Raw genomic sequence first — 110,942 nt, 5'->3', positions numbered from 1 at the left:
GCGGGCCGAAGCCGGTGGTGAACGCGGTGCTGTCGCAGGTGCGGCCGGGCTCCGTGGTGATCATGCACGTGACCGAGGCGAACGCCCTCTACACCGACGACGCGCTGCCGGCGATCCTGGCCGGTCTGCGCCGCGAGGGCCTGACGCCGGTCACCCTGTCCGAGCTGCTGGGGTGACATTTTGCACTCGCAGTGCATCTTGTCCGGGCGGTGCCGGGTGCATAGCGTCGCGGCATGGTTGCAACGTGGACGTTCGCCGTCGCTCGCGACGATCTCGGCAGGACCACCGTCGTCGACGGCGCGATCCCCCCACTGCGGGAGGGCGAGGCGTTGCTGCGGGTGGACCGGGTCGGGCTCACCGCCAACAACGTGACGTACGCGGTGCTCGGCGAGTCGTTCCGCTACTGGGAGTTCTTCCCCGGCGAACCGCGCGGGCTCGGCCCCGAGTGGGGCCTGCCGCCGCTGTGGGGCTTCGCCGAGGTCACCGCGTCGACGGTGCCGGGCGTCGAGCCCGGACAGCGGGTGTACGGCTACCTGCCACCCGCCGGGCACCTCGTGGTGCGGCCGGAGCGGGTCGACGCCACCGGCTTCCGGGACGGCGCCACCCACCGGGCCGGCCTGCCGTCGCCGTACAACGCGTACCGGGCCACCACCGGCGACCCCGCCTACCGCGCCGACCAGGAGGATCTGCTGATCCTGTTCCGGCCGCTGTTCTTCACCTCGTTCATGCTGGCCGACCAGGTCGCCGACAACGACTTCTACGGCGCGGACACGATCGTCGTCTCGTCGGCGTCCAGCAAGACCGCGTACGCCGCCGCGTTCGAGCTGCACGGCAAGGGCCCGCGCCTGATCGGGCTCACCTCACCCAGCAACGTGGACTTCACCCGGTCGCTCGGCTGCTACGACGACGTCCGCACGTACGAGCAGGCCGTCGAGTTGACGAAGGCGCCGACCGTCTACCTCGACCTGTCCGGGGCGCCCGCCACCCGGGCCCTCTTGAAAGAACACCTCGGCGACCATCTCGTCCGGGACATCGCCGTCGGCCTCACCAACAAGGTGCCGAACGCCGACACCGCCGGAGAGGTGTTCTTCGCCCCGAACCAGATGGGCAAACGCCGCCGTGACTGGGGCCGCGACGGTCTCGACGCCCGGTTCGCCGACGCCTGGCACCGGTTCGCCGCCGTCGCCGCCGGCTGGCTCGACGTCCAGGCCGGAACGGGCCCCGAAGACCTCCGGAAAGCCTGGCTGGAGGTCCTCGAGGGCCGTACGTCACCGCGCGCCGGTCAGATCATCCAGCTGTGAACGGACCGGGTCAGCGGTCGATGGTCTGCTGCAGGTGCGCGGGGTAGCGGTCGCCCTGCACCAGGATCTTCGCGGCGGCGGCGTCGAGGTCGGCGACCTCGGCCGCGGTGAGCGTCAGGTCGGCGGCCGCGATGTTCTCGGCGAGCCGGCCCGGGTTGCGGGTGCCCGGGATCGGGACGATCCACGGTTCGCGGGCGAGCAGCCAGGCCAGCGCCACCTGGCCCGGGGTGGCGCCCCGGCCGGCCGCGACGGCGCCGAGCAGATCGACCACCGCCTGGTTGGCGGCGCGGGCCCCGGGCGTGAACCGGGGCAGCCCGTTGCGCATGTCCCCGTCGGCGAACGCGGTGTCCGCGCTGATCTTGCCGGTCAGGAAGCCACGCCCGAGCGGGCTGAACGGGACGAAGCCGATGCCGAGCTCCGCCAGCACGGGCAGGATCTCGTCCTCCGGCTCGCGCCACCACAGCGAGTACTCGCTCTGCACCGCCGTCACCGGCTGCACCGCGTGTGCCCGGCGGATGGTCCCGGCGCCGGCCTCGGACAGGCCGAAGTGCCGTACCTTACCGGCGGCGATCAGCTCCCCGACCGTGCCGGCGACGTCCTCGATCGGCACGTCCGGGTCGACCCGGTGCTGGTAGAACAGGTCGATCGTGTCGATGCCGAGCCGGCGCAGACTGGCGTCGGCGACCTCGCGGATGTGCTCGGGCCGGCTGTCCAGGCCGGTGCGCCGGGCGCCGTCGCCGATCCCGAACCCGAACTTGGTCGCGATCACCACCCGCTCCCGGAACGGGACGAGGGCCTCGCCGACCACCTCCTCGTTGACGAACGGGCCGTACACCTCGGCGGTGTCGAAGAACGTGACGCCCGCCTCGACGGCGGCCCGGATCAGCGCGACACCCTCCGACCGGTCGGTGGCCGGCCCGTAGCCGTGGCTGATGCCCATACAGCCGAGCCCGAGAGCGGAGACCTCGAGCCCGTTACCCAGCGTGCGCTTCTGCACAGTCGGTTCCTCCGGAGAAAGAGCGACAACCCTCCGGGCAGCGTACGGGTGAGTTTCGGTCCCCGTGGCCGGTGGCGATCGACCGTCCATGAACCAGGCCCGCACACCGATCCTCGAAGCCATCGAGCAGTACCGCAGCCAGGGCTATCACACGTTCGCGCCGCCCGGGCACCGGCTCGGCGCGGAAGTGGGGGAGCGGACCGCCGCCGTGCTGTCCCGTGGCGCGTTCGCCGCCGACGCGATCACCGCGAAGCAGCACGCCGGCGAGGCCGAGGAACTGTTCGCCGACGCGGTCGGCGCCCGGTCGGCCGTGTTCAGCACCTGCGGCTCCAGCATCTCGATCCACACCGCGATGCTGACGATCACCGGCCCGGGCCGGAAGATCCTGGTCGGCCGGATCAGCGCGGAGATGATCAGCCCGTACCCGCCGGGTGTGCCGGCGATCCCGCCGGGCGAACGGTTCAACGCCGAGGTCGTGGACTATCTGCGGGCCGGGGAGTGACGGCACGTCGATCATGCGGGCTGCCCACTAGGATGAGGCCACAGCGGTAGCGGCCGACATACAGGTGAGGCGAAGTGTCGACATGATCGAGGCCGGGATGCTCGGCCGTCTTCGTCTGGGCGATCACGCGTGTGTCGTCGTCGAGGACGATGACGCCAGGCTGCGAAGCCTGGCGACATACATACGCGCGGGCATCCGGGACAACGACCGGATCCTCTACTTCGGCCCCGACCCCGAGCTCCTGGCCGCCGGCCTGGACCGGGCCGGTGTGGACGCGTCCGGCGCGGCCGCCCGCGGGCAGTTGCGGATGGTGACGGCCGAGGAGTCGTACCTCGCTTCCGGAGCCTTCGACCCGGAGGCGACGATGGCGGGCTGGCGTGCCGAGACCGAGCAGGCCCGGGCCGACGGCCACCGCGGCCTGCGAGCCATCGGCGACATGTCGTGGGCGTCCCGCCCGGTGCCCGGCGCCGACCGTCTCGCGTGGTACGAAGCGAACGTGAACCGGGTGTTCGCCGACGGCGGGGCGATGGCCATCTGCCTCTACGACCGGCGCGTGTTCAGCGGCACCGACCTGCAACGGGTGACCTGGTCGCATCCGGCCACGGTCGGCGCGCACACCAGCGTCACCACCGAGCCCGCGCTGCGGGCGCTGCGCACCACCGATCCGCCCGGCATCCGGATCGAGGGCGACGCCGACCTGTCGAACCGGCAGGCGCTGCGGGCCCTGCTGCAGCATCTCGTCGAGGACACCCCGGCCGACAGCAGGCCGCTGACCGTGGACGTGTCCGGGCTGCGGTTCGCCGACGCGGCCGCCGTGCGGATCCTGCTGGAGACCGCGGCCGCCGAGGCCCGCCGGATGCGGGTGGTCGGCTGCTCGCCGGGCCTGTGGCGGGTGCTCGCGTTCAACGGCGCCGACGCCGTCGCCGGACTGACGGTGGAGCCCGCGGCGAACCGTGTGGCGCAACGCCGTGCGGAGATGTGATCAGTAGGGGCCGATGGTGAAGGCGGCGCCGCTGCTGACGATGGACGGGTTGCCGTTGCCGGCGGCGTTGGTGGCGCCGTTCTCGACGACCGTCACGACATAGGCGTCGTTGAGGATCGGGCTGCCGGTGGGGGAGCTGGTCGCCGGGTCGAGGGCGTTCTCGGTCAGGTCGACGGTGCAGATGAGTTCGTTGTCGGTGACGACGACCACGTCCTTGCATTCGGCGACGCCCCGGTTGCTGCCCGCGAGGTAGGCGCCGTCGACCAGGAACACGTGCGGGTCGGTGCTGGTCGGGGCGCTGCCGTTGACGAACTGGAGTTCCTGGAACCCGGCGCCGGTGATGTCGAGGGTGACCTTCTTCGCGGGGCGGCCGTTGTCCGGCGAGACGGAGATGCCGTTGCTGTAGTCGAACAGGATCGCCGGATCGCCGGTGCCGGGATTGTTGTCGGGGTCGCTGCTGCTCACCTTGCCGCCGGGCGTGCTGATCGTCATGGTGAGGTTGCCGCCCGGCGCGCGGGCCCCGGTGGTCGCGGTGAAGCTCTTGCCGTCGGCGCCGAGTTTGATGTTGCTGACCGGGGTGCCGCCGATCGTGGCGGTGACCGGCATCGTGACGGCGGTGAAGCCGGTGCCGGTGACCGTGACCGTCTGACCGCCGCCGGCCGGGCTGCTCGTCGGCGAGATCGTGCTGATCGTCGGTTTGGTCACCACGTTGTAGGTGGAAGTGGCCAGCAGCGGGCCGGTGGCCGAGGCGCCGGAGTAGACGCAGACGTTCCACTTCCCGGTGCTCTGCCCGGCGACCAGGACCAGCCCGGTGGTGTTGACGGCGCTGGGCGCCCCTTGGTCGTCGAGGGCGGGGTACGCGCTCGACGGCACCCGGAAGGCGATCTTCGTCCCGCTGACCCGGGTCACGTCGGCGGGGTCGACGTTCAGGATCCCGGCGGTGACCGTGCCGCCGCTCGACGCGATCTGGACCGGGTTCTTCGCCGTGGAGGTGCAGGCCCCGAACTGGAACTGGATCTTCGGCGGCACCCCGTCCACGAACGTGTTCGCGTTGGCGGGGTTGGACGGAACGGTGCCGACGACCATGTTGCCGCCACCGCTGAGCCCGTACGGCTTGGTCAGGGTCATGTTCAGCGCGGCGGCGCTGGCCGGCACGGCAATGCAGGTCAGGACCAGAACGGTCGTGGCGGCACACGCCAGGCAGGCTGCGGGTTTCGACAGGCTCACCGGGAGCAGCGTAGCGACGCCACGACCGTCCGTAGCGGGAAACGGGAAAGGCTCTCAGCCCAGATAGGGCGGCGCGACTCCCCAGCCCCAGTGCGGCACCGGCGCCTCGCGCGGGGGAGTGGCGCCCGGCTGCGAGTTGGCCAGCGCCAGCCGGGTGCCCCACTCGAGGTAGCCGGTGAACGCCGCCCGGAACTCCGGATCGTCCGGCAGCCCCACCTCGTCGGCCGCGTCGAGCAGCAGGTTCACCCAGCGCCGGCGCTGCTGCTCGGTGATCGACTTGCCGAGGTGGTGGGCGAGCATGTGCGCGTAGCCGCCGCGCTCGGCGGTGTAGCGGGCCGGGCCACCGAACACCTCCGACAGCCAGATCGCGACGTGCCGCGGATGGGCCGGATCCATGTGCGCGAACAGCGGCCCGACCACCGGATCGGCTTTCACCAGCTCGTAGAACCGCTCGGTGAGCCGCTCGAACGCCTCGGCGCCGCCGGCCCACGCGAACAGCGTCGGCACCGAGCCGCCGGCGCCCCGGACCGTCGTGGGCTCGTAGTGGCGCATCTCCTCGATCGCCTCGATCCAGGGCCGGATCTCGGCGAGGAAACCGGGGAACAGCTCGCCGCCGCGGAAGCCCTTCAGATGGTCCTCCGCCGAGGTCCACGTGATCCGGAGAATGTAGACCGCCGGTTCCTCGGAGCAGCGGCTCAGCTCGTAGTCGGCGCATTGCGGCGCCTCGGCCAGAAAACGCGACGCCCGCTGGTAGGCCTGCTCGAAGGCCGCGGTGTCGCCGGGAATGCGGTACCGGATGTACTCCACCGTCATGTAATCATGTAATCATCCGGGGCATCAGAGCGCGAGTGTGAACCGGGTGCCGAGCAGCCCGACCGTGCCGACGCCGGCCCGCTCGACCGCCTCCGCGGTGGTGTCGGCCAGATGCAGCAGCGGGATCCCGGCCGCGGCCTCGACCTGGCCGGCGACCTTGTGCATGGTGTTGGTGCACAGCACCACGAACTCCGCGCCCGCCGCCGCCCGGTGAGACGCATGCCGTGGACGCTATCGGGTAGGCGCGTGTCGGTCACCGCGATTCCCGGCCTCCCGGGTTATGTTCGATGGGTATGACAGACACCGATGCCATACAGCCTCCCACCGATCTTCACGAGCACCTGGCCGCCTACCTCGCGGCGTTCGCCACCGGTTCCGGAGCGGTGCTCGACCGGTTCTACGAGCCCGGCGCCGTCCTCATCCCCTCGCCCGGCACACCGGTCACCGATTCCCCCGCCCGCCTTGCGGCGTTGCAACACCTTGCGGGGTACGGGCTACCGATGACCGCCGAGACCCGGCACCTGTACGTCGCCGGCGACGTCGCCCTGGCCATCGTGGACTGGTCGATCCGCGGCACCGCCCGCCAGGGTTTCCCGCTCGACCTGCGGGGCAGCGCCACCGACGTGCTCCGCCGGGGCGCTGACGGCCGCTGGCGCTACCTCATCGACAACCCGTTCGGCACCGGCGCGGGCTGATCACAGCACATACGTGGCGATCATCTGGCCGAGCTGGCGGATGTCCGAGCTGGCCTTGAACTCCAGGCGCACCTTGCCGAGGCCGCTGAAGTACAGCTCCAGCTCGGCGTCCCGGTCGAAGTTGCCCGCCGTCTCGATCGAGAACGCCTGAATCTTGCTGTACGGCAGGGAGGTGAAGTCCACCTTCTTCCCGGTCATGCCCTGAATGTTCGCGGCGATCAGGCGCTTGTTCGTGAACGCCACGAAGTCCCGGGTCGTCTTGAACGCGTACACCAGCTGCTCCCCGTTGATCAGCAGCGGCGCGACCTGCTGATAGACGGCGCCGGGGTCGACCGGGGTGAGCTTGAAAACCGACGGACTGGAAAAATCGATCACGCGCCGATCGTAGTTCCCACCCGCACCCCCACCACCGCACAATCCACGGCTGTTCGGGCGGACTCGTCCCACCCCGAAATCGGTCGGTGGAGTGGGGCGGTCCGTGTGAGCATGTCGGTTCTGGATGGGAGGCGGCGGGATGGAGCGCTTCGAGGCGGGGCAGCGGAGCCGTGAGTACTTCCACGGGCTCACCGTGCTGCCCGGGGTGTGGACGGTGCTGCGGCTGGACGGGCGGGGCTTCTCCCGTTTCACCGAGCAGCACTTCGGCAAGCCGTTCGACGAGCGGTTCGCCGAGCACATGAGCGGGACGGCCGAGGCTCTGCTGGTCGAGATGGGAGCGCGGTACGCGTACACGGTCAGTGACGAGATCTCCCTGCTGTTCGACCCCGGATTCGCGCTTTTCGGCCGCTCGGTGGAGAAGCTCGTGTCGGTGTCGGCGGGCCTCGCCAGCGCCTCGTTCACCCATGCCGCCGGGATCTCCGCCCACTTCGACGCGCGGCTGTGGCTCGGTGCGGGCGTCGCGGACGTCGCCGACTACTTCTCCTGGCGGCAGTCGGACGCGGCCCGGTCCGCGCTCAACGGCTGGTGCTACTGGACGCTGCGAGCCGCGGGGCGGACCCGCCGGCAGGCCGCCGAGGCGATCGACGGCACGAGCACCGAGGACAAGAACGAGCTGCTGTTCCGGCACGGCATCAACTACAACGAGGTGCCGGCCTGGCAGCGGCGTGGCATCGGCCTGTGGTGGGAGGCGTACCAGCAGTCCGGTCACGACCCGATCCGCGGCATCGACGTCATCGCCGACCGCCGGCGCGTCCACGTCGAACGTTCCCTGCCGATGAAGGACGCCTACCGTGAAATCGTCGGGCAACTCCTCCACGACCCGGCCTAACCCACCTCCCGGGCCCAGCCGAGCAGCCGGTCGAGATGCGGGTCGGTGTCGCCGGTGGTGGTCTCGGCCGTACCGATGACGACCTCGCCACCGGTCCCGTCGATGGTGATCACCGTGCCGGCCGGGAACGACCGGCTGCCACAGTGCACCAGCCCGCCGCCCGGATCGACGGTGAGCGCGGCGGTGGCGACGACCGCCGGTTTCCCCATCGAACGGGCGACCACCGCGGCATGACTGGTCGTCCCGCCGACCGTGGTGACGATCCCGGCAGCGGCGGCCAGGCCGTGCATGTCCAGCGGTGACGTCTGCGGCCGGACCAGGACGACCGGGCCGTCCGCCGCCATCCGTACCGCCTGGTCCGCCGTGACCGCGATCCGCCCGCTCGCCACCCCGGGACTGGCCCCGGTCCCACGCGCGAGAAGCTGCGTCACGTCACGGATCCGCGGGGTGCGGGCGGCCCGCACCTGCTGCGGAGTGACCCGCGCCCGAGCCGTCGCCCGGTCGATGAGGCCCTCACCGACCAGGTCCACGGCGACGCGCACCGCCGCCCGGCCCGCCAGCCCGCCCGGCCTGACCTGCAGGAACCAGAGCCGGCCGGACTCGAACGTGAACTCCACATGGCAGACGTCCCGGTAGTGCCGTTCCACCCGCCCGAGACCGTCGAGCAGCTCGGCCCAGACCGCCGGCTCGCGCGCCGCGAGATCATCCAGTGGCCGGGTGTCCGCCCGCCCGGACACCACCGCGTCGCCACGGTGCCCGAACAGCACGTCCCCGTACGGCCCCGGCGCGCCGGTGCTCGGATCCCGGCTGAACGCGACACCGCTGCCACTGTGCTCGTCACGATCGCCGAACACCATGGCCTGCACGATCACCGCCGTCCCGAGATCGTGCGGAATGCCGTGCACCTCCCGATAGGTGACCGCTCGCGGAGAACGCCACGACGCGAACACCGCCTCCACCGCCTCGCGCAGCCCACCGGCCGGGTCGACATCGAGAATCGTGTCCATCATGCCGGGCATCGGGACCGCCGCCCCCGACCGCACCGAAACCGACAGCGGCCGATCCTCGAGGTATGGCTTCTCGCCACGTCGCCCCTGGACCGTCGACTGCAGAACGCGGGTCCCCGCCGCCAGTTCAGCCTCGAGCCCGTCCGGGAACCGGCCTCCCTCAAGGAACGCGCGGCATGCGCCGGTGACGACGACGAACCCGGGCGGCACCGGCAGCCCGAGCCCCATCAGCGTCCGCAGCCCCAGCGCCTTCCCTCCGAGCACACCCTCCTGACCAGCGGTGGTGTTGGCGGAGGGCGGAGCGGCGTGGTCCCGAGGGTCTGCGGTGGTGCTGGGAGAGGGCGGAGCCTCGGTGGTGGCCCGCGAGGCGGCATCGGCGGCGCGGTGGGAACGCGGGCTGTCGCCGGCTGTGTCGGGGGAGAGGTGGTGGAGGAAAGTCATCGGGGGATGCCCAGCGTGACCAGCAGGTCTTCGTGGAGCTGGAACCAGACGGCATGGTACGACGTGGTGGCGTCGGCCAGATACTCCCAACGGCCGGACGAAGCGCTGGCCAGAGCCGCCGCCAACCGCCCCCGGTAGCGCCCGAAGCGGGGCAGCGCCGCGTCCAGGTCCGCGCAGACCGGCCCGGCCCGCCGGTCCAGGTCGACGAAGCGGGCCAGCACCCGCGCGTCATATCCCGTGTCAGCGTGATCGTTGACCGTGGCGACCCCGTCGACGGTCCGCAGGTGCCAGGCCGAACACAGATCCAGCAGCTCCGGGTTGAGCACCATGAACCGCTCATATGCCCGGGTCACCGCCGCCGTGGCGCCGGCCGTGCGCAACTGCTCGCCGATCAGCCGGGCGTCCTCGGCCTTGCCCGCGTCGGTCAGCCCCCAGCCGCCGAACGCCCCCGGCGTGCGGGTCACCAGACCGGCCACCGCCAGATCGATCAGCCGTGACTCGGCCTCCGGCGCGGGCAGCCCACTGGCGTCCGCGATCCGGTCCAGGTCGGTGAACCCCATGCACCGCAGCGTGTGCAGCACGAGCAGATCGGTCATGGTCGCTCCTCCAGGTGCGCGGTGGCGACCGCGTGACCGGCGCCCCGGCCCGAGGCGCGGGCCACGATCCGGCCGCCGCGCACCCGGACCGCCACCTCGGTGTCGTCGGCCGGCTCCGCGCCGGCGGCCGCGGCGAGTGACGGGCCCTCGTCGAGCTCCACCTGCACCGGTGGGGCCGCGTCCGCGGGGAACGCCTGCCGCAGGCACGCGGCGAGACCGGTGATCCGCAGCCGGACCAGCGCCCCCGTCTCGGCCGGATCGCCGGTGACCACGGCCACGGTGACCCGGTCCTCCGGGCCGGCGGCGCGCACCGCCTCCTCGGCGGAACCGAGCCGGGCCGCACCGAGCACCACGATGACGCCGTCGCCGGCGGGTTCGGGCTCTGGCCAGGGGTCGTCGCAGAGTTCGGCGCCCCGTACGAAAGGAAGGTGTGGGGGGTCCCAGGCGTCGGCCAAGCCGAGGCCGGTGAGGTGACCGCAAGCCCGCGCCACCTCGAAGGGGTCGCCGAAACCGGGAGCGGCCCCGGCGAGATGGTCGGCGCCGTGCAGCAGCGCGAGGATGAGCTCGGCGAGCCGCACCCGGCGGCCCGCCCGGGGTGGGCAGGACTCCAGCGCCAGCCCGAGGAGCAGCGCCTCCAGGCGGGTCAGCTGGCCCAGGACGGCCCGGCCCGGCTCGTCGTCGAAGACGCCGGTCACCGAACGGGATCGCAACCGGGCCGCGGCCGCCGTGTCGGTGGCGAGGGGGAGCCGCTGCAGCCAGGCGCGGGCGAACGCCTCGGCGGCGCCGGTCACATCGGACACCGAGGCGGGCTGGATCGGGGCGTGCGGCCAGGAGTCGAGCAGGACGGCGAGATAGAGGGACCGTTTGCTGGTGAAGTTCGAATACACCGCGCCGCGGGTCAGCTCGGCCCGCGCGGCGATCCGGTCGACCTTGGCGTCGGCATAGCCGTGCTCGGCGAACTCCTCGACGGCCGCGTCGAGCACCGCCGCCCTGGTGCGCGCCTGCTGCTGCGCCCGCGTCAATCGAACCATGCCCGCCACGATACACCCACCATCCCGATGTTCCGAACATCCGAATAATCGATTGGCCGCCCGCGCCGGCTCGGATAGCCTTGCCGCCATGTGTGACGGAGTCGTGTTCATGAGGACGCGCGGCCGCCGCTGACGGCGGCGCGACCTTCCTCGATTGCCCGCCGTCTCGGCGTCCCGCCGGGCGGTCGCATCCGGCTGCCCGGCTCTCTTCGAGCCGCGGAGCTTCCACAACCATGTCTCACGCGCACCTTCGTGCCGAAAATGTCACCGTCCGTCTCGGCGCCCGCCTGGTCCTCGACCGCGTGTCCGTCACCGTCTCACCCGCGTCCCGCCTGGCCGTCACCGGTGAGAACGGCCGCGGCAAGACCACCCTGCTGCACGTCCTGGCCGGCCTGATCGTCCCCGCCGAGGGCGCCGTGCACCGGTCCGGAACCATCGGGCTCGCCGCCCAGGCCCTGCGCACCGCGCCGGGCGACACCGTCGGCACCCTCACCGCCGCCGCCCTGGCCGACTCGCGAGCCGCCCTGGCGGCCTTGGACCGGGAGCTTGCCGCGGGGGAATACGGTGACCGCTACGCGACCGCCCTGGAGACCGCCACCCGCCTCGACGCCTGGGACGCCGATCGCCGCGTCGACATCGCCCTGAAGGCCCTGGACGCCTGCACCGACCGGGCCCGTGAGCTGCGGACCCTCTCGGTCGGCCAGCGTTACCGGGTGCGGCTGGCCTGCCTGCTCGGCGCACACCACGACATCCTGCTGCTGGACGAGCCGACGAACCATCTGGACGCCTCCGGGCTGGCCTTCCTGACCACCCGGCTGCGTGCCCACTCCGGCGGGCTCGCCCTGGTCAGCCATGACCGGCAACTCCTGCGGGACGTCGCCGGCCAGTTCCTCGACCTCGATCCGAGCGTGGACGGCCACGCGCGGCTCTACGCCGGCGGCTACGACGAGTGGCAGGTGGGCCGCCGCCGGGACCGCGCCTCCTGGGAACAGGACTACGCCGCCCAGCAGGCCGAACACGCCCGGCTGTCGGCGGCGGCCGACCGGGCACGCGGCCGGCTGACCACCGGATGGCGCCCGGACAAGGGCGTGAACAAGCACAAACGGCAGTCGCACACACCCGGGGTGGTGCAGGCCCTCAACCGGGAGCGGGAGGCTCTCGAGGCCCATCGGATCACGGTTCCCGAGCCGCCGCCGGCGCTCCGCTTCCCGGCCCTCGACACCCGCAAAGGCGTTCCACTTCTCAAAACTGACGGGGTACGGGTACCAGGGCGCCTGAACGACCCGGTCACCCTCGCCCTCTCCGGCGGCGACCGGCTGCTCGTGACCGGTGGCAACGGAACCGGCAAGTCCACCCTGCTGGCCCTGCTGGCCGGCCGCCTGCGACCGGTGACCGGCACGATCCACCGGTCGCCGGAGGCCCGGATCGCGCTGATCGCCCAGGAGGTCCCGGAACAGCCCGCGGACGTGACGGCGCACCGGCTGCTCCAGGGGCGTTCGACGATGGGCCTGCTCGACGCGGAGGCCCTGCGCACCCCGGTCCGGCTGCTGTCACAGGGTCAGCAGCGCCGCCTCGACCTGGCGCTGTCGCTGGCCGTACGCCCCGATCTGCTGATCTTCGACGAACCCACCAACCATCTGTCGTCCACCCTGGTCGACGAGCTGACCGAGGCCCTTCTGAGCACGCCCGCCGCCGTGGTCGTCGCCACCCACGACCGGCAACTGCTCGCCGACCTGTCCACCTGGCCCCGCCTGGATCTCACACCTGATACCCGTTGACCGCGGAGGCGAGTCGCTGAGCCATGCCGGCGAGTTCCGCAGCGGTGCTGCGGGCCTCGTCGGCGCTGTGCGTGGTCTGTGTCGCGGTCTGCGCGACGCTGGTGATGTCCGCCGCGATGTTGCCCGACCCGGACGCCGCCGCCGCCACGTTGCGGCCCATCTCGCCGGTCGTGGCCGTCTGCTCCTCCACCGCCGCCGCGATCGTCGTCGCGTAGTCGTTGATCTGCGCGATCACGTTCCCGATGTCGCCGATCGCGGCGACCGCCGCGTCGGTGTCGGACTGGATCGCCGAGATCCGTTTGCTGATGTCCTCGGTGGCCCGGGCGGTCTCCTGCGCCAGATCCTTGACCTCGGACGCGACCACCGCGAACCCCTTGCCGGACTCACCGGCCCGGGCCGCCTCGATGGTCGCGTTGAGGGCGAGCAGGTTGGTCTGCTCCGCGATGCTGGTGATCGCGTTGATCACCTCGCTGATCTCCGCGCTGGCCGCCCCCAGCTTGGCCATCGTGTCGCTGGTGCGCTGGGCGGCGGTGGTGGCGGTGCCGGCCACGTGCGCGGCGTCGCCGGCGCTGCTGGCGATCTCCCGGATCGAGGCGCCCATCTCCTCGGTGCCGGCCGCGACGGTCTGCACGTTCGCCGAGATGATCTCGGCGGCGGCGGAGACGGACCCGGCCTGTTCGGCGGTGTTCTTCGCGGAGCGGGTGAGCTCCTCGGCGATGGCGGACAGCCGGTCGGAGGTGCCGGCCAGGGCGGTCGCGTCGTCGCGGACGTGCCGGACGGTGGTGGCGACCGTGGACGCGGTGCTGTTCAGTGCGGTCGCCAGCTCACCCAGTTCGTCGGCGCCGCGCACACCGGCCCGCGCGGTCAGGTCGCCGTCGTCGATGCGGCGCAGCACCTGGACGCACTCGGCGAGGGGCCGGGTGAGCCCGCGGGCGAGCAGCACGGCGACGGCCGCGCCGATCAGCAGGACGACGACGATCGCGGTGAGCACGACGGCGCGGCCGGTGCGGTACGTGTCCTGGGCGTCCTCGTGCGAGCTGGTCGCCTCCACCACCGCCGCGGCGGACAGCCCGGTCAGCGCCTCGACCATATCGGTGATCAGCGGGGGCAGTTCGGTGGCCCGTACCGAGCGCACCTGGTCGAGGCGGCCCTGCTGGGAGAGCGGGAACAGCTTGTCCGTGACGAGCCCGAGGTACGCGCTCCAGGTGGTCGAGAACGCCTTGACGCCGGCCTGCTCGTCGCCGGTGAGAGACATCGCCTGGTACGCGGTGAGCGCGTCGGCGACGTTCTGCACCTCGGTGTCGAACTTCCCGCGTTCGGTGGCGCGGGTCGCGTCGTCCCCGGCGAGCAGATACTCCAGGCCGTTGATCCGGACCCGGTTGAACGCGGACCGTACGTCGGCGACCGCCTGGGTCTTGAGAGTCTGCGCGTACTCACCCTCACCGGTGTCCGCGAGGTCGGACATCCGCATCAGGGCGAAGATGCCTACCGCGCCGCCGAGGGCGGCCACCAGCAGCACCACCACGAGGATCTTGGCACCGATGCGTACGTCGCTCAGCAAGCGCTTCTCGGCGCCGGGCGGCACGGGTTCGCTCATGAGAGAAATCTTCGTCATTCGCGACGGGCTCCACGGCCGATTGAGCCGAAAAGCCGGTGGGAGGGGGCCACGGCGCCGACCGGGCTTTGGCATCATCAGCGCGTGATTCGTCTCTACTCGCTGTTCGCGCTGATAGACCTCGTGTTGATCATATGCGCGCTGATCTCCTGCCTCTCCGCCGAGGAACACGAGATCCGCGCCCTGCCCCGGATCGTCTGGGTCATCCTGATCCTGCTGTTCTCCCCGATCGGCGGCATCGCCTGGTTCGTGGCCGGCCGCCCGCCCCGCCCGGTGAAGCTCAGCAACGGCACCACGTGGCGGCCGGGCAGCGGCTTCCCGGAGAAGGCGCGGCCGCGCTCGCCCGACGACGACCCGGAGTTCCTGCGCGGCATCAGCGAGCGGCAGAAGAAGGAGGACGAGGACCTGATGAAGAAGTGGGAGGCCGACCTGCGCCGCCGCGAGGACGACCTCAAGCGCCGGGAGCAGGGTGGGACTGATTGATCGCCGTACCCGATAGACGGGTCGGCATCGATGGAGATTGATCGCGTCGCGGCGTAGGTTGACGAGACCCGTACCGTGCGAAGGGGCCACGCCAATGACGCTCCGTGACAAACCTCCGTTCCGTGCCGACCACGTCGGCAGCCTGCTGCGGCCGCCGAGCCTGCTGAAGGCCCGCGAGCAGCGCGCCGTCGGCGAGATCACCGCCGAGGAGTTGCGGGCCGTCGAGGACGACGCGATCCGCGAGGTCGTCCGGATGCAGCGCGACGTGGGCCTGCGCTCGGCCACCGACGGCGAGTTCCGCCGTACCTCCTGGCACATGGACTTCATCTATCGGCTCGGCGGCATCCGGCCCACCGACGAGAAGATCCAGGTCCACTTCCGCAACGCCGACGGCGAACTCGACTTCGAGTCGGCCGCCCTGGCCGTCGGCGGCCCGATCACCCTCGAGGAGACGATCTTCGGCTCCGACTTCGCGTTCCTCAACGCGCAGGTCGGCGGCGACGTCACCGCCAAACTGACCATCCCGTCGCCGAGCATGGTGCACTACCGCGGCGGGCGGGCCGCCATCGATCCGGGCGTCTACCCCGACGAGGAGCGTTTCTGGGCCGACCTGAGCGCCGCGTACGCCGAGCAGGTCCGCCGGGTCGCCGCCCTCGGCTGCCGCTACCTGCAACTCGACGACACCAGCCTGGCCTACCTCAACGACCCGGCCCAGCGCCGCCTGCTCACCGACCGCGGCGACGACGCCGAGCACCAGCATCTCCGCTACATCCGCCAGATCAACGCCGCCATCGCCGGCCGCCCGGCCGGCCTGAACGTCACCACCCACATGTGCCGCGGCAACTTCCGCTCCTCGTGGGCCGCCGAGGGCGGTTACGACTTCGTCGCCGAGGCGCTCTTCAGCGAACTCGCCGTCGACGGCTTCTTCCTCGAGTACGACGACGACCGCTCCGGCGGCTTCGCCCCACTCCGTTTCGTCCCGCCCGGGAAAACGGTCGTCCTCGGCCTGGTCACCACGAAACGCGGCGCCCTGGAATCCAGGGACACCCTGAAACGGCGGATCGACGAGGCCGCCCGCTACATCCCCCTCGACCAGCTCTGCCTCTCCCCGCAGTGCGGCTTCTCCTCGACCGTCGAGGGCAACGTCCTGACGTACGCCGAGCAGGTCGCGAAACTTCGCCTCATCGCCGAGACCGCCGCCGAGGTCTGGGGCTGAGTCCGGTCAGTGCCGGACCAGCCCGCCGACCGGGACCGGCGCGGTATGGCCGGTCCCCGGAAGGTCCCGGGCCAGCGCGAGCCCGACGTCGACGAGCGATGCCCGCCGCAGCCCCGCCACCTCGTCGAGCGGGGTCCATACCGACTCGGCGGTCGCCCCGTCCGGCTCCGGCCGGGGCGTCCCGCCGGTGATCCGTACCCGATAGAAGATCCCGATGTTCTGATGCTCGACGCCCGCCCGGGACTCGCTCGCCGGGATCACCCGCGAATCCACCCCGAGCAGCCGTTCCACCGCCGCGTCGTACCCGGTCTCCTCGGCCACCTCCCGCACCACCGCGTCGAACGGATCCTCGCCGTGCTCGACCCGCCCACCGGGCAGCGTCCAGTTCGTGTCCCCGTCCACCGCCACGAAGCGGGCCAGCAGAACCCGCCCGTCCTCGATGCAGACCGCGTATGCCGCCAGCCGGAAGCTCATCCCCGGATTCTGCCCAGCCGTCGTCGCCCGACCGCGAGCGCGGCACCTCCCGATTGTCGCCCCTTCCAGGAGGCAGCCCGCGTTTGATACCTCAGGATTGCATCGGCGGCGAGTCGAATCGTCCGTTTGTGAGGTCCGGGCGAAACCGGGTCGGAGCCGGTCTTCGGGTTTGGATTCTTGTCGTACGCATGTTCGAGAATGCTGGCATGCAGGAGACGATGCGGCAGCTCACCGACCTAGCGGCGCAGTGCGCGACGTGGCGCACGAGTCCGCTGCCAGACGGCGAGCTGCTGGACTTCCTCGATGGAGTGCATCAGGCCCAGCAGATGTTGCACGCCGCCGTCCTGCACGCCGTCCAGGAGGTTCGCAGCCGGAAGATCCCGGCTGCTCAGCATGCCGCGTCGCCTCGGCTGTGGTTGCGCGACCGGTTGCGCATCAGCGCTCGTGCCGCGACCCTGTTGCTGCGCCAGGCTGCTGTGGTCGATCGGGATCCTGATCTGGATGCGGCGCTGGCGGAGGGGAAGGTGAACGCCGAGCAGCTGGGGGCGATCACCAACGCTCTGGCCGGTCTGCCGAAGAGGCTGGACGCCGGCATTCGTGCCGATGCGGCGACGACGTTGGCCGGTTGGGCGCAGCAGTTGGACCCGGAAGGGCTGCGCGCGATGGGCCGGCGCATCCTCGATCATGTCGCGCCCGAGATCGCCGAGGCGACCGAGGAACGGCGTCTGCGTGAGGCCGAACGCGATGCTCACGAGCAGCGGTATCTGACGTTGACCGCGCTCGGCGACGGCCGGGTCCGGGTGTCGGGCATCGTCGACAGTGAAGCGGCGGCGATCGTCACGGCCGCGCTCGATCCGCTGTGCAAACCGGAGACGGTCGCTGCGGAGGCGGCGGCAAGCGGGCAGGTGCGGTCGCCGGGGCAGCGGCGGGCGGATGCGCTGGTGGAGGTGTGCCGACTCGTTCTGACCGGGAGCGGCCTGCCGGACAACGGTGGTGACCGGCCGCAGATCGCTGTCACCGTCGCCTTCGACCCACTGCGCGCGGCGCTCGGAGCGGGTGTGCTGGATTCGGGGGAGCCGGTGTCCGCGGAGACGGTGCGGCGGCTGGGCTGCGATGCCCGGATCCTGCCGATCGTCCTCGGCGGCGCCGGGCAGATCCTGGACGCGGGACGTTCCCGCCGGACCGCCACCGGGCCGTTGCGCCGGGCGTTGACGGTCCGGGACAAGGGCTGTGCGTTCCCCGGCTGTGATCGGCCGGCCCGGTGGTGCGACGCCCACCATGTGATCAGCTGGGCCGACAACGGACCCACCGACCTGCGGAACCTGGTGCTGTTGTGCGGTCACCACCACCGTCTGATCCACACCGACGCCGGCTGGGAGATCCACATTGCCGGCGACGGACTACCGGAGTTCCTGCCGCCGGCCTGGCTCGACGCGAACCGGCTACCCCGCCGCAACCAATATCACCGGCGACCGTGAGGTCACCCCGATCAGACCGCGCGGGCACCGCGATCACATCGTGGACCGCGGAGGGCGAGAGTCGGCCGACCACTGATCACACATCGGGCGCGAGATATCAGCGGTGATGCATCGCGACCGGTCCGTGCTACCGGTCCACCCGGCGCCGGCCGTGCCGGGAACCCGGAGATCCGGCTCACACGCCGACCGCGCGGATCGCGGCGGCGACGTCGTCCAGGCGGGTGGCGGGGATGCCGGCCAGGTTGATCCGGCCGGTCGGTAGCCCGTACACCGCGAACTCGGTCGTGAGGCGCCGCATCGCCGCAGCGTCCAGGGGAAGCGTGAGGAACATGCCCCGCTGGTCGGCGAGGCCGGGCATACCGAGGCGGCCGGCGAGACCGTCCCGCAGCGCGGTCAGCCGGGTCCGCATCGTGGACAGCTCGGCACGCCAGGAGGCGGCCAGAACGGGATCGCCGAGGATCTCCTCGACGATCGCGGCTCCGTGCGCGGGCGGCTGCGAGTAGCTGGCGCGGGCGATGTTCTCCAGCAGGCCGCGCGCCTGACCGCGGCAGCCCGGATCGTCGCTGACCACGAGGGCGCAGCCGGTCCGCTCGCTGTACAGACCCCACGCCTTGGACGCGCTGACCGCCACGACCGCGTCCGGCACCGCCCGCAGCAGCCGCCGCATGCCGGTGAGGTCCTCGGTGAGGCCGTCGCCGAGCCCGAAGTACGCCTGGTCGACGAACGGCACCACACCCCGCCGGACCAGCACCGCGGCGAGCTCGTCCCACATCGCGGCGGGCATGCTCCAGCCGGTCGGGTTGTGGCAGCAGCCCTGCAGCAACAGCACGTCACCGGGACGGGCCTGATCCATCGCGGTCAGGACATCACGGACCGGGTGGGTGACGACGCGCAGGCCGGCGGCGGCCAGGATCGCCGGGTGGTTGACGTAGGCGGGCGTGCCCAGGTGGACCGTCCGGTCCGGTCCGGTGGCCGCCAGCATGTCGGCGAGCAGCCGTAACGCGCCGGTTCCGGCGACGGTCTGGACTCCCGCGGTCCGCGACTCCAGTTCGACGTCGGCGAACAGCAGTGCTGTCATCATCCGGGTGAAGCGCTCGTTGCCGGCCAGCCCGACGTACGCCTTCGACCCGGCCCGGTCCGCGAGCCGCCGTTCCGCGTCCCGGACCGCGCCCATCACCGGCGCGAACCCGGCGTCGTCCCGGTACACGCCGACGATCAGATCCAGTCGCTCCGGCCGGGTGTCACGGGCGCAGTCCGCGGTCAGTTGCCAGAGCGTGTCGACGGTCGGTGACGGTGCGGTCAGCAACATGGCGAGGGAGTCCTTGCGGTAGACGGTTGTAGACGACGACCCCGGCGACGACCAGGGCCAGCCCGGCCGCGTCCGGTAGCGCGATCGGTTCGCCGAGCAGCGGGATCGCGGCGAGCGCGGTGACGACCGGGCTCAGCGCGCCCAGCGTCGCGGCGGTGCGGCCGCCGAGATGACGGATCGCGACCGGGTAGCAGAGGCCGGCCAGCACGCCCACGCCGACGCCCTGAACCAGCAGGTAGAGCACGATGTCGGAGGAGCGGGCGACGCCGGTGGCCAGGTGGGAGGGCAGGACGCCGGCGCCGATCAGCAGGATCGCGATGACGCTGGAGGGGAGGCAGAGGGCGAGGGCCGTACCGATCGGATCAAGCACCGTGACCCGCAGCGACATGGTGTAGACCGCCCAGATCAGCCCCGCCAGGAGCAGCACGACGCCGCCCGGCTGGAAGCCGGCGGTCGCGACACCCGCGAGGATGACGGCGAGCGCGGCGGCTTGCGGTTTCGAGACGGTCAGACCATGGATCCTGTACGCGAGAAGCGCCACGAACACCGGCACCGTCCCGGGAATCACCAGCCCGACCAGCGCCGCACTGGTGAGCCGGCCGGCCAGCGCTGCCACCAGGAAGTACGGCAGTCCCGCCCCGATCAGCAGCCCGGCCAGCACGACCGGGCGCTCGGAGCGCAGCCGGCGGACCGTCCGGGGGATCCACGGCGCCAGCAGCAGCACCGGCACCCCGAACCGGATCAGCGCCGCGTCCGCGGTCGTCAGCGTGGACACGCCGATCCCGCGGACGCTGAGCGCGAACCCGGCCCACACCACGACGGTCACCGCCATGGCGATGAGTCCCGTGCTCCTCTTCATGACTGGCACGGTAGGCGTTTCGCCAAGGCAGCCGATTGCTAATTCGTGCTCGCCGGGTCCGGTCTTTGGCAGAATCTGCCACATGCGCGACCTGGACGACATCGACCGGCGGATCCTGCTCGAACTGCAGCGCGACGGCCGCCTCAGCAATCAGGACCTCGCCGACCGGATCGGGCTGTCCCCGTCACCGTGCCTGCGGCGGGTGCGGCTGCTCGAGGAGGCCGGGGTGATCGCCGGTTACCGGGCGGTCGTCGACCAGGAGGCGGTCGGGCTGCCGATCACCGCGTTCGTCCGGATCACCCTGGAGTCGCACGAGTTCGAGCTGGTCGAGCGGGTGGAGGCGCAGATCCGTCAGGTGCCGGAGATCGTCGAGGCCTACCTGCTCGCCGGTGACCAGGACTACCTGCTGAAGATCACGATCGACTCGTTCGCGTCGTACGAGAACTTCGTCCGCACCCGGCTGCGCACCATCCCGGCGCTCGCATCGATCCAGACCACGTTCGCGTTCGGTGTCACCAAACAGGTGTCCCCGCTGCCGAATCTTTTCGGATCATCTTGGGTACGGGGGTTATGACCGTTTCCCGCCGGACCATGAGGAGATCAGATGACTGCCGTCGCGAACCCGGCCACCGTCGCCGAGTGCCTGCGTGTCGGTGCCGGATTCTCACAGGGTGACCTGAACTGGCTCGTCGAGCAGTTCGGAACCCTGGATGCCCGCCTGGCCTCCTTCCACGCCGACGCCACCGCCCTGGAGATCTCCGTGAAGGACCGGGCGGCCCGTGGCCAGAAGGTGACCCTGGAGTGCTGGGTCAGCGGTGGCGACAAGATCGTCACCACGTCGTCGGAGGAGGACCTGCACGCGGCGGTGATGGACGTCCGCGACGACCTGCGGCGCCGGCTCAACGACGCGAAGACCAAGCACGAGCCGCGGCACAACCGTCACCTGCGCGAGGTGCCCCAGCCCGACCCGACCGTCCTCGAGGACTGATCCGTCCGGAGCCGGGACACACCCTTGCCGGCCAGGTGGGCGGCAAGGGTCCCGGCGAGGCCGACGATGAAGGCGGCGGCGATCCCCAGGGGTACGAGCAGCACCGCCACCAGGAAACAGAACACCGCGAACCCGATCAGCCCGCGTACCACCCCGGCCGCCGTCCTGATCGCCGCCGCTGGCCCCTGCTGCGCCAGCGCGAACGTGGCGACCACGCTGATCGCGACCGGGAACGGCGCCAGGATCCCGGTGACCACCGGCCCGACCGCGGCCGAGATCCCGGTGACCAGCAGGACCAGCGCGGCTGTGGCGAGCGCGCGGCCCGGCAGATCCCACCACGGGGCCTCGTTCGGCGTGTTGATCTGCGGCGAACCGGTCCGCCGCAGATCAACACGCCGAATCAGGCGATGCGCGACCAGGACCGCGACGAGGACGACGGCGATTCCCTGGTACGCGTTCACAGGGAGCCGGACGAGCACGACATCGGACAGGATCGTCGCCGCCCACGACAGCCCGAGCGCCGGCGCCCAGCGGAAACGGCGGCTCGCGTAGGCGAACGCCGTCACGAACACCGCCAGCGAGACCAGCCCGAGCAGTGAGGCCGCGGCCGCCCGCGCGCCGAAACCCGTGCCGTGGTCGAGGGCGGAGATCAGCAGGATCGGCCCGGCCACGATCGGGAACGCCACCAGCATGCCGGTGACCCGGTCACCCCAGCGCCGCCCGGCCAGCGACGAGCCGACGACCAGCAACGGAGCCAGCAACAGCTTCAGCATCAGCGTCACTGACGCCACCCTATCCCGTCGATGTCGCGGTGCGCCGCCGGCCATCACCAGGGCCGGCGGCGTCCTGACGTCAGTGCGCGATCGGGCAGCCGCCGGTCAGCTTGCCGAGGAACGCGTTCGGGTCGTAGTAGTGCTCGACCTCGAGCAGCTTCAGGTCGTCGTTCACCTTGGCGACGCTCATGCCGAACATCTCGATCGTCTTCCCGTTCGGCTGGAAGCCGTGGTACTCGCCGTCGAACGCGCCCCAGTGCCGCCACTTGAAGGCGACCACCGGCGGCGGGCTGAGGACCTCGAGGACCTCCCAGTAGAACCCGTTCGGGAACGCGCCGTGGAAGACGTCGTGCTGGCTGTCGAACGACTCCTTGCCGACCCGGTAGAACGGGCTGTCGCCGATCAGCACGTTGTAGCTGCCCTGCTCGGCGATGTCCTGCGCGGACGCCCAGCCGCCACCGTTCACGTTGGTGCGGAACTTCTCCGACACCATCGACACCCAGGTCTGCGGGTCGTGCTTGTGCGAGACCTCCATCTCGAAGACCTGCACGATGGACTCGACGATCGCCTCGAGCGAACCGGGCGCGTGGTCGGTGGTCCGCTGGCCGGGCATCACCACGTGGGACAGATGGTAGTCAGGGGTGCCGTGCCGGAACTCGGACGGGTCGGCGGCCTCGATCACGGCCGAACGGCCCTGCAGCCACAACGGGGTCTCAGACAAGGGTGGTCCTTCCAACGGCTTCTATGTGTCGCACTTCGGTTACCGCGCGTAGATCAAAACGGTGATCACCCTATCCACCGTGGACCGATGCGAAAAGACCACATTGGTTAACACCTATTTGCGAAACGACTTATGTATTAACGAACGACGAAGTCTGCCGCTCGCGAGGTGTTTCGGCCGGCTGTGAACTTCCCGTGACACGCCCGCCATCACCTACAAAACCTAGAGGTTATGTGGTTAGGTTGGGGAAGTCTCACACCCCCGGGAGGACGCGATGCCGGAGCACTGTAGCGAGCGGCCCACGAGCGCGGCGGCAATGCGGTGACCAGCACCATCACCCGCGGCCCGAGCGTGGCCGCCCCGGCCCGGCACGGCCCGGGCACCATCGCGGTGATCGGCGGCGGCGCTGCCGGCGCCCTCACCGCGGCCGCCATCGCCCAGGATCCCGCATGGCGGACTGTGCTGATCTCGCCCGAGGACCAGCCCGGCCGCGGCGTCGCCTACGGCACCGCGGAACCCTGGCACCTGCTCAACTCCCGCGCCGCCGCGATGAGCGCCCACCCCGGCGACCCGCACCACCTCCTGCGCTGGTGCCACGAGCGCGGCCTGCCCGCCGACCCGGCCACCTTCCTGCCCCGCACCGTCTACGGCGAATACCTCGCCGACCACTTCCGGTCCGCGGCCGGCCCCCGCTTGTCCCACCACCGGGCCACCGCGACGGGGGTACGCCGTACGCCCGCCGGAGATTTCGTCGTCACCGACGACTCCGGAGCCGAGATCCAGGCCGGCCACGTGGTGCTGGCACTCGGCAACCCGCCGCCGTGCGTACCGTCCGCGGTCAGCGAGGCCGCCCGCCCCGACGTCGCCTTCGTCGCCGACCCGTGGGCCCCCGGAGCCCTCGACGCGGTCCCCGCCGACGAGCCGGTGCTGCTGCTCGGCACCGGGCTCACCGCCGTCGACGTCGCGCTCACCCTGACCCGTGACGGGCGGACCGTACCCATCGACGCCCTCTCCCGCCGCGGCCTCCCGCCGCTCGCGCACCCCGCGCAGCCCGCCCCCGCCGCCGTCCTCGACCTGCCGTCCTCCCCGGCCCTGACGCCGCTGATCCGCCAGGTGCGGCAGGCGATCGCCGCCGGCGCCGACGGGACCGCCGTGATCGACCACGTCCGCACCCAGGCGGACCGGCTGTGGGCGGCCCTCGAACCCGCCGCCCAGCAACGGTTCCTGCGCCACCTGCAGCGGTACTGGGAGGTGCACCGTCACCGGATGGCGCCACCGATCGCCGCCCGCGTCGCCGGCCTGCGCTCCCAAGGGCTGCTCAACCTCCACCGTGGCCACCTGACCTCGATCGAACCCGGCCCGCGCGGCGGCCTGACCGTCCACGTCCAGGGCGAACCCCCCCAGCGGTACGGGGCCGTGATCACCTGTACGGGCCCGGGACCACTGCCGTGCTCGGCGGGCCCACTGCTCGCCGGCCTGCTCCGTGACGGCCTGGTCCGGACCGGCCCGCACAACCTCGGCATCGACACCGACCCGGCGGGCCAGGCCGGCCCGGGGTTGTGGCTGGTCGGACCGCTGCGCCGCGGACACCTCTGGGAATCGACCGCCATCCCGGAGATCCGGGCACAGGCGTATCGGCTCGCGGCGGCACTCCCGTCCCGTGCCCCGGTGACCGCCGGCTGACCGATCCCGTCCCGCACCGAGCGGCGGGGTTCCGCGACCGAGTTGCTGCCGGGTGTGCTGGTCGACCGGCCGGCGCTCCGCAGCCGAGTCGTCGCAGCGCCGGCCGGTCGTCGCGATGCTCACCGTGGACGTGGTGCGGAGCCGGTCGACGTCCGTGCTGGTTGCTGCGACCCGGGATCGGGTGCTTTGCCCGAGTCGAGCGATCCGGCTCTGCGCAGTTCCACCGGCCGCGTCCGTGGCTGGGCCTTCGGCTACCTCGGCGGCGGACTCCTGCCCCTGCTCCTCGAACGGAGCTGCGCCTTCTGCTCGGCCACTTCCAGCGTCCGAGCTAAGGCCGTCGGCCGGCTGACCCGCCATCCCCGCGACCTTGCACGACCTGCCTCATCCAGAAGGCTCATGCCGGTGGATCTTGTGGCGGCTGGCTCTCATGGCTGTCTCCCGCCCGTCGAGACAGCCATGAGAGCCAGCCGGGTTGTTCCGGCTGGTCGTCAGGGCTGCCTCCGGCGGGCGGGAGACAGCACTCACAGCCCGCCGGATGTGCACGCCACCGAACCAGCCCGCCGCTGGCCGGATACTCCCGTCCAGGAGCGCGGCGGTCCGGCGTGAGGTCCTTGCCCGATCTTGGGGGTTTGGCGCCGGAGCCGGGCGCGCAAGATCGGCACGCTGTCCATACTGGTGCGCGCAGCTTCGGAAATCCGGTGCCTGATACCCAAGATCGTGAGCCTTGGCGATCTCGTGGGGGGAGTGCCGGTGTGACCCGCACAAGATCAAGGGCTGACGGTCGATCCCGGTGGCAAATGCTCAAGATCGCCATGCGCCCGGTCCCATCGAAGCGGACGGTGAGCGGTGGCGGGCGGTGAGTGGCATTGCGGGCGTCGGGTGACGCATGTCGGTGGAACCCGGGCGGTGAGCGGTTGCGGGCCGTGGGTGGCGTTGCGGGCGTCGGGTGGCGCATGTCGGCGACTCGGACCCGGACGGTGAATGGCGTCGTGAGCGGGGGCATATCGGTTCCCGGGGCACGGGCGGTAGGGGCCGCTGGCCGTAGCGGGGGCAATTCGGTGATCGGCAGTGCGGTGGACCGGCTACGGGCAAGGGCTGCGGCCGGCGATCCCGGGTGCGGAATTGGTGAAGCTCCGGGTGACCGGGAAGATCCGGGCCTGAGGTGCCAGCGCAGCATATGCGAGCGATGGCCGAGGAGGCGACGTGAAGATGCGGTAGGGGATACGGGCCCGGGATGGCAGGTGCGAGAGGAATAGAATCTCCGCCGTGACGGGGTTTCGGATCGGTGAGGTGGCGGAGTTGCTGGGGGTCAGCGCCGACACCGTGCGCCGGTGGGTCGACGCCGGGCGGCTGCCCGCGGGACGTGATGACGGCGGGCACCGGGTGGTCGACGGGGTGGAGCTGGCGGCGTTCGTACGGGCCAAGGGCAACGATCCGGACGAGCGGGCGGACGAGTCGTCGGCGCGGAACCGGCTGCGGGGGATCGTGACCGCGGTGGTGAAGGACACCGTGATGGCGCAGGTGGACATTCAGTGCGGGCCGTTCCGGGTGGTGTCGCTGATGAGCCGGGAAGCGGTCGACGAGCTGGATCTGCGGGTCGGTTCGGTGGCGGTGGCGGTGATCAAGTCGACGACGGTGGTGGTGGAGCGGTCGGCGCCGTCCGCGGGAACCAGGCGGGCATCGACGGGATGAGGGCGAAGGCGGGGCGCGTACCCGTACCTCTGCTGGTGCCCGCAGTCCTGGGTTTGATCTTCTTGATCCTGCCGCTGGTGGGGCTGCTGGCGCGGACGCCGTGGGGGAGCCTGCTCGAACGGCTGACCGAGCCGGGTGTGGTGGCCGCGCTGCGGCTGTCGCTGCTGACGTCGACGGTGGCGACCGTGTTGTGCCTGGTGCTCGGGGTGCCGCTGGCGTGGCTGCTGGCCCGGGTGGAGTTTCCGGGGCGGCGGCTGGTGCGGGCGCTGATCACCGTGCCGCTGGTGCTGCCGCCGGTGGTCGGCGGGATCGCGCTGTTGCTGGCGCTCGGGCGGCGTGGGCTGGTCGGGCAGTGGCTGGACGCGACGTTCGGGATCACGTTGCCGTTCACGACGGCGGGGGTGGTGATCGCCGAGTCGTTCGTGGCGCTGCCGTTCCTGGTGATCGCGGTCGAGGGGGCGTTGCGGGGGGCTGACAGCCGGTACGAGGAGGCGGCGGCGACGCTCGGGTCCGGCCGCTGGACGACGTTCACGCATGTGACGTTGCCGCTGGTGGCGCCGGGGATCGCGGCGGGGGCGGTGCTGTGCTGGGCGCGGGCGCTGGGGGAGTTCGGGGCGACGATCACGTTCGCCGGGAACTATCCGGGCATCACGCAGACGATGCCGCTCGCGGTCTATCAGACGATGGAGAGCGGTGACCTGGAGGGAGCGGTCGTGCTGAGCCTGATCCTGCTGGTCGTCTCGGTCGCGATCCTGGCCGGGCTGCGTGACCGCTGGCTGACCGCCCCATGACCGGATCTCTGCTGGACGCGCGGCTGATGGTGCGGCGCGGGACGTTCCAGCTCGACATCGGCCTGCGGATCGGCCGGGGTGAGACGGTGGCGCTGCTCGGGCCGAACGGCGCCGGGAAGACCACGGCGTTGCGGGCGCTCGCCGGGCTGACCCCGCTGTCCGGCGGTCATCTCACGGTGGACGGCAGAGATCTGAGCCGTACGCCGCCGGAGCAGCGCCCGATCGGTGTCGTGTTCCAGGACTATCTGCTGTTTCCGCACCTCAGCGCCCGGGACAATGTGGCGTTCGGGCCGCGTCGGCACGGGCGGGACCGGGCGGCGGCGCATGCGGTCGCCGACCGGTGGCTGGACCGGGTGGGGCTTGCGGGGTACGCGCGCCGCAAGCCCCGTGACCTGTCCGGCGGCCAGGCGCAGCGGGTCGCCCTGGCCCGGGCGCTGGCGGTCGACCCGACGGTGCTGCTGCTCGACGAGCCGCTCGCCGCGCTGGACGCCCGGACCCGCCTGGAGACCCGTGGTGAGCTGCGGCGGCACCTGGCCGAGCATCCGGGCGCGACCCTGCTGGTGACCCACGATCCGCTGGACGCGCTGGTGCTCGCGGACCGTCTGGTCATCGTCGAGAACGGCCGGGTGGTGCAGGAGGGGGACGCGGCGACGATCACGGCGCGGCCGCGTACCGACTATGTGGCCCGTCTCGTCGGTCTCAACCTGTACCGCGGCCGCGGCGCCGGGCATTCCGTCACGGTCGCCGACGGGTTCGCCCTGACCAGCACGGACACGGTGCACGGGGACGCGTTCGTGGCGTTCCCGCCGGCGGCGGTCGCGCTGCACCCGCACCAGCCGGACGGCAGCCCCCGCAACACCTGGCCTGCGGTGCTCGCCGACATCCAGCGTCACGGCGACAACCTGCGGGTCCGGCTGGACGGGCCGATCAGTGTGGCGGCCGACATCACGCCCGCGGCGGCCACCCAGCTCGACCTGTCGCCGGGGCGGGAACTGTGGGTGGCGGTGAAGGCGACCGAGACCCGCGCCTATCCGGACGTCAGCAGCGTGGCGGGCTGATCGGCGGCGATCCGCAGGGCCTCGACCAGCCGGCGGTACAGGTCGTCGGTCTCGTACAGCGTGGCGTGCGTGCCCTGGGCGCGGATCCTGCCGTCCTCCAGCACCACGATCCGGTCGGCGTCGAGGACCGTGGACAGCCGGTGCGCGATCGTCACCACGGCGCCGTGGGCGGCGCGTTCCCGGATGCAGTCCTGCACGGCGGCTTCGGTCAGGCCGTCGACCTGGGCGGTGGCCTCGTCGAGCAGCAGCACGTCGGGGGTGCGCAGCAGGGCCCGGGCCAGCGCGATCCGCTGCCGCTGGCCGCCGGAGACGTCGGTGGCCCGCAGGGCGGTGTCGAGGTCGCCGAGCCGGACGGAACGGAGCGCCGCCCGTACCTCCTCGTCGGAAGCCTCGGGATGGGTGAACCGCAAGTTGTCACCGACAGTGCCCGGGACCACCGGGGTCTCCTGCTCGACGTAGGCGAGCCGCGCCCGGACCTCCTGATGCCCCCACGCCGCGTAGGGCTGCCCGTCCAGCAGGAGGCGGCCACCATCCGGTTCGAGGAAGCGCAGGAGCAGCGAGAACAGGGTGGTCTTCCCGGCGCCGGACGGGCCGACGATCGCGATGTGACCGCGCCGGGGAATCGTCAGGTCGATGTCATGCAGCACCTCGGGCGCGTCCGGGCCGTAGCGGGCGGTCACCGACAGCAACTCCAGGATCGGACCGTCACCGGCGGTGGCCGGTGCGGCGGTCTCCGGGGCGGCGGGTTCGAGGGCGATCGCGTCGAGTTCGTCGATCCGGCCGGCGGCGGCGATGCCGGCCTGCAGCGCGGTCAGGTTCTGGGTGAGTTCGCCGATCGGGCCCATCAGCTGGAACACGTACAGCAGGAAGGCGACCAGGCTGGACACCTCCAGCAGCCCGGCGTGGGCGCGCCACGCGCCGACCGCGAGGATCAGCAGGACCGCGAGGTGGATGCCGGACCAGGCGATGGTCCACACGGTGGCCGCCACCTTCGCGGCGCGGATGCTGTGCGCGGCGGCGTCCTGAGCGTTGCCGACGACCTGGTCGCCCTGGCGGGCCTCCGCCCGGCTCGCCTTGACGGTACGGATGGCGCGTAACGACCCCTCCAGGTTGGCTCCGAGCCGCCCGACCGCCTCCTGAGCAGCGGTCTGCGCGACCCCGATCCTCGGCAGCAGCACCGTCATGAGAACGGCCACCACCGACACCGCGGCGAGCGTGCAGCCGAGCAGCGTCAGGTCGAGAACGGCCATCAGCACGAGCGTGCCGGCCAGCCCGATCCCGGCGTTGATCAGGCCGATGACGCTGCTGGACGCCTGGTGCAGCAGCGCGGTGTCGGAGGTGACCCGGGTGACCAACTCGCCGGTGGGCCGGGCCAGCAGGTCGTGGAGGCGGGCCCGGAAATACCGCCGGATGATCGAGGTGCGGGCGTCGAGCACGATCTGTTCGGCCAGCGTGCCGAGCAGGATCGACTGCCAGAGGGTGATCGCGGTGCCGGCGACGACCAGCGCGGCGAGGACGGTGATCGGGGTGGCCAGGTCGACGCCGTCGGAGAAGCTGTCCAGCACCCACTTGGTGACCATCGGGGTGGCCAGGCCCGCGGCGTTGCCGGCCAGGCCGAGGGCGAGCCCGAGCGCCATGGTGCGGCGGTGCGGACGGAGCAGTCTCATCAGTCTCGCGGTATCCGGCATTCCCATAGTGGAACACCGTTGTTCCGTAATGGGCAAGTGTTATTCTGCCGCGGTGACCACCGCACCCACCGGCAGCCGCGCCCGGACCAGGCAGGCGATCCTCACCGCCGCCATCGAGGTCCTGGCACGCCATCCGGCCGCGCCGCTCGGTGACGTGGCCGCCGCCGCCGACGTCGGCCGCACCACGCTGCATCGCTACTTCCCGGAGCGCACCGACCTGATCGCCGCGCTGAAGGAGGAGGCCGGGCGGCGGCTCGACGAGGCCGGGGCGCGGGCCCGGGTCGGGGACGACAGCGGGGCCACCGCGCTGCGCCGCCTCTGCCAGGAGTATTTCGACCTCGGCGACGTGCTGTCGCTGCTGTTCCAGGAGCAGGTGTCGTTCGAGGCCGGCTGCGACGACGAGATCGAGTCGATGGTCCGGCGCGGGCACGCCGACGGCAGCATCGACCCGGAGCTGCCACCGGTGTGGGTGCAGAACCTGATGTGGTCCCACCTGTACGCCGCCTGGAACTACCTGGCCGAGACGCGCGCATCCCGCCACGACACGCTGCGCCTGCTGTTGCGCTGCGTCGAAGGCGCGGTCCGCCCGCTGTCCTGAAACCCGGCAGTTTCTGGTGGCTGTCTCCAGCGGCCGGAGACAGCCACCAGAACCAGCCGGGGGTCGCGCTACTCGCCGGTGAAGACGGGCGGGCGGCGGGCCAGGCTCGCGGCGATGCCCTCGGCGCTGTCCTTCGTGGCCCAGTGGATCTTCTGTTCGGCCAGCTCGTGGTCCAGTGCGGCACGGACCCGCTCGGCCAGGCCGGCCCGCAGCGTGGCCCGGATCGAACGGACCGCCAGCGGGGCCGAGGCGGCGATCTCGGCGGCCAGCTCCCGGGCCGCCTGCCGGAGGTGACCGGGCGCGGCGAGACGGTCGGCCAGCCGCAGCCGCAGCGCCTCCGCGCCATCGACGCGACGGCCGGTCAGCAGCATGTCGGCGGCCGCCTGCCGCCCGACGATCTCCGGGAGCGTCACGCTGACCCCGAAACCCTGGTGGAACCCGAGCCGGGCGAAGTTCGCCACGAACCGGGTGGACGCCTCGGCGACCCGGAAATCGGCGGCGCAGGCCAGCCCCAGCCCGCCTCCGACGGCGGTGCCCTGCACGGCGGCGACGATGGGCGTACGGACGTCGAACAGCTCCGCCGCCCGCCGGTACAGCCGCTCCGCCGCCGTGACGTGATCCTCCGCGAACTCGCCGCCACCGAAATCCGCCCCGGCACAGAAGTGCTTCCCGTCCGACGCCAGAATGATCACCCGGCAGTCCGGGTCGTGGTCGAAACTCCGCGCGGCGTCGACGATCCGCCCGATCAGCGCCTCGTCGAAGTGGTTCGCCGGCGGCCGCCGCATCTCCAGCAGCGCGACGCCACCCTCGACGCTGACCGACAGATCGTTGCTCATGACCGCATCCTCGCACGCATCCCCGGCCCCGTGATCAGGACGGTTCTCCGGCGATCGCGGCGCGAGCGATGATCGCGGCGTCGATCAGACGTTCGTCGGCGCGCATCTCGGCGTCCCGGTCCGGCAGCGAGAAACCCGCGCGGTGCCGCGACCCGATCAGCCCGTCCAGGAACCCGAGCAGCGGCCGGGCGTGTGGGCCCATCGCGGCGAACACCCGCAGGACCCGCGGGCCGTAGAGGTCGTCGTCGACATAGCTCGGCAGCTCCCGGAGCAGGTCACCGGCGGCTGCCGGGCCTTCGTGCCGCCAGAGGGTCCCGGCGGTCTCCACCCGCATCCTGCCCGGCTGCCCGAAGAGATGCCGCAGCTGGCGGTGCTGGCGGACGGTGAGCCCACCGTTGTCGACCAGCCAGGACAACAGCCCGGGCGCGACCCGGCAGTGCCGCAGCTGCTCGGGCTTCCCGGCCAGATAGTCGTCAGCGAGCGTACGGTTCCCGGTGATCCGTACCAGCGCGCCGGCCGCGAGATCAGCCGACCCGCCGCCGCTCGCCGCGAACCGTTCCAGAACCGGAACCGCCTCCCGGGCCGCCGGCCCGGCCTTCCCCAGAACGCCGATCTCCCAGTTGACGTCCCCGAGATTCGCGCGGTCACGCGTGACCCCGTGATCGAACGCATCCCGAACCCGCACGGCGCCGTCGAGCGCGTGCTCGAGCTGCGTGACCAGTAACGGCACGATCGCGGCCGCATGCTGTGGGGCCGCGGCCAGAACCCGCAGGGCCGGCGCCACCGCGCACTCCCACCACGGCACCGGGCAGTCGACGGGATGTTCGACCATAACCCCCGTTGCGGCGGTGACCAGCGGCGGCGCGTCCGGCGCCAACGTGGCGAGCGCTTCGCCGAGGCCGGGTTCGCGGCACCCGGTCCGGACCAATCTTGCGAGGTACGGCACGGCCCGCTGATCACCCGCGCTCCCCAGCGCGACCGCGGCGGCATTGCCGAGTTCCGGGTCCTCCAGCACGGTCGCCAGTTGATCCGCCGCCATCCGGGTCGCAGTCGCTGAGGCGGTCAGCGCCCGCAGCACCGCCTCCGGGGGTGTGGAAGGAGAGGGGAGGGGTTGCCGGACCGCGGTGAGGAGGGCGGCCAGGGCCGGAGCGAGCCCGGTCGCGGCGGCTCGCCAGGTGCGCATGGCTTCGGCGGCGAGGAGCAGGCCGGCGCGGTGGGCGGCCGGGCTCTCGGACGGGTCCAGCAGACGGATGGTCCAGGCGTAGCATTCCTCCTCCCGGTCGTCGCGGCGGAAAGCAGAGGCCCAGCGGTGACCCGTGGACCAGCGGATACGACTGCCCGGGGCGGCCAGCACACCATCGGCCGCGTCCACGTCGGCACGGATCGCCGCGTCGACCGGCGCCGACCCGGGTGTCGCGCAGGCGGCCAGCACACGGATCGCCGGAATCCGGTCGGCCCGTAACGCGCGTACCGGGTCCAGCCAGGAATCACGGTCGGTGCTGGTGATCGCGGCGGCGGTCATCGCCTCGGCGACGGCGACCCGGACGATCGGGTCGGCCGAGGAGCCGATCACGGCCACGCAGCGGCCGGGTGTGCCGGCTTCGGCGAGCAACCAGGCCGCGGCGCGCCGGGCTTCCTCGTCCGGATCGGTCAGGGCACGGCCGGCTGCGTCCGCCGCCTCGGGCCAGGGCCGGTCGTGCGGGGACAGTTCGGTCAGAAGCCGGAGAGCGGCCCGCCGGACGGCGACGCGTTCGTCGGCGGCATAGGTGATCAATCGCTGGGCGACGGCGCCACCGAGGTCGGCGCGGACCTCGTCGAAGATCCGTACGCGGGCCGGACTCCCGTAGTCGGCGGCGGCCATCGAGATGATCGCCGTCTCGAGCCAGTCGGTGCCGCCCGACGGCGGCACGGCACTCACTTGGCGGGGCGCTGGACGCCCTTTCCCTCAGACATGCGGCTGATCCTGACCGACCTCCGGCGAATCCGCAACATCGATTCCGCCGGCCCACCCGCTGAACGAAGAGCCGTACAGCAGGCCGGTCACGCGGGCCCGAGAACAGGCGTGGGCGACGGCTCGCGGTCTGTGGGGGTCCGGAAGTGCAAGATCCGCACAACCGGGCACGGCGGCGAGCACGTGCGACATGTGAATCCGGATTTACATTGGGGACCAGCACGGCCACCGGACTTCTCCACCGAAGCAGGAGCGCACCGTGACCGAGATCCTCACTCCGAACCAGACACAGGTGTTGCGGCTTCTCTGCGACACCATCGTCCCCTCGTTCGACCGTCCCGGCGACACCGACGGGTTCTGGGCTCGCAAGGCCACCGACGTCGGCGCTGATCAGGGCGTTCTCGACATGCTCGCGGACATGCCGGCCGAACAGCGGCAGGCGATCGGCGGGCTCCTCGACATCCTCGCCCTGCAGGGTTTCCAGCCGCGGGCCTCGCAGGAGTCGCGGGAGCAGATCCTCACCACCCTGTCGCTGGCCTCGTCGCCGGCGGCGGTCGGCATCGGGTCGCTGACCAGCCTGATCCTGCTGATGACGTACGGGCGCACGGACGCGGCCGGCCGGAATCCGAACTGGACCCGGCTCGGCTATCCCGGGCCGGTCGACTGCCGTACCGAACAGCTCGGCCGTACCATCGAGCCCCTCCGGATCGACGGGGACCGGGAACTGGCCGCCGACGTCGTGGTGGTCGGATCCGGTGCCGGAGGCGGCCTGATCGCCGGGCGGCTCGCCGCGACCGGCGCCCGGGTGGTGGTGCTGGAGGCCGGGCGCTATCGCACCGAGGACGACTTCGACCAGCTGGAGCTGCCCGCCTACCAGGGGTCCTACTGGCGGGGCGGCCCGAACACGACAGCCGACCTCAACGTCACCCTGATGGCCGGCGCCGGGGTCGGTGGAGGAACCGTCATCAACTGGACCAACTGCCTGAAGACCAAGGACGGGGTACGCCAGGAGTGGGCCACCGAGCACGGGCTCACCGACCTCGCCACTGATGCCTTCGACCGCCACCTCGACGCCGTCTGGCGGGAGCTCTCGGTGACCGATCAGTGTTCCGAGCTGAACCGGGTGCACGAGGCCATGCACCGGGGCGCCGAGGCGCTGGGCTGGTCATTCGCCACGATCTTCCGGAACTGGGACGAGAAACGGCACGACGCCGCGATCGCCGGGCACCTCGGGTTCGGGGACCGGTCGGGGGCGAAACGGTCGACGCTGAAGGTCTATCTGGAGCCCGCCGTCCTGGAGCACGGCGCGCAGCTCGTCGAGGGCTGCCGGGTCGAGAAGGTGCTGGTGGAGAACGGCAGGGCGGCGGGGGTGACGGGCCGGACCCGGAGCGGGGCGGCGGTGACCGTGCGGGCCCCGATCGTCGTGGTGGCGGCGGGCGCCCTGGAGTCGCCGGGGGTGCTGCTGCGGTCGGGCATCGGTGGGCCGGCCGCCGGCGACCACCTGCGGTTGCATCCGTGCACGGTGACGATGGGTGACTACGGGACGGACATGCAGGCGTGGTGGGGCGCGCCGCAGGCCGGGCTGGTCGACGAGTTCGCGAACGTCGAAGACGGGCACGGGTTCCTGATGGAGAGCGTGCAGTACACGACCGGGCTCGGAGCGTCGTCGGTGCCGTTCACGTCGGCTGCCGAGCACAAGCAGGCGATGGCCGACTTCCGGAACAACGCCTCGTTCATCGGGCTGATCCGGGACCGCGGGCACGGCAGGGTCACCCTCGACGCTGCCGGGAACACCGTGCACTGGTACTCGCTGACCGACGACCTCGACATCCGCAACAGCTACCGGGCTCTCGAAGCGGAGATCCGGCTGCATCACGCGGCCGGAGCGCGGGGGATCCGGGTGCTGGCGCGCGGGATACCGCCGTGGCGGTACGGCGACGACCTGGAGGCCTACATCGAACGGGCGCGGCGGGTGCCGCTGCGGGCCGGCGGGGCGACGATCTTCTCGGCGCACCAGATGGGTAGCTGCCGGATGGGCACGGACCCGGCCACCAGCGTCGCGGACCCGCGGGGCGAGCTGCACGACACGCCCGGGGTGTGGATCGGGGACGCGTCGGCGTTCCCGAGCCCGTCCGGGACCAACCCGATGATCACGATCATGGCCCTGGCGTGCAGGACCGCCGAGAACATCAAGGAGGCGTCACGGTGAACACCGACAAGCTGTTCATCGGCGGCCGGTGGGTGGAACCGGCCTCTGCGGAGAAGATCGAGGTCGTCAACCCGTACACCGAAGAGGTCTTCGCCACCGTCCCCGCCGCAAGCCCGGCGGACGCCGATGCCGCCGTCGACGCCGCGCGGAACGCCTTCGAGGGCTGGGCCGCGACACCGCTCACCGATCGAGTGGCCGTGTGCACGGCGGTCGCGTCGAAGCTGCAGGAACGCCAGGGCGAGCTGTCCGCGCTGATCAGCCGCGAGATGGGGTCGCCGCTGCCGTTCTCGGCGGGGGTGCAGACCGCGCTGCCGATCGCCACGTTCACCTCGATGCAGCATCTCGCCGAGGACCTGCCGTGGCGGCAGCGGATCGGGAACTCCCTGGTCGAACGCGAGCCGGTCGGGGTGGTCGCGGCGATCACCCCGTGGAACTACCCGCTGCACCAGGTCGCCGCGAAGGTCGCCGCCGCGCTCGTCGCCGGGTGCACGATCGTGGTGAAGCCGAGTGAGGTGGCGCCGCTCAGCGCGTTCGTGCTCGCCGGGATCCTCGACGAGGTGGGCCTGCCGGCGGGGGTGTTCAACCTGGTCACCGGCTACGGCCCGGTGGTCGGGGAGGCGCTCGCCGGGCATCCGGGCGTGGACATGGTGTCGTTCACCGGGTCGACCCGGGCCGGACGGCGGATCAGCGAGGTCGCGGCGGCGACGGTCAAACGGGTCGCCCTGGAGCTCGGCGGGAAGTCGGCGAACATCATCCTCGACGACGCCGACCTCAAGGACGCGGTCGCCGACGGGCTCGCCAAGTGCTACATCAACTCCGGGCAGACGTGCACCGCGCTGACCCGGATGCTGGTGCCGCGGGCGGCGCTGCCGGTGGTCGAGGAGATCGCGGCGGCGGTGGCCGGGCACTTCGCGACCGGTGACCCGGACGATCCCGGGACGGTGCTCGGGCCGCTGGTCTCGGCGGCGCAGCGGGACCGGGTCCGCGACTACATCGCGCAGGGGCAGGCGGAAGGCGCGCGGCTGGTCACGGGCGGGGAGCCGGATCACGAGCGGGGCTATTTCGTACGGCCCACCGTGTTCAGTGACGTCACCCCGGACATGACGATCGCTCGCGAGGAGATCTTCGGCCCGGTTCTGGCGATCATCCCGTACGACGGTGAGGACGACGCCGTCCGGATCGCCAACGACAGCCCGTACGGGCTCGCCGGCGCCGTCTGGTCCGGTGACCGGGACCGGGCGGTCCGGGTGGCCCGGCGGTTGCGGACCGGACAGGTCGAGATCAACGGGGCCGCGTTCAACCCGCTCGCCCCGTTCGGCGGTTACAAGCAGTCCGGGCACGGCAGGGAACTCGGCCCGTACGGCATCCTCGAGTTCACCCAGACGAAGGCTATTCAGCTCTGACCGACAGCTCCACGCGGCGGTTCGGCGGGTTCTCCCGGGTTCGCGGGCGGGACTCGCCGTGACCGACAGCGGTCATCCGCTCGTCGGCCACCCCGAGGTTCCGGAGCCGGGCCCGTACCGCGTCGGCGCGGGCCCAGCTCAGCGTCAGGTTCGTGGCCGCGCTGCCCCGGGCGTCGGTGTGCCCGGCGATCAGGATCGTGGCGTCCGGGAACTCCCGCAGGATCGCGGCGATCCGGGGCAGGTCGCGCTGGGACTCTCCGGTCAGGCGGGTGCCGTCGGCCTCGAAGGTCAGCGGGGGGACGGCGGCCAGGCGCTCCCGCACCCGGTCGCGCGTCTCCGCTGGTCGCACCGGCTGTGTTCCCGGTTGCACCGGCTGTGTTCCCGGTCGCACCGGCTGCGCCCCCGGTTGCGCCGCCTGCGTTTCCCGTCGCGTCGGCTGCGGGGCGGCCGCCGGTGCGGGACCCGTCACCCGGATGTGGACCGTGCGGACCCCGGCGACCGCCCGGACGATCGCCCCGGCCCGGTCCGCCTCGGCCGGGGAACCGGCCACCACCAGGGCGTCCTGACCGTCGAAGGTGACCACGGCATGCGGCTGCCCGGCGGCGGTCAGGGCAGCGGTGGCGTGCCGGGTCAGGTCGTCCTCGATGCGGTACCGGTTCGGGCCGAGCTGCGCGGCGACGATCACGGCGAGACCGAGCAGGGCAGCCGGGACGACGAACCGGCGCGACGTCATCGGGGCGCTCGGGGCCGCGGGGACGGGCGGCCGGCCGGCGCGGCCGACGGCGGGGAAGGCCCGGCCGCCGGCGGAACCGGGGCGGCGTCACGGTCCGGCGTCCCGGCCCGGAAACCCGTCACGGTGTGCACCCGGGGCTTCTCGGCGGCCTTCCACAACCGGCCGGTGACCACGCCGAGGACGAACGCGAGCAGGATGAAGACCAGTGACTGGCCGACGAACCAGGTCACACCGACCTCCGGAGCCCCGACATCAAGATCACGATATCTCACGTGCCGAACAGGAAGAGATTGGCCGCCGCCTCCCGGGCCAGCAGGAAACCGGCGATCCCCACGATCCACGCGACCGTGTCGCTGTGCGTCATCCAGTCGGAGACCTTCGTCAGCGCCGGGACGATCCGCTTGCCGGCGGCCAGGCGGACCACCATCAGCACCAACGCCGGCGTGATCATCAGGAGGCAGTACCCCGCCATGACCGCGGCGATCTGCGGCACCGCCAGGTCCGCCGCCGTGACCAGGCCGATCGCCCCCAGATAGGGCAGCATCGTGGACACCTCGACCAGCGCGGCCAGCAGCGCCAGCCCGGCCAGCGGCAGCGCCCCGCCGTCCTCGGCCAGGACCCGCCGCCGCCAGCGGGACATCCGGCCCTCGGCGCCCGGCCGGTTCCTGTGGCCCAGCCAGAAGCTCCACAGGAACAGCGCCACCCCGAGGACCAGCAGCGTCCACTGTGCGGCATCCGTCGCGAAGATCCGGGTGATCTGCGGCAGGAAGGCGCCGGCCCCGAGCGTGACGGCCACACCGACGGCGAAGTAGAAGGTGGCGACCGTGCCCAGGAAGATCAGGATCCGCCCGGCCCGCACCGGACCGGGATGGATCAGCAGCCAGATCGGGATCAGCAGGGTCCCGAAACTGGTCGAGTCGATCAGCGCGAGCACGGCCAGCGAACCGAGAAGGGCGACATCCATACCGGTCATCGTGAGCCATCCGCGCTCGCCCGCCGTGCCCGGGCGGCGGCGTAGACTGCGCCCGTGATCGATGGGAGAAGACCTGCGGCGTACGCGGGTTTCCGGCTGACCGTGGCCCTGGCAGTGCTCGTGGTCGTGGCCGATCAGCTGACCAAGTTCTGGGCCGTGGCCGCGCTGACCGGCCGGCCCCCGGTCGACGTCGTCGGCGACCTGATCCAGTTCCAGCTGACCTACAACCCGGGCGCCGCGTTCTCGGTGGCCGCCGGCGCGACCTGGCTCCTCACCCTCTTCACCGCGGCCGCCGTGATCGCCACCGGCGTCGTCGCGCTCCGGGTCCGGTCCCGCGCCTGGACCGTGACGCTCGGCCTGCTCCTCGGCGGCGCGGTCACCCACCTGGCCGACCGCCTCTTCCGCGAGCCGGGCCCCGGCCGGGGCCACGTCGTCGACTTCATCGACTACTTCGGCCTCTTCATCGGCAACGTCGCCGACATCGCCCTGGTCGCCGGCGCCGCCCTGGCCGTCCTGCTGAACCTGCGCGGCGTGACCCTGACCGGCGGCACGGACCTCCCGAGGGCCGAACCGGTCGCCGGCTGAGGCGTCAGTTCTCGACGACGATGCCGAGGGCGCCGGCCAGGGCGTAGGACAGGCCCAGCAGGTCGTCCGGGTGCACGACGGCGCCCGCCCAGCTGGTGATGCCGCCGATGCCGGACAGCTCGCAGCGCCGGAAACGGGCGCCGCGCATCGTCGCGTTGCTGAACTGGGCGCCGCTCAGGTCGCAGTCGACGAACGTCGCCGTGCGCAGGTCGGCGTTGGTGAAGTCGGCGCCGGTCAGATTGCAGCCGGTCACGGTGACCGCGGCGAACCGGGTGAAGCGCCAGTTCGTCAGGTCGAGCTTGCAGTCGGTGAACGTGACGTCCCGCAGAACGCCGCCGCTCCAGGCCAGGCCGGTCATCCGGCTCCCGGAGACGGCGAGGCGCTCCATCGAGCCGCTCTCGGCGCGCACGTTCGACCAGTCGGAGCGCTCGACCAGGCAGTCGGTCAGCCGCACCTTCGGCAGCACCGCGCCGGCCAGCCGGGCCGCCCGGAACCGGCACTGGGCGAACTCCACGGTCTGCGCGAACACTCCGATCAGGTCGGCGCCGTCGAACGAACGCTTCTCGTGGAAGTCGTCCGACTCCAGGCCGGGGGCGGGGGCCTCCAGGTCGTCGGGCAGGATCGGCCGGGCCGGGGAGTCGTCGCGCATCGGCACACCGTACCCAGGAAGGGGTTTTGTCATGGAGAGCACCGTCTGGGACGCCGCCCGGCGCTGGCGTGAGTTCCTCGACGAGCGGAACGGCGCCGACCCCCTGGAGCTGACCTGCCGGATCATGAAGATCACCGAGGAGGCCGGCGAGGCCGCCCAGGCGTGGATCGGTGTGCTCGGCCAGAACCCCCGCAAGGGTGTCACCCACACCACCGAGGACGTGGTCGGCGAACTCGCGGACGTGGTGTTCACCGCCCTGGTCGCCATCGCCAGCCTCGGCGCCGACCCGCGCGAGGCGGTCGAGACGGTGGTCACCAAGGCCGAGGGCTACCTGCCCGGGGGCACGGTGTGACGTGGGTCGCGGGTGACCTGTGGGATTGTGCTTCGGCAGGGTCAGGCTAGATTCCTAGACTTCGGTGGCCCGTACAGCTGAAGAACCCCGGAAGGACGCCCCGACGTGACCCTGACCCAGAACGCCCCCGCGCCGCACCAAGCGCAGCCGATGCCGCCGGCCGCCGACCAGGCCGTGCTGATCGTGCACGGACGGGACCGGACCGGGATCGTCGCGGCCATCAGCACCGTTCTCGGGCGGCACGGGGCGAACATCGTCTCGCTCGACCAGTACTCGGACAACCCGCACGGCGGCGCGTTCTTCCAGCGGACCGTGTTCGGCAGGCCGGACCTGAAGGCAGCGCTCCCGGCGATCGAGGCGGACCTGCGGCAGGAGCTGGCGAACGGGTTCGAGCTGGAGTACACGCTGCGTGATCTGTCCGTGCCGAAGCGGGTGGCGATCTTCGCCTCGAAGACCGACCACTGCCTGCTGGACCTGCTGTGGCGCCACCGGCGCGGCGAGCTGCCGGTGAACGTGTCGATGGTGATCTCCAACCACGCCGACTCGGCGGACGAGGTGCGCTCGTTCGGCATCCCGTTCTTCCACGTGCCGTCGAAGGGCGCCGACAAGTCGGCCGCCGAGGCGCAGCACCTGCAGCTGCTCACCGGCAACGTCGACTTCATCGTGCTGGCCCGCTACATGCAGATCCTGTCCGGGGAGTTCATCGAGCGGGTCGGCGTCCCGATCATCAACATCCACCACAGCTTCCTGCCGGCGTTCATCGGCGCCGACCCGTACGCGAAAGCCCGGCAGCGTGGCGTCAAGCTGATCGGCGCGACCGCCCACTACGTCACCGAGGACCTGGACGAGGGCCCGATCATCGAGCAGGACGTGGTCCGGGTGAACCACGCCCACACCGTCGCCGAGCTGCGGCGGCAGGGTGCGGACGTGGAGCGGTCGGTGCTGTCCCGGGCGGTGCTGTGGCACGCCGAGGACCGGGTGATCCGGCACGGCAACCACACGATCGTCTTCCAGTAGGACCGGTCAGCGCCGCCGCCACGGCCAGCCCGGCCGCCCCGGCGGGCGGGTCCCGGCGGCGCTGCGCAGAACGGTGTGCGGATCCCGGACGGTCCGGGCCGGGGCCAGGCCGGCGCCGGTCAGAGCTGCGGCCACCTGCTCGTCCTCGCCGACGAGCACGACCGCGCCGACGTCCGACGGGGTCAGCTCGGCGTCGGCCAGCAACTGCTTGACGGTGTCGGCGAGACGATCGAGGTGCACGGCGGTGGCCGCGGCCAGATCGGCCCTGGTCACGACCACTGCCTGATGCGGTTCCGGCAGGAGCACCGCGGCCCGGGGCTGCACCGCCAGCACCGCCCGGGCCCGCTCGATCTCCCAGAGCAGCCGCCAGTCGTCGGCGTCCGCGTCGGCGCCGGCCCGCACCGCCGCCACTCGCAGCAGCGCCTCGTCGACAGCGGCGGCGCCCGGCGCGCGGACCGGGGCGGCGGTGAGCCGCTGCTGCCCGTCCCGGGCGTCCACCAGGGTGACCTCCGGCCACGCCGGGCCGGGCGCGCACACCACCACGACGTCCTCGCCGGTGAGCGTGGCGACCGCGGCGGCGGCGGTGACCACCCGGGGCCGGGGGAGCCGGGCGAGGGCTGCCGCCTTCTCCAGGCGCTGCCGGGCCGGCTGGTCCCAGGACTGGGCGGTGACGACGGTGAGGGCGGACGCGCCGCCGGTGCGGGCGGCGACGTGGGCCAGGACCGCGGCGATCGCCTCCGCCGGACCGCCGTGCCGCAGCAGGGTCATCGGGTCGGGCCGGTAGTCCTCCGGCCGGGCGATGCCCCGGGTGAGGGCGGCCGTGCCGGCGCGGTAGGCGCCGTCGTCGTGGAACACCCCGCTGGGTGTGCGGGCTCGTCCGTCGAAGAGCACGGGCTGAACATCGTTCCCGGACTCGTACGCCGCGGTGATCCACCAGGCGGCGATGTCGACGACCAGATGGAGATCTGTCGTTGGCATGTCGGGCAGTGTCGCAAATGGACGGACAGACCGCACATCTTGTCCGGAATTTTCCACGCATAGTGATAGATCAACGGCAACGTGTGTGCCGATTCTGTCATAGGCGGGTAGCTGTGCGTATCAGCAGGGCCAACGGCCGGGACCGGCTGTGCGGCGGCCAGGCGATCACCGTCGTCACCGGGTGCGCGTCGGTGACCGGCACGGTGGCGAGCTCCGGGCGCAGCTGGGACCGTACCGATTCCGGCAGCACCGCCGACGCCCGGCCGAGCGCGATCAGCTGCAGCAACTGGGCGTGGTCGCGGATCTCCGGTCCCGGGCCGTCGTCGGTGCCCGGCCAGCGCGGCGGCGGCAGCCCGGGGATCGTGACCGCCTCGGCCATCGTCAGCGACTCCCGGCCGGCGACCGGGTGCCCGGCCGGCAGCACCAGGACCTGCCGCTCGGTGGCCAGCTCCTCGAAGTCCAGGCCGGCCGTCGAGTCGAACGGCAGGTGCAGCAGCGCCACGTCGGCCCGCCCGTCCCGCAGCAGGCCCTCCTGCTGGGCGATGCCGCACAGCACCACGTCGACGGCGACCGAACCGGGCTCGGCGGCGTACGCGTCGAGCAGTCGCGGCAGCAGCTCGCTGGACGCGCCGGCCTTCGTGACCAGCACCAGCTCGGCGGACCCCAGCGCGGCCCGGCGGGTGCGGCGCTCGGCGGCGTCGACCGCGTCCAGCGCCGCCCGGCCCTCACGTAGCAGCACCGCGCCGGCCTCGGTGAGGCCGACCGTGCGGCTGGTGCGTTCCAGCAGGGTGACCCCGAGCCGGCGCTCCAGGTGCCCGATCGCCCGGGACAGCGGCGGCTGGGCGATCCCGAGGCGCAGCGCCGCCCGGCCGAAGTGCAGCTCCTCGGCGACGGCGACGAAATAGCGCAGCTCTCGCGTCTCCATCCCGCCACCGTAATCGATACCCACCGGGTATCGATGCGCGCGTAAGTGGTGTTGGTCGCGCTGTCCGGCCCGGCCAGGATCGGTGTCATGAGTGAGAACACGATCGCGCTGGTCACCGGCGCCAACAAGGGGATCGGGTACGAGATCGCGGCCGGTCTGGGCGCGCTGGGCTGGACCGTCGGCGTCGGCGCCCGCGACGAGCAGCGGCGCGAGACGGCGGTCGGGAAGCTGCGGGCCGCGGGGGTGGACGCGTTCGGGGCGCCGCTCGACGTGACCGACGACGCGAGCGTGACCGCGGCGGCCGCGCTGATCGAGGAGCGGTTCGGGCGCCTCGACGTGCTGGTCAACAACGCGGCGATCACCGGTGGCCGGAATCAGGTGCCGACCGCCACCGATCTCGCCGAGATCCGGGCCGTCCTGGAGACGAACGTGCTCGGTGTCATCCGGGTCACCGACGCTCTGCTGCCGCTGCTGCGCCGGTCGGCGGCGCCGCGGATCGTCAACATGTCCAGCGGCGTCGGCTCGCTGACCCGGCAGAGCGAGCACGAGGGGGACACCGGGCCGCTGTCGATGGCGTACGCGCCGTCGAAGACGCTGCTCAACAGCATCACCATCCAGTACGCGAAGGCGCTGCGGGACACCGGCATCCTGATCAACCTGGGCTGCCCGGGGTTCACCGCCACCGACCTGAACGGGCACCGCGGTCGCCGCACCCCGCAGCAGGGCGCGGCGATCGCGATCACGCTGGCCACCCTCCCGGACGGCGGGCCGACCGGCGGGTTCTTCGAGGACGCCGGGCCGATCCCGTGGTGAGAGCTCAGGCGGCGTACGGGGCCAGCCGCCGCAGCATCTCGTCCAGCACCGGCTGCGACGTCGCGAAGTTGAGCCGCGCGTAACCGGCGCCGCCGGGCCCGAACTGCGGCCCCGGGCTGAGCATCACCCCCGACTCGGCCAGGATCCGCCCGGCGGGGTCACCGCCCAGCGACCGCAGGTCCAGCCAGGCCAGATAGGTCGCCTCGGGCGAGTGGTGCCGGCCGAGGCGCTCGGCGATCAGGCGGCGGTTGCGTTCCAGCAGGGTCCGCACCTCGGCCAGCCACGGCCCGCCGTGCTCCCACGCCGCGAGGGTGGCCACGACCCCCGGCGTGCCCGGCTGGCCGAGCAGCCGCTCCGGCAGCGCGTCCAGGGCCTTGCGGACCCGCGGCGCCGCCACGTCGGCGACCGCGCAGCGCAGCCCGGCCAGGTTGAACGCCTTGCTGGCGGTGGCGAGGGTGATCGTCCGGTTCGGTGCGAACGGCGCGAACGGCAGATGCCGGCCCGGCGCGTAGACCAGCTCGGAGTGCACCTCGTCGGCGATCACCAGCAGGTCGTGCCGTTCCGCCAGATCGGCCAGCCCGGACAGCTCGGCACGGGTGAAGACCCGGCCGGTCGGGTTCTGCGGGTTCACCAGGATCAGCGCCCGGCACCCGGCCAGGGCGTGCCGGTCCACCTCGAACGCCCAGCCGCTGCCGGTGTCGGTCATCGGGATCGGCACCAGGCGGCGGCCCATCCGCTCGAGGGTCTTCAGGAACGGCGGATAGCTCGGCACGTGCATGGCCACCGCGTCACCGGGTTCGGTGGCCACGTGCAGGATCGCCTGCAGCGCCTGGATCGTCTCGGTGAAGACGCGGACCGACCCCGGGTCCGGCCGGTGCCCGTGCAGCGTCTCCGTCCGGCTGACGTAGGCGTCGATCAGCGGATTGGCGCGGGGGTCCTCCTCCCACACCGGATAGCCGTGGTCGGCGTCCCGGATCGCGGCGAGCACCGGCTCGGCCACCGGGAAGTCCATGTCGGCGATCCACGCCGGGATCGCGCCGGCGGCGGTGGCCCGGGCCCACTTGACCCCGGACCGTGCGGACAGTTCGGCAACATCGATGTCGTCCAGCATGCGACCAGGCTAACGCTGATATCGACGGTTGGTGATGAGTTCGCCGGTCGGTGCTTGACCACGTCAGCCGGCCGGGAAAGCGACGCCTCATGGACTTCTTCGGCGGCCAGCCGGGCCGGTTCGCGGGGCCGGGTGCGGGCCGCGCGGCGGGGCGGGTCCGCGCCGATGCTGGTGTTCGGGCTGTTCATGGTGACGTTCGCCGGTTATCAGGGGCTGGTGAACTACTACGTCTGGCCGGCGCCGGCACACTGGCCGCGGTGCAGCCTGCTCGCGCTGGTCGTGCTGTGGCTGACCGGGCGGGTGCGGGTGCGGCGCAGCGGGGTCGGGGAGGGCCCGCGGTCGTACGGGAAAGCCGCCGTCCTGCTCCTCGCGGTGCTGGTGATCGGCAACGTGACCTGGCTGCTGCCGTTCACCCGGATCCTGCTCCGGCCCGCGTCGGTGCTGACGTTCCTGGCGCTGTGGCAGCGCAACCGGCGGCCGGCCGCCTGGTCCGGCGCCGTCGCGATCGCCATGATCGCCGGGTGGCTGGTGGATCTCCTCCTGATCCGCGGCTTCCCGGGGACGCGCGCACGGGCGGACGGCGCTCGCCGCCGAGATGGACGTGCTCGCCACGCTGGTGGACCGCTTCCGGGCCGCGCGTGCGGGCAGTCCGGGCCGATACGAGTGACGGTCAGCGGCAGGCGGGCTCGTACGGCAGGGTCGGCGCGTACGCCGCCCACTCCGCCGCGCTGAGGCCACCCTGCCGCAGACAGCCCTCCGCGAGCGGCTCCCGCAGGGTCGCCCGCATCGCGCCGACGTCCCAGATCGTGGTGCCACCGGCGTCGGCGACGGTGAGCAGCGGGCCGCGCGGGCTGAACGCCACCGACGACGGCCGGCCCGGCAGCACCGCCACCAGCAGCGGGTCGGCGTCCGCGGACAGGCTCCACAGCTCGGTGCCGGTGAACCCGGCGACCGCCAGCAGCGAGGCGTCGGCGGCCAGGCTGACCGCACCCGCCCCGATCACGGTCCGGCCCGGGCGCCGCACCGACCGCACGTCCTGGCCGTTCCAGGTGACGATGTCACGGTTCACGGCCACGACGGTGCCGCCGCGGGCGTCCAGCACCTGGGTGCCGCCCGGCGCGGCGAGCATCGTGGCGGCGACCGGGCCGGCCGGGCCGGCGGGCCGCCACACGGTCAGCGACGGGTCCGCGCCGCCGTTGTCGCCGGCGATCACCAGGTCGCCGGTGACCTGGTCGAAGACGGCGGCCGCCAGATAGTCGGCGGGGATCTCGGCGAGCAGTCGCGGGGTGGCGGCGATCCGGTACACGAGCACCCGGGAACCCTGGTCCAGGACGGCGGCCAGGCCCCGGGCGGGGTCGATGTCCAGGACGTTCGCCAGCAGGGCTCGGGGCTCGCCGGCGAGGTCGTAGAGGGTTCCGGCGGTGAGCAGGAGGGTGCCGGTCACCCGTACCCTCGAAGCTCCCGCAACCCCGGCCACCGCCTGCCGTGCCGCCGCCGGACGGCCCGCATCGCGCAGATCCCAGAATTCCGTCCTCCCGCCGGAGGTGACCGCCAGCACGTCCGTGGGGGAGACGCCGACCAGGCGTGCCGGGTCCGGTGGAGCGTCCAGGCGGGCCCGCCGGACCGGGGTGAACGGGGCGACCCGCCACAGCGCCGCCGACCGGGCCGCGCCCTGCCAGCCCGCGGTGAGCAGCCGGGCGCCGTCCGGGGTGAAGTCCAGCGAGGAGATCCAGCCGCCGTCCCGGCGCAGCGTGCGCAGCAGCACCGGATCGCCCCCGCCGGCGAGGCTCCACAGGCCGACCGTCCGCTGTTCGCCGCCGGCCGCCAGCAGCGTCCCGGTCGGGTCGAACGCCACCCGCGTGGTCGTCCCCTCACCGCCCCCGAACGTCGACAGCAACCGGGGCCGCGCCGGGTCCGTGAGGTCGTAGAGCCGTACCCCGTCACTGACCGTGGCCGCCGCGAGCCGTCTGCCGTCCGGGCTGAACGCCAGGTTGATCACCGCGTCGGCGTCGGTGAGCACCGCCGCCTTCCGGGGCGGGCCGGTCACCGACCAGATCGTCAGCAGCTCGCCCTCGGCCACCCCGGCCAGCAGCCGACCGTCCGGGCTGAGCCGCGCGCCACCCCGGGTGACCGTCCCGGCCGGGGCGCTCCACACCGACCGCGGTTGCTGGCGGTCCCGGACGTCCCACAGCTCGATCCGGTCCGAGACGCTCAGCAGGCGGGCGCCGTCCTGGCTGAACTGCACCGCGTCCCACGCCTGCCCGGTCAGCTCGGCGAGGGGATAGGCCCCGAAGGTGTCCCACAACCGCAGCCGCGCCCCCGCTGTCGCGATGGTCCGCCCGTCCGGGCTGAACGACAGATCGGTGGTCTCCTCACCACCCGTCTCCAGCGCGCCGGCCCGGTTGAACCGGCCGCCCGCCACCGACCACAATCGGACGTCGCCCGCGCCTGCCGTCGCCACCATGCCGCCGTCCGGCCGGAACTCGGCGGCGTAGACGGCCTCGTCCGGGCTCAGTTCCGTCTCGTACCCGGTGGCCAGCGCCGCGTCCGTGGCGGCCCGGCTGCGTGCCGACGCCCCGATCGTCTGCGCGCTCACCGCCAGCCGCAGGGCCAGCCCCGGGTCGGTCTCCAGCACCTGCGCCGACCGGTCCAGCAGGTCCCGCTGGGCCAGCGTCCGTTCCTGCCGTTCGGCCCGGTCACCGGCCCGCGCCAGCGCCACCGCCGAACCCGCGATCAAGCTCGCCACCAGCGCGCCCGCCGCCGCCCAGCCGATCCAGCGGCGGGCCGGGCGGCGGCTGGCCTGCGCGGCCCGGGCGGCCCGCTGCAGCTCCGGCGTGACATCCGGGCGGCCCGCCGACAGCAGCGCGTCCAGCAGCCCGGACGCCTCCGGGCGGCGGGCCGGGTCCTTCTCCAGCGCCGACGCGGCGAGCGTGCGCAACGGCTCCGGCAGGCCGGTCAGGTCGGGTGGCTGGGTGAGGATCCGGCCCACCGTGGCCAGCGGCGAGTCGGCGGCGAACGGGGTGCGGCCGGTCGCGGCGTACCCGACCAGCACACCCCACGCGAACACGTCGGCGGGCGGCCCGACCCGGTCGCGCGACCCGGTGTCCAGGCACTCCGGCGCCAGGTAGGCGAGCGTGCCGACGACCTGATCCGGGCCGGTCAGCTCGGCGCTCAGGTCGGCGCTGCGGGCGATCCCGAAGTCGATCACCTTGGGCAGGCCGACGGCGAGGAGCACGTTCGCCGGTTTCAGGTCGCGGTGCACCACACCGGCGCCGTGGATGGCGACCAGGGCGGTGGCGACACCGACGGCCACGGCGTACGTCTCGGAGGGGGAGAGGGGACCGCGGTCGCCGACCACCTCGGCCAGGCTCGGGCCGTCGACGTATTCGACGACCAGGTACGGCGGGTCGTGCTCGAGATCGTCGTGCAGGACGGCGGCGGTGCAGAACGGGGGGACCTGGCGGGCCCGCTTGACCTCGCTGCGGAACCGGGCCAGGAACTTGGGATCGGGGCGGACCACCTTGATCGCGACCTGCCGGCCGCCGGGGTCGAGGGCGAGGTAGACGGTGCCCATGCCGCCGCTGCCGAGGCGACCGGTCAGAATATGATCATCGATCTGATCCGGGTCGCTGGGGAGCAGCGGCGCGACGGGCACCTCTGCTTACCCTTTTTCCGGATTTACCAGGATTTTCGCGTGTTTGCCCGGCTGGCGGAGGCGGTCGAAAGCCCCGGCGAGCTGTTCGAGCGGCACGATGCCGGTCAGCAGCGGGCGTGGATCGATCCTGCGCCGGGCGATCATCTGCAGAGTGGAACGGAACTCCGCCGGGTCGTAGCAGAACGAGAACCGCAGATCGATCTCCTTGTTGCTCGCCATCGTCGGGCGGAACGTGTCCGGTTCCATGCAGACGCCGACGACCACGACCCGGGAGCGGATCGGGGCGCGCGTGACGATGTCCTCGATCACGCCCGGCACGCCGACACACTCGAACACGACCGGGCCCCGGCCCAGCCGGCGGGCCGCCGCGACCGCCTGCCACCAGGGCATCCCCGGGACCTGGCGAAGCCGGTGCAGCGCATCCAGGCCGGTGCCGTAGATCTCGGTGATCGGCTTGGTGAGCCCGGCCCACGGCTCCCCGGTGACCACGTCCGCGCCGCACCGGCGGGCCAGCTCACGGCGGCCCTCGACGAGGTCGGTGGCGATCACCCGGCGTACCCCCAGGGCTTTCAGCATCAGGATCACCGCGAGCCCGATCGGACCGCAACCGATCACCACCGCGGTGTCCCGCCCGGTCACGTCACCGCGATGCACGGCGTGCAGGGCGACCGCGAGGGGTTCGGTGAGCGCCGCCAGATCCGCCGGGACCCCGGTCGGCACCGGCATCGCGGCGTCCTCGGCGACCAGCATGTACTCCGCGTAGGCGCCCGGCGCGTGCTCGGACAGCCCGATCATGTGCACGTCGTCGCCGTGCCGGATCAGCGGCAGCGCGACGAGCGGCTGCCCCTTCCTCCACCGTCGCCTCGTGTCCGGCCCGTATTCGTCCACCACGCCGGTGAATTCGTGACCCATCACGACACGGTGCTTCGATCGCATGAAATCCGGATAACCCACCTCGGCGGCGACGTCCGCGCTGTCGTCGGCGTGCACCCGCACGTGCAGATCCGACCCGCAGATCCCGGCGCGCGTCACCCGCAACCGTATCTGCCCTGGTCCCGGCACCGGCAACGGCACCTCGGCGACCGACAGCACCCCGTCCTGCACGACCACGGCCCTCATAGGGAGAGTCTCGTTAGGACGAACCTTCCCCGTCAACGCCCCGAAACTGTCATACCTCCGTGCTTCCATCCATTCATGCCGACGCATCGAATCCCCGCCAGCCCGCCGGTGGCGATCCGCAACCCACCGGCACACCCCGTCGACGTGCTGCTTCTCCTCACCGACGGCGATCACGTGCTGCTCGCCCTGCGCGACAACACCGGTTACGCCGACGGCCAGTGGAACCTGCCGAGCGGCAAACTCGAACACGGTGAGGACGTTCTGTCCGGTCTGCGCCGTGAGGCCCTCGAGGAGGTCGGGCTGGCCCTGGCCTCCGACGAGCCACGTCTGGTCAGCACGATCCACCACCGCACGCCGTCCGGCCACGCGCGGATCGGCCTCGCCTTCGCCGTCGCCTTCGACCCGTCCCGGCACGGCACACCGATCAACGCGGAGCCGCACAAGTGCGCGCGCATCGGGTGGTTCCGGTGGGATGAGCTGCCACCGGAGACATATCCGTACTCCGCGGCGTGCGTCGATGCCTGGCGCCGGGACGTGCCGTTGCGGTTGAGCGGCTGGTGAACCCCCTTTCGGTGTACGGGCCGACGACGGTCCCGTGGCCGGCTGCCCGGTCCACGCCCTCCGCCATGATCGATATCCTGGGTGGCGTGGCTGGAGATCTGAGGATTCTGCTGTTGAGGACGGCCGGCGCGACGCTGCCGACCGTTCCCCTCGGGCCGGAGGGGACGTGGTCGCTCCTGCCGCTGACCGACGAGATCGTCACCGGTCTGCTGGGCGCGCCGGACGAGACCGAGGCCGTGGACGGCTTCTACGAACTGACCGCCGGGATCGCGGAGTGGGCGCGGCAGCGGTCCGTGGACGGCGAGGTGGCATACCTGCATGTCGAGTTCTTCGGCGGCACCGGGTTCCACGCGGCGGTCGTCTGGCGCGGCGGTGAGGTCGTCTGGGGGCCCCGGTTCACGGCGAACATGCCGGGCGAGGCCGAGGACCACTACGAGATCATCCGGGAGTTCGACGGCATGGCGGCCAATACGATGCTGCGCTGGCTGGGCGTCGACCGGGGGGACGCGAGCGACGAGTTCGCGGCCATCGGCCTGGAGCGGCACCGTTTCACCGCCGGATGGGCGCGGCTCCTCACACGGCCGTAACGGTGTTCCCGGCGATCCGGGTCAGCAGGCCGTCGGCGAGTGCTTCCAGCGCTTCGGGACCCTGTTCCGGCCGCCTGCCGCCGGTGGAGTGGGCGGCGTGCGCCGTCCCGGATCTGCGCGCGGGAGGACACCGGGCGTCTTCGCCGAGGCACGGGCCGGCCGGAAGACCTGGCGCGGCGCCTCCGGTGTCGTCGACGTCCGCCCCGGCCGCCCGGTCACGCCGGACATGCGGCACCGGGCCGGCAGCATCATCAAGACCTTCGAGCGAACCGGTCGGTGGCGGTGATCAGCTCGTGGACGATGCCCGGCTCCAGGGAGGCGTGCCCGGCGCCGCCGACGATCCGGAGGTCCGCCTCCGGCCAGCGGCGGGCCAGGTCGTACGCGGTGATCGGGGGACAGCACAGGTCGTACCGGCCCTGGATGATCACGCACGGCAGGTGCCGGATCCGGTCGATGTCGTCGAGCAGCTGGGTCTCCGGCTCGAAGAAGCCGCCGTTGACCACGTAGTGGGCGAGGATCCGGCTGCTCTCCAGCACCGTGTCGTCCGCGGTCAGGGTCGCGAGGATCTCCGGGCTCGGCACCAGCGACGAGATGATCGCCTCCCACCGCATCCAGGCGGCCGCGCAACGCCGCGCCTCGTCCCGGTCGTCGCCGGTGAGCCGCCGGTGGTAGGCCGCGAGGATGTCGCCGCGCTCGGGTTCCGGGATCGGCGCCACGAACCGTTCCCACTCCTCCGGCTGGAGGCGGTCGAGTCCTTCCTGGTAGACCCAGCGGCGTTCGGCGGCGCGCACCAGATAGACGCCACGTAGCACGAGGCCGGTCACCCGGTCCGGGTGCTTCTGGGCGTACGCGAGAGCCAGCGTCGAACCCCACGACCCACCGAACACCAGCCACGCCGGAATGCCGAGGGCCTCCCGGATCACCTCGATGTCGTCGACGAGATGCCAGGTGGTGTTGTCGTGCAGCGAACCGGCCGGAGTGCTCCGCCCCGAACCGCGCTGGTCGAACAGGACGATCCGGTACCGCGACGGGTCGAAGAACCGCCGGGTGAACGGGGCCAGCCCACCGCCCGGCCCGCCGTGCAGGAACAGCACCGGGATCCCGTCCGGATCGCCGGCCTCTTCCACGTACAGCCGGTGCCCGCCGCCGACCTCCAGGAACCGTGTCGCATAGGGATCGATCGGCGGGTACAGCGTCCGGACAGTCACGCATCGACCCTAACGAAGGTCACCAGGCGACGACGCCCTGCCGGCTCGGCTGGAGCGTACCGATCGTGAGGTTCTTCATGGTGATGCCGCTGGACTCGGCCGCCGGGAAACCCTCCAGCTCCGCAACCGGGCCGTCGGCCGACGTGCCCAGGTCGAAGCGGATCGTGTTGCCCACGCCGCAACTCCCGTCGGCCTTGTCGCACGAGGTCCACTTGATCCCCGCGAAGGCGGAGGCCCCGGCCGCGATCTCGACCGTCTCGGCCGGCCCCGGCTCGTCCACCTTGCCGGTCGGCACCTTCACCGGCTCGTTCGCCGCGTTGACCAGGGTGATCGTCAGCCAGCCGCGGACCGTGCAGGCCTGCTTCGTGGAATTGGTGACAGTGACCAGCGCCGTCCGGGTCGTACCGGCGCCGTCCGGCTGCCCGGCGATGTCGACCGCGAGATCCTGGTTCCGGCACGCCCCGGTCTTGCCCGACGTCGCCGTCTTCGTCCTCACTGGCGCGGCCGTCGTCGCCTTCCCCTTGCCCGTCGTCGCCGAGGTGGCAGGCGTCTTCGCGGTGCCGGCCGTCGAGGCGCTGCCCGTGCCGGACCGGCCACAAGCGGTCAGGGCCGTCAGCAGGGCGAGAGCCGGAACGGTCGCCTTCAAGGTGTTGCGCATGTCGCCTGTCTCCAGGATGTCGTGCCACTCGATCAACGACGACCACAGTGCACGGCCCCTTCGCCCAGCGTCTTGGGAGCCCTCCCGCACGGCACGAAGCCGGGAGAACCCCCACTCCGCCAGCCGTCGCCCATACCCCTCAACGCCGTCCCGTGACAGCGCTGCGCGACGGCCGCCGCCCTCAGCCGTCGTTCACGCTCCTTATGGCTGTCGTGTAGCGAGGGTGGGCGACGGCTGGCGATCTCGGCCGCCGCTCAACCCGGTCACGGGCGGCTGGTAGCCGTCGTGGCGAATCCGGGCGCGGTCAACTCCGGCTGGTTCTGGTGGCTGTCTCAGCGGGGCTGAGACAGCCACCAGGACCAGCCGGACGAACCGTGACCGGCCGGGAACCGCTCGGTGCCGCGACCCGCCGTAGCGCCGCCGGCTCCAGCCCTCGCCGCCGCACGCCGGACTGCCCGCTGCCTGCCGGTAGCCGGACTGCACGCTGCCTGCCGGGCGCCGGACTGCACGCCGCCGGTTGCTGGGTTCCGGGCGGCGGCTGTCGGTGGGTGGTGGCGGCGTTCAGGGGAGGGCGGGGGAGTGGGCGCGGCGGGAGAGGGTGGCGACTGCCGTGAGGAGGGTGAACAGGGCGGCGGCGAACCACGTCATCACGGTGACGACGCCCGCGAACCGGGTGGCGACGCCGATCGCGAGCGCGGAGACCGCCAGGGCCGCGTAGCCGATCAGGAAGATGCCGGCGAGGGCGGCGCCGCGTTCGGCGGGGGCGGCGAGCGCGACGACCGTACCGATGGAGGCCTTGAAGAGCACCCCGGCGCCGACGCCGGCCAGCACGCCGCCGGTGAGGAAGACCGGCAGGCTCGCCAGGTGCATGCCGGTGACCAGGGTGAGGACGCCGGCGGCCAGCGTGCCCACCCCGAGCCCGCCGATGTTCGCCGCCGTGGAGACGATCTCGAAACGGGTGCCGGAGGCGCCCGGCCGGTGTGCCGCGTGCAGCTCGTGCAGGTGCGCGGTGGCCGTCGCGGTGATCATGCCGACGCCGAGGCCGGTGATGAACCGGGCGGCGAGCAGCACCGGCAGGGACGTCCCGGTCAGGAACAGCACCGCGGCGACCGCTTCGAGGGCCAGCGCCGGGATGAGGACCCGCTTGCGGCCGAGCCGGTCGGAGACGTGCCCGGCCAGCACCAGGCTGGCGACGACACCGACCGCGTAGGCCGCGAACACCACGGTGACGGTGAACGTGGAGAAACCGTAGAGCGGGTAGAGCGGCGCCGGCACGGTGGAGAACGCCATCGCGACCAGGAACGCCGCCGCGACCGCCCAGAAGCCCGTACGCGCCTTGAGAAGTTCCATGCGCCGACTGTGCGCCGACCCGATCATCATCGCCAACGAAAGTTCCCGCTCCAACCGATCGCGATCGTTGATGATTGACGGGTGGAACTGCGCCAGCTCGAATACTTCGTCGCCGTCGCCGAGGAACAGCACTTCACCCGGGCGGCCGCTCGCCTGCACGTGGTGCAGTCCGCGGTGTCCGCCGCGATCAAGACCCTGGAACGGGAGCTCGGCGCCCCGCTGCTCGACCGCAACGCCAAACGGGTTCTCCTCACCGACGCCGGCGAGGCGCTGCTGCCACGCGCCCGGATCGCCCTCGACGCGGCCCGCGACGCCCGGGACGCGGTCGCCGAGGTCAGCGGCGGCCTGCGCGGCACGCTGCGGATCGGCACGCTCACCTCGATCCGGGTGATCGACCTGCCGGCGCTGCTCGGGGAGTACCACCGGCGGCACCCCGGCGTGCGGATCCAGACCGCGGTGTCGCCGCAAGGCTCCGGCGGGCTGATCGAGATGCTCCGGGAACACCGGCTCGACCTGGCGTTCGTCTCGGTGCCCGGGCCGCGGCCCGCCGGGGTGCACCTCACCGAGCTGACCAGTTCGATCATGGATCTGGCGGTGCCGCTCGATCACCCGCTCGCCGGGCGGGCCTCGGTCGCCCTCGCGGACCTGGCGGAGCTGGGGTTCATCGACCTGCCGAGCGGTTACGGCAACCGGGACGTCGCGGACCGGGCGTTCGCGGTGGCCGGGGTCCGGCGGCACGTCACGATCGAGCTGACCGACATCGGGACGAGCGCGGATTACGTACGGCACGGGCTGGGTGTCGCTCTTCTCCCCAGATTCCTCCTCACGGGTGTGGAAGGGGTCGCGACGATGCCGGTGATCGGCGCTGACCTGCGGTGGCCACTGTCCCTCGCGGTGCCCGCGGACCGGCCGCCCGGCGCGGCGGCACGGGCGCTGGTGGCCCTGACCGCCGAGTTCCTCGCTAAAGTGGGCGCCCATGAAGTCGTTCCGGGTCTGGATTCTCGCCGTGGCGGTGGTCGGAATGCTCGGCGGAGGGGCGTTGATCGTGGCCGGCCTGAGCAGTGACGAGCCGGCCACCGCGTCGGTGACGGGTGCGCGGGGCGCGTCGGCGCCGCCCGCTTCCACGAGTCCCCGCGCGGCCGCCACACCGACGCCGACCGGGCCCACCGCCGCTCAGATCGCCGCCGCGAACCGGGCGAAACAGGTGAAAGCTCTGGACGCGGCGCTGAAGACCCTCGGCGGCACCACGCCGGACTTCTCGGTTGCGGTCTACGACCGGAGGACCGGGCAGCGGTACGCGTGGCGCGGCGCCGTCAAGTTCGACACCGCCAGCATCGTCAAGACCCAGATCCTCGCCTGCATGCTGCTGAAGGCCCAGGACGCCGGCCGTCAGCCGACCGCCGCCGAGATGACCCTGGCGAAGCCGATGATCCGGCTCAGCGACAACAACGCGACCACCTCGCTGTACCAGCGTCTCGGCGGCAAGTCGGCCATCACCAAGTGCAACAAGCGGATGGGGATGACCCAGACCGTGGTCAACAGCAGCTGGGGCCTGACCAAGACGACCGCCGCCGACCAGATCGTCCTGCTGGAGTCGCTGGTCAACCCGAAGGGCCCGCTGAACGCGACGTCCCGCAGGACGGCCTTCACGCTGATGAACACCGTGGACAAGGCGCAGGACTGGGGTGTGCCGGTGCTGGCGAGGACCGGCGAGATCAGCATCGTCAAGAACGGCTGGGACACCCGCTCGGCCGACGGCGGCCTGTGGGCGGTCAACACGATCGGCCGGATCACCGCGAAGGACGGCAAGGTCGACGTGTCGGTCGCCGTCCTCTCCCACAACAACAAGAGCCAGCAGGCCGGCATGACGCTGGTCGAGAAGATCGCCAAACTGACCCGCCAGCACCTCAAGTTCTGACACCGATAAATGTCGTACGCGGGTGATCACCTGACGACTTGATGTTCGCCGCTATCGTCGGGCCGATGGGGGTCCGTCGATGGCTGGCAGGTCTCACCCGCGTGGGTCGCTGGGTCCTCGGCGCCCTCACGGTGGTGGCTGTCGTCTGCGGTGTGCCGCTGCTGGTGGGGATGGGCGGGGCGCTGCTGGACGCGCTCACCGGCTACAACCCGACCTTCGGGAACAGTCTGTGCATGCTGTTCCTGCTGATCGGGGGCGTGCTGGCGCTGCTCCACCGGTTCCGGGCGGAGCAGCGGGTGACGACGCGCCTCGCTCGGGAGGGCTGGACCGAGGTCGACCCGGCCACGCGGGACTGGCCGTGGACCGACCTGCGGCTGCGCGGCACGATCGAGGTGGTGCGGGCCTGGTCGTTCCCGGCGCAGGGCTTCCCGGTGGTCGCGGGGGAGATCCGGTGGAGCGGCAACGCGCTGTCCGGTGCGGTCGGTGAGCCGGAAGGCAAGGGCGTCTGCGTCGTGGTGGAGTTGGCGGAGCCGATGCCGTCGATGGCGTTGCGGATGCCGTTCGTGCGGGTCGGCGACTCACCGCTGCTGGACAGGCCGGAGATGCACACGGCGTTCCTGCGGGGTCTGATCCCGCCGTGGACGATCCGGGGGCGTGAGCTGTTCACCGTGCGGTCGGCCGGCGACCCGCTCACCCCGGACGAGATCGATGACGCCGTCGCACGAACCCTGCGCATCACCGGCCTGCTCGGCCTGCCCGGCGCACCCGCACCGGACCCGTCCTGACCACGGTCAGAGGCGCGTGGCGTACCGCTGCATCGCCGCGCCGAGGAACTCCACCATCCGCGGGTGGTAGGAGTCGTGCCAGTCGCGCATCTTGTCGTCCTCGCCGTACAGCAGCGCCATGCCGAGGTAGGCGTCCCGGCTCGGGGCGTAGAACCGGCTCGCGATCGCGTAGTGCCTGCCGATCATCTCCTGCACCGCCTCGTCGTCCGGCTGCGCGCCGGCGGTGATGGCGGCCGCGATCTCGCCGTACAGGTCGTGCCAGTCCCGGTGGACCCGGTCCTTGTCGACGTGGGACCAGCCGTCGGTCGCGGCGAGACTCGCGGTCTGCTCCTCGGTCAGCGCCCGGCGGAAGCGGTCGGCGTCGTCGCGGTCGATCGTGGTGTTGCTCATGTGTGGTGTCATGCCCTGTCGTTCGGGAACGGTTGCGGCTGCGAACCGTCGCACGTGGAGAGCGGCCGGGCAAACGGATTTGGTGGGGTGGCCGTGAGTGGGGATCGAAGCCCGCAGGCCGCGGGCCGGCCCGATGCCGCTGCTGCGCCGGCCCCGGCCGTGGCGGGACGGGGTGGTCGCTGGTGGTGCGGTGTACGGCGTACCGGAAACTGGTTTTGACCTGGGGTTTGGTGATGATTGACACGGGTGGCTGGTTCGCGGTGTAAGGACCCGGGCGTGCTACGGTCCGTCGGGGAGGACGCAGCATGCAAAGGCGCACGGATCTCATCGAAGATCTGATGGGACGGTTCCCGCACATCCCGCGTGAGGCGGTGATCAAGGAAGACCTGCTGCGGGGCGGGCTGGCGTTCGACGAGTCGGCGCTCACCGACAACGAGAACGGTGACGTGAAGCCGAAGTCGTACTTCATCTTCTCGTTCGATCACCGGACCCTGCCGGAGCTGGGTGAGGCGGCGCTGCGGCGGCCGCCGGAGGAGATCGTGCTCACCGGCGGGCCGTATGGACTGCGGCGCACCGTCGTCTCGGTGCGGGTCAATCCCTCGTCGCCATATCGGGTGAAGCCGGGGGAGAACGGGCAGCTCCAGCTGTTCCTGGACGACCGGCCGATCGGTGACGTCGGGCTGCCGCCGATGCCGGACTATTACCGGCACACGCTCGAGAACGGCAAGTCGGTGATGGAGGTCGCGCCCACCATTCAGTGGGGCTATCTCGTCTATCTGACCGTCTTCCGGGTCTGCCAGTATTTCGGCGCCAAGGAAGAATGTCAGTACTGCGACATCAACCACAACTGGCGTCAGCACAAGGCGGCCGGCCGCCCCTACACGGGTGTGAAGCCGGTCGAGGAGGTGCTGGAAGCGCTCGCGATCGTCGACAAATACGACACCGCGAAGACGTCCCACGCCTACACGCTCACCGGCGGCAGTGTCACCAGCAAGGTCGAAGGGCTGGCCGAGGCCGACTTCTACGGGCGGTACGCGCAGGCCATCGAGGAGCGGTTCCCGGGCCGGTGGATCGGCAAGGTTGTCGCGCAGGCGTTGCCGAAAGCGGACGTCCAGCGGTTCTTCGATTACGGGATCCGCATCTACCACCCCAATTACGAGGTGTGGGACAAGTACCTGTTCGAGCGTTACTGCCCGGGCAAAGAGCGGTATGTCGGCCGCGAGGAATGGCACCGCCGCATTCTCGACTCGGCCGAGGTGTTCGGGCCACGGAATGTGATCCCGAACTTCGTCGCCGGGATCGAGATGGCCGCGCCGTTCGGTTTCACGACCGTCGACGAGGCGATCGCGTCGACCACCGAGGGCCTGCAATATTTCATGTCCCGGGGGATCACGCCGCGGTTCACCACCTGGTGCCCGGAGCCGACCACCCCGCTGGGCAAGATGAACCCGGACGGCGCCCCGCTGGAGTACCACATCCGGCTCCTCGAGGCGTACCGCGCGACCATGGAGGTGAACGGGCTGACCAGCCCGCCCGGCTACGGTCCGCCCGGCGCCGGCAACGCGGTCTTCTCGGTCAGCTCGTTCATGGACACGCTGCCGGCCGAAGAATGATCGAGGCGTTCCGCGACCTGCTCCGGATCCCCACCGTCTCCGGCCGCAGCGCGTGGGACGAAGCCGCTTTCGACTCGTTTCTTGAAGTGTTGAAGCGACATTCCCGTCGGGAGTCACGGCCTGTTGTTCCATGGGCCGGGGCGGAATGCGGACAAACCGGTTGTATTGATGGCGTACGGTGACGTCGTCCCCGTCGAAGGGGAGTGGAGACACCCCCCTTCGGCGCGGTCGTCGAGGACGGCGTCATCTGGGGTCGCGGAACCCTCGACTGCAAAGGCAGCCCGAACTGCGCGTCGACGGCCGCGGCGGGCACGCCTCCACCCCGGCGCCGCTCGGCCCCACCGCCCGGCCGGCGCGGGCGATCACCCGCCTGGACCGCACCCCGATGCGGTATGCCCTGCGTGCCGCCGTCCGCAGCCGGGCCCTGCTCACCCGGCTGCTGCCGGCGTCCGGTCCCGAGTCGGCGGCGATGGCCCGGACGACGTTCACGGTCACCACGGAGCACTTCCCGGAAGCGGTCACCTCGCCGTACGTGATGATGGCCGCCACCGACGCCCGCCATTTCACCACGATCTGCGACCGGGTCTACCGCTTCACGCCGTTCGAGATGACGAAGAAGCAGCGCGAGTCGATCCACACCACCGACGAGCACATCACCGTCGCGGCGTGGCTCCAGGGCGTCGACTGGTACCGGACGCTCATCGAGCGTCTTTGGGCCGCGCCCGGACGTGCATCCGCTCGCCCTGGCGCCCGAGGATGCTGATGATCTCGACGGTGTGTTCGCCGGTGCTGCCGAACCAGTGCGGCAGCCGGGTGTCGAACTCGGCCGCCTCACCCGGCCCGATCACGAAATCGTGCTCGCCCAGCACGAGGCGTAGCCGCCCGGACAGCACGTACAGCCACTCGTAGCCCTCGTGCGTCTTCGGCTCCGGCTCGGTCTGATCGGCCGGGATGATCACCTTCCAGGCCTGCAGCGAACCGGCGTGCGGCGTCAGCGGCAGCACGATCCGCCCGTTCGCCTTGCGCGGCACCAGGCGCACCCGCGGGTCACCGACCTGCTGCGCGCCGATCAGCTCGTCGACCGGCACCCGGTGCGCCTGCGCGATCGGCAGCAGCAGCTCCAGACTGGGTTTGCGCTGCCCGCTCTCCAGCCGGGACAGGGTGCTCTTGGAGATGCCGGTCGCCTCGGCGAGCGCGGTCAGGGTGATGTTGCGCTGGGTGCGCAGCCGCTTGAGCCGCGGCCCGACCTCGGCGAGCGCCGCCGCGATACCTTCGTCCACCCGGCCATTGCACCCGCTGCGTCCCTCTCGCGGCAACCTTTGTTGCCGAAACCGGGACGCGTTGCGGAAACGGCAACGTTCTTTGCCGCCGCCACCCGGCCCGGCGCACGGTAGGCGGCATGAACGAACACGACATCGTCATCGTCGGTGGCGGGGCCGCCGGTCTCAGCGCCGCGCTGGTGCTGGGCCGGGCCCGGCGCCGGGTCGCGGTCGTCGACGCGGGCCGGCCCCGCAACGCGCCCGCCGCCCACATGCAGGGTTTCCTCTCCCGAGACGGCATCCCGCCGGCGGATTTCCTGGCTCTTTCCCAGACCGAGATTGCGGCGTACGGGGTGAGCCTGATCGCCGGCACCGCCACCTCGATCACCCCCGGCTTCACCGTCCGGCTCGCCTCCGGGGACGTGCTCCGGGCGCGCCGGGTGCTCGTCGCGACCGGCCTGCGTGACGAGATCCCCGCCATTCCCGGCCTGGCCGAACGCTGGGGCCGGGACGTGCTGCACTGCCCGTACTGCCACGGCTACGAGGTCCGGGACCGCCCGCTCGGTGTGCTCGGTGGCAGCCCCGAGGCCGTCCAGCACGCCCTGCTGATCCGGCAGTGGTCGGACGACGTGGCCTTCTTCGCCCACACGTACCCGCTGAGCGGCGACGAACGGCAGCGCCTCGCCGCCCGCGACATCCGGATCGTCGACGGCACGGTGAACCGGCTGATCGTCGACGGCGACCGGTTCGCCGGGATCGAACTGGACCGGGGCAGCGTGGTGGCCCCGTACGCCCTGTTCGTCCGGCCCCGCCTCGTCCCCAGCGACACCCTGCTGACCGCTCTCGGCGCCGTGGTGATCGACGAGCGGACCGGCCGTACCACCGTCCCCGGTGTCTGGGCGGCCGGCAACGCCGTCGACCCGCGCGCCCAGGTGATCACCGCGGCCGGGGCCGGTTCGGCCGCGGCCATCGACCTGCACGCCGACCTCGTCGACGAGGACGTGCGGGACGCCCTCCCGTTCTCCGCGGCCCAGGAACGCCGGGTCGCCGCCATCCTCGCCCACGCCTCGAACCAGGAGTGACCACCATGCCGAACAACCGTCCCAGCCGCCACCAGATGGCCGTCATGATCTGGCTCGCCGTCTTCCCGACCCTCGTCGTCCTGCAGTCGCTGCTCGGCGGCCTGCTCAGCGGCACCCCGATGGTGGTGCGCACGCTGGTCCTGGCGACCATCGCCGTCCCGATCGTCGTCTACGCCATCCTGCCGGCCCTCCAGCGACTGCGGGCCCGCCTCCTCTGAGCGTGTGGAGTTCGGCCGCTCTACGCGCCCGAACTCCACACGCCGATGGCAGCGCTGAGCGTGTTGATTTCGGCCGTCATACGCGCCCGAAACCAACACGCGTGATCGTCAGCAGCCCGGTGGGGCCGTCGGTTCGCCGATGGCGACCATTGCCTGGTTGAGTTCGGTGGTGGTGGCGAGCCTGGTGAACTCCGACCCGAGCATCAGCTCGATCGTGTCGCCGTCCCGCTGGGGCTCGAATCGCATGACCACCTCGCCGTGCACCGCCGCTCGCAGCAGCGTGGCCGTGCCGATCGACAACGGGCCGTAATGGAGCGTGGTCTTCGCACCGAGGTCGGTCCGCTCACCGGGCCCGGAGATCTTCGTGGTGCCGGCCACCGTGAAAGATCGTTCGCGCAGCTCCGTGGCGATCCTGGTGGCGATCCCGGTGGCGCCGTTGACGTGGACCCGGACCTGGGCCGGGTCGTCCGGGAGGGTGATCACGCAGGTGAGAGGGGCGCTTGCGCCCGGGGCGATGGGCGGTGGCGCCGGCTGCTGCTGCGGCCACGCGAACGCTGCTCCTGCCGTGACGGCTGCCACCGCACCGGCTGCCGTCACCGTGGCGAGCCGGCGGCGGGAGCGGCGGTTGCCGCGGGCACGGATCTCGGCGGCGGGCGCCACGGCGAGGTCCCGTACCTCGGTGGCAAGATCTTGCAGTTGATCATCGACGGGACGGGGCATCGCTGGTCTCCTGTTCTCTGAGAAGTTCACCGAGGGCCGCGCGGGCACGCGACAGCCGCACCTTCACCGTCCCGGCCGGGACACCGATGCTCGTGGCGATCTCCTGGACCGGCATGTCGAGCAGGTAATGCAGGGCGATGGCCTGCCGCTGCGCCGCCGGTAACCTCTGGAGCGCGCCGACCACGGCGACCCGGTCCTCGGACGGGCCATCGGTCGCCTCGTCGGGACGGCCCAGCCGGGAGCGGGCGGCCAGCCAGCGGCGCAGGCCACGCCACCGGTTGGCCAGCAGCCGCCAGGCGACCGACCGTACCCAGGCTTCGGGGTCGTCGTACGCCGCGATCCGGGACCAGTTCTGCCAGGCCCGGGCGAACGCCTCCTGCGCCAGGTCCTGCGCCTCGGCCCGGTCGCCGCAGGCCGCGTACAGGTAGAGCACGACGCGGCGGACCGTCGCTATGTAGAAGGCGTCGAAGTCGGCGCTGTCCCTCGGTGTTCGCACATCAGACATCACACCGCTGCGGCCCCTCCGGTTACATGGTCCGCCGGAAATTCTGCACCGGGTACTCTTCCGGGCGTGAGGAACAGTCGGTTCGCGCTGGTGAGAGCGGATCTGGAGCACGCTGTCTGCCCCCTGCCGGACGATCTCGCCGAGAGTCTGAAGGATCGCGGCCCGGTGACGGTGGTGCTGGACCACCGGGTGCGGGGTGTCACGCCGGAGCGGGCGTCGTTCGAGTCGGCGGTCGTGCTGGATCCGGGGTGGCGGCTCACCGACGTCGGCTGGCCGCCGGATGTGCGGCCGGGTGTGCTGGTCAGCGTCTCGTGGAAGTCGGCCGAGGACTATGTGCTGCTGCGGACGACGGCGCTGGACGAGCCGATCCGGGTGGACGGGGTCGACTACTACCACCACTACGACCCGATGGTGATCACCCGCGAGTTCGATCCGGGGCTGTCGAACCGGGGACAGGTGCTGAACGCGGTCCGCCGGCTGGGCCGCGTCTTCGACGACGGCAGCGCCGCGTTCCCGGAGGCGGAGCTGCCGGCGCACTGCGGGCTGGGGCGGGGCAAGAAGGGTACGTTCCTGCTGCGCAACGCCGTCGACCAGTTGCTCCGCGAGGGGTACGTCACCCGCGTCACCGGCAGCACCGGCCCGGACGGCGAGCCGAACTATCCGGCGGTCGACGGCGAGGAGACCCTGGACCTGCTGTTCTATGCCCCGCTCGTGGAGGAGGCGCCGCTGCCGGGCGCCGGCGGGGAGGGCCACGGTGACGGCGGCGAACGCCGGGACCACTGGGTCAACGGGTTCGTCCGCCGCCTGCCGCCCGGCGCGCACGCCTCACGCAAGCAGTTCACCCTGCACCAGCAGGCGATCGAGAAGGAGGACATCGACGGGTTCACCCTGGAGCCGGGTTACACCTTCGTGAAACGGCATCACCGCAACGGGTAGCCGATCTCCGCGATGTCGTCGGCGAGGTACGCCACGGTCAGGTCCGGGTTGAGGCGCTTGACGAGCGGGTCGGTGAGCGGCCGCAGCGCGAAGACCTCGGCGACCGCCTCCAGATCCACGTCCTCCTCGTAGTAGTCCTCGGCGAACTCCTGGTAGGCCTCCGGCGTCCCGTCCATCAGCAGCTCGAACAGCCAGCCCACGTCGTCGCGGCCCCGCCCGTGCCAGCGGTCGTCGCCGGCCCGCCGCCAGAAGCAGACGTTGGCGCCCCGGCTGAACGCGGGCTCCCGGACGTGCTCGGCGAACTCGGCGGGCACGTCGTCGAAGAGCCCGGGGTCGGCGCCGTGCTCGTGATCCAGCCCGCGCAGGTAGGCCCCGTCAGGTGAGAACACGATCGAGTACTCGTCGCCGGACCCGTTGCGCATCGACGCCATGTGCTGTCCGGGGTGCCACCGGGAGTCGTACGAGTAATAGCGTGTCTCCCATCCCGGGCTCAGGATCGCGTCGCACATGGCCAGCGCCCGTGACCGCCGCCGCAGCTCCTCGATGTCCGGCAGGCGCAGCGCCACCTCAAGAATGTTCACCCGCACATCGTGGCACCCTTGTCCGATGAAAGTCCTCGCCGGCCTCGGTGTCGCCTGCGTGCTCGCCTCCCTCGGGCTGTTCGCGTCACTGCACCTGCTGCCGCCTTCCGCCGAGCTGGACTGGTCGCGCCGCACCATCAGCCAGTACGCGCTGATGCCCGACGGCTGGATCTTCGACGCCGCGGTCCTGCTGCTGGCCGCCGGTTCCGCCGTGATCGTGACCGCGCTGCGCCGCTCCGCCGGGCTGACCGGGGGAGCGGTGCTGGCACTGGCGCTGTGGGTGGCGGGCCTGGTCGGCGTGGTCTGGTTCGAGAAGCACAACTGGCAGGTCGGCCCGTCGGTCAGCGGCGACGTGCACCGGGTGGCGAGCGTCGTCGCGTTCCTGAGCCTGCCGATCGGCGCGCTGCTCGCCGCCCGGCCGGCCCTGCGGCACGCCGGCCCGGCCCGGTGGGTGGCGATCGGCGGGGTGATCTCGCTGCTCTGCTTCCTGCCCATCCTGTGGGCGGTGGTGTCCGAGCCGTGGACGGGGGTCCGCTGGTGGCGGGCGATCCCGCTGGGTGGGGTGGAGCGGCTGCTGGGCCTGGCCGAGGTGGTGACCGTGCTGCTTCTGGCCAGATGGGCGGTCCAGGATCAGCCGAAAAGCCCTCCTTTAGAAACGTCTGTATGTTGATAAGGCGGACTTTCCCGGCGCGCTGACGGAGGTGAGGAAAGGTCATACCTTCGTACCTTTGGTGAGTGCGGTATCGAACCCTGACTGTTGCCGCGGCGCTGACCGCCGCCTCCCTCACCGGTGTGGCCCCCGCCGCCGCGGCGGACGCCACCAGCACCGTGACGATCGGCCTGAACCCGGGTACGACCGCCGGGGAGGCCGTCCGGGCGCTGGACGACGCCCCGGGCGTCCGGGTGCTCGGCAGCGAGCCCGCCGCCGCCCTCGACGCGGTCACCGTGACCGTCACCGGTGACGCCGCCCGGGCGCTCGCGGACGACCCCGGCGTGGCCTACGTCGAGAAGACGCCGGTCGCGCGGATCATGCTCAGCCCGAACGACCCGCTCCAGTCCCAGCAGTGGGGCAACCGCCTGGTCAAGGCGCCCGCCGCCTGGGACGTCACCACCGGCTCGGCGGACGTGACGGTCGCCGTCCTGGACACCGGCGTCAACCCGGTCAGTGAACTCGCCGGCCGGGTCCTGCCCGGTTACGACTTCGTCGGCGACGACGCCGACCCGTCCGACGACCACGGTCACGGCACCGCCGCCGCCTCGGTGATCGCGGCCGCCGGGAACAACGGGTCCGGTTTCGCCGGGCTCTGCTGGACCTGCCGCATCCTGCCGGTCAAGGTGATGAACGCCGCCGGCGAGGGTGGCCACGACGACATCGCACGGGGCATCGTCTACGCCGTCGACCACGGCGCCGACGTGATCAACATGTCGCTCGGCGGGCCGGCCGGCTCGCAGATCCTCGCCGACGCCGTCGGGTACGCGGCGGCGCGCGGGGTGGTCGTGGTGGCCTCGGCCGGCAACGACGGCGTGGACACGCCGAACTACCCGGCCGCCTACCCGCCGGCCATCGCGGTTGCCGGGTCGACCGCGACCGACGCCCGCTACAGCTGGTCCAACCACGGCTCAAGCTGGGTGGATGTGGCCGCGCCCGGCACCAACGCGGCGCAGTCCAAGGACGGCGGCCACGTCTGGTTCTCCGGCACCTCGTCGGCCGGCCCGGTCGTCGCCGGTGTCGCCGCGCTTGCCCGGTCGGTGAACCCGCGGGCCACCGCCGTGCAGGTGCGGGCCGCGATCGAGTCGACCGCCGACCCGGTGGGTTCCTACGTGGCGACGGGCCGGGTCGACGCCGAGGGCGCGGTACGGGCGGTCGCGGCCACGGTCACGGCCACCGACGTCACCGCGCCGACCGTCGCCTGGGCGTCCCCGGCGGTGTCCGGCACCCCGCGCCGCGGCCGGATCACCGTCACCGCGACGGCGGCCGACGCGTCCGGCGTCGCCAAGGTCGAACTGCTGCGCGCCGGCAAGGTGATCAGCACCGACACCGCCGCGCCGTGGTCGCTGACCTTCGACAGCACCGGCCTCAACGGCACGCAGACCCTCACGCTGCGGGCCACCGACCGGGCCGGCAACACCCGGACCGCGAACCGGGCCCTGCTGGTGGACAACGCCGCCCCGGCCATCACGACGATCAAATCCGCTGTGGCACGCAAACGCAACGTCACCATCTCCCCGTCGGTCCGCGACAACCTGGGCGTCAAGCAGGTCACCGCCGTGATCACCAACGGCGCGAAGAAGGTCACCCTGACGTCCGTGAGGAGCCCGTGGACCCTGAAGTGGACCGCGCCGCGGGCGGCCGCCTACCCGGTCACGGTCACCGTCACGGACCGGGCCGGCAACACCCGTACGCTCAAGAAGTCGGTGAAGACGCCCCGGTAGGGGCCGTGTCAGAGCCGTGACAGGCCGGTGTCAGCCAGGCCCGCGAATCTTCGGGGCATGACCTCAGCGATCGAAGTCTCCGGGCTCCGGAAGGCGTTCAAGGACAAGGCGGTGCTGGACGGCATCGACCTGGATGTCCGGGCCGGCACCATCTTCTCCCTGCTCGGCCCGAACGGGGCCGGCAAGACCACCACGGTCAACGTGCTGACCACCCTGATGCGGGCCGACAGCGGCACGGTCCGCATCGGCGGCCACGACGCGGTCACCGACGCGAAAGCGGTACGGGCGCTGATCGGCGTCACCGGCCAGTTCGCCGCCGTCGACGACCTGCTCACCGGAGCTGAGAACCTGCAGCTCATGGTCGACCTGCACCGCGGCCGTGGCAAACGGGGCGTCGACGAGCTGCTGGAACGGTTCGACCTGGTCGAGGCCGCTCCGAAGCCGGCGGCCACGTACTCCGGTGGCATGCGCCGCAAGCTCGACCTGGCCATGACGCTGGTCGGCGACCCCCGCATCATCTTCCTCGACGAGCCGACCACCGGCCTCGACCCGCGCAGCCGCCGCACCATGTGGGACATCGTCCGGGCGCTGGTCGCGGACGGGGTGACGATCTTCCTCACCACGCAGTACCTGGAGGAGGCGGACCAGCTCGCCGACCGGATCGCCGTGCTGGACCAGGGCCGGCTCGTCGCCCAGGGCAGCCCCGCCGAACTGAAACGGCAGATCCCCGGCACCAACGTACGGCTCGGCTTCACCACCGCCGCCGGCCTGGACGCGGCCGCGCGCCTGTTCCCCGACGCCACCCGCGACGACGAGGGCCTGACCCTGCGGGTGCCCAGCGACGGCGGCACGGCATCCCTGCGGGCCGTGCTGGACCGGCTCGACGAGAACTCCCTCAGCGCCGCCGAGTTCGCCGTGGACACCCCGGACCTCGACGACGTCTTCCTCGCCCTGACCGGCCACGACACGAAGGTGGACGCCCGATGAGCTTCGTCATGCTGCGCCGCAACCTCAAGCACCTGCTCCGCAACCCCGCCTCGATCTTCAACGCGGTGCTGATGCCGGTCGTGATGATGCTGATGTTCGTCTACGTGTTCGGGGACGCGTTCGACGTCGGGGTCGACTACATCGACTACGCGACACCCGGCCTGATGCTGCTGGCCGTCTGCTACGGCCTCGGCGCCACCGCCACCTCGGTCAACTCCGACATGACCAAGGGCATCATCAACCGGTTCAAGGTGATGGACGTGCCCCGCGGCGCGGTCCTCAACGGCCACGTCGTGTCCAGCGTGCTGACCAACCTGATCGCCATCGCGGCGCTGCTCGGCGTCGCGTTCCTGCTCGGCTTCGACCCGGCGGCGAGCGCCCTCGACTGGCTCGGCGCGATCGGCGTCGTGCTGCTGCTGGCGATCGCGGCCGGCTGGTTCACCATCGCCCTCGGGCTGGCCGCGAAGTCCCCGGAGACCGCCGGCATGGCCGCCGTGCCGCTGGTCATGCTGCCGTTCTTCAGCAGCGCCATCGTTCCCGCCGAGATGATGGGGCAGGGCGTCCGGCAGTTCGCCGAGTACCAGCCGTTCACCCCGATCATCGAGAGCCTGCGCGGGTTCCTCAACGGCGCGCCGCAGACCGCCGACCTGGTCGCCGCGGTCGCCTGGTGCGCGGTGATCACCCTGGCCGGTTACCTGTGGGCGTCGTCGACGTTCCGGAAGCGAGCGTGACAGCGGTCAGCTGCCGCCAGTCGGCCTGGCCACCCTGGCGAACCGCCTCGGCGAACCCCGTGTCGCCGAGGCTGCTTCGTGCCGCCCGCTCGATCCGGGCCGCGTCCGGGCTCGACCGGTCCGGCAGCCCGCGCAGCGCGTCGGCCGCGCCGAGCAGCCGGGCCGCCTGCTCCGGCCGGGCCGAACGCAGCGCCAGATCGGCGACCCCGACGACGATCATCGCGACCAGGTGGGTGTGCCCGGCCTCGGCCGCCGCCTCGCAGGCCGCCACCCGGTGGGCGCGGGCCTCGGCGAGATCGTCGGTGAGGTAGGCGCTGCGGTCGTGGACGTGTGCCCGTACGTTGGCCTGCTCCGCCTTCCCGCCGAGCATCGTCACCGCGGCGGCCAGCTGCCGGCGGGCCTCCGCGAGGTCACCGTCCAGGCGGGCCAGCTCCGCCTTCGCCAGGGCCAGCTCCGACAGCGAGTCCGGCCAGTTCACCCGGGCCGCCAGCCGGTCCGCCTCGGCCATCACCGCCGTGCTCGCCGCCGGGTCGCCGAGCAGCCGGAACAGCAGCGCCTGCCGGGACCGCATCTCGATCACGTCCTCGATCGAGCCGACCTCGCTGACCGCGGCGATGGCCTGCTCGTAGTACTCGCAGGCGGCGGCGAACTCCCCGCGGGTGGCGATCCGGCCGGCCAGCTCGGTCAGTGCGAAGTAGGTGCCGAAGCGTTCGCCGATCGCCCGGAACTCGGCGAGCGCCCCCGCCAGGTACGCGTCGGCGTCCCGGTCGCCGTGCCCGGCCGCGACCCGCATCTTGCCGAGATGCAGGCGCGCGAGGGCCCGTACCCAAGGATCCGGATTCTTCAGTACGGGTTCCCAGGCGAGCAGGAACTGCGACGGATCCCGCAACAGGCGTTCCAGCGGCTCGACCAGCCCCAGGATCGGATGACTCAGATTGCTGCGGCGGGTCAGCTCGGCGGCCTTGTGGATCCACTCGGCGGCCTGCCGCTCGTCGGCCCGGCCGGAACCGGCGAAGAGGACGATCAGCGAGTACACGTGCGCCTGGATCTCGTCGGAGACCTCGCCGGGCGTTCCGGCGGCCGCGGTGATCAGCTCGATGCCTTCGGCCTTGTGCCCGCTCAGCCACCAGTACCACCCGGCGTGCCCGGCGAGCCGCATCGCCGGTTCCGCCTCGCCGGCCGCGAGCGCGCCCCGCATCGCCGCGCCGATGTTGTCGTGCTCCGCCGCCAGCACGGCCAGCCACTCCAACTGCTCGGCCCGGCGCAGATGCGGGTCGGCGGTCGCGGCGAGCTCGGTGAAGTACGCCAGGTGCGCCTGCCGGGCCGCCTCGGACCCACCGGCCTCCGCGAGCCGCTGGGCCGCGTACTCCTTGATCGTTCCGAGCATCCGGTAGCGTGGCGCGCCCTCGTCACCGACCACCACCAGGGACTTCTCCACCAGCGACGACAGCAGGTCGAGGACGTCGTCCTGGTCGGCGCAGACCCGTTCGGCCGCCTCCAGGCCCGCCCCGCCGGAGAACACCGACAGCCGGCACAACACCGTCCGCTCCGCGTCGCTGAGCAGCTCCCAGCTCCAGTCGACGAGCGCGCGCAGCGTCCGGTGCCGGGGCAGCGCCGTCCGGCTGCCCCCGGTGAGCAGCCGGAACCGGTCGTCCAACCGGTTCGCGAGCTGATCGAGCGACATGGTGCGCAGCCGGGCCGCGGCCAGCTCGATCGCGAGGGGCATGCCGTCCAGCGCCCGGCAGACCCGGGCCATCGTCGCCCGCGCGGCGTCATCGAGCACGAGATCCTTGCGTACGGCCACCGCCCGGTCCCGCAGCAGCGCCACCGCGGCATCGGTGCCCAGCGGCGCGACCGGCCACAGCACCTCCCCGGTGATACCGAGCGGCTCCCGGCTCGTCGCCAGGATCCGCAGCCGCCGGCACTCGCCGAGCAGCCGGTGCGCGAACGTCGCCGCCGCCTCGATCACGTGCTCGCAGTTGTCCAGCACCAGCAGCGCGTCGCGGTCCCGGATCGCGGTGATCAGGCGTTCCGTGAGATCCGCGTGCGGCGCCTCACCGAGCAGCGCGTCCCGCAGCCCCAGCCCGGTGATCGTCGCCTGCGCCACGTCGCCGGGGGCGCTGTCCGGGCCGATCGCCGCGAGCTCCACCAGCCACGCCCCGTCCGGCAGGCCGTCCAGCAGCGTGCGCGCGGTCTCGGTGGCGAGCCGGGTCTTGCCCGAGCCGCCCGGCCCGATCAGCGTGGTGAGCCGGTTCCCGGTGACCAGGTCACCGACCGCCGCGACATCGCCCTCCTTGCCGACGTAGCTGGTCAGCTCGGCCCGCAGGTTCGTCCGCCGGTCCTCGCGCTGCCGCCCCGCGTCGGCGCGCAGCAGCGCCACGTGCAACGCCGACAACTCCGGCGACGGATCCACGCCCAGCGCGTCGGCCAGCGCCTCCCGGGTCTGCTGGAACACGGCCAGGGCCTCGGTGCCGCGCCCCGCCGCGACCAGCGCCCGCATCAGCGCGGCGACCAGACGCTCCCGCATCGGATGCGCCGCCACCAGAACGGTCAGCTCGTCGACCAGATCGGCGCCATGACCGAGAGTGATCTCCGCGTCGAACCGGTCCTCCTGCGCCGCCAGCCGCAGCCCCTCCAGGCGGGTGACGGCCGCGCCGAACGCCGCGCTGTCCGGCAGCACCACATCCGGCATGGCCGTGCCCCGCCACAGCGCGAGCGCGTCCCGCAGCAGCCCCGCCCGGTCCGGGTGGCCACGGCTCGCGGTGATCAGCCGCTCGAACCGGACCGCGTCCACGTCGTCCGGCGCCACCGTCAGCCGGTAGCCGTCGGTGTGCCCCTCGATCACGCCGTCCGGCAGCGCCTTCCGGAGCCGCGACACCAGCCGGTGCAGCGCGTTCGCGGCGTCGGCCGGCGGATGCTCGCCCCAGATCCAGTCGACGAGCGTGCCCTTCGGGACGACCCGGCCGGTCTCCAGCGCGAGAGCGATCAGCAGGCCGCGCAGCCGCGCACCGGGGACGTCCAGGAGGATGCCGTCGTCCGCGCGAACCTCGAACGACCCGAGCACCCCGATCTGCACCCGCAGAGTCTGTCACATATGAATCGCCATCATTTCCCGCGTCGCCCCGTCATGATCACAGCTAGCGGCGGTGCAGGCAGGGGAGGCGGCCACGCTTGAGGGTCCGGTCGCGCGGCGGCCATGATCCGCGGCGCGCGCGCCGGAGGCCACGGGCCCGGGCCGCCGTGTGATCCGCCATCCTCGTCACGAACGACGGCCGGGCATCGACCACCGTCACCGCCGATTCGCGCCCCGTCCGCCAGGCGATCTCGTGTCTGGTCATCCCGGCCCACAGGTCGAGAATCGACCCGCTCATCTGCCGGGCTCCGTCGTATCCCGCCGTCATCCGATCGAACAGCGTCCATGCCGATTCACGCACGCCGCTATTCGACGCGATCACTGCCGGTCGCGGCAAGCGATTAACCCCCTTGCCTTGTACGGGCCGCGAACGCGTTCCGTGCCCATCCCGCGAGGCCTTCCACCCTGTCCTGCCCGCGCGGGCGTGCCTCACCCGTTGGGCTTCGCGTCGCTCCGGCCGGCAGCCAGCCGGAAGTTATCGGCTGGTTCTCAGGGCTGTCTCCCGCGCGCCGAGACAGCCCTGAGAGCCAGCCGCACAAGATCCGCGGTTCGCCGCGCGGGATGGCTGTCACGGTTCGGTGCGGTGGCCGTACGGAAAATGAACCGGGGCTGCGGATCGTTGATGATCGGGGCAGGATGCCGAGGTGAACGTTTCCGACGGGGAATATGGGACGGCGTATGCGGGGCAGGTGCTGGGTGGGCGCTATCGCTTGATGGAGCCGATCGGCGCCGGTGGGATGGCGGTGGTCTGGCAGGCGCATGACGATGTGCTGGGCCGGGCGGTGGCGGTCAAACTGGTGGCGCCGTCGCAGGCCGGGGACGCCGGTTCACGGGAACGGATCCGCCGCGAGGCGCGGGCGGCGGCGGTGTTGTCACATCCGAACGTGGCGCAGGTGTACGACTACGGCGAAGTCCGCAGCGCCGGTGGGGTGCTGCCGTTCGTCGTGATGGAGCTGGTGCCGGGCGGGACACTGTGGGACCGGCTGGCGGCGGGGCCGCTCGCGCCGCGGTTCGGGATGCGCATCGGTGCGGAGATCGCGGCGGGGCTGGCGGCGGCCCACGCCGAAGGGCTCGTGCACCGCGACATCAAACCGGGGAACGTGATGCTCGCGCCGACCGGGGCGAAGGTCGTGGACTTCGGCATCGCCGCAGCGGTTTCGCCGGAACGACCGGAAGTGATCGGGGAGGTCCTGGGCACGCCGGCGTACCTGGCGCCGGAACGGCTGCTCGCCGACGCGATCGTTCCGGCCTCCGATGTGTACGCGCTCGGGGTCGTGCTGTACCTGATGTTCACCGGGCGGTCGCCGTGGAGCAGCGAGAACACCCGGCAGATGCTGAACGCGCACCTGTACGTGGCGCCCGCGCCGTTGCCACCCGTGCCGGAGGTGCCGGCGGAGGTGGCGCGGCTCTGTGATAGCTGCCTGGCGAAGGAGCCGGGGGACCGGCCGAGCGCGCGCGAGGTGGCGGCGGTTCTCGCGCAGGCGGCGGGCATGCGGGTGGTGGCGGACGAGCCGCATCCGTCGCTGGCCGCCGTCTCGGAGCCGACGGTGCTGGTCCGGGACCTGCGGGCCGAGCCCCAGGCCCGTCTGCAGCCTCCGGCGGCCCCGGCCGTACCTTCTCTCGGCCCGGCCGTGCCTCCTCTCGGCCCGGCCGTGCCTCCTCTCGGCACGGGCGTGCCTTCTCTCGGCCCGGACCTGCCGGGGTGGGCCGCGCCGCCGGCGCCTGTCGCGGCGGCGGGTGGTGGCTTGAATCCGGCGTCCGGGGCGGGCGCGGGTGTGTTGCCGGGCGGCGGACCGGTGGAGGATCCGGCTTCGGCGGGGCCTCGCACGCGGGTGGGGCTGGAGCGGCTCGGGGCGGCGGGGGAACGGGATGTCGCACCGGGCCGGGCGCCGGTCGGGCGATGGGTGGCTGCGGCGGCGGTGCTGGCCACGGCCGCGGCCGGGGGATGGCTTCTGCTGAAGGACGCGCCGGAGAGCACCGCGCCACAGGTGGTGGCGGGCGCATCAGCGCCGGCGTCCCATACCGGCGGCCCCGCGTCCGCCGGCACGCCGGCGTCGGCGCCGTCGCGTACGGCAGGGCCGCCGGTGAGTGGCCGGTCGGGTGACGCCGGTGAGAAGCCGGCCGGTACGCGTACGACAGCGCCCGCTCGGACCTCGGGCCCAGGCGTGCCGGTGGCCTCCGCGACCGCTGCGGCCGGGACTCCGCCGACCGCCGCGCCGGCCACCACGACCGCGGCCGCGACCCCGGTCGAGCGGACCTTCACGTCGGCCGGCGGCACGGTCGTGGCGACCTGCCCGGCGCCGGACACCGCGCGGCTTCTCTCCTGGCCGGCGACGAAACCGTACAAGGTGCAGTCGGTCGAGGCAGGCCCGGCGGCGGCGCCGGCGGTGAGCTTCAAGCACGGTGGCGATGTGGTCACGATGACGGTGACTTGTACGGGCGGGGTTCCCTCCCTCACCTAATAGCAGTCATAGTGCAATAATCATGACTGTCAATCGGGAGGGTCGATGGGGATTACTCGCCGAAGTTTGATCGGGGTACCCGCGGGCGTCGCGCTCGCCGGACTGCCCGCACTGCCTGCCACTGCCGGGCATCGGCCCCGGCACCGGCCGGTGATCTTCATCCACGGTAGCGCCGGCTCCGCCATGCAGTTCCGCATCCAGGCGAAACGACTGGCCGGCAACGGCTATCCGATCGGGATCATCGAGGCGCACGAGTACGATTCGCCGAACATCGCCACGATCATCCAGCAGGTGTACGCCGGTCTGGACGCCCGGATCGAACGGCTGCTCGCCGCTTCCGGCGCCGACCGGGTCGATCTGCTGGCGCACTCGCTCGGCACCTTCGTCACCCAGGGTTATCTCAACAGCTCGCCGGAGCGGGCCGCGCGTGTCGCGCACTACGTCAACCTGGACGGCCGGCCCGCCGCGGCCCTGCCCGGCGGCGTCGAGACCCTGGCGATCTGGGGCGAGGGCGATCCGGCCCGGACCGTGGTGGGCGCGACGAACGTCCACTTCCCGGATCAGTCGCACACGCAGACCGTGTCGTCGGCCGCGTCGTTCCGGGAGATCCACCGCTTCCTGCGCGGCCGGGACGCCTCCCCGCGTGTCGTCCCGACCAGGATCGCGTACGTCTCCGGGCGGGCCGTGCTCTTCCCCAGCAACGCCGGGGTCACCGACGCGGTGCTGGAGGTGCACCGGGTCCGCACGTCGACCGGCCGCCGCGAGCGCCGGGTCTGGCGTGGCCCGCTCGGTGCGGGCGGCGCGTTCGGCCCGATCCCGCTGTCACCCCACGCCAGGTACGAGTTCGCCCTGATCCGTGCGGAACAGGCCACCCACCACTTCTACTTCGAGCCGTTCCGCCGCTCCGACTCGTTCGTCCGGCTGCTCACCAGCAAGCCCGGCGAAGGGCTCGGCGCCCTGGTCGACACCAGCGACCGGCACACCGCGCTCACCTTCCAGCGGCAGAAGGAGTGGTGGGGCGGCGAGGGCGACAACCTGTGGATCAACGGTCAGGACGTCCTGAACCCGGCGACCGCCCCGCACAACCGGCGGATCATCGGCGTGTTCGCCTTCGACGACGACAGTGACGCGGTGACCGACCTGTCCGCGCCGCTGCCGGAGTTCATCGCCACGACCTTCATCTCCGGGGTGGACGTCTTCATCCCGGCGTCGGCCCGCGGCACGGTGTCGGTGACCGCCCGGGAGCGCGGCGGCGGCATCACCGAGCTGCCGGTGCCGGCCTGGCGCTCCAGTGAGCACCGGGTCAGCCTGGAATTCGGCTGAGCTTCTCGACCACCTCCACCACCTCGGGGAACTTGTCGACGGACGCCGTCACGTAACGGGGGTCGAACTCGTCGAGGCGCCGGACACCGCTCTGCAGGCAGGCGATGAAGGCGATCCCGGCGCCGCCTGCCGCGACCGCGTCACCGGGCGAGTCGCCGACGTAGACACACTGCGCCGGCGACAGCCCGGTGTGCGCGAGAAGCTCGTCGAACGCCCGTGGGTCGGGTTTGCCGTACCGCGTGTTGTCCTTGTGCCAGGCGCCGCTGATCCGGCCCGCCAGCACGTGATCGTCCGCCAGCATGTGCCGCAGCTCCACCTCGGCCCGGGAGGTCAGCAGCATCACGGTCCGGCCGGACAGGACCAGCCGGTCGAGCGCCTCCAGGTTCTCCGGGGCGATCACGTCGATGCGGCCGTCGGCGACGTGCCGGTGCATGGCGGTGTGGAACAGCGGCAGGAACCGCTCCAGATCCAGCCCCGGCGACCGCTGCGGCATCGCGTCCAGCAGCGGCTCGCCCCAGGTGGCCAGGTGTAGCGCGCGGGACATCGGTGGCCGGCCCATCTCGGCCAGAACCTCGTTCTCCAGGTCGAACGAGGTCGCCTCGGTCAGGCAGAGCGTGTCGTCCACATCGACGATGACGGCCTTGATCATGCCTAGAGGTTATCCGCCCGCCCGGCCGCCCACAGTAGTGCGGGATATACCTTCAGGACTCCACCCTGCACGACTGTGCCGGGCGTTCCGGTCCGGTTGGCTGGAGCCCATGACCACCACATTCGACATCGCCAAGCGGGCCGCCGTGAGCGTCGTGCTGTCCGCGGCCACCATCGCCTCCGCCGTCCCGGTCCTGCCCGGTCCGGCCGCCGCCGGGGTGTCGGTTCCCGCCTCGTCGCCGTTCGCGCTGCCGGCCCCCACCGGAGCCTTCCCGGTCGGGCGGGATGTGCTGCACCTGATCGACCGTTCGCGGCGCGACCCATGGACGCCGTCGATGCCCCGCGAGCTGATGGTGTCGATGTTCTATCCCGCGACGACCGGGTCCGGCCGTCCGGCGCGCTATCTGACCGAGGCCGAGATCCGCCCGCTCCTCGAGGCGCGCGGGCTGACCGGCGTGATCTCGCCCGAGGCGGTCCGGGACACCCGCACGTCGGCGACCGCCGCCGCGGCGCCCCGGCGCGGCCGGTTCCCGCTGGTGGTGCTCTCGCCCGGGTTCAGCCTGCACCGGCACACCCTCACCCACCTCGCCGAGGAGCTTGCGAGCAGGGGATACGTCGTGGCCACCGTCGACCACGCCTACGAATCGTTCGGCACCGCGTTCCCCGGCGGCCGGGTCCTGCCGTTCACCGCCTTGGACGTCACCGAGACGGTGGGATACGCGTCGGTCGTCACCGTCCGGGCCGCTGACATCTCGTTCCTGCTCGACCGTCTGACCGGGGCGCGGCCGGCCTGGCGCCACGCCGGCCTGATCGACCGTTCCCGCATCGGGGTGGCCGGTCACTCGGCCGGCGGAGCGGCGGCCGCGACGACGATGGCGGCCGACCCACGGGTGCGGGCCGGGGCCAACATGGACGGTGGCTTCTTCGTCCCGATTCCCGAGGCGGGGGTGGCCGGCCGGCCGTTCCTGATGCTCGGCGCGCAGAGCAGCGTCCCGGGGCAGCCGGGACCGGGGACGTGGGACGGCGCGTGGCAGGCGCTCGACGGGTGGAAGCGGTGGATCACCGTCACCGGCACGGGTCACATGGACTTCACCGACTTCCCGGTCCTCGGTGATCAGGCCGGCCTGCCGGACCCCGGCTCGCCGATCACCGGCGCGCGGGCGGCACAGCTCACCCGGCGCTATGTCGGCGCCTTCTTCGACCTGCACCTGCGGGGCATTCCCCAGCCGCTGCTGAACGGGCCGTCGGCGACGGAGCCCGAGGCCGTGTTCCACCAGCCTTGACCTCAAGTGCGATGGAGGTCCTACGGTCCCGCGCATGAGCATCGATCAGTTGAGTGACGAGGAGCTGGCCGGGCAGCCGGCCGCCTACTGGACCGGGATGGCGTACGAGGCCCTGATCGCCTTCACCCGTGCCCGGCAGGCCGAGGCGGGATTCACGCAGCCGCAGTTCTGGATCCTGCGCAACCTGTCGGCCGGTGATCTCTGGCCGGACGGTTCGGCCCGGTCGATCGCCGAGCTGCGGGAGGCGATGAGCACCTACCTGCGCGCGGAGGACGACCTGGAGGCCGAGGCGGCGGTTCTGGCGGAGCACGGCCTGATCCTCCGGGAGGGCCGGAGCGGCTGGCGCATCACGGAAGAGGGGGAGGCGGCCCGCCTGGAGATCAAGAAGCTCGCCCCGGGGATCCGGGCGCGCATCCACGACGGCATCGACGACGCCGACTACGTGGCGGCGCTGAAGGTCCTCCGCCGGATGATCGCCAACGTGCGGTCCTGAGGGCCGGCTGGTCGTGGGTGCCGTCTCGACGGCCCGGGGACAACACCCACGACCAGCCGGGGGGTTGCGGTTGAGATAGGCAGGCAGATGACTGCATAATGCTGGTCATGGCCGAGGACATGGACAGGGTGTTCCGGGCGCTCGCCGATCCCACCCGGCGCCGGCTGCTCGACAGCCTCCGCGAGGAGAACGGGCAGACCCTCGGGCGGCTCTGCGGCAGCCTGGACATGACCCGGCAGTCCGTCACCCAGCACCTCGACGTGCTCGCGGAGGCGAACCTGATCAGCACGGTCCGGCGCGGCCGGGAGAGGCTGCACTACCTCAACCCGGTTCCGATTCACGAGTTGCAGCAGCGATGGGTCGCATCGTTCGAGGAGCCGCGGTTGCGGGCCCTCGACGCGATCCGGCGGCATGCGGAGGAGTCACCGATGAAACCGAGCTTCGTGTACGTGACGTACATCCACGCCACCCCCCACCGGGTGTGGGAGGCGCTGACCTCGGCCGATCTGACCGGGGAGTATTGGGGCCACAGCAACGTCTCCGACTGGCGGCCGGGCTCGCCATGGGAGCACCGGCGCACCGACGGCTCCGGGATCGCCGACGGGGGCGGCGTCGTCCTCGAGGTGGAGCCGCCGGTCCGGCTCGTGATGACGTTCGGGGAGGCCGGGTCCGGGCCGGGGCCGGCGGCGACCACGGTGACGTTCCTGGTCGAGCCGTTCCACGACATCGTCCGGCTGACCGTCACCCACGAGAACCTGCAGACCGAGGACGACCTCAAGGCCGTCTCGGCCGGTTGGCCGGCGATGATGGCCAACCTGAAATCCCTGCTGGAGACCGGTCGCGTCCTCCCGCAGGCCCCCTGGGAGATGCACGCCGACCCGCGCGCCGCGGGCTGACGCCGCGGCGCGCGGGACCGACGGTCAGGCGGGTTCGACGGGCATCCAGAGCTCGCACGTCGCGGTGCTGAAGTCGGCGGCGATGTCCAGCATCGCGACGATCGACGGGCCGGGACGCAGCCGCCACGGATTCGACGGGAACCAGTCCGTGGCGGTGGCGGCCCAGGCGTCCTGAAGCGCCGACGGGTACGGGCCCGAGGTGCGGAACACCGCCCACTTGCCGGCCGGCACCGCGATGACGTCGAGGTCGTCGGGGACCGGAGTGCCGGCGCTGACGGCGGCCCCGTGCAGATAGGTCAGTTCGCTGCCCTCCGGGGCGTCGGGGTCGATGCCGTCGGTGACCTGCAGCAGCCCGGCCGGTTCGGTCGAGCTGAGATCCTTGAGACGCTGGTGCGCCTCCGCGGGCAGGCCGGCGACGAACTCCTGGATGTGCGGGTTGGCGCCGACGTGGATCAGCGGGACGCGGGTGGCGTGCCCGGCGAGCCGGATGCCGGGCAGGTCGGCGATGCGGGTGTCCATGGGGGTGCTCCCTTCGACGGTCAGGCGGAACCTGATCTGCGGTTGTGTGCGAAGGGGGCCTCCGTCACGGCGTACCTCACCCGGTCCCGCGCCGTGAACCGCGCGGAACGCGCGGCCGAACGCCTCGGCCGAACCGTAACCGTGACGGACCGCGATCGTCAGCAGATCGTCCTCGCCGCGGACCACGTCACCGGCGGCGACGGTCATCCGGCGGCGCCGCACGTACTCCGACAGCGGCATCCCGGCCAGCGACGAGAACATCCGGCGCAGGTGGTACTCGGTGGTGCCGAGCGCACGGGCGACAGCGGTCACGTCCAGTTCCGTGGTGAGCCGCTCTTCGACGATGTCGACGAGGCGGTTGAGTGCCGAGATCACGAGGCCTCCTTTCGGCTTCCAGCCTGGCCGCCGGGGGCCGCCCGCCGCCCGATCGTTCCGGTCCGATCCGATCACCCACGCCTCGGACCCGGTCACCGCCAGGAAACCCCGGCTGGCTCTCATGGCTGTCTCGGCGCGGTCGAGACAGCCATGAGAGCCAGCCGGACGTGATCTTCAGCGGGCGGAGTCGTAGGAGGTGCGGGACTGCTCGACCTTGGGGAGATTGTCGGTGGCCCAGGTGGTGAGGTGGGCGAAGAGCGGGCCGAGACTGCGGCCGAGGTCGCTGATCTCGTACTCGACGCGGGGCGGGACCTCCGGGTGGTACGTGCGGGTGATCAGGCCGTCGCGTTCGAGCTGGCGCAGGCGCTGGGTGAGCACCTTCGGGGTGATCGTGGTGATGCGGCGTTCCAGCTCGACGAAGCGCATCCGCCCGAACTCGTGCAGCGTCCACAGGATCGGCGTGGTCCAGCGGCTGAAGACGATGTCGACCACGGGCGCGATCGGGCAGGCCTGCTCAGGGGACGATTCGGTCATGCGCATGCCGAAAGGATAGTCACTTTCCTCTAGGTACCTACTATATGCAGGCTGTTAGCGTCCTCCACGACGATGATCCTTCGACGACAGGGAGTCGATCGTGTACGTGGTGACGGGGGCGACGGGCAATGTCGGACGGCCGCTGGTGCGGGCGCTGACAGCCCAGGGCGCTTCGGTGCGGGCGGTGTCCCGGCAGTCGCCGGCTGATCTTCCGGCGGGCGCGGAGCATCATCGGGCCGACCTGACCGAGCCGGAGAGCCTGCGCGCCGTGGTGTCCGGTGCGGAGGCGCTGTTCCTGCTGGTCTCCGGGGCGGGCGCGCATCTCGACGCGCCGGCGATCCTGGATGTGGTGAAGTCAGGCGGCGTACGCCGGATCGTGCTGCTGTCCTCGCAGGCGGCCGGCACCCGCCCGGATGCCGTGTCGCATGCGCCGCTGCGGGCGCTGGAGGACACGGTCCGGAACTCGGGACTGGACTGGACGGTGCTGCGGCCGGGCGGGTTCGCCTCGAACGCGTTCGCCTGGGCGCCGCAGGTGCGCGAGTCGCGTACCGTGACCTCGCCTTTCGGGAACGTCGCTCTGCCGGTGGTGGACCCGGCCGACATCGCCGAGGTCGCCGCGGCGGCACTTCAGGATCAACGGCATCGCGGTGCGGTGTACGAGTTGACCGGCCCCGCCTCCACCACCCCGCGTGATCGTGCGGCAGTGATCGGGACAGTGCTGGGCGAGCCGGTCCGGTTCGCCGACCAGTCCGCCGAGGAGGCCCGGGCACAGATGCTCACCTTCATGCCGGCGCCGGTGGTCGACGGCACCCTGGACATCCTGGGCCGCCCGACCGCACAGGAACAGCGGGTCAGCCCGCACATCCCGGAGATCCTGGGCCGCCGGGCACGGTCCTTCGCCGACTGGGCCGGCCGTCACCTCGACGCGTTCCGCTGACAGTGGAAGGATCTCGAGGTGGGCGACCTCCTCGATGATCAGCGACTGCACGCCTCGTCCGTCGTGGCGAACAACCTGATCGAGGCGCCCGCCTGACGCCCACCGGGTCCTTCGCCGCCGACCTGGACCTCGCATCGGTCCGTCTCGCCGGCGGCGGCCCGGCCGGGCGGCGCCTGACCGGGCTGCGGCGGGCGGCGGACATCACCGACGAACTACACCGGCCAGCCCGCCGTGAACTCCTACTACGAAATGGGTTGACGGCGCCGATATTCTGATCCTCCGTGCTCGCGGTGAGTTTCGAGGGGGGCGATTGCCCACCTCGAGACTCCAGGAGCCGCAATGCGCCGGGCGCCCGCCCTCTCCTTCCTGCTCGTCACCGTCTTCCTCGACATGCTCGGCCTCGGCCTGGTCGTGCCGATCCTGCCCGCCCTGATGACATCGGTCACCGCCGATCCCGCGTCCGCCGTGCTGTGGTCCGGGGTGCTCGGGTCGACCTACGGCGTGCTGCAGTTCGCCCTGTCGCCGCTGCTCGGCCGGTTCGCCGACCGGTACGGCCGCCGGCCCGTCCTGCTCCTCTCGCTGGGGTGCCTGGGCATCGACTGGCTGGCCCACGCCGTCACGTCCGGACCGTGGGCGCTGCTGGTCTTCCACGCTCTCGCCGGGGCGTGCGCGGGCACGAACACCGTGGTCAACGCGTACGTCGCCGATGTCACCCCGCCATCGGGACGGGCCCGCGCGTACAGCCGGATCGGCGCCGCCTTCGGTCTCGGGTTCGTCGCCGGGCCGACCCTCGGCGGGCTGCTCGGCGCCGTCGACATCCGCCTGCCGTTCCTGGCCGCGGCCGTGCTGTGCTTCGCGAACGTCGCCTACGGCTGGTTCGTGCTGCCCGAGTCCCGCCCCGGCGACCGCACCACCCCACTGACCTTGCGCACCGCGAACCCGGTCACCGCGATCACCACTGTGCTGCGCCGCCCGGTGCTGGGCCGGCTCGCCGTGGCACGGTTCTGCGCCGACGTCGGCCGGATGATCCACCAGTCGGTGTGGACGTTCTATCTCACCGTGCAGTTCGCGTGGAGCACCGCGCACATCGGCGTCGTGATGGCGGTCGGCGCGCTGGCCGGCGCGGTCGTCCAGGTGCGGGCGATCGGCCCGATCGTGCGGCGGCTCGGTGACCGGCGTGCCGCGGTCGCCGGCACCACGATGACCGCGCTGTCGCTGGCCGGGACGGCGTTCGCCGGGTCGCCGTGGACGCTCTACACCTGGCAGGCCGCCGGGGTGCTGGCGGCGTTCGGGGGCGCGGCCGCGCTGTCGCTGATCTCCGCCCAGGTCGGCGCGGACGAGCAGGGGACGGTGCAGGGCGCGCTGACCGGCGTCAGCGCGACGGCCGAGGCTGCGGTCCCGGTGGCGGCGGGCGCGGCTTTCGCCTGGTCCTTGACGTACGCGACCCCGGCCCTGGTGTTCCTCTTCGCCGCCGCCGTCACCGCCGTGTCAGCGGTCCTGCTGGCCGTCCAGCCAGGCCCGCAGCGGCTCGAGAACGGCCCGCAGGTCACCGCTGTCGACGACGGCCCGCGCCGCTGACCGGGCGGCAGGCGCGGCGTTGAACGCGATCGGCAGCCCCACCGCCGCGAACAGCGGCAGATCCGACCGGCTGTCCCCGATCGCCGCGCACCGGTCCATGGTGACCCCGTACTCGGCGGCCAGCGCCGTCGCGTAGTCCCGTTTGCCCAGCTCGTCGAGGTGCTCGGCGACCGCCCCGCTGTAGCGGCCGTCGAGCACCTCCAGGCGGGGCCCGCAGGCGCGGGCGAAGCCGAACCGCTCGCACAGGTAGGCGCCGGTCGGGTCCCACGCCAGCGTCGCCAGGGCCGGCGCCAGCCCGTGCGCCCGGCACCAGGCAACCGTCTCCGGGATGCCGTCGACCAGCGGCAGCGTCGCCAGGAAGCCGTGCACCTCGGCCGGGGTGCGCCCGGCCCAGCCACGCGCGTCGACGATCGACGCCTCCTGGTTGGTCATCAGCCCGGCGTCGTACGCCTCCTCGACCTCCCGGCACGCCTCGGCGTGCCCGAGCAGCCCGGCGAGATGCCGGCCGCTGCTGCCCGGCGCGAGTGTGCCGTCCACATCGAAGAACACCACGCCCCGGATTGCCCCGGCCGGTGCGGGAACCGCCGGATTCAGGTGATCGCCCACCCGGCCCACAGTAGTCAGGTGGGCTCATGACGGGGTTCGGGGTACGGCTGCGAGCGCTGCGCCGTGATGCCGGTCTGACGATGGAACAACTCTCCGAGGCGTCCGGGGTGAGCGTCCGCGCGATCAGCGACAGGGAACGCGGCCACAGCCGGACGCCGCAGCCACGCACCCTCGCCGCGCTGGCCACCGCGCTCGGCCTGGGCGAGGACGAGCACGACAGGTTCGCCGGGAAGGCCCGGGAGCTGCGGATGCGGACCGCCGGAACGCGGCCCCGGCTGTGCGAGCCACCTCGTGACGTTCTGGCCGCGGTCGATGGCCGCCGGGCACCGCAACGCCTACGAGTTGACGCCGTACGCCCGCCGGCCGCGACCGACTCGCGACCGGCGGGCCGCATCCGGTGGCCGTGCCGCTACGAGCGCCCGGCCGCCGACCCGATCTCGTCCCGGGACGCCTCGTCGGCCCTGGACTTCGCGGCCGGGTGCCGCGGCAGCTTCTCGACGTCGTCGTCCCGCTTGCGGAACGCCGCCGCCAGCTTGTCCCCGTGGATCTTCTTGGACTCGTCCTGCAGGTGCGCCTCTCCCATACCCCCATCGTGAGCCCGTCCCGCCCCGGAAACCGGCGAATCACTAGAGGTCGCCGGACTCGTTCTCGTGCAGGAACAGGCAGGTCAGGGCGGACTGGGCGGGTTTGCCGTCGACCGGGGCGAGGATCCGCGGGTCGGCGTCCGGTGGCATCACGCACGACCGCCGGGCCTGGTCGATGCGCTCCAGGGCGGCGGTGATGTCGTCGCGGCGGTCCGGGCAGCGGTAGCTGACGTCCAGGTGCACCTTGCCGAGGGTGCCGTCGTCGGCGTTGAGCGCCACCCAGTCGGCGAACTCGTCGCCGTCCCAGCCGCACGCCATCCCCGCCACGTCCTCGATCCTGGCGAAGTTCGCGGCGGTCAGCTTGTGCCCGATGTCCGCTTCCAGGGCGTGCCGGTAGGCGCCCGGGTCGTACACGAACGGGGTCCCGGCGGCGGGCGCCGGCAGTCCCGGGGCAGCCTCCGGGTGCTCGGCGTACAGCACGCCACCGGCCAGGGCCGCGGCCACCCCGGCGACACCCAGCGCGCTGAGCGCCGCGGCCGCCAGCGGACTGCGCCGGTCCCGCGGCCGCGCGCGAACGCCTCGGTAGCGCCCCTCCATACCGTCGATCCTTCCGTCGCCTGGCCGATCCCCCTACTTTTCAGTCGGCCGAAGTGCTCAACGACTAAGCCCGCCGGAAAGGATCACTAGGCGTTCCGTCCCCGCGGTGCTGGAATGTCCGGATGGTGGACGACGTCCGGAGACTCTTCGAGGACCGGCAGCGCGCCTGGGCGCGGGAGATCCCGGACGGGATGCGGGATCTGCCGGTGGTGCGGCTGCGCAGGCACGCACGGCTGACGCCGGCCGGGGACGGGCCGCGACCGGTCCGGGTGTCGGTGGGCCCGGCGGGGGAGGCGGTGGCGCTGTGGGCGGGCGGCGCCTTCTGGCACGCCCAGTCGTCGCTGGCCGACACGTCGGGGGAGCCGCCCGTCGAAGCCTGGATCACCGTGCACGAGCCGGCCGCGGTGGTGCGGATCATGACGAGGCTGGTGGCGGTCACGGCGCCGCAGCCGCTGCCGGGCGGCCGGTTCGTGGTGCCGCGACAATCGAAAGGCGATGCGATCGTGTACGGCGAGGATGGCTCCGCCGTGGGCGAGTTCGCGTTCGGTGACGGGGTGACCAAGGTGCTGACCACGCCGTCGGGACGATCGTGGGCCGGATACATCCACCCCGGCCCGGACCGGCCGGGCGGGCTGGCCCGGTTCCGCCCGGACGGGGCGCCGGACTGGGCGATCCCCGGGAACGGCCACTGTCTCGCGCTCAACGCCGACGGGGAGACGGCGTGGGTGTGCCGGGACTGGGGCACGCCGCTGGTCCGGGTGACCGGCGACCACGTCACCACCTGGCACGCCGATCTCCTCGCCGGGTCCACCAGCGTGATCACCGACGGCCGCCGGGTCGCGCTGCTCAGCGGCCATCGCCGGATGGGGGACCAGCTCACCACCGCCGAGTTAGGCGGCGGTGAGCTGCACGAGACCGGCCGCTACCGGCTGGCGCTGCCCGGCGGCGAGCGCCCGAGGTTCGACGCGATCGTGGGGCGTGGGCCGGACCTGCACGTCTTCGTGGGCGACGAGTGGTACCGGGCGGATCTGGACGACGTCAGTCGCCCTTGACGTTGACGATCTGGCGCAGGGTGTGGCGGATCTCGACCAGGTCGGCGGCGTCCTCCATGACCACGTCGATCGGCTTGTACGCCTGCGGGATCTCGTCGAGGAACGCGTCGGTGTCCCGGTACTCGATGCCCTTCATGGCCGTGCGCAGCTGCTCGCGGGTGAAGGTCTTGCGGGCCTTCGACCGCGAGTACGCCCGCCCGGCCCCGTGCGGTGACGAGTTCAGCGACGTCGGGTTCCCCTTGCCGACGACCACGTACGACGCGTCCCCCATCGAGCCGGGGATCAGCCCCGGCACCCCCTTGGCGGCGTTGATGGCGCCCTTGCGGGACAGCCACACCTGCTCGCCGTAGTGGGTCTCCTGCTCGGTGTAGTTGTGGTGACACTGCACCCGTTCCTGTTGCCGCACCTCGGCGCCGGTGTACGCGGCGACGCACGCGATCAGCCGGTCCATCATCTCGTCCCGGTTGACCAGGGCGAAGTTCTGCGCCCACCGCAGCTCCGTGAGGTACGCCTCGAACTCGGCGGTGCCCTCCTCCAGATAGGCGAGGTCCCGGTCGGGCAGGTCGATCCGCCGCTGCTCCATCAGGTTCTGCGCGACCCGGATGTGATGACTGGCGATCTTGTTGCCGACGCCCCGGGAGCCGGAGTGCAGGAACAGCCACACCGCGTCCTTCTCGTCGTGGCACACCTCGATGAAATGGTTGCCGCTGCCCAGGGTGCCGAGCTGAAGAGCCCAGTTCCTGGCGTACGCGGCCGGATCGAACGACGCCGCCGCGGTCAGCTCCTCGACCCGTTCGCGGGCCGAGTCGGTGAGCCTGGTGTTGTAGGCGCCGGCCGACAGCGGCACCGCCTGCTCGATCGACGTCCGCAGCCTGCTCAGGTCGCCGCGCAGGTCGTCGCGGTGGAACTGGGTGCGCACCGCGGCCATGCCGCAGCCGATGTCGACGCCCACCGCGGCCGGGATGATCGCCCCGCGGGTCGGGATGACCGATCCGACGGTGGCGCCCTTGCCGAGGTGGGCGTCCGGCATCAGCGCGATGTGCGGGTGGATGAACGGCAGGCGGGACGCCTTCTCCGCCTGCCGGAGCGTCTCCTCCTCGAGGATGCTGGCCCAGTTGATCAGACGCTCGTTGATCCGTTGCATCCCCGTACCGTACGGGCCCGTCTCATGATCGGAGACCGGTTTATGCCGTGCGGGTCCACTGCTGGTTGGCGCCCGCGGTGCAGGTGTACTGCTGGATGTCGGCGCCGTCGGCGGTGTTCGACGCGACCACGTCCAGGCACTTCCCGCTGTGCCGGGCCCGGAGCTGCCCGCCGCTGAACGTCCACTGCTGATTCGTGCCGTTGCCGCATGTCCACTGGATGATGTTGGCCCCGTCGGCGGCCGACGCGTTCGCCACGTCCAGGCACTTGCCGCTGTGCTGGGCGACGATCCGGACGTAACCGCTGCCGGCGTCCCGGAACTCCCAGCGCTGATTGCCGCCACCGTTCCAGGCGTACTGCTTGACCTCGGCGTTGTCGGCCATCGACGCGCTGACCACGTCCATCACCTTGCCGCTGTTCTGGTTGGTGACGCGGTGGTAGGTGGCCGGGTTCCCGGTGACCGTGCCGGCCGCTGCGTCGATCGTGACCGTCGGATACCAGGTCAGCGACATCGTGGTGCTGGACGGGAAGCTGATCGGCAGCCACACGTACCGGGAGTCGTTGACCGGCCCGGACCAGGCGCCCGCCCACCGGTCGCCCATGTAGAGGAAGCTGTTGCCGACCGGCAGCACGTAGGCCGGCTGCGATCCGAAGGTGGTCGCGTCGCCGACGTTCGTCCACCCCGACCACGGCCCGCTGATACTGGTGGCGGTCGCGTACTTCGCCTGGTTCGGGTTCCACCCCGAGGTGCCCGAGGTGAGCAGGAAGTAGACGCCGTTGCGCCGGAACATCGCCGGCGCCTCCCGGGTCGCGTTGTCCCAGAAGTTCCCGACCAGCGCCGCCACCTGCAGATAGTCCGCCGTGAGCCGGTAGATCTGCAGGTCCCGGTTCTCATCCGCCGCCGAGATCATGTAGGCCGTGCCGCCGTCGTCCCAGAGGGTGATGTCCCGGGACATGTGGTTCAAAGGCCGGAAGCTCCCGTGGTACGTGTAAACCCCGTCCACTGTCGCCGACGAGGCCACCGCCGCGCGCGCTTCGCCGTAATCGGTCCCGTTCTCCTTGTGCATCCACATCACGTACCGGCCGGTCGACGCGTTGTAGATCACCTTCGGCCGCTCGATCTTCGCGCTGCCCAGTTCCGCTGCCGACGACGAGGTCAGCACGTTGTTGCGGAACTCCCAGGTGCGCAGATCCGCCGACCGGTACACCGACACGGCCCGGAAGGTGTCGTCGGCGTTCCGGTTCTCCCCGAACCAGTACCAGTAGCCGCCGACCTTGATCACCCCGCCACCGTGGGCGTGCACGCCGGCCCCCGACGTGTCGGTGAACTGGACCCCGTTCGTGACGGTGACCGGCGCTGCCTGCGCCGGCCCGGGGAGCAACGCTACGGTCACCGCGGTCACCGCGGCGACTACGAGAAGCCTCATCCGGACACCCCATCGATGCGTAAGAATGTGCGTAACGTCTTCGTAAACGGTCGGAAACGGTGATGCCATGGTGCGATCCCGCTCGGTCGCAAACGCAACCAATCGAACAGCCCTGTTCCAGGTCCAGCGGCACGAGCGGCTGCTCACCGAACTCCGGCGCAGCGGCGCGGTCCGGGTCAGCGACCTCGCCCGTGACCTGGGCGTCAGCGAGCTGACCATCCGCCGCGACATCACCGCCCTGGCCGCCCGGAACCTGGTCCAGCGGGTGCACGGCGGCGCGACCCTGCCGGTGCCGCTGCCCGCCCGGCCGGCGGCACGGCGGACCGCGTTCACGATCGGGATGGTGGTGCCGTCACTCGACTTCTACTGGCCGCCGATCGTGGCCGGGGCACGGGCGGCGGGCGCGGCGCTCGGGGTGAACGTGCAGTTGCGCGGGTCCACCTACGATCCCGAGGAGGACCGGCGGCAGATCGGCCGGCTCGTCGACGCGGGCCAGGTGCAGGGGCTGCTGCTGGCGCCCCGGCTGGACGGCGACGACGCGGACCGGATGCTCGGCCGGCTCGCCCGGCTGCCGGTCCCGGTGATCCTGGTGGAGCGGCAGCCACGCCGGTGGACCGGTGGGCCCCGGCCGGTCGAATGGGTGCGCAGCGACCACGAACTGGGCCTGGAGATCGCCGTCCAGCACCTGTACGAGCAGGGCCACCGGCGGATCGGCCTGCTGCTGTCCGAGGGGAGCCCGACGTCGGCGTACCTCCGCAAGGGGTGGCGCCGCGCCTGCGCGCACCTGAACCTGACCGCCGACCTGGTGAACGTGCCCCTGTCCGGGCTGACCGCGGTCGTGGTGCACAGTGACCCGGAGGCGATCGCCGTCGCCCAGAACTGCGCCGACCAGGGCATCCGGGTGCCGGACGACCTGGCGATCGTCTCCTACGACGACGAGGTGGCGCATCTGGCCGAGCCGGCGCTCACCGCGATCCGCCCGCCGAAGAACCACGTCGGCCGGCTGGCCGTCGAGATGATGGTGTCCCGGCTGCTCGACGGCGACCGCCGGCCCGCCCAGGGCGTGCTGGTCGCTCCGGAACTGGTGGTGCGGCAGTCGTCGCTGTCCCGCCGTGTTCGGGTGTGAACGGTTCGGTTCGGTTCCTGGCGGCCGGTGCCGTGACGGCGGTCCCATGGCGCCATGAAGCGGATCTGCGCGGCGCTGGCCGCGGCCCTCCTGACCCTGGTCACCCTGGACGCCCCGGCGCAGGCGGCCACCACCGACTTCCGCGGCGTGAACTGGGCCGACGAGCGGGACAACTTCGTCGACGGGATGCTCGTGCTCGGCGGGCTGGCCACCACCGACAGTTACGCCACCACGGTGGCGAAGGCCAACGGGATCCTGACCGGGTTCCAGAACAACCTCGGGGCCAACACGGTACGGCTACCGGTGAACCACGCGACGGTCGCCGGCGCGTACTGGAACTCGTACACCGGGGTGATCGACGCCGCCACCGCCAAGGGCATGAAGGTCATCCTCAGCTACTGGGAGAGCGCGAGCTCCCGCAACGGCACGATCGACGACCTCACCCAGTTCTGGTCGCTGTGGCAGATCATCGTGGCGAAGTACGGCGGGAACGCGCTGGTCCACTTCGAGCCGATGAACGAGCCGTACGCGTACACCGACGACGCCTGGAAGAACCTCGCCGCGCAGTGGCTGGCGAACCATTCCTCGGTCCCGCGCGGCCGCGTCATCATCTCCGGGGCCGGATACAACCAGCGGCTCACCACGATCGGCAGCGACAGCCGGTTCGACGGGACGCTGATCTCCCGGCACACCTACCAGTTCTTCGACACCGCCCGCACCACCGAGGACTCCTGGCGCGAATCCCTGCGGACCAGCGTCGGCCCGTACGCGAACCGGGTCGTCATCACCGAGTTCGGCGCCCCGATGACCGACGGCCGCAACTACAACGCCCCGGCGACCAGCGACAGTTTCGTGGCGTTCATCCGCGGCACCGCCGCCGAGGCCCGGTCGCTGGGCCTGGGCACCGTCTACTGGCCGGGCGTGCGGCCGAACGACTGGTACCGGCTGCAGGACATCACCGGCTCCGGCACCACCCTCGGCCTCACCACGACCAGCGCGTCCGGCCGGGACCAGTTGCGGTACTCGTGGGGGCTGGCCGGCGGCGGCAACGTCCCGACCGTGCATTACCGGGTCACCGGGCAGGGCAGTGGCAAGGCCCTCGACCTGGTCGGCTCGTCCCTGGCCAACAGCGCCGAGGTCAAGCAGTACACCTGGAACGGCGGCCTGAACCAGCGCTGGGCCTTCGAGGACCTGGGCACCGGCTACCTCCGCATCGTCAACCAGAACAGCGGCAAGTGCCTCGACGTCGCCTCCGCCTCCACGGCCGATGGCGCCAACATCATCCAGTACACCTGCGGGACCGGCACGAACCAGCAGTGGTCGTTCACCGGCGGCCAGCTCAAGGCCCGTCACAGCGGCAAGTGCCTGGACGTGGTCAACGCGTCGACGGCCGACGGCGCCGACATCCACCAGTACACGTGCGGCTCCGGCACCAACCAGCAGTGGACCCGCACCCCCGCCTGACACTGCTACGGCGGCCCACGGCAGGCGTTCCCTCACGACAGTCCGGCGGGTGCGGGCCATGCATGCCCGTTCCGTCAGCGGGGCGGGGCGGCGGAGTCGCGGAGGCGCAGGGAAGGGCTGATCACGACGCGGTGGGTGGGGCGGTGGGGGTCGGCCAGGCGGTCGGCGGTGAGGCGGACGGCGGCGCGTCCGATCGAGCGCCGGGGTGGGCGGACCGCTGTCAGCGCGGGGCTGAACAGCCCCGCCACCTCGTCGTCGTAGGCGATCACCGACAGGTCGCCGGGGACCGTGATGCGGCGCTCCTCGCAGCGCTGGACCAGGGCGATCGCCTCCGCGTCGGCATGCACCAGCAGGGCGGTCGTGCCGGTCTCCCGAGCCCGGTCGAGGGCCGTGTCGACGGCGGCGCGGCAGTCGGGGGACTTGGCGTCCGGCACGACGGCATCGACGGTGCCGCTGACGTCGAGGCCCAGGTCGGTGGCGGCCTCCCGCCAGCCGCGGTGCACGTGCGGGCGGGTCGGGCTGGACGCGGCGAGGACCACGCCGACCCTGGTGTGACCGAGGCCGGTCAGGTGCCGTACGGCCATCGCCGCACCCTGCGCATGGTCGGTGACCACGGATTCCAGGTGGGCGTGGTGCGGGCCGGCGGTGGCGGTGCGTTCGAGGAGCACGACCGGGATGCCGAGCCCGGCCAGCCATTCGATGGTGCGCTGCGCGGTCGGCACGTCCATCCGCGGCGCGGCGATCAGCGCGCCGATGCCCTGGTCGACGAGGCGGGCGAGTTGTGGCCGGTCGTCCTGGGTCTCGTACGAGGAGCCGCGCAGCACGATCCGCAGGTCGAGGTCGCGGGCGGCCTCTTCGGCGCCGCGTGCCACGTGCGGCCAGTAGTAGTCGAGTGACGGCACCAGCATGCCGATGCTGCCGGTGCCGGGGTCGTCGCGTTCGGCGGTGCCGTCGGGCAGCGCGACCCCGCCGTGCACGCGGCGGACCAGCCCTTCGGAGGCGAGCTGCGCGATGTCGCGGCGGATCGTCACGGTGGAGGCGCCGAGCGCGTCGGTCAGCTCGGAGACGCGCAGGACCCCGTCGCGTTGCAGCTGTTCCAGCAGCCGGGCCCGGCGGGCGACCTGTAACGGCCCCCGCTTGTCTGAACTACTCACCGCAGCCCCTTCTCAGTGATCGATCCCGATCGCATCAGATCACTTTAACCACCCTGCGACAAGCGCCGAACGCCCACAGTGGCCACCGCGAACGGGCAAGGGGCCTGGTCAGCGTGGGCATCCGAGCGGTTTTGGCGCTCTCTGAGCGAACAACGCATTGACATGCTCAATTGTGAGCGTTTAACTTCCCGGAAACCGATCACGGTAGCCGTCCGATCGACTTCGGAGCGTGACGTGCAAGCGCTTTCCCCTGCCCTCGCCAGCCGTGCCGACTGGACCGCGTACGCCGACCGGCTGCTCGCCGCCGCCCACCGGCACGCCTCACCGGGCCACGCGCTGATCACGCTGCCCGGTGCCGAGGGCGGTTACGGCAGCGCCGTCGACGGCCTGGAGGGTTTCGCCCGCACGTTCCTGCTGGCCGGCTTCCGGATCGCCGGTGACCGCGGCGAAAACCTCGATGAGCTGATGGAACGCTGTGCGGCAGGGCTTGCGGCGGGCACCGATCCGGGTTCCCCCGAGCGGTGGGTACGCCTCACCGAACACGCCCAGGCCAAAGTGGAGGCGGCCTCGATCGCCCTGATCCTGGACATGACCCGCCCGTGGATCTGGGACCGCCTGGACGGCGCCGTGCAGGAACGGATCGTCGACTACCTGTCCCCCGCCGTCGGCGACGACACCTACCCGCGAATCAACTGGGTCTGGTTCCGCCTGGTCGTGCAGACGTTCCTGCGGTCGGTCGGCGGCCCGTTCGACACCGGCGAGATGGCCGAGGACCTGGCCACCCACGACACGTTCCGGCGCGCCGACGGCTGGCTGTCCGACGGGCGGTCGCGGGCCTACGACCACTACACCGGCTGGGCCCTGCACCTCTATCCGGTGCTGTGGTCGCGGATGTCCGGCGCCCCGCCGTTACGCGCCATCGACCGGGAGGCGCTCGACCGGTTCCTGTTCGACGCGCTCGCGCTCACCGGGGGCGACGGGTCCCCGCTGCTCCAGGGCCGCAGCCTGATCTACCGGTTCGCCGCCGCGGCCCCGTTCTGGGCCGGTGTCCTCGCGGACGTCCCGTCGCATGCGCCGGGCCGGCTCCGCAACGCGGCCGCCAAGATCGTCGGGCATTTCGACCCTGGGGAGACAGATCTGCTCACGCTCGGCTGGCACGGACCGTGGCCACGGCTGGCTCAGTCCTACTCGGGTCCCGGCTCGCCGTACTGGGCCAGCAAGGGCCTGCTCGGCGTGTCCCTTCCCGCCGATCATCCGGTGTGGGCAGCGCCGGCCGAGCCGTTGCCGGTGGAGACCGGTGACGTGCTGCGGGCCGTCCGCGCGCCGGGCTGGCTGATCTGCGGCACCCGCGCCGACGGCATCGTCCGGGTGCTCAACCACGGCACCGACCACGGCGAGGAGGGCGTGCCCGGCGCCGACTCGCCGCTGTACGCCCGGCTCGGCTACTCGACGGCCACGGCGCCCGTGCTCGACGAGAGCGGCTGGACCGACCCGGTCGACCAGTCGGTGGTCCTGGTCGACCCGGCCGGGCGTCGTTCCCATCGGACCGGCATGCGCGCGTTGGGCGTACACCTGCAAGAAGGGGTGGGGGTCGGCGGGTCGATCGCCGAAGCGCACTGGCTGGAACCGGGACCGCCCGCACGCGACCACGGTCAGGGGCGTCCCGGCAAGCTGCGCCCGGCCGGCCGGATCACGGTGTTCTCGCTGGTCCGCGGTCCGTGGGAGATCCGTCTGATCCGGGTCGCCGATCCGAGCGCGGAGGCCGTCCGGCTGCGGGCCGGCGGCTGGCCGGTCACCGGCGGGCTCGTGTCCGCGCTGGTCCCGGTCGTCGGCGACGGCACTCCCGGGGTCAGCGAGCACGACGACGCGGGGCCGCTCGGCGGTCCGGTCCGGGTGCCCTGGCTGGACTTCCCGATCGGCGACGGGTGGATCGCCGTGCTCGCCGAACTCACCACCTCCGAGATTCCGCCGCGATGTCACGTCGACATCCGCGGCGGGCAGGTCCGGGCGGTCTGGCCGGACGCCGTTCTCACACACACCCGCATCGACATAGAGGAGTAGAAATGAAGCGCTCCCTCGCCGCTGTCACGGCGCTCCTGCTCGCCGTGACCGGCTGCGGCAGCAGCGGAGGCGACGCCGACGACTCCGGCCCGATCACGCTCACCCTGGCCGGGTGGAGCCTGGCGACGACACCGGAGTTCAAGACGCTCGCCGACGGGTTCCGCGGCTCGCACCCGGACATCACGGTCGAGCTCAAGGAGTACGACGCCAACAACTACGACACGCAGATGACAGCGGACCTGGCCGCGGGCAAGGCGCCGGACATCTACGTCCAGAAGAACCTGAAGAACTTCTACACCTACCAGCACGGCAAGCAGCTCGTCGACGTGTCGGACGTGGCCGGGAAGCTGGGGGCCGGGGCCGACGGGCTGAGCGCGTACCAGGTCGACGGCAAGACGTGGGCCGTCCCGTACCGGTCGGACTCCTGGGTGCTGTTCTACAACAAGGCGCTGTTCGACAAGGCGGGCGTCAAGCATCCGGACGGCGCCTGGACCTGGGAGCAGTACGCGACCACGGCGAAGGAGCTGACCACCAGGCTCAAGGCGAGCGGATCCACGGCGCTCGGGACGTACCAGCACACCTGGCAGTCCACGGCGCAAGGGTTCGCGCTGGCGCAGACCGCCGGGGCCGAGCTGCAGAGCGGGAACTTCGGCTACCTCAAGCCGTACTACGAGACCGCGCTCGGCCTGCAGTCCGCCGGGGCGCAGGTCAGCTTCGGTGACGCGACCACGAACAGCCTCACCTACCAGGCGCAGTTCGGGAAACAGCGGGCGGCGATGATGCCGATGGGCACCTGGTACATCGCGACGCTGCTCAGCCAGCAGGCCAAGGGCGACGCGGACGCCTTCGCGTGGGGCATCGCGCCGGCGCCGCAGCTCACCGCGTCGGCCACCCCGGTCACCTTCGCCGACCCGACCGGGTTCGGCATCAACCCGAAGAGCAGCGAGCGGAAGATCGCGGCGGCGAAGGAGTTCCTGACGTACGCGGCCGGCCCGGACGCCGCGAAAGCGCTCGCCGGGATCGGGGTGACACCGGCTGACAACGCGTCCGCCGTCGACACCATCCTCGGACTCCAGGGCGCGCCGAACGACGAGGTGTCGAAAATGGCGTACACCAAGCACGACACCAAACCGGAGAATCCGGTGTCGGCATACACCGCGCCGCTGCAGAACGTCCTCAAGGATCTGCACACGGCGGTCATGTCCGGCAGCAAACCGATCGACGCGGCCATCACCGAGGCGCAGGACCGTGCCAAGAACGAGGTCCTGAGCAAGTGAACGCGGCGCGCGCCCGATGGCGTACCACCGCAATCGGGTTGTCCTTCCTGTTGCCGAACTTCCTCGGCTTCCTGGTCCTCACGCTGGTGCCGGTCGTCCTGCTGTTCTACTACGCGTTCACCGAATGGGACGTGTTCGGCGGGGCGACCTGGAGCGGGCTGGACAACTTCCGGCGGATGTGGGGCGACGCGAGTTTCTGGACGGCGCTGGGGAACACCGGCTATTACGCGGTGTTCCACATTCCGCTCACGCTCGCCGTGTCGCTCGGGCTGGCGCTGCTGCTGAACCGGAGACTGCGGGGCGTCGGATTCTTCCGGACGGTGGCGTTCTTCCCGTACATCACGTCCGTCGTGGCGATCGCGCAGATCTGGAACATGCTGTTCAGCCCCGGGTTCGGGCCGATCAACGAGGTGCTGCGGTGGCTCGGCGTGGACAACCCGCCCGGGTGGACCACGTCGGCGGACTGGTCCATGCCGGCCGTCATCGTGGTCGGCACCTGGCGCGACATGGGCTATTACATGCTGTTGTTCCTCGCCGGGCTGCAGACCATTCCGGGGCAACTGTACGAGGCGGCGCGGGTGGACGGGGCGAACGCGTGGCAGCGGTTCCGGGCGGTGACATTGCCCGGGCTGCGGCCCACCACCTTCTTCATCACCGTGCTGCTCACCATCGGCAGTTTCAAGGTGTTCGACCTGATCCTGGTGATGACCGACGGCGGGCCCGGCCAGTCGACGCTGGTGCTGTCGCAATACATCTACAAGAAGGGCTTCCAGGAGAACGAGTTCGGGTACGCGTCGGCGGTCTCCATCGTGCTGTTCGCGATCTGTTTCCTGGTGACGGTCCTGCAATTCGTCGTCAACAAGCGCAGGAGCTCGTGATGGCGCGGCGCGTTCTCGGATACCTGGCGCTGGGTGTCGCGGCGGCCGGTGTGCTGCTGCCGTTCTACTGGATGGTCATGTCGTCGCTGAAGACGAACAACGACGTCTTCACCCTGCCGGTGAAATGGGTGGCGACCGATCCGGTGTGGAGCAACTACGCCGACATCTGGGCGAAGTCCGACATGACGACGTGGCTGGGGAACACCGTCCTGCTGGCCGCGACGGTCACCTTCCTCCAGGTCCTCACGGGCAGCTTCGCGGCGTACGGGTTCGCGAAGATCCGTTTCCCCGGACGGGACGTGCTGTTCCTCGCCTACATCGGCACCCTCGCCGTGCCGTGGCAGTCGTACATGGTCCCGCAGTTCGTGATGATGTCGAAACTGCAGCTCACCGACACCCTGTGGTCGATCGTCGCGTTGCAGGCGTTCGGCGCGCTCGGCGTGTTCATGATGAAGCAGTTCTACGAGACCGTCCCGGACGAGCTGCTCGACGCGGCCCGCATCGACGGGATGAGCGAATACGGCATCTACCGGCGGATCATGCTGCCGCTGTCGGTGCCGGCGCTCGCCAGCCTCGCCCTGATCACCCTCGTCACGACCTGGAACGACTACCTCGGGCCGCTGCTCTACCTGCGCAGCCCCGACCTGTGGACGATCCAGCTCGGCCTGAAGTCGTTCATCAGCCAGTACAACGCCGAATACGCGCTGATCATGACGGGGTCGGTGCTGTCGGTGCTGCCGATCGTGGTGATCTTCCTGGCCGGGCAGCGGTACTTCGTCGAAGGCATCGCGACGACGGGGCTCAAAGGATGAGGTACGAGCGGATCTTCCAGGGCGTGCACCTGGCGCTGGCGACCAACCTGCTGCTCGCGGTCGCCTGCGCGCCGCTGCTCGCCGTGGTGCTGCTGACCGACCCGGGGCGGACCTGGCCGCTGCTGGTGCTGTTCGCGCCGCTCGGCGGGCCGGCTCTGGTGGCGGCGTTCACGGTGCTCACGGCGTACCCGCAAGGGGTTGTCCGTAGTTTCTGGAACGCCTGGCGGGCCTCCGCGCGACGCGCGCTGACCGCCGCGACCATCGCTTGCGGCGCGCTGCTGGTCCTCGGCGTCGATGCTTTCTTCTTCGGTACGCGTCAAGCCGGCGCCCTGCTGATTCCGGTGATCGTCGTGGCGATGACGCTGATCGTCGTCACGACATTGCTCGTTCTGGTGGCCCTCGCCGAACACCCCGGCATCCGATTGCGCGACGCCGCCCGCGCCGGCCTCTATCTCGGGATCCGCCGCTGGTATCTCAGCCTTTTCTCGCTGCTCGTCCTGCTCGTTTTCGAGGCCCTGCTGGCGGCCCGACCGGCGATCGCGATCGGTGTCGCCGCCGCCCCGATGCTTTCCATCGTTCTCGCCAACAGCCGTTTCACGCTCGCATCCCTGGCACCCCACCTGGAGAGGACGACATGACGGCGATCGCCGACCGGACCGGAACTGCCGTGACCGCCGCCCTGCGCACCATCGACGCCAACATCGCCGCATTCGGTGACCGTTATCCCGACGACACCACCGTCGGCGACCGCTATCTCCCCCGGCCCGCGAACACCGGCTGGACCACCAGTTTCTGGCCCGGAATGCTGTGGCTCGCGCACGATCTGACCGGCGAGCCACGCTATCGGGAAGCGGCCTCCGCGCATGTCGCGTCCTTCGTGGACCGGATCGACCGCGGCATCGATCTCGACACCCACGATCTGGGTTTCCTCTACACGCTGTCGTGCGTGACAGCGTGGCGCCGGAATCGGGACCCGGAGGCGCGGCGGGTGGCCCTCGCCGCCGCGGAACATCTGCTCGCGCGGGTGCTGCCGTCGGCCGGAATCATTCAGGCGTGGGGCGATCTGGCCGATCCCCGGCAACAGGGACGCACCATCGTGGACAGTCTGATGAACACGCCGCTGCTGTTCTGGGCGAGCCGGACGACCGGCGATCCACGGTTCGGCGCGGCGGCACGACGGCACGCCGGCCAGTTGCGGGATCACATTCTGCGGCCGGACGACACGACGTACCACACGTTCTATTGGGATCCGGCGACCGGTGAGCCGCTGCGCGGCGAGACCGAACAGGGCAGCGCGGACGATTCGTGCTGGGCGCGTGGGCAGGCGTGGGGCATCTACGGATTCACCCTCAACCATCAGTACACCGGTGATCCGACTCTGCTCGCCGCCGCGGTCCGGTGCGCCGACTACTTCCTCGCCCATCTGCCCGGCGACGGCGTCGCCCATTGGGATTTCGCCACGCGCGAGGAACGGGACAGTTCCGCGGCGGCCATCGCGGTGAACGGTCTCCTCGAACTCGCCGCCGCGGTCCCGCCGGCCCGCGCCGGCCATTACCGGGCCACCGCCGGGCGCATTCTGCGGTCCCTGATCGACGGCTATTCGACGGTGAACCGGCCCGACTCGAACGCGCTGCTGCTGCACGGCGTCTACGACAAACCGAAAGGTGTGGGCGTCGACGAGGGCAACCTGTGGGGCGACTACTTCTACCTGGAGGCCCTCACCCGGGCGAGCCGGCCCGGCTGGATCCGCCCCTGGTAGAAGGCGTCACAGCGAGGCGGTGAACACTGGCGGACGATGCACACCGTGGAGCTCCTTCTCGACGACGCCCTGGAAGCCGGTGTCCGGTCGCTGTGGGACCGGCTGGACGCCGCCGGGTTCGCCGGTCTGGCCCGGCACCGGCACGTCACCAACCGCCCGCACGTCACGCTGGTGTCCGCGGTCTCGCTGGCCGGCCTGCCCGCCCTGCCGCTGCCCGTCGACACGGTGCTCGGGCCGGTCCGGCTGCTGGGGCGGGCGCTGGCCCGTGAGGTGGCGGACACGCCGGCTCTGCGCCGCCTGCACGACGACGTCTGGCAAGCCGTCGGATCGGAGCATCCGCACTACGCCCCGGACCGCTGGATCCCGCACGTCAGCCTGTCGCTGAACCTCCCACCGGACCAGCGGGACGCCGCGTGCGCGCTGCTCGCCGGCATCCCGCCGGTGGCCGGCCGGCTGGTCGCCGCCCGCAGTTACGACACCGGGACCCGTACGGTCACGATGCTCTGAGCCGCACAGGTCAGGGAGTACCAGCGGCCCGGCGCGACCGCGTGCAGCACGCCCGTGTGGACGAGATGCTCGCAGGCGTCGTCGAGTTCGCCGACGGACAGGTGATCGTCGTCGGGCCAGTCGAAGTACTGGTGGACACGCCACGCGTCGAAGGCCTCGACCGACGTGCCGGACCCCGGAGCGGTCACCAGATCGATGTCGACCATGCGGCCGTCGTCGCCGACCATCCAGCAGCCCACCCCGTGCACCGAGTACCCGATTCCGCTCCGGGTGGTTCCCCGGCCGGGCAGGGTCCGCAGGGAACGGACCGCGAACAACAGCCCGGTCAGATCGGTGATCGGCGCCAGATCGGCGAAGAAGCGGGCCCGGACGGTACGGAGCGCATCGGTGAACTGGAGGACCGCGTCGACGGCGAGGCTGTTCTGGCGCATCGCCCGAGTATGGCGTCCGGCCGGTGCGGTGACGGGCCCGGATGCCGTGCGCCGGAAAATGTCGGGGGGTGCTGCCATGATGCGCGGCATGGAGATTCTGGCGGGTGTGGGAGTGACGGCGGCGCGGGTCGGCGAGAGCCGTGCGGTCATCGAGAGCCGCGTGGGGCCGGCCCTGCGCCCCGGCGGCAAACGCCTGGCGGTCTATCCATCGCATCCGGTGCTGATCGTCACCTACGGGGCCGACGACACCGCCGAGATGGTCGAGGTCGGCAACGACGGCGGCGCCGAGGAGGTGTTCTTCGAGGGCGTCCAGGTGACCTACCGGTTCATGGATGAGGTCGTCGCCGAGCTGGAGGCGCGTGGCCACCGCGCCGAGCGTCACGACATGGGTTATGTGTTCCCATCCGGGTTCCGGATCTGGTCGATGGGCACTGTCGAGCCGTGCGAGATCGACCCGGACGCTTTCGACGACGACCCCCGGCTGCTCGTCGAGGGCGTCACCGTCGCCCCCTACCGCGCCCTGGTCGGCGCCGACCGCTGACAGGCCATGGCGTCCATACTGATGCGCATGAATCTCGGCACCGCGGTTCCCGCCGGCCGCCGGTCACGTCTGGGCCTGTTACGTCCGTGCCGCATGTTGCGACGAGGTCGTCGCGCCGTACGGCCCGGTGGGCGCGGGATCCCGGTGTTCTCCGGATGGGTCAGCCGGCCCGAGGACGTGCCGACCGGCGAGACCGCTGAGTGGAGGCGCTCACCCGCCGGCGTCTCCGGGGATCCGGGTCTGGCGTCGGTGCAGGCGGGCCAGGTCCAGGACGACGTCCGTCACGAGGCGGCGCTGATCGGGCGTCAGATCGCGAACCGCACGGTCGATCTCCGACGCGAGCGGGCGCAGCAGGCTCAGCAGGGCTTCGTGGGTCTGCTGAGTGGCGACGAGCAGGTGGCGGCGGCGGTCGCTCGGATGCGGGTCTCGGGCGATCCAGCCCGCACGTTCCAGGCGGGCGACGAGCCCGGTCGCGGCGCCGGACGTCAGACCGAGCAGGCGCCCGAGCTCCACCGGCCCCATCGGCGCGTCGGCCATCAGCACGTGCTTGAGTGCCAGGTAGTCACCGGCACTCAGGTGCATGCGGGCTGCGAACGCGGCGTCCGTCTCGGCCACGGCGGTGGCGAGGTGGTGCACCGCCCAGGCCAGGTCGTCGAGTTGCTCCTCCACTCCCGGAAGTCTAGCTTGGAAACTAAGCGACTTCTGGAGGAGGCGGCGGTGGACACGATGCGCTCGCTGGCCTTGGCCGGGGCCTGCACGACGTTCGTCGCGGTGCCGAATCTGGGGGCCGTGTTCGGCGAGGGTGAACAGACCGATCGGTACGGCACGGCGATCACTCCGCCGGATTACGCGTTCGCCGTCTGGGCGCCGATCTTCGCCGCCTGTGCCGTATCGACAGTGGGTCAATGCCTGCCGGCCGGACGAAACGACCCGACGCGCCGGCACGCCGGCTGGCCCCTGGCCGGGGCGTACGCGGTGAACGCCCTGTGGTCCCTGGCGGCGCAGACCGGGCGGTTCGCGCTCACGCCGTACCTTCTGCCGCTCGGCACCGCCCTCACCGCGACCGCACACGTCCGGCTGCAGCGCACGCCGCCCGCTGCCGGCCTGCTCGCTGTCACCCCGGCCAGCACCGGACTGCTGCTGGGCTGGACGACCCTGGCGAGCGCTGTCAACATCGTCGCCGCGCGGGCGGACCGGAACACGCCACGCTCGGTCACGGCAGCCACCGCCGGCCTGCTCGTGACCGCCGCCGCGGTGGCCGTCGCCGTGGCGCGAAGCCGGCGTGGTGGGCGGGCCGTCGCGCTCGCCGCCGGGTGGGGGCTGGTGACGCTTGCCGGCACCCCTGCCCGCCCACGCCGCGTACGCCTGGTCGCGGCCGTGGGCGCAACCATGATCGGCTTCGCCCGGCGGCTCGCGACCCGCTGACACCTGGTCCTGGAGCGCATGGGTCGAGAGCGGCACCGAAGTACGCCACGCCGGGAGCCCTCTCGGCTGGTTCTCATGGCTGTCTCCCGCCCGCCGAGACAGCCATGAGAACCAGCCGGAAAAGATCGGACGGTGACCGGCGCATACGCCCGGGAGACGCCGGACGGTCCGGTGTGGGGATCACTTCGCGTTGACAGGAACGGGGCCCTTTGCCAGGTCGTACGACAAAGAAAAGCCTCGCTGCCGGAAGGGATGGGACCGGCAGCGAGGCGAGGCGGGGTGGGGGTTATCGCAGGGCCGGTTCGGCGGGCTCCGAGTGGGTGGCGTGGTGGGCGCCGGGGTGGGCGCGTTCCAGGGCGGCGCCCTCGACGTCCACGTCCGGGAGGATGCGGTCCAGCCAGCGGGGGATCCACCAGGCGGACCTGCCGAGCAGGTGCATGACCGCCGGGATGAGCAGCATGCGGACCAGGAACGCGTCGACCAGGACGCCGAACGCCAGACCGAAGCCGAGCGAGCGGATCATGGCGGTGTTGGAGAAGATGAAGCCGCCGAACACCGAGATCATGATGATGGCGGCGGCGGTGACGACCGTACGGCCGGCGTGCACGCCCTGCTGGACGGCGACCCGGGCGTCGGCGCCGTGGGCGTACGCCTCACGCATGCCGGACACCAGGAACAGCTGGTAGTCCATGGCCAGGCCGAACAGGATGCCGATCAGGATGGTCGGCAGGAAGCTCAGCACCGGGCCGGGGTCGTGGATGCCGAAGACCGGGGCGAGCCAGCCCCACTGGAAGATCGCGGTGACGCCGCCGAACGTGGCGAACAGCGACAGGATGAAACCGAGCGTCGCGGTCACCGGGACCAGGATGGACCGGAACACCAGGATCATGATGATCAGCGAGATGCCGATGACGACGCCCAGGTAGAGCGGGAGCGCGTTGGCCAGCTTCTCGGAGATGTCGATGTTGCCGCTGGCGCTGCCGGCCACCCCGAGATCGACGTCGCCGCCGAGCGGGGAGAGGCCGCGCAGGTCGTGGACCAGCTGTTCGGTCTCCGCGCTGGTCGGGCCCTCCTCCGGGATGATCTGGAAGCCGAGCGTCGTGTTGTCGGCGGAGGCGCCGATCGGGGCGACCGCGGCGACGTTGTTCTGCGACAGCAGGACGTTGCCGATGCGGGCCTGCTCGGCCTGCTGGGCGTCGCCGGTGACCGGGGCCGGCAGGTCGGCGACGACGACGAGGGAGCCGTTGACGCCGGCGCCGAACTGCTCCTCGATCATCTTGTACGCCTGGTACTGGCTCGACGCCTGATCCTCCGACGAGCCGTCGGGCAGGCCGAGTCGCATCGACATCGCCGGGATCGCGACCGTGACCAGGGCGACCAGCAGCGCGAGCACGGTGACGACGGCACGGCCGGTGCTCATCGGCGTCGTCGGCGCGGGGCTCGCGGCGTGTGCCTTGCGGTTGACGACGCGGCGGCCGATCAGCGCGAGCAGGGCGGGAGTGAGGGTGACCGCGATGAGTACGGCCACGGCCACGCAGATCGCCGCGACGGTGCCCATCAGGCCGAGGAACGGGATGCCGGTCACGTTCAGGGCCAGCAGCGCCACCAGCACGGTCGACCCGGCGAACACGACGGCGTTGCCGGACGTGCCGTTGGCCAGGCCGATCGACTCGTGCATCTCGACGCCGTCGATGAGCTGGCGGCGGTGCCGGTTCAGGATGAACAGGCTGTAGTCGATGCCGACGGCCAGGCCCAGCATGACGCCGAGCACCGGGGTGATCGACAGCATCTCCACCACACCGGACAGCGCGAGCGACGCGGTGACGCCGATACCGACGCCGGTCAGGGCGCTCAGGATGGGCAGGGCGGCGCCGATCAGCGTACGCAGCATGACCAGCAGCGTGATCGCGGCGATGACCAGGCCGATGATCTCGCCGATACCGACGATCTCCGGCAGGCCCTGGGTGATCTCGTTGGAGAACTCCACGGCGACGCCGGCCGGCAGACCGGCGGTGACGTGCTGGACCACCCCGTCCTTGGTCTCCGGGGTGACGTCGAGCTGCGGCACGGTGAACCGGACCTGCGCGACGGCGGTGCTGCCGTCGGCCGACACGGTGCGGATCGGCGCGGACATGGTGAGCAGCTGCTGCCCGACGGCCAGCTTGTCGGCGCCCTCCTGCAGCTCCTGGCTCTTGTCGATCAGCTCGGTCTGGCCGGCCTCGACCTTCGCCTTCGTCGCCGCGTCGAGATCGGCCCACAGGCCCTTGGCCTGGTTGATCTGCTGCTGGGCGGCGTCGATCTGAGCGCGGCCCGACTCGACCTGCTTCAGGCCGTCCTCGACCTGCGCGCGCCGGTCGGCGATCTGCATCTCGATGGCGAACGGGTCGGTCGTCCCCGCGACGCCGTCGAGTGCGCCGGTGGTCTTCAGCAGCTCGGTGATACCGGCCCGCTGGGCGTCGGTCAGCGCGCTGTCGTCGCTGGTGTGGAACACGAGTTTGCCGTTGCCGCCGGCCGCGACCGGCAGCCGTTCGGCGAGCCGGTCGCTCACCTCGGCGGTCTCGGTGCCGGGGATGTCGACGACCGGGGACAGCTCACCCCGGGCGACGAAATAGCCGGTCACGGAGAGGCCCAGAACGACGAGCCAGGTCGCCAGGACGACCCCGGCGCGCCTGGCGCAGAACCGGCCCAGGCGGTAGAGGAGCTCGGCCAATGTTTCGTTCCTTCTAGTAGCCGGTGCGGACGGTTGCGATGAGCTTTTCGAGCAGGTGGTGCCACAGGTCGCGGGCCGCGGAGTCGGTGGCCGCGGAGGTCTCGGTGAGCCAGTGGGTGGCGACGCAGACGGTCCCGTTCATCAGGGAGCTGACCAGGATCGCGGCGTCGAGCGGGTCGGCCTCGGGATAGCGCCGGGACAGCTCGCGGGCCATCTCGTCGGAGGTCCGCGCGAACGTGGCGTGGAAGATCTGGGTGGCCCGCGGATCGCCGGGCCCGAAGCCGCCGAGGGCGTGCCAGAGGAAGGCGATGATGCCGGGTACGTCGGTGGCCCGCAGCGCCCCGGCCACGTCGTCGAACATGGAGGCCCGCTCGCCGGCGGTGACGGTGGACCGGAAGCTGCCGATCACGCTGCGGAGCATCTCCGTGCAGACGGTGGTGACCACGTCGTCGATCGACACGAAGTGGTTGAAGATGGTGCGCCGGGAGACGTCGGCACGGTCGGCGAGCTCGTCGACGCTGAACCGGACGCCCTCGCTGACCAGCGCGTTGGCGGCGTCGAGAATGGCCCGCCGGTGACGTGCCTTGAGTGCCGCCCGCCGGTCCAGGGGAGTGGTCACAGTCTCTACACTAAGTGCATCGTTGCACTGGGTGCAAACGCGGACCGGCCCCCGCGAAGATTCGCGGGGGCCGGCCTCTCCCGAGGAGTCAGAGCTTCTGGGTCTCCGTCGTCGAAGGATGCAGCTCGGCGGTCGTCTCCTTGACGAACTTGCCGGTGCTCGCGCTGCGGTTGACCTCGCGCTCGCTGTGCTCCTTGTCACCACCCACGTGCTCGGTGGTCGTGGTGCGCGGGTTGCGCTCCGCGGTGCTCTCCTTGACGAAGCGTCCGGTCTTGGCGCTCCGGTTGACCTCGTGTTCGTTGCCGGCCATCGGGGGGCCTCCTCGTCCGGTGGGGATCCGTGTGTGCACCTTTATCACTGCCCGCTTGTCGGCGCGGGAAACGTCAACGCCCGATCCAGATCGGCGACGAGATCATCGGGATGCTCGATGCCGACCGCGATCCGGATCGTTCCCGGGCTGATCGACGCGCTGCGCAACTGCTCCGGGGACAGCTGCCGATGCGAGGAACTGGCCGGGTGCAGGATCAGCGTCTGCGTGCCGCCGAGGGACGGTGCGAGCTTGATCAGGCGTACCGATCGCTGGAAACGCAGTCCCGCGTCGTAGCCGCCGGCCAGGTCGAAGCAGAAGGGCGCCGCGAAGCCGCGCACGTACTTCTGGGCCACCGCGTTGCTGGGATGGTCGGCGGCCCCCGTCCACAGCACCCGCTCCACCGCCCGATGTCCGGAGAGGAACGCCGCGATCCGGGCCACGTTCGCCGCGTGCCGCTCCACCCGCAGCGGCAGCGTCTGCAGGCCACGCAACGTCAGCCAGGCCGCGAACGGGTCGGCGACCGCGCCGAACTCCACCGCGTGCCCCCACACCTCGCGGTACAGCGCGTCGTCGGCGAAGACCGCGATCCCGCCGGTCACGTCACTGTGGCCGCCCAGGAACTTGGTCACCGAGTGGATCACCACGTCCGCGCCGTGCTCGATCGGGCGGCACAGGATCGGGGTCGCGAACGTGTTGTCGACGATCGTCGTGATCCCGGCCGCGCGGGCGATCGGGGCGAGCGCGGGCAGGTCGCTGACGTGGCCGGTCGGGTTGGCGATCGTCTCCAGATAGAGGATCCGGGTACGCGGGGTGATCGCCTGGCGTACCTCCGCCGCGTCGTGGCCGGTCACGAACGTGACGGTGATGCCGTACCGGTCGGCCATGTCACGCAGCGTGGCGTGCGTGCCGCCGTAGAGGGTGTGCTGCGCGATCACGTGGTCGCCGGTGCGGAGCAGGCCGTGCAGCAGCATGGTGATCGCGCCCATGCCGGAGCCGGTCGCGATGGCGTTCGCGCCGCCCTCCAGGTCGGCGACGGCGTCCTCGAGCGCGCGTACGGTCGGGTTGGCGAAGCGGGAGTAGACGTACGATCGGTCGGGGTGATGGAGGCCGTCGGCCAGCGGTTCCGGGTCCTCGAACGAGAACGAGGACGTCTGGTACAGCGGCGGGCTCAGCGGGGTGCTCTCCGGAACCGGTACGCGGATGTGGATCACTCTCGTGTCGGGATGCATACCCCGATCCTGTTTCCCCTGTGCAGGTGCGGGCCAGAGCCAATGCCGCTGGGTTGGACCACCGTTCTGCCCTCTGCCGCCGTCGCCGCGGAAAATGTCAGGGGGTGCGGGCATAGTGCGGGCCATGTTCAACGGGCTGCACGATTCCTCCCTCCAGGGCCTCCTGACGGCGCTGCGGTCGGCCGACCGCAGCGCCGTCCATGATCACCCCGGCGCGGTCGAGAGCCTGCCGTTGCTGTTCACGATGGCCACCGACCCCGGCACCCCGGACCGGGCCGCCATCGTCGCCCTGCTGGTCGGTCTCGGCTCCACCGACAACGCCCGCGGCTACCTGCGATCCCGGGCCGACGCCTTCGCGGCACTCGCCGCCGACCCCGACGAGCAGGTCCGCCAGGCGGCGGTCCCGGCGCTCGGGCTGTTCCTCGACGACGCCCAGCAGGCCCTCGCGCTGCTCCGGGAGCGGCTGCACGCCGCGCCGGGCGCCGCCGAACGGATCCTGATCGTGGAGACCTCGGCCACCCTGGCGCTGCGGATCCCGGCCGCCGCCGACGACATCCTGCTGTGGTTCGGCCGGCTCGCCGGTGACCCCGCCGCCGACCTGCAGACCCGGCTCGCCGCGGTGATCCAGCGGGCCCGCTGCACCCCCGACCGGATCAGCGACGACCTGGCGCCCGCCGTGATCAGCCTCTTGTGGACGATCACCTCCCTGACCCCGCCGGCCGAGCCGGGCCCCGGCCACCGTGCGCCAGCCGATCCCGGCAACGGAGGGCTGCCCTTCGCTGACCGCGAGCGGCTCCCGCGCGTGCACCCGCCCGTCACCGGCCTGCTGCGGACCCTCCACGATCTCCTCGGCGGCCGGGTCGTCGAGCGGACCGCCGTCCTCGCCGAGCAACTGCGCAGCCCCGACGCGGGCTGGCGGCTCGACGCGATCCGGATGAGCGGCGACCTGATGACCGGGTGGCGCGGCGACCACACCGAGCTGGTCCGGCTGCTCGCCCGGCAGGTCGCCGACGACGACCCGGAGGTGGCGGCCGCCGCGGCAGCCGTTCTCGGCGCCTGCCATCCGATCGCCTCACCGGCCCGGGAGGCCCTGGCCGCGCGGGTCGTCGCCGCCGGTCCGGACACCTGGGCGGCGCCAGGCCCACGGTTCCGCCGCGCCCATCAGGCGGCGGTGGTGGCCCTGGCCCGCCTGGGGGACGAGCGTGCCGCCCCGAGCCTGTTCGCGGCCCTGACCGGTGGGGTGGACATGTGGCGCGCCGTCGAGGCCGCGCGGTGGCTGCCCGGTTCGTCGGACCTGCTGGCGCCGCTGGTCGCTGCCCGCTTGAGGGACGCCGGCCACGGTTCCGGCGTCCCCGCCATGCTCGCGACGCTGTCCGCCCTGGGTGAGCCGTCGACTGTTCCCGCCATCGCGTCCACTCTCACGGCGGCCGAGCACCCCGACACCATTGCGGCGGCGTTGGCAGCGCTCGCTTCCTTCGGGCCACTGGCGGAGGATGCCCTCGGTGACATCCGCCCGCTGATCGACGACCCGGATGTCGAGGTGCGCCTTGCTGCGCTGGCCGCGCTGTGGTCCGTCACCCGTGACCTCGACGAGGTTCTGCCGCGGCTGATCGATCTCCTCGGGCCGTCTTCCGCCTTCGGTTCCTCTCCGGCCTCAGGCTCTTCTCCCGCATCGGGTTCCCCCACCGCGGACGGCTCGTCTCCCGGCGCCCCGCCTGCTTCCGCGCCGCCCGGCGTTGGTGATCCGTCTTTCTCCGGCCCATGGTCCTCCCATCCTTCAGCCCTTTCTGGTCCGTCTCGCTCGGCCGATGCGGCGCCCGCATCCCGCATTTCTGGTTCGCCCGCTTTGTCGGACCGGGAGGGATGGTCGAGGACTGACGTGCTGGTGGGGGAAAGGGATACGTCGGCGGTTCGGGCTGCCGCTGAAGTGCTCAAGGCGATCGGGCCGCCGGCTGCGGCTGCGATTCCCCGGCTGCGGGAACTGGTCGGGGGCGGAGGGGAGTGGGTGCGGGTGCACTGTGCGGCAGCCCTCGGGGAGATCGGCGGGGAGCCCGAGGCTCCGGCGGTGATCGAAGCGCTGATGTCGGCCTGGCAGCGCAACGGCTGTGTCGCCAGCCCGGTGGTGACCTGCCTGCTCCGGATGGGCCCGGCCGCGGCGCCGGCCCTGCCGCACCTGATCGCCGAGCTGGCGCAGACCCGCCGCGTCGACGGGTGGAGCCCCGGCATCGAGGCCGACGAGAAACTACAGCGAACGTGCCGCAATGTCATCGCCCAGATCGGATAGTGAGCGGGGTCGACATATGTCGTCGAGCTACGTATGGTCCCGGCATGCGTGAGACCACGTACTTCATCCTGGCCGCTATCCAGGACACGCCGCGGCACGGATACGCGATCATCCAGCAGGCGTCGGCGCTGTCCGGCGGGCGGATCCGGCTCGCCACCGGCACGCTCTACACCGCACTGGACCGGCTCACCGGGTCCGGCCACATCCGGGTCGTCGACGAGCAGATCGTCAACGGCAGGGCCCGCCGGTCCTATGAGCTCACCCCGCACGGCCGGTCCGCCCTCGAGCAGCACGCCGAGCAACTGGCCGCCGCCGCCCGCGTCGTCACCGAGCGGCGCGTCACCCGGATGGTGGTGCGGCCCGCATGAGGATCTACGCCCGGCTGGTCCCCCTCTATCCCGCCACCTCTCCACGTGAGGAGATCCTGGACACCGTGATGCTCAGCTCCGGCCGCTTCTCCGTTCGAGAGAGTCTCGCCCTGATGATCGGCGCGCTGCGGGCCCGTACCGGTGCTGACGTACGCCGCAACCAAGGCGAGTTCGCCCGGTCCGCCGTCCGCCTCTCCGCCCTGGCCCTGCTCGTCTACGCGGCCGCCGTCGACCTGACCTCCACCCTGTCGCTCGACGTGCCTGCCGTGTTCGCCCGTTTCGACATCACGCAGTACGCGATCGCCGCCCTCATCGCGCTCGTCCTGCACATCGCCGCGATCGTCGCGCTGGCCCGGGGCGCTTATCTGCCGGCCGCCGCCGGTGCGGTCGCCGCGCTGATCGCCGCGGTGGTGTCGCAGTCGCGCTTCGGTTCACCGTGGAGCTACGCCTGGTACTACGACGGATTCTGGGCCGCCCCACTCACGGTGCTCCTGATTCTGGCCCTGCTCGGCGCACGCCGCGAACGTTCGTCCCCGGCCGGCTGGCTGATCGCGATTGTGCCGGCCGTCAGCGTGCTGCCGACCGGGGCCGGCCATGTCCTCGGGCTGGATCTGTTCTACCAGCAGCAGGCCCTCGTGGTCGTCTTCGCGCTGGCTCTGGCCTGGTCCTTCCTGGACGCCCGGGTTCCGCTGGCGGTCGCGGCCGTCGCCGCCGTCGGTATCCTCACCCGGCTGACCCTCGCCATGCTCAACGAGATCCCCGGCGGCGCCGAGACCATCGTCTCCGGCATCGCCGTCACCGCGATCCCTGCCGTGGCCCTGATCTCCGCCGCGGTCCTCAGCCGCCGCCGCGCCGCGATCTGACGAACAACACGCGGCTGGTGTTGTGTCAGCGCCGATGACACAACACCAGCCGTGTGAATCGCTTCGGGCCTGGCGTCCTGGCTGCTTGAGCCGTCGTCCTCGGTCCGAGCCCTCGTCGCGGCTGCTGGCGGTTGGCCTTCGCGGTTACCGAGGGCCTGCTCGTTAACTCTTCGGCCGGGCAGCCGGGCGGCCGGGCAGCCGGGCGGCCGGGCAGCCGGGCGGTGGGGCGGCCGGGCAGCCGGGCGGCGGGGCGGGGCAAGCCGGGCGGCGGGGCGGGGTGGCGAGGCGGCCGGGCGGCGGGGCGGAATTTCGGGCCATGTGTGCCCGGGACCGAGCCTGTTCCGGATCTTGTGGATGCGGTGTCGGATTGAAGTGCGCAAGATCGGTATCGTGGCCCATTTTGTGCGTCCGGCTCCGGAAAGCCGGTGTTCCGGGACCAAGATCGCGGGCTTTGCCGATCTTGGGTCGGGGAGGCCGGTGCGCAATGCTCAAGATTGCGGACGGCGGTCGGTTCCGGTTGCCTACTGCTCAAGATCGTTGCAGGGAAGCCGTGGGCCCGAGCGTTCGGGGAACTGTGGGCCTGAGTAGCCGGGGAACTGGGGGCCTGACTGGTCGGAGGAACCGTAGGGGGTACACCCATGTCTCGGAACTGCCGTGGGACGAGATCTCCACGGTGTCGACTCAGGTGATCGAGAATCCGGACGGTTCTCGGTGGAGCAGCCTCGTGGTGGATCTGACCTGGGGTGAGTTCTACGAGGTCGGGGAGAGTTCTGAGGGGTGCGCCGAGGTCGTACGGGAGCTGTGCCGTCCGTCCGGTCGTTCGGTGACCGAAGGGGAGATCCGGCCGGGCGGCGACGAGTGGAAGCGCCGTTCAGCGGTCCGGGGTGAGGGCGCCGTGCAGGAACAGGTCGACGAGCTGCTCGGTGCTGACCTCCGGCCCCATCGTGCCGGGGTGCCGGGCGCGGCCGGAGAACATGCCGAGGAACAGGGTGGCCATCTCGGCCGGTGACAGCCGGAGATCGGCCGCGTCGGGTTCGAACAGTTCGCGGATCGCGTCGAGGGTGGCCTGCTGGGAGGCTTCGCGGCTGCCGCGTTGGCCCCGCAGCGCCGACGGGTCCGGGCGGGCCGCGGTGGCGGTGGCGTGGAGAGCGCCGATGACCGCGCCCATCCGGGTCAGGTGGGCGTCGAGAGCGTAGACGGCGTCGGTGAGACGGCTGGCGAGAGGTTCGTCGAGCGAGATCGACCGTAGCTCCTCCAGTACGCGGGACGGGTCCATGGCGGCCATGGCGCAGGCCTGCAGGACGGCGTTCTTGTCGTCGAAGACCCGGAAGATGGTGGCCTCGCCGATGCCTGCGGCCCGGGCGATCTTCGCGGTGGTGACGGCGGCGCCGAGTTCGGCCACCAGTGGTAGCGCTGCCTGGACGATGGTGTCGCGTCGTTGTTCGGGGGTCATTCCCGGCGCGCGGCGCCGGTCGGTGGTGTTCGTCATGCGTCCACGCTACGGAGTGAGTACTCACTCCGTCAATGGAGGGCTCGAGCGGATCAGTGCCGGCCAACGGGGGGGGGGGGGGGGGGGGGTTGAAGGCAGCCGCCGAAAAAGGAAAACGGGGGGGAAGGAGGACGGGGGGGGGGGTGGAGGGAGG

111 protein-coding genes and 2 pseudogenes (1 of these 113 running past the window's edge) are annotated in these 110,942 nt (G+C 71.7%); 61 read left to right on the top strand and 52 right to left on the bottom strand.

Features of this window, described 5'->3' with window-relative positions:
* A protein-coding gene (locus ACZ3II_RS36800; protein WP_465524174.1) for a polysaccharide deacetylase family protein crosses the window boundary here: on the top strand, positions 1 to 176 show its 3' end. 667 nt of this gene lie to the left of the window's left edge; only the last 176 of its 843 coding nucleotides appear in the window; the start codon falls outside the window, past its left edge; it ends in the stop codon at positions 174 to 176.
* 57 nt (positions 177 to 233) lie between these two features.
* Complete coding sequence (locus tag ACZ3II_RS36795; protein WP_465524172.1) at positions 234 to 1,301, top strand: DUF2855 family protein; 1,068 nt, start codon at positions 234 to 236, stop codon at positions 1,299 to 1,301.
* 10 nt (positions 1,302 to 1,311) lie between these two features.
* Here ACZ3II_RS36795 and ACZ3II_RS36790 read toward each other — a convergent pair whose 3' ends face one another.
* A complete protein-coding gene (locus tag ACZ3II_RS36790; protein ID WP_465524170.1) occupies positions 1,312 to 2,298 on the bottom strand; it encodes an aldo/keto reductase in 987 nt (328 codons plus the stop codon).
* Positions 2,299 to 2,386: 88 nt separating this feature from the next.
* Here ACZ3II_RS36790 and ACZ3II_RS36785 point away from each other — a divergent pair, with 88 nt between their 5' ends.
* Positions 2,387 to 2,800, top strand: coding sequence for an Orn/Lys/Arg family decarboxylase (locus ACZ3II_RS36785; RefSeq protein WP_465524168.1), 414 nt, complete (start codon positions 2,387 to 2,389; stop codon positions 2,798 to 2,800).
* A gap of 82 nt (positions 2,801 to 2,882) precedes the next feature.
* A complete protein-coding gene (locus ACZ3II_RS36780) occupies positions 2,883 to 3,782 on the top strand; it encodes an MEDS domain-containing protein (protein ID WP_465524166.1) in 900 nt (299 codons plus the stop codon).
* On the opposite strand, the gene ACZ3II_RS36775 is transcribed toward ACZ3II_RS36780, so the two are convergent.
* The 3 genes and pseudogenes from ACZ3II_RS36775 to ACZ3II_RS36765 form a co-directional block, all read right to left on the bottom strand.
* Complete coding sequence (locus tag ACZ3II_RS36775) at positions 3,783 to 5,009, bottom strand: IPT/TIG domain-containing protein (RefSeq protein WP_465524164.1); 1,227 nt, start codon at positions 5,007 to 5,009, stop codon at positions 3,783 to 3,785.
* A 54-nt stretch (positions 5,010 to 5,063) separates the two neighbouring features.
* Positions 5,064 to 5,822 carry a globin domain-containing protein gene (locus ACZ3II_RS36770; RefSeq protein WP_465524162.1) on the bottom strand — a complete coding sequence of 253 codons (759 nt, stop codon included), beginning with the start codon at positions 5,820 to 5,822 and terminating at the stop codon, positions 5,064 to 5,066.
* Positions 5,823 to 5,846: 24 nt separating this feature from the next.
* Positions 5,847 to 6,017, bottom strand: a pseudogene (locus ACZ3II_RS36765) (aspartate/glutamate racemase family protein); the annotation flags it as partial.
* A 98-nt stretch (positions 6,018 to 6,115) separates the two neighbouring features.
* Between ACZ3II_RS36765 and ACZ3II_RS36760 the strand changes: the two are divergent.
* Entirely contained in the window at positions 6,116 to 6,517 is a 402-nt protein-coding gene (locus ACZ3II_RS36760; protein WP_465524160.1) for a YybH family protein, read from the top strand.
* Here the strand turns inward: ACZ3II_RS36760 and ACZ3II_RS36755 are convergent, their stop codons facing one another.
* Positions 6,518 to 6,892, bottom strand: a complete 375-nt coding sequence (locus tag ACZ3II_RS36755) for a PH domain-containing protein (protein ID WP_465524158.1) — start codon at positions 6,890 to 6,892, stop codon at positions 6,518 to 6,520. It abuts the gene before it with no gap.
* 139 nt (positions 6,893 to 7,031) lie between these two features.
* Here ACZ3II_RS36755 and ACZ3II_RS36750 point away from each other — a divergent pair, with 139 nt between their 5' ends.
* Complete coding sequence (locus ACZ3II_RS36750) at positions 7,032 to 7,781, top strand: tRNA(His) guanylyltransferase Thg1 family protein (RefSeq protein WP_465524156.1); 750 nt, start codon at positions 7,032 to 7,034, stop codon at positions 7,779 to 7,781.
* Here the strand turns inward: ACZ3II_RS36750 and ACZ3II_RS36745 are convergent.
* Genes ACZ3II_RS36745 through ACZ3II_RS36735 form a run of 3 tightly spaced genes read right to left on the bottom strand, consistent with a single transcriptional unit; the run spans position 7,778 to position 10,856 of the window.
* The gene (locus ACZ3II_RS36745) at positions 7,778 to 9,229 is read right to left on the bottom strand and encodes a PEP/pyruvate-binding domain-containing protein (protein WP_465524154.1); all 1,452 of its coding nucleotides are present in this window, start codon (positions 9,227 to 9,229) and stop codon (positions 7,778 to 7,780) included. The two genes, ACZ3II_RS36750 and ACZ3II_RS36745, sit on opposite strands and share 4 nt — an antisense overlap.
* A complete protein-coding gene (locus ACZ3II_RS36740; protein ID WP_465524152.1) occupies positions 9,226 to 9,825 on the bottom strand; it encodes a transcriptional regulator in 600 nt (199 codons plus the stop codon). The genes ACZ3II_RS36745 and ACZ3II_RS36740 overlap by 4 nt, the downstream gene beginning before the upstream one ends.
* The gene (locus tag ACZ3II_RS36735; RefSeq protein WP_465524150.1) at positions 9,822 to 10,856 is read right to left on the bottom strand and encodes a TetR/AcrR family transcriptional regulator; all 1,035 of its coding nucleotides are present in this window, start codon (positions 10,854 to 10,856) and stop codon (positions 9,822 to 9,824) included. The genes ACZ3II_RS36740 and ACZ3II_RS36735 overlap by 4 nt, the downstream gene beginning before the upstream one ends.
* A 233-nt stretch (positions 10,857 to 11,089) precedes the next feature.
* Here ACZ3II_RS36735 and ACZ3II_RS36730 point away from each other — a divergent pair, with 233 nt between their 5' ends.
* A complete protein-coding gene (locus ACZ3II_RS36730; RefSeq protein ID WP_465524147.1) occupies positions 11,090 to 12,634 on the top strand; it encodes an ATP-binding cassette domain-containing protein in 1,545 nt (514 codons plus the stop codon).
* Here ACZ3II_RS36730 and ACZ3II_RS36725 read toward each other — a convergent pair.
* Positions 12,615 to 14,231, bottom strand: coding sequence for a methyl-accepting chemotaxis protein (locus ACZ3II_RS36725; protein ID WP_465524145.1), 1,617 nt, complete (start codon positions 14,229 to 14,231; stop codon positions 12,615 to 12,617). The two genes, ACZ3II_RS36730 and ACZ3II_RS36725, sit on opposite strands and share 20 nt — an antisense overlap.
* 102 nt (positions 14,232 to 14,333) lie before the next feature.
* Between ACZ3II_RS36725 and ACZ3II_RS36720 the strand changes: the two genes are divergently transcribed.
* Together ACZ3II_RS36720 and ACZ3II_RS36715 are read left to right on the top strand one after the other, a co-directional pair.
* Positions 14,334 to 14,732, top strand: coding sequence for a PLD nuclease N-terminal domain-containing protein (locus ACZ3II_RS36720; RefSeq protein ID WP_465524143.1), 399 nt, complete (start codon positions 14,334 to 14,336; stop codon positions 14,730 to 14,732).
* Positions 14,733 to 14,826: 94 nt separating this feature from the next.
* The gene (locus ACZ3II_RS36715; RefSeq protein WP_465524141.1) at positions 14,827 to 15,948 is read left to right on the top strand and encodes a 5-methyltetrahydropteroyltriglutamate--homocysteine S-methyltransferase; all 1,122 of its coding nucleotides are present in this window, start codon (positions 14,827 to 14,829) and stop codon (positions 15,946 to 15,948) included.
* A 6-nt stretch (positions 15,949 to 15,954) separates the two neighbouring features.
* Here ACZ3II_RS36715 and ACZ3II_RS36710 read toward each other — a convergent pair whose 3' ends face one another.
* The gene (locus ACZ3II_RS36710; RefSeq protein ID WP_465524139.1) at positions 15,955 to 16,422 is read right to left on the bottom strand and encodes an NUDIX hydrolase; all 468 of its coding nucleotides are present in this window, start codon (positions 16,420 to 16,422) and stop codon (positions 15,955 to 15,957) included.
* A gap of 188 nt (positions 16,423 to 16,610) precedes the next feature.
* Between ACZ3II_RS36710 and ACZ3II_RS36705 the strand changes: the two genes are divergently transcribed.
* Positions 16,611 to 17,900: an HNH endonuclease signature motif containing protein gene (locus ACZ3II_RS36705; RefSeq protein WP_465524137.1), complete on the top strand. Its 1,290-nt coding sequence runs from the start codon at positions 16,611 to 16,613 to the stop codon at positions 17,898 to 17,900.
* Positions 17,901 to 18,075: 175 nt separating this feature from the next.
* On the opposite strand, the gene ACZ3II_RS36700 is transcribed toward ACZ3II_RS36705, so the two are convergent.
* Both ACZ3II_RS36700 and ACZ3II_RS36695 read right to left on the bottom strand, forming a co-directional pair.
* Positions 18,076 to 19,209, bottom strand: coding sequence for an aminotransferase class I/II-fold pyridoxal phosphate-dependent enzyme (locus ACZ3II_RS36700; RefSeq protein WP_465524135.1), 1,134 nt, complete (start codon positions 19,207 to 19,209; stop codon positions 18,076 to 18,078).
* Positions 19,142 to 20,068, bottom strand: a complete 927-nt coding sequence (locus ACZ3II_RS36695; protein ID WP_465524133.1) for a DMT family transporter — start codon at positions 20,066 to 20,068, stop codon at positions 19,142 to 19,144. Before ACZ3II_RS36695 ends, ACZ3II_RS36700 begins: the two co-directional genes overlap by 68 nt.
* A gap of 82 nt (positions 20,069 to 20,150) precedes the next feature.
* Between ACZ3II_RS36695 and ACZ3II_RS36690 the strand changes: the two genes are divergently transcribed.
* On the top strand, positions 20,151 to 20,642 hold the full coding sequence (locus tag ACZ3II_RS36690) for an Lrp/AsnC family transcriptional regulator (protein WP_465524131.1): 492 nt from the start codon (positions 20,151 to 20,153) through the stop codon (positions 20,640 to 20,642).
* Between the two features lie 30 nt (positions 20,643 to 20,672).
* Positions 20,673 to 21,056, top strand: coding sequence for an HPF/RaiA family ribosome-associated protein (locus tag ACZ3II_RS36685; RefSeq protein WP_465524129.1), 384 nt, complete (start codon positions 20,673 to 20,675; stop codon positions 21,054 to 21,056).
* On the opposite strand, the gene ACZ3II_RS36680 is transcribed toward ACZ3II_RS36685, so the two are convergent.
* Positions 21,008 to 21,838: a hypothetical protein gene (locus tag ACZ3II_RS36680; protein ID WP_465524127.1), complete on the bottom strand. Its 831-nt coding sequence runs from the start codon at positions 21,836 to 21,838 to the stop codon at positions 21,008 to 21,010. The two genes, ACZ3II_RS36685 and ACZ3II_RS36680, sit on opposite strands and share 49 nt — an antisense overlap.
* 70 nt (positions 21,839 to 21,908) lie before the next feature.
* Positions 21,909 to 22,550: an ester cyclase gene (locus ACZ3II_RS36675; RefSeq protein WP_465524125.1), complete on the bottom strand. Its 642-nt coding sequence runs from the start codon at positions 22,548 to 22,550 to the stop codon at positions 21,909 to 21,911.
* A 321-nt stretch (positions 22,551 to 22,871) separates the two neighbouring features.
* Here ACZ3II_RS36675 and ACZ3II_RS36670 point away from each other — a divergent pair, with 321 nt between their 5' ends.
* From ACZ3II_RS36670 to ACZ3II_RS36655, 4 genes are all read left to right on the top strand, one after another.
* Complete coding sequence (locus ACZ3II_RS36670; protein ID WP_465524123.1) at positions 22,872 to 24,233, top strand: FAD/NAD(P)-binding protein; 1,362 nt, start codon at positions 22,872 to 22,874, stop codon at positions 24,231 to 24,233.
* 1,266 nt (positions 24,234 to 25,499) lie between these two features.
* Positions 25,500 to 25,925 carry a TOBE domain-containing protein gene (locus ACZ3II_RS36665; protein WP_465524121.1) on the top strand — a complete coding sequence of 142 codons (426 nt, stop codon included), beginning with the start codon at positions 25,500 to 25,502 and terminating at the stop codon, positions 25,923 to 25,925.
* Positions 25,922 to 26,716 (top strand): ABC transporter permease, encoded by a 795-nt coding sequence (locus ACZ3II_RS36660; protein ID WP_465524120.1) that lies wholly within the window; start codon positions 25,922 to 25,924, stop codon positions 26,714 to 26,716. The genes ACZ3II_RS36665 and ACZ3II_RS36660 overlap by 4 nt, the downstream gene beginning before the upstream one ends.
* Positions 26,713 to 27,774 carry an ABC transporter ATP-binding protein gene (locus ACZ3II_RS36655; protein WP_465524118.1) on the top strand — a complete coding sequence of 354 codons (1,062 nt, stop codon included), beginning with the start codon at positions 26,713 to 26,715 and terminating at the stop codon, positions 27,772 to 27,774. The genes ACZ3II_RS36660 and ACZ3II_RS36655 overlap by 4 nt, the downstream gene beginning before the upstream one ends.
* Here ACZ3II_RS36655 and ACZ3II_RS36650 read toward each other — a convergent pair.
* Positions 27,744 to 29,441, bottom strand: coding sequence for an ABC transporter ATP-binding protein (locus ACZ3II_RS36650; protein WP_465524116.1), 1,698 nt, complete (start codon positions 29,439 to 29,441; stop codon positions 27,744 to 27,746). The genes ACZ3II_RS36655 and ACZ3II_RS36650 overlap by 31 nt on opposite strands.
* A 73-nt stretch (positions 29,442 to 29,514) precedes the next feature.
* Between ACZ3II_RS36650 and ACZ3II_RS36645 the strand changes: the two genes are divergently transcribed.
* A complete protein-coding gene (locus ACZ3II_RS36645) occupies positions 29,515 to 30,060 on the top strand; it encodes a TetR/AcrR family transcriptional regulator (protein WP_465524114.1) in 546 nt (181 codons plus the stop codon).
* Positions 30,061 to 30,128: 68 nt separating this feature from the next.
* On the opposite strand, the gene ACZ3II_RS36640 is transcribed toward ACZ3II_RS36645, so the two are convergent.
* The gene (locus ACZ3II_RS36640) at positions 30,129 to 30,896 is read right to left on the bottom strand and encodes an enoyl-CoA hydratase/isomerase family protein (protein WP_465524112.1); all 768 of its coding nucleotides are present in this window, start codon (positions 30,894 to 30,896) and stop codon (positions 30,129 to 30,131) included.
* Positions 30,897 to 30,930: 34 nt separating this feature from the next.
* The gene (locus tag ACZ3II_RS36635; RefSeq protein WP_465524110.1) at positions 30,931 to 32,814 is read right to left on the bottom strand and encodes a HEAT repeat domain-containing protein; all 1,884 of its coding nucleotides are present in this window, start codon (positions 32,812 to 32,814) and stop codon (positions 30,931 to 30,933) included.
* A 292-nt stretch (positions 32,815 to 33,106) separates the two neighbouring features.
* Between ACZ3II_RS36635 and ACZ3II_RS36630 the strand changes: the two genes are divergently transcribed.
* Together ACZ3II_RS36630 and ACZ3II_RS36625 are read left to right on the top strand one after the other, a co-directional pair.
* Entirely contained in the window at positions 33,107 to 35,056 is a 1,950-nt protein-coding gene (locus tag ACZ3II_RS36630; RefSeq protein WP_465524108.1) for a GMC family oxidoreductase N-terminal domain-containing protein, read from the top strand.
* Complete coding sequence (locus ACZ3II_RS36625) at positions 35,053 to 36,459, top strand: aldehyde dehydrogenase family protein (protein ID WP_465524106.1); 1,407 nt, start codon at positions 35,053 to 35,055, stop codon at positions 36,457 to 36,459. Before ACZ3II_RS36630 ends, ACZ3II_RS36625 begins: the two co-directional genes overlap by 4 nt.
* On the opposite strand, the gene ACZ3II_RS36620 is transcribed toward ACZ3II_RS36625, so the two are convergent.
* Genes ACZ3II_RS36620 through ACZ3II_RS36610 form a run of 3 tightly spaced genes read right to left on the bottom strand, consistent with a single transcriptional unit; the run spans position 36,446 to position 38,156 of the window.
* Positions 36,446 to 37,192: an OmpA family protein gene (locus ACZ3II_RS36620; RefSeq protein ID WP_465524104.1), complete on the bottom strand. Its 747-nt coding sequence runs from the start codon at positions 37,190 to 37,192 to the stop codon at positions 36,446 to 36,448. The two genes, ACZ3II_RS36625 and ACZ3II_RS36620, sit on opposite strands and share 14 nt — an antisense overlap.
* Entirely contained in the window at positions 37,189 to 37,422 is a 234-nt protein-coding gene (locus ACZ3II_RS36615) for a hypothetical protein (protein WP_465524102.1), read from the bottom strand. Before ACZ3II_RS36615 ends, ACZ3II_RS36620 begins: the two co-directional genes overlap by 4 nt.
* A 38-nt stretch (positions 37,423 to 37,460) precedes the next feature.
* Entirely contained in the window at positions 37,461 to 38,156 is a 696-nt protein-coding gene (locus ACZ3II_RS36610) for a GAP family protein (protein WP_465524100.1), read from the bottom strand.
* A 63-nt stretch (positions 38,157 to 38,219) separates the two neighbouring features.
* Here ACZ3II_RS36610 and ACZ3II_RS36605 point away from each other — a divergent pair, with 63 nt between their 5' ends.
* Positions 38,220 to 38,750, top strand: a complete 531-nt coding sequence (locus ACZ3II_RS36605) for a signal peptidase II (protein ID WP_465524098.1) — start codon at positions 38,220 to 38,222, stop codon at positions 38,748 to 38,750.
* A 4-nt stretch (positions 38,751 to 38,754) separates the two neighbouring features.
* Here the strand turns inward: ACZ3II_RS36605 and ACZ3II_RS36600 are convergent, their stop codons facing one another.
* Entirely contained in the window at positions 38,755 to 39,399 is a 645-nt protein-coding gene (locus ACZ3II_RS36600) for a pentapeptide repeat-containing protein (protein WP_465524096.1), read from the bottom strand.
* Positions 39,400 to 39,430: 31 nt separating this feature from the next.
* On the opposite strand from ACZ3II_RS36600, the gene ACZ3II_RS36595 reads away from it, so the two are divergent.
* Together ACZ3II_RS36595 and purU are read left to right on the top strand one after the other, a co-directional pair.
* A complete protein-coding gene (locus tag ACZ3II_RS36595; RefSeq protein ID WP_465524094.1) occupies positions 39,431 to 39,751 on the top strand; it encodes a MazG-like family protein in 321 nt (106 codons plus the stop codon).
* Between the two features lie 105 nt (positions 39,752 to 39,856).
* On the top strand, positions 39,857 to 40,768 hold the full coding sequence (gene purU / locus ACZ3II_RS36590) for a formyltetrahydrofolate deformylase (protein WP_465524092.1): 912 nt from the start codon (positions 39,857 to 39,859) through the stop codon (positions 40,766 to 40,768).
* 6 nt (positions 40,769 to 40,774) lie between these two features.
* On the opposite strand, the gene ACZ3II_RS36585 is transcribed toward purU, so the two are convergent.
* Both ACZ3II_RS36585 and ACZ3II_RS36580 read right to left on the bottom strand, forming a co-directional pair.
* The gene (locus ACZ3II_RS36585; protein WP_465524090.1) at positions 40,775 to 41,746 is read right to left on the bottom strand and encodes an Hsp70 family protein; all 972 of its coding nucleotides are present in this window, start codon (positions 41,744 to 41,746) and stop codon (positions 40,775 to 40,777) included.
* Positions 41,747 to 41,843: 97 nt separating this feature from the next.
* Positions 41,844 to 42,671 (bottom strand): LysR family transcriptional regulator, encoded by an 828-nt coding sequence (locus tag ACZ3II_RS36580; RefSeq protein WP_465524088.1) that lies wholly within the window; start codon positions 42,669 to 42,671, stop codon positions 41,844 to 41,846.
* A gap of 87 nt (positions 42,672 to 42,758) precedes the next feature.
* Between ACZ3II_RS36580 and ACZ3II_RS36575 the strand changes: the two genes are divergently transcribed.
* A complete protein-coding gene (locus ACZ3II_RS36575; RefSeq protein ID WP_465524086.1) occupies positions 42,759 to 43,484 on the top strand; it encodes an SDR family oxidoreductase in 726 nt (241 codons plus the stop codon).
* Between the two features lie 4 nt (positions 43,485 to 43,488).
* Here ACZ3II_RS36575 and ACZ3II_RS36570 read toward each other — a convergent pair whose 3' ends face one another.
* Positions 43,489 to 44,595 (bottom strand): MalY/PatB family protein, encoded by a 1,107-nt coding sequence (locus ACZ3II_RS36570; protein ID WP_465524084.1) that lies wholly within the window; start codon positions 44,593 to 44,595, stop codon positions 43,489 to 43,491.
* A gap of 54 nt (positions 44,596 to 44,649) precedes the next feature.
* Here ACZ3II_RS36570 and ACZ3II_RS36565 point away from each other — a divergent pair, with 54 nt between their 5' ends.
* The gene (locus ACZ3II_RS36565) at positions 44,650 to 45,327 is read left to right on the top strand and encodes a hypothetical protein (RefSeq protein ID WP_465524082.1); all 678 of its coding nucleotides are present in this window, start codon (positions 44,650 to 44,652) and stop codon (positions 45,325 to 45,327) included.
* Here the strand turns inward: ACZ3II_RS36565 and ACZ3II_RS36560 are convergent.
* Positions 45,266 to 48,250 (bottom strand): WD40 repeat domain-containing serine/threonine protein kinase, encoded by a 2,985-nt coding sequence (locus ACZ3II_RS36560; protein WP_465524080.1) that lies wholly within the window; start codon positions 48,248 to 48,250, stop codon positions 45,266 to 45,268. The genes ACZ3II_RS36565 and ACZ3II_RS36560 overlap by 62 nt on opposite strands.
* Before the next feature lie 6 nt (positions 48,251 to 48,256).
* On the bottom strand, positions 48,257 to 49,369 hold the full coding sequence (locus ACZ3II_RS36555) for a zinc-binding dehydrogenase (RefSeq protein ID WP_465524078.1): 1,113 nt from the start codon (positions 49,367 to 49,369) through the stop codon (positions 48,257 to 48,259).
* A gap of 75 nt (positions 49,370 to 49,444) precedes the next feature.
* On the opposite strand from ACZ3II_RS36555, the gene ACZ3II_RS36550 reads away from it, so the two are divergent.
* Together ACZ3II_RS36550 and ACZ3II_RS36545 are read left to right on the top strand one after the other, a co-directional pair.
* Positions 49,445 to 49,930, top strand: a complete 486-nt coding sequence (locus ACZ3II_RS36550; RefSeq protein ID WP_465524076.1) for an NUDIX domain-containing protein — start codon at positions 49,445 to 49,447, stop codon at positions 49,928 to 49,930.
* An 86-nt stretch (positions 49,931 to 50,016) separates the two neighbouring features.
* Positions 50,017 to 50,517: a hypothetical protein gene (locus tag ACZ3II_RS36545; RefSeq protein WP_465524074.1), complete on the top strand. Its 501-nt coding sequence runs from the start codon at positions 50,017 to 50,019 to the stop codon at positions 50,515 to 50,517.
* Between the two features lie 251 nt (positions 50,518 to 50,768).
* Here ACZ3II_RS36545 and pip read toward each other — a convergent pair whose 3' ends face one another.
* The 3 genes from pip to ACZ3II_RS36530 all read right to left on the bottom strand — a co-directional run bounded on the left by pip (position 50,769) and on the right by ACZ3II_RS36530 (position 53,733).
* On the bottom strand, positions 50,769 to 51,725 hold the full coding sequence (pip, locus tag ACZ3II_RS36540; RefSeq protein WP_465524072.1) for a prolyl aminopeptidase: 957 nt from the start codon (positions 51,723 to 51,725) through the stop codon (positions 50,769 to 50,771).
* A gap of 19 nt (positions 51,726 to 51,744) precedes the next feature.
* Positions 51,745 to 52,419, bottom strand: a complete 675-nt coding sequence (locus tag ACZ3II_RS36535; protein ID WP_465524070.1) for a DUF4232 domain-containing protein — start codon at positions 52,417 to 52,419, stop codon at positions 51,745 to 51,747.
* Positions 52,420 to 52,944: 525 nt separating this feature from the next.
* The gene (locus ACZ3II_RS36530) at positions 52,945 to 53,733 is read right to left on the bottom strand and encodes an MFS transporter (RefSeq protein WP_465524068.1); all 789 of its coding nucleotides are present in this window, start codon (positions 53,731 to 53,733) and stop codon (positions 52,945 to 52,947) included.
* Between the two features lie 81 nt (positions 53,734 to 53,814).
* On the opposite strand from ACZ3II_RS36530, the gene ACZ3II_RS36525 reads away from it, so the two are divergent.
* The 3 genes from ACZ3II_RS36525 (at position 53,815) to ACZ3II_RS36515 (ending at position 56,436) form a co-directional block, all read left to right on the top strand.
* Positions 53,815 to 54,798 (top strand): LysR family transcriptional regulator, encoded by a 984-nt coding sequence (locus tag ACZ3II_RS36525; protein ID WP_465524066.1) that lies wholly within the window; start codon positions 53,815 to 53,817, stop codon positions 54,796 to 54,798.
* Positions 54,710 to 55,651 (top strand): serine hydrolase, encoded by a 942-nt coding sequence (locus ACZ3II_RS36520; protein ID WP_465524064.1) that lies wholly within the window; start codon positions 54,710 to 54,712, stop codon positions 55,649 to 55,651. Before ACZ3II_RS36525 ends, ACZ3II_RS36520 begins: the two co-directional genes overlap by 89 nt.
* Before the next feature lie 65 nt (positions 55,652 to 55,716).
* Positions 55,717 to 56,436, top strand: a complete 720-nt coding sequence (locus ACZ3II_RS36515) for a hypothetical protein (RefSeq protein WP_465524062.1) — start codon at positions 55,717 to 55,719, stop codon at positions 56,434 to 56,436.
* 6 nt (positions 56,437 to 56,442) lie between these two features.
* On the opposite strand, the gene ACZ3II_RS36510 is transcribed toward ACZ3II_RS36515, so the two are convergent.
* The gene (locus tag ACZ3II_RS36510; protein WP_465524060.1) at positions 56,443 to 56,838 is read right to left on the bottom strand and encodes a TipAS antibiotic-recognition domain-containing protein; all 396 of its coding nucleotides are present in this window, start codon (positions 56,836 to 56,838) and stop codon (positions 56,443 to 56,445) included.
* A gap of 293 nt (positions 56,839 to 57,131) precedes the next feature.
* Between ACZ3II_RS36510 and ACZ3II_RS36505 the strand changes: the two genes are divergently transcribed.
* A complete protein-coding gene (locus tag ACZ3II_RS36505; protein WP_465524058.1) occupies positions 57,132 to 58,439 on the top strand; it encodes a radical SAM protein in 1,308 nt (435 codons plus the stop codon).
* 385 nt (positions 58,440 to 58,824) lie between these two features.
* Entirely contained in the window at positions 58,825 to 59,202 is a 378-nt protein-coding gene (locus ACZ3II_RS36500) for a hypothetical protein (protein WP_465524056.1), read from the top strand.
* Here the strand turns inward: ACZ3II_RS36500 and ACZ3II_RS36495 are convergent.
* Entirely contained in the window at positions 59,138 to 59,719 is a 582-nt protein-coding gene (locus tag ACZ3II_RS36495; RefSeq protein WP_465524054.1) for a helix-turn-helix domain-containing protein, read from the bottom strand. The two genes, ACZ3II_RS36500 and ACZ3II_RS36495, sit on opposite strands and share 65 nt — an antisense overlap.
* Positions 59,720 to 59,838: 119 nt before the next feature.
* Here ACZ3II_RS36495 and ACZ3II_RS36490 point away from each other — a divergent pair, with 119 nt between their 5' ends.
* Together ACZ3II_RS36490 and ACZ3II_RS36485 are read left to right on the top strand one after the other, a co-directional pair.
* Positions 59,839 to 60,780, top strand: a complete 942-nt coding sequence (locus ACZ3II_RS36490; RefSeq protein ID WP_465524052.1) for an NAD(P)/FAD-dependent oxidoreductase — start codon at positions 59,839 to 59,841, stop codon at positions 60,778 to 60,780.
* Between the two features lie 5 nt (positions 60,781 to 60,785).
* On the top strand, positions 60,786 to 60,998 hold the full coding sequence (locus ACZ3II_RS36485) for a hypothetical protein (protein WP_465524050.1): 213 nt from the start codon (positions 60,786 to 60,788) through the stop codon (positions 60,996 to 60,998).
* A 108-nt stretch (positions 60,999 to 61,106) separates the two neighbouring features.
* Here the strand turns inward: ACZ3II_RS36485 and ACZ3II_RS36480 are convergent, their stop codons facing one another.
* Positions 61,107 to 61,718: a LytR C-terminal domain-containing protein gene (locus ACZ3II_RS36480; protein ID WP_465524048.1), complete on the bottom strand. Its 612-nt coding sequence runs from the start codon at positions 61,716 to 61,718 to the stop codon at positions 61,107 to 61,109.
* The gene (locus ACZ3II_RS36475; RefSeq protein ID WP_465524046.1) at positions 61,699 to 62,214 is read right to left on the bottom strand and encodes a SigE family RNA polymerase sigma factor; all 516 of its coding nucleotides are present in this window, start codon (positions 62,212 to 62,214) and stop codon (positions 61,699 to 61,701) included. The genes ACZ3II_RS36480 and ACZ3II_RS36475 overlap by 20 nt, the downstream gene beginning before the upstream one ends.
* 75 nt (positions 62,215 to 62,289) lie before the next feature.
* Between ACZ3II_RS36475 and ACZ3II_RS36470 the strand changes: the two genes are divergently transcribed.
* A complete protein-coding gene (locus ACZ3II_RS36470; RefSeq protein ID WP_465524044.1) occupies positions 62,290 to 63,159 on the top strand; it encodes a hypothetical protein in 870 nt (289 codons plus the stop codon).
* Here the strand turns inward: ACZ3II_RS36470 and ACZ3II_RS36465 are convergent.
* Positions 63,144 to 63,746, bottom strand: coding sequence for a hypothetical protein (locus tag ACZ3II_RS36465; RefSeq protein WP_465524042.1), 603 nt, complete (start codon positions 63,744 to 63,746; stop codon positions 63,144 to 63,146). The genes ACZ3II_RS36470 and ACZ3II_RS36465 overlap by 16 nt on opposite strands.
* Before the next feature lie 19 nt (positions 63,747 to 63,765).
* Here ACZ3II_RS36465 and ACZ3II_RS36460 point away from each other — a divergent pair, with 19 nt between their 5' ends.
* The 4 genes from ACZ3II_RS36460 (at position 63,766) to ACZ3II_RS36445 (ending at position 67,891) form a co-directional block, all read left to right on the top strand.
* Entirely contained in the window at positions 63,766 to 64,410 is a 645-nt protein-coding gene (locus ACZ3II_RS36460; protein WP_465524040.1) for a DUF998 domain-containing protein, read from the top strand.
* Positions 64,411 to 64,475: 65 nt separating this feature from the next.
* Positions 64,476 to 66,173 (top strand): S8 family serine peptidase, encoded by a 1,698-nt coding sequence (locus ACZ3II_RS36455; protein WP_465524038.1) that lies wholly within the window; start codon positions 64,476 to 64,478, stop codon positions 66,171 to 66,173.
* A gap of 57 nt (positions 66,174 to 66,230) precedes the next feature.
* A complete protein-coding gene (locus ACZ3II_RS36450) occupies positions 66,231 to 67,160 on the top strand; it encodes an ATP-binding cassette domain-containing protein (protein ID WP_465524036.1) in 930 nt (309 codons plus the stop codon).
* Entirely contained in the window at positions 67,157 to 67,891 is a 735-nt protein-coding gene (locus tag ACZ3II_RS36445) for an ABC transporter permease (RefSeq protein ID WP_465524034.1), read from the top strand. The genes ACZ3II_RS36450 and ACZ3II_RS36445 overlap by 4 nt, the downstream gene beginning before the upstream one ends.
* Here ACZ3II_RS36445 and ACZ3II_RS36440 read toward each other — a convergent pair.
* Together ACZ3II_RS36440 and ACZ3II_RS36435 are read right to left on the bottom strand one after the other, a co-directional pair.
* Positions 67,839 to 70,967, bottom strand: coding sequence for a BTAD domain-containing putative transcriptional regulator (locus ACZ3II_RS36440; RefSeq protein ID WP_465524032.1), 3,129 nt, complete (start codon positions 70,965 to 70,967; stop codon positions 67,839 to 67,841). The genes ACZ3II_RS36445 and ACZ3II_RS36440 overlap by 53 nt on opposite strands.
* Before the next feature lie 61 nt (positions 70,968 to 71,028).
* Complete coding sequence (locus ACZ3II_RS36435; RefSeq protein WP_465524030.1) at positions 71,029 to 71,262, bottom strand: hypothetical protein; 234 nt, start codon at positions 71,260 to 71,262, stop codon at positions 71,029 to 71,031.
* Between the two features lie 406 nt (positions 71,263 to 71,668).
* Between ACZ3II_RS36435 and ACZ3II_RS36430 the strand changes: the two genes are divergently transcribed.
* Together ACZ3II_RS36430 and ACZ3II_RS36425 are read left to right on the top strand one after the other, a co-directional pair.
* The gene (locus tag ACZ3II_RS36430; protein ID WP_465524028.1) at positions 71,669 to 73,486 is read left to right on the top strand and encodes a serine/threonine-protein kinase; all 1,818 of its coding nucleotides are present in this window, start codon (positions 71,669 to 71,671) and stop codon (positions 73,484 to 73,486) included.
* 66 nt (positions 73,487 to 73,552) lie between these two features.
* Positions 73,553 to 74,809 (top strand): alpha/beta hydrolase, encoded by a 1,257-nt coding sequence (locus ACZ3II_RS36425; protein WP_465524026.1) that lies wholly within the window; start codon positions 73,553 to 73,555, stop codon positions 74,807 to 74,809.
* Here ACZ3II_RS36425 and ACZ3II_RS36420 read toward each other — a convergent pair.
* Positions 74,790 to 75,458, bottom strand: a complete 669-nt coding sequence (locus tag ACZ3II_RS36420) for an HAD family hydrolase (protein ID WP_465524024.1) — start codon at positions 75,456 to 75,458, stop codon at positions 74,790 to 74,792. The genes ACZ3II_RS36425 and ACZ3II_RS36420 overlap by 20 nt on opposite strands.
* 109 nt (positions 75,459 to 75,567) lie before the next feature.
* Here ACZ3II_RS36420 and ACZ3II_RS36415 point away from each other — a divergent pair, with 109 nt between their 5' ends.
* The 3 genes from ACZ3II_RS36415 (at position 75,568) to ACZ3II_RS36405 (ending at position 78,129) form a co-directional block, all read left to right on the top strand.
* On the top strand, positions 75,568 to 76,740 hold the full coding sequence (locus ACZ3II_RS36415) for an alpha/beta hydrolase family protein (RefSeq protein ID WP_465524022.1): 1,173 nt from the start codon (positions 75,568 to 75,570) through the stop codon (positions 76,738 to 76,740).
* A 34-nt stretch (positions 76,741 to 76,774) separates the two neighbouring features.
* Entirely contained in the window at positions 76,775 to 77,233 is a 459-nt protein-coding gene (locus tag ACZ3II_RS36410; RefSeq protein ID WP_465524020.1) for a MarR family transcriptional regulator, read from the top strand.
* Positions 77,234 to 77,340: 107 nt separating this feature from the next.
* On the top strand, positions 77,341 to 78,129 hold the full coding sequence (locus tag ACZ3II_RS36405) for an ArsR/SmtB family transcription factor (protein ID WP_465524018.1): 789 nt from the start codon (positions 77,341 to 77,343) through the stop codon (positions 78,127 to 78,129).
* Positions 78,130 to 78,153: 24 nt separating this feature from the next.
* Here ACZ3II_RS36405 and ACZ3II_RS36400 read toward each other — a convergent pair whose 3' ends face one another.
* Both ACZ3II_RS36400 and ACZ3II_RS36395 read right to left on the bottom strand, forming a co-directional pair.
* Positions 78,154 to 79,023, bottom strand: coding sequence for an AraC family transcriptional regulator (locus ACZ3II_RS36400; protein ID WP_465524016.1), 870 nt, complete (start codon positions 79,021 to 79,023; stop codon positions 78,154 to 78,156).
* A gap of 174 nt (positions 79,024 to 79,197) precedes the next feature.
* The gene (locus ACZ3II_RS36395; protein ID WP_465524014.1) at positions 79,198 to 79,563 is read right to left on the bottom strand and encodes a winged helix-turn-helix transcriptional regulator; all 366 of its coding nucleotides are present in this window, start codon (positions 79,561 to 79,563) and stop codon (positions 79,198 to 79,200) included.
* Positions 79,564 to 79,657: 94 nt separating this feature from the next.
* On the opposite strand from ACZ3II_RS36395, the gene ACZ3II_RS36390 reads away from it, so the two are divergent.
* The gene (locus ACZ3II_RS36390; protein WP_465524012.1) at positions 79,658 to 80,494 is read left to right on the top strand and encodes an NAD(P)H-binding protein; all 837 of its coding nucleotides are present in this window, start codon (positions 79,658 to 79,660) and stop codon (positions 80,492 to 80,494) included.
* Between the two features lie 339 nt (positions 80,495 to 80,833).
* Complete coding sequence (locus ACZ3II_RS36385) at positions 80,834 to 82,072, top strand: MFS transporter (protein WP_465524010.1); 1,239 nt, start codon at positions 80,834 to 80,836, stop codon at positions 82,070 to 82,072.
* On the opposite strand, the gene ACZ3II_RS36380 is transcribed toward ACZ3II_RS36385, so the two are convergent.
* A complete protein-coding gene (locus tag ACZ3II_RS36380; protein ID WP_465524008.1) occupies positions 81,983 to 82,678 on the bottom strand; it encodes an HAD family hydrolase in 696 nt (231 codons plus the stop codon). The two genes, ACZ3II_RS36385 and ACZ3II_RS36380, sit on opposite strands and share 90 nt — an antisense overlap.
* A 26-nt stretch (positions 82,679 to 82,704) precedes the next feature.
* Here ACZ3II_RS36380 and ACZ3II_RS36375 point away from each other — a divergent pair.
* Positions 82,705 to 82,890 (top strand): annotated as a pseudogene (locus tag ACZ3II_RS36375) (helix-turn-helix domain-containing protein); the annotation flags it as partial.
* A gap of 197 nt (positions 82,891 to 83,087) precedes the next feature.
* On the opposite strand, the gene ACZ3II_RS36370 reads toward ACZ3II_RS36375, so the two are convergent.
* Positions 83,088 to 83,261 carry a hypothetical protein gene (locus ACZ3II_RS36370; protein ID WP_465524378.1) on the bottom strand — a complete coding sequence of 58 codons (174 nt, stop codon included), beginning with the start codon at positions 83,259 to 83,261 and terminating at the stop codon, positions 83,088 to 83,090.
* Positions 83,262 to 83,304: 43 nt separating this feature from the next.
* The gene (locus tag ACZ3II_RS36365; RefSeq protein WP_465524006.1) at positions 83,305 to 83,859 is read right to left on the bottom strand and encodes a hypothetical protein; all 555 of its coding nucleotides are present in this window, start codon (positions 83,857 to 83,859) and stop codon (positions 83,305 to 83,307) included.
* A gap of 122 nt (positions 83,860 to 83,981) precedes the next feature.
* On the opposite strand from ACZ3II_RS36365, the gene ACZ3II_RS36360 reads away from it, so the two are divergent.
* Complete coding sequence (locus ACZ3II_RS36360) at positions 83,982 to 84,911, top strand: hypothetical protein (RefSeq protein ID WP_465524004.1); 930 nt, start codon at positions 83,982 to 83,984, stop codon at positions 84,909 to 84,911.
* Here ACZ3II_RS36360 and ACZ3II_RS36355 read toward each other — a convergent pair.
* Positions 84,898 to 86,055, bottom strand: coding sequence for an RtcB family protein (locus tag ACZ3II_RS36355; RefSeq protein WP_465524002.1), 1,158 nt, complete (start codon positions 86,053 to 86,055; stop codon positions 84,898 to 84,900). The two genes, ACZ3II_RS36360 and ACZ3II_RS36355, sit on opposite strands and share 14 nt — an antisense overlap.
* Positions 86,056 to 86,095: 40 nt before the next feature.
* A complete protein-coding gene (locus ACZ3II_RS36350) occupies positions 86,096 to 87,481 on the bottom strand; it encodes an RICIN domain-containing protein (RefSeq protein ID WP_465524000.1) in 1,386 nt (461 codons plus the stop codon).
* Between the two features lie 67 nt (positions 87,482 to 87,548).
* On the opposite strand from ACZ3II_RS36350, the gene ACZ3II_RS36345 reads away from it, so the two are divergent.
* Together ACZ3II_RS36345 and ACZ3II_RS36340 are read left to right on the top strand one after the other, a co-directional pair.
* The gene (locus ACZ3II_RS36345) at positions 87,549 to 88,607 is read left to right on the top strand and encodes a LacI family DNA-binding transcriptional regulator (protein ID WP_465523998.1); all 1,059 of its coding nucleotides are present in this window, start codon (positions 87,549 to 87,551) and stop codon (positions 88,605 to 88,607) included.
* A gap of 54 nt (positions 88,608 to 88,661) precedes the next feature.
* A complete protein-coding gene (locus ACZ3II_RS36340) occupies positions 88,662 to 90,071 on the top strand; it encodes an RICIN domain-containing protein (RefSeq protein ID WP_465523996.1) in 1,410 nt (469 codons plus the stop codon).
* A gap of 74 nt (positions 90,072 to 90,145) precedes the next feature.
* Here the strand turns inward: ACZ3II_RS36340 and ACZ3II_RS36335 are convergent, their stop codons facing one another.
* Positions 90,146 to 91,225, bottom strand: a complete 1,080-nt coding sequence (locus ACZ3II_RS36335; RefSeq protein ID WP_465523994.1) for a LacI family DNA-binding transcriptional regulator — start codon at positions 91,223 to 91,225, stop codon at positions 90,146 to 90,148.
* Between the two features lie 234 nt (positions 91,226 to 91,459).
* On the opposite strand from ACZ3II_RS36335, the gene ACZ3II_RS36330 reads away from it, so the two are divergent.
* From ACZ3II_RS36330 to ACZ3II_RS36300, 7 genes are read left to right on the top strand one after another with little or no spacing between them, the layout of a single operon-like run.
* Positions 91,460 to 93,286 carry a DUF2264 domain-containing protein gene (locus ACZ3II_RS36330; protein WP_465523992.1) on the top strand — a complete coding sequence of 609 codons (1,827 nt, stop codon included), beginning with the start codon at positions 91,460 to 91,462 and terminating at the stop codon, positions 93,284 to 93,286.
* A 2-nt stretch (positions 93,287 to 93,288) separates the two neighbouring features.
* Positions 93,289 to 94,563, top strand: a complete 1,275-nt coding sequence (locus tag ACZ3II_RS36325) for an ABC transporter substrate-binding protein (protein ID WP_465523990.1) — start codon at positions 93,289 to 93,291, stop codon at positions 94,561 to 94,563.
* Positions 94,560 to 95,441, top strand: coding sequence for a carbohydrate ABC transporter permease (locus tag ACZ3II_RS36320; protein WP_465523988.1), 882 nt, complete (start codon positions 94,560 to 94,562; stop codon positions 95,439 to 95,441). Before ACZ3II_RS36325 ends, ACZ3II_RS36320 begins: the two co-directional genes overlap by 4 nt.
* Positions 95,441 to 96,253 (top strand): carbohydrate ABC transporter permease, encoded by an 813-nt coding sequence (locus ACZ3II_RS36315; RefSeq protein WP_465523986.1) that lies wholly within the window; start codon positions 95,441 to 95,443, stop codon positions 96,251 to 96,253. Before ACZ3II_RS36320 ends, ACZ3II_RS36315 begins: the two co-directional genes overlap by 1 nt.
* A gap of 23 nt (positions 96,254 to 96,276) precedes the next feature.
* The gene (locus ACZ3II_RS36310; RefSeq protein WP_465523984.1) at positions 96,277 to 96,891 is read left to right on the top strand and encodes a YesL family protein; all 615 of its coding nucleotides are present in this window, start codon (positions 96,277 to 96,279) and stop codon (positions 96,889 to 96,891) included.
* Positions 96,888 to 98,012, top strand: a complete 1,125-nt coding sequence (locus ACZ3II_RS36305; protein ID WP_465523982.1) for a glycoside hydrolase family 88 protein — start codon at positions 96,888 to 96,890, stop codon at positions 98,010 to 98,012. Before ACZ3II_RS36310 ends, ACZ3II_RS36305 begins: the two co-directional genes overlap by 4 nt.
* Positions 98,013 to 98,057: 45 nt before the next feature.
* Positions 98,058 to 98,519, top strand: coding sequence for a 2'-5' RNA ligase family protein (locus ACZ3II_RS36300; protein ID WP_465523980.1), 462 nt, complete (start codon positions 98,058 to 98,060; stop codon positions 98,517 to 98,519).
* Here ACZ3II_RS36300 and ACZ3II_RS36295 read toward each other — a convergent pair.
* Positions 98,483 to 98,950, bottom strand: coding sequence for a DUF6896 domain-containing protein (locus ACZ3II_RS36295; protein WP_465523978.1), 468 nt, complete (start codon positions 98,948 to 98,950; stop codon positions 98,483 to 98,485). The genes ACZ3II_RS36300 and ACZ3II_RS36295 overlap by 37 nt on opposite strands.
* 88 nt (positions 98,951 to 99,038) lie before the next feature.
* Here ACZ3II_RS36295 and ACZ3II_RS36290 point away from each other — a divergent pair, with 88 nt between their 5' ends.
* Entirely contained in the window at positions 99,039 to 99,491 is a 453-nt protein-coding gene (locus ACZ3II_RS36290; RefSeq protein WP_465523976.1) for a hypothetical protein, read from the top strand.
* 210 nt (positions 99,492 to 99,701) lie between these two features.
* Here ACZ3II_RS36290 and ACZ3II_RS36285 read toward each other — a convergent pair whose 3' ends face one another.
* Positions 99,702 to 100,160: a MarR family winged helix-turn-helix transcriptional regulator gene (locus ACZ3II_RS36285; protein ID WP_465523974.1), complete on the bottom strand. Its 459-nt coding sequence runs from the start codon at positions 100,158 to 100,160 to the stop codon at positions 99,702 to 99,704.
* A 48-nt stretch (positions 100,161 to 100,208) separates the two neighbouring features.
* On the opposite strand from ACZ3II_RS36285, the gene ACZ3II_RS36280 reads away from it, so the two are divergent.
* A complete protein-coding gene (locus ACZ3II_RS36280) occupies positions 100,209 to 100,916 on the top strand; it encodes a hypothetical protein (protein ID WP_465523972.1) in 708 nt (235 codons plus the stop codon).
* Between the two features lie 286 nt (positions 100,917 to 101,202).
* On the opposite strand, the gene ACZ3II_RS36275 is transcribed toward ACZ3II_RS36280, so the two are convergent.
* The 4 genes from ACZ3II_RS36275 to ACZ3II_RS36260 all read right to left on the bottom strand — a co-directional run bounded on the left by ACZ3II_RS36275 (position 101,203) and on the right by ACZ3II_RS36260 (position 105,784).
* The gene (locus ACZ3II_RS36275) at positions 101,203 to 103,626 is read right to left on the bottom strand and encodes an MMPL family transporter (RefSeq protein WP_465523970.1); all 2,424 of its coding nucleotides are present in this window, start codon (positions 103,624 to 103,626) and stop codon (positions 101,203 to 101,205) included.
* 13 nt (positions 103,627 to 103,639) lie between these two features.
* Positions 103,640 to 104,245 (bottom strand): TetR/AcrR family transcriptional regulator, encoded by a 606-nt coding sequence (locus ACZ3II_RS36270; protein ID WP_465523968.1) that lies wholly within the window; start codon positions 104,243 to 104,245, stop codon positions 103,640 to 103,642.
* 88 nt (positions 104,246 to 104,333) lie between these two features.
* Positions 104,334 to 104,555 carry a hypothetical protein gene (locus ACZ3II_RS36265; protein ID WP_465523966.1) on the bottom strand — a complete coding sequence of 74 codons (222 nt, stop codon included), beginning with the start codon at positions 104,553 to 104,555 and terminating at the stop codon, positions 104,334 to 104,336.
* A 44-nt stretch (positions 104,556 to 104,599) separates the two neighbouring features.
* Positions 104,600 to 105,784 carry a trans-sulfuration enzyme family protein gene (locus ACZ3II_RS36260; protein ID WP_465523964.1) on the bottom strand — a complete coding sequence of 395 codons (1,185 nt, stop codon included), beginning with the start codon at positions 105,782 to 105,784 and terminating at the stop codon, positions 104,600 to 104,602.
* 124 nt (positions 105,785 to 105,908) lie between these two features.
* Here ACZ3II_RS36260 and ACZ3II_RS36255 point away from each other — a divergent pair, with 124 nt between their 5' ends.
* From ACZ3II_RS36255 to ACZ3II_RS36245, 3 genes are read left to right on the top strand one after another with little or no spacing between them, the layout of a single operon-like run.
* Positions 105,909 to 108,068 (top strand): hypothetical protein, encoded by a 2,160-nt coding sequence (locus ACZ3II_RS36255; RefSeq protein WP_465523962.1) that lies wholly within the window; start codon positions 105,909 to 105,911, stop codon positions 108,066 to 108,068.
* Between the two features lie 44 nt (positions 108,069 to 108,112).
* Positions 108,113 to 108,436, top strand: a complete 324-nt coding sequence (locus ACZ3II_RS36250) for a PadR family transcriptional regulator (protein ID WP_465523960.1) — start codon at positions 108,113 to 108,115, stop codon at positions 108,434 to 108,436.
* Positions 108,433 to 109,299 carry a hypothetical protein gene (locus tag ACZ3II_RS36245; protein WP_465523958.1) on the top strand — a complete coding sequence of 289 codons (867 nt, stop codon included), beginning with the start codon at positions 108,433 to 108,435 and terminating at the stop codon, positions 109,297 to 109,299. Before ACZ3II_RS36250 ends, ACZ3II_RS36245 begins: the two co-directional genes overlap by 4 nt.
* Before the next feature lie 871 nt (positions 109,300 to 110,170).
* Here the strand turns inward: ACZ3II_RS36245 and ACZ3II_RS36240 are convergent.
* Positions 110,171 to 110,788: a TetR/AcrR family transcriptional regulator gene (locus tag ACZ3II_RS36240; protein ID WP_465523956.1), complete on the bottom strand. Its 618-nt coding sequence runs from the start codon at positions 110,786 to 110,788 to the stop codon at positions 110,171 to 110,173.
* Positions 110,789 to 110,942 lie beyond the last annotated feature (154 nt).

Source organism: Actinoplanes sp. NPDC019969 (assembly GCF_055562375.1).
Note: the sequence above shows the minus strand (reverse complement) of the source record. Positions and strands in the feature narration are given on the sequence as shown.

Coding starts and splice junctions, on each gene's coding strand:
- ACZ3II_RS36795 (WP_465524172.1), top strand. CDS start 234: ATGGTTGCAACGTGGACGTTCGCCGTCGCTCGCGACGATCTCGGCAGG.
- ACZ3II_RS36785 (WP_465524168.1), top strand. CDS start 2,387: ATGAACCAGGCCCGCACACCGATCCTCGAAGCCATCGAGCAGTACCGC.
- ACZ3II_RS36780 (WP_465524166.1), top strand. CDS start 2,883: ATGATCGAGGCCGGGATGCTCGGCCGTCTTCGTCTGGGCGATCACGCG.
- ACZ3II_RS36770 (WP_465524162.1), bottom strand. CDS start 5,822: ATGACGGTGGAGTACATCCGGTACCGCATTCCCGGCGACACCGCGGCC.
- ACZ3II_RS36760 (WP_465524160.1), top strand. CDS start 6,116: ATGACAGACACCGATGCCATACAGCCTCCCACCGATCTTCACGAGCAC.
- ACZ3II_RS36750 (WP_465524156.1), top strand. CDS start 7,032: ATGGAGCGCTTCGAGGCGGGGCAGCGGAGCCGTGAGTACTTCCACGGG.
- ACZ3II_RS36745 (WP_465524154.1), bottom strand. CDS start 9,229: ATGACTTTCCTCCACCACCTCTCCCCCGACACAGCCGGCGACAGCCCG.
- ACZ3II_RS36740 (WP_465524152.1), bottom strand. CDS start 9,825: ATGACCGATCTGCTCGTGCTGCACACGCTGCGGTGCATGGGGTTCACC.
- ACZ3II_RS36735 (WP_465524150.1), bottom strand. CDS start 10,856: ATGGTTCGATTGACGCGGGCGCAGCAGCAGGCGCGCACCAGGGCGGCG.
- ACZ3II_RS36730 (WP_465524147.1), top strand. CDS start 11,090: ATGTCTCACGCGCACCTTCGTGCCGAAAATGTCACCGTCCGTCTCGGC.
- ACZ3II_RS36725 (WP_465524145.1), bottom strand. CDS start 14,231: ATGAGCGAACCCGTGCCGCCCGGCGCCGAGAAGCGCTTGCTGAGCGAC.
- ACZ3II_RS36715 (WP_465524141.1), top strand. CDS start 14,827: ATGACGCTCCGTGACAAACCTCCGTTCCGTGCCGACCACGTCGGCAGC.
- ACZ3II_RS36710 (WP_465524139.1), bottom strand. CDS start 16,422: ATGAGCTTCCGGCTGGCGGCATACGCGGTCTGCATCGAGGACGGGCGG.
- ACZ3II_RS36705 (WP_465524137.1), top strand. CDS start 16,611: ATGTTCGAGAATGCTGGCATGCAGGAGACGATGCGGCAGCTCACCGAC.
- ACZ3II_RS36700 (WP_465524135.1), bottom strand. CDS start 19,209: ATGTTGCTGACCGCACCGTCACCGACCGTCGACACGCTCTGGCAACTG.
- ACZ3II_RS36695 (WP_465524133.1), bottom strand. CDS start 20,068: ATGAAGAGGAGCACGGGACTCATCGCCATGGCGGTGACCGTCGTGGTG.
- ACZ3II_RS36690 (WP_465524131.1), top strand. CDS start 20,151: ATGCGCGACCTGGACGACATCGACCGGCGGATCCTGCTCGAACTGCAG.
- ACZ3II_RS36685 (WP_465524129.1), top strand. CDS start 20,673: ATGACTGCCGTCGCGAACCCGGCCACCGTCGCCGAGTGCCTGCGTGTC.
- ACZ3II_RS36660 (WP_465524120.1), top strand. CDS start 25,922: ATGAGGGCGAAGGCGGGGCGCGTACCCGTACCTCTGCTGGTGCCCGCA.
- ACZ3II_RS36655 (WP_465524118.1), top strand. CDS start 26,713: ATGACCGGATCTCTGCTGGACGCGCGGCTGATGGTGCGGCGCGGGACG.
- ACZ3II_RS36650 (WP_465524116.1), bottom strand. CDS start 29,441: ATGAGACTGCTCCGTCCGCACCGCCGCACCATGGCGCTCGGGCTCGCC.
- ACZ3II_RS36640 (WP_465524112.1), bottom strand. CDS start 30,896: ATGAGCAACGATCTGTCGGTCAGCGTCGAGGGTGGCGTCGCGCTGCTG.
- ACZ3II_RS36620 (WP_465524104.1), bottom strand. CDS start 37,192: ATGACGTCGCGCCGGTTCGTCGTCCCGGCTGCCCTGCTCGGTCTCGCC.
- ACZ3II_RS36610 (WP_465524100.1), bottom strand. CDS start 38,156: ATGGATGTCGCCCTTCTCGGTTCGCTGGCCGTGCTCGCGCTGATCGAC.
- ACZ3II_RS36600 (WP_465524096.1), bottom strand. CDS start 39,399: ATGCGCGACGACTCCCCGGCCCGGCCGATCCTGCCCGACGACCTGGAG.
- ACZ3II_RS36595 (WP_465524094.1), top strand. CDS start 39,431: ATGGAGAGCACCGTCTGGGACGCCGCCCGGCGCTGGCGTGAGTTCCTC.
- ACZ3II_RS36585 (WP_465524090.1), bottom strand. CDS start 41,746: ATGCCAACGACAGATCTCCATCTGGTCGTCGACATCGCCGCCTGGTGG.
- ACZ3II_RS36580 (WP_465524088.1), bottom strand. CDS start 42,671: ATGGAGACGCGAGAGCTGCGCTATTTCGTCGCCGTCGCCGAGGAGCTG.
- ACZ3II_RS36575 (WP_465524086.1), top strand. CDS start 42,759: ATGAGTGAGAACACGATCGCGCTGGTCACCGGCGCCAACAAGGGGATC.
- ACZ3II_RS36570 (WP_465524084.1), bottom strand. CDS start 44,595: ATGCTGGACGACATCGATGTTGCCGAACTGTCCGCACGGTCCGGGGTC.
- ACZ3II_RS36555 (WP_465524078.1), bottom strand. CDS start 49,369: ATGAGGGCCGTGGTCGTGCAGGACGGGGTGCTGTCGGTCGCCGAGGTG.
- ACZ3II_RS36550 (WP_465524076.1), top strand. CDS start 49,445: ATGCCGACGCATCGAATCCCCGCCAGCCCGCCGGTGGCGATCCGCAAC.
- ACZ3II_RS36530 (WP_465524068.1), bottom strand. CDS start 53,733: ATGGAACTTCTCAAGGCGCGTACGGGCTTCTGGGCGGTCGCGGCGGCG.
- ACZ3II_RS36520 (WP_465524064.1), top strand. CDS start 54,710: ATGAAGTCGTTCCGGGTCTGGATTCTCGCCGTGGCGGTGGTCGGAATG.
- ACZ3II_RS36515 (WP_465524062.1), top strand. CDS start 55,717: ATGGGGGTCCGTCGATGGCTGGCAGGTCTCACCCGCGTGGGTCGCTGG.
- ACZ3II_RS36510 (WP_465524060.1), bottom strand. CDS start 56,838: ATGACACCACACATGAGCAACACCACGATCGACCGCGACGACGCCGAC.
- ACZ3II_RS36505 (WP_465524058.1), top strand. CDS start 57,132: ATGCAAAGGCGCACGGATCTCATCGAAGATCTGATGGGACGGTTCCCG.
- ACZ3II_RS36500 (WP_465524056.1), top strand. CDS start 58,825: ATGCGGTATGCCCTGCGTGCCGCCGTCCGCAGCCGGGCCCTGCTCACC.
- ACZ3II_RS36490 (WP_465524052.1), top strand. CDS start 59,839: ATGAACGAACACGACATCGTCATCGTCGGTGGCGGGGCCGCCGGTCTC.
- ACZ3II_RS36485 (WP_465524050.1), top strand. CDS start 60,786: ATGCCGAACAACCGTCCCAGCCGCCACCAGATGGCCGTCATGATCTGG.
- ACZ3II_RS36480 (WP_465524048.1), bottom strand. CDS start 61,718: ATGCCCCGTCCCGTCGATGATCAACTGCAAGATCTTGCCACCGAGGTA.
- ACZ3II_RS36460 (WP_465524040.1), top strand. CDS start 63,766: ATGAAAGTCCTCGCCGGCCTCGGTGTCGCCTGCGTGCTCGCCTCCCTC.
- ACZ3II_RS36450 (WP_465524036.1), top strand. CDS start 66,231: ATGACCTCAGCGATCGAAGTCTCCGGGCTCCGGAAGGCGTTCAAGGAC.
- ACZ3II_RS36445 (WP_465524034.1), top strand. CDS start 67,157: ATGAGCTTCGTCATGCTGCGCCGCAACCTCAAGCACCTGCTCCGCAAC.
- ACZ3II_RS36435 (WP_465524030.1), bottom strand. CDS start 71,262: ATGAGCGGGTCGATTCTCGACCTGTGGGCCGGGATGACCAGACACGAG.
- ACZ3II_RS36420 (WP_465524024.1), bottom strand. CDS start 75,458: ATGATCAAGGCCGTCATCGTCGATGTGGACGACACGCTCTGCCTGACC.
- ACZ3II_RS36415 (WP_465524022.1), top strand. CDS start 75,568: ATGACCACCACATTCGACATCGCCAAGCGGGCCGCCGTGAGCGTCGTG.
- ACZ3II_RS36410 (WP_465524020.1), top strand. CDS start 76,775: ATGAGCATCGATCAGTTGAGTGACGAGGAGCTGGCCGGGCAGCCGGCC.
- ACZ3II_RS36405 (WP_465524018.1), top strand. CDS start 77,341: ATGGCCGAGGACATGGACAGGGTGTTCCGGGCGCTCGCCGATCCCACC.
- ACZ3II_RS36395 (WP_465524014.1), bottom strand. CDS start 79,563: ATGCGCATGACCGAATCGTCCCCTGAGCAGGCCTGCCCGATCGCGCCC.
- ACZ3II_RS36385 (WP_465524010.1), top strand. CDS start 80,834: ATGCGCCGGGCGCCCGCCCTCTCCTTCCTGCTCGTCACCGTCTTCCTC.
- ACZ3II_RS36370 (WP_465524378.1), bottom strand. CDS start 83,261: ATGGGAGAGGCGCACCTGCAGGACGAGTCCAAGAAGATCCACGGGGAC.
- ACZ3II_RS36365 (WP_465524006.1), bottom strand. CDS start 83,859: ATGGAGGGGCGCTACCGAGGCGTTCGCGCGCGGCCGCGGGACCGGCGC.
- ACZ3II_RS36360 (WP_465524004.1), top strand. CDS start 83,982: ATGGTGGACGACGTCCGGAGACTCTTCGAGGACCGGCAGCGCGCCTGG.
- ACZ3II_RS36355 (WP_465524002.1), bottom strand. CDS start 86,055: ATGCAACGGATCAACGAGCGTCTGATCAACTGGGCCAGCATCCTCGAG.
- ACZ3II_RS36350 (WP_465524000.1), bottom strand. CDS start 87,481: ATGAGGCTTCTCGTAGTCGCCGCGGTGACCGCGGTGACCGTAGCGTTG.
- ACZ3II_RS36345 (WP_465523998.1), top strand. CDS start 87,549: ATGGTGCGATCCCGCTCGGTCGCAAACGCAACCAATCGAACAGCCCTG.
- ACZ3II_RS36340 (WP_465523996.1), top strand. CDS start 88,662: ATGAAGCGGATCTGCGCGGCGCTGGCCGCGGCCCTCCTGACCCTGGTC.
- ACZ3II_RS36325 (WP_465523990.1), top strand. CDS start 93,289: ATGAAGCGCTCCCTCGCCGCTGTCACGGCGCTCCTGCTCGCCGTGACC.
- ACZ3II_RS36315 (WP_465523986.1), top strand. CDS start 95,441: ATGGCGCGGCGCGTTCTCGGATACCTGGCGCTGGGTGTCGCGGCGGCC.
- ACZ3II_RS36305 (WP_465523982.1), top strand. CDS start 96,888: ATGACGGCGATCGCCGACCGGACCGGAACTGCCGTGACCGCCGCCCTG.
- ACZ3II_RS36295 (WP_465523978.1), bottom strand. CDS start 98,950: ATGCGCCAGAACAGCCTCGCCGTCGACGCGGTCCTCCAGTTCACCGAT.
- ACZ3II_RS36290 (WP_465523976.1), top strand. CDS start 99,039: ATGGAGATTCTGGCGGGTGTGGGAGTGACGGCGGCGCGGGTCGGCGAG.
- ACZ3II_RS36265 (WP_465523966.1), bottom strand. CDS start 104,555: ATGGCCGGCAACGAACACGAGGTCAACCGGAGCGCCAAGACCGGACGC.
- ACZ3II_RS36260 (WP_465523964.1), bottom strand. CDS start 105,784: ATGCATCCCGACACGAGAGTGATCCACATCCGCGTACCGGTTCCGGAG.
- ACZ3II_RS36255 (WP_465523962.1), top strand. CDS start 105,909: ATGTTCAACGGGCTGCACGATTCCTCCCTCCAGGGCCTCCTGACGGCG.
- ACZ3II_RS36250 (WP_465523960.1), top strand. CDS start 108,113: ATGCGTGAGACCACGTACTTCATCCTGGCCGCTATCCAGGACACGCCG.
- ACZ3II_RS36245 (WP_465523958.1), top strand. CDS start 108,433: ATGAGGATCTACGCCCGGCTGGTCCCCCTCTATCCCGCCACCTCTCCA.
- ACZ3II_RS36240 (WP_465523956.1), bottom strand. CDS start 110,788: ATGACGAACACCACCGACCGGCGCCGCGCGCCGGGAATGACCCCCGAA.